Origin of the sequence: Niastella vici (assembly GCF_002077945.1) — a bacterium.
GTDB lineage: Bacteria > Bacteroidota > Bacteroidia > Chitinophagales > Chitinophagaceae > Niastella > Niastella vici.
This window is the reverse complement of the sequence record NZ_LVYD01000046.1, coordinates 57672-173014: the sequence shown is the minus strand read 5'-3', so window position 1 is coordinate 173014 and position 115343 is coordinate 57672. Positions and strand designations below refer to the sequence as shown.

Below are 115343 nucleotides of genomic sequence, written 5' to 3'. Positions count from 1 at the left end.
TCACCTGTTACCGGAAATGCTTTCTTAATTTTTAATTCCGGAATTTCAACGGTCACTTCTTTGGTGGTTTGCCAGTCGTTGAGCTGTACCCAACCTTCTACCGGAATATTCTTTGTGGTTTTCAGTGAAGCGCCCTTTTTTATATGCAGACTATAGTCCTGAATGAAAGCCGCAGGTACTTCTACCAACTGCACATCGCGGGTGATGCCGCCATAATTCCACCAATCGGTATTTACGGTTGGCACTTCATCCTTGTGCCTGGTATTATCTACTTTCACCACCAGGTAATTGCCGGTGGGTTTTAAATACGAATCAGGCACTTCGAAATTAAAAGCCGTAAATCCGCCTTTGTGTTTGCCCAGCTTTTTTCCATTGAAGTATACATCGGCATCAAAGTTCACGGCGCCGAAGTACAGGTAAACTTTATTGGCGGCATTGCTTTTTGTAAAATCAAATGATCTTTTATACCACACAATGCCTTCGTAGTACAGGAACTTTTCGGCCTGAGAATTCCAATCGCCGGGCACCTGCAAGGTATATTTATCGGTGAACCTGTATTCCTTACGTTCGGTCTTATTGACCTGTTCATCGGTGTTCCAATAGGCATCGCGGTCATTCTGGCTTCTTTCCTGGTACCGGTAATCATAATAGCCGGTACCATAGGGATCAATTATATATTGCCACGCGCCATTGAGGCTGGTTGTTTTGCGGGCAGCGATATCGGTTATTAAAGGTGTTTGAGCAAATAGTGATAAATGCGTCAATAGTAGTAAGACTGTAATAAGAGATAGAAATTTCATATGTCGTGAATGGTGAATGGTCAATGGTGAGTGGGTCGCTGAATTTTTAAGCCCGCCGGTTTTCCGCAGGCGTTATTTTCCACCCACATTTTACTTCTTCATTTCTTTATATCGCTTACATGCTTCCATAAAATAATAATCGCCATAGGTAAGCGGCATATCAACTTCGGTGCCGTGTGGCTTATGTCCTACTCCATGTTGTAAAATGAACCCGCCGTTGGTGCCAATAGCGGCTTTATATGGTTCGCGGGATAAATTCCTGATCATGGTGGCGGCTACTTCATTATACCGGCGCCCTGCTGCGCTGTCTGTATATTTACTTAATTCAAGAAATGCCGAGGCCATGATCGCAGCTGCCGAGGCATCGCGCAGGGCATTGGGAATATCAGGGGCATTAAAATCCCAGTAAGGGATCTTGTCGGCTGGTAAATTGGGGTTCATTAAAATGAACTGGGCAATATGCTGCGCCTGTTGCAGGTAGCGCACATCTTTGGTATAGCGATAGCAAACGGTATAACCATATAAACCCCATGCCTGTCCGCGCGCCCAGGCCGAACCATCTGCATAACCCTGTGCCGTTTTCTTTTCTTTCACCGCACCGGTATTTACGTCGTAGTTCAATACATGGAAGGAACTGTAATTGGGCCGGAAATGATTTTTCATGGTCGTATTGGCATGGGTAACTGCTATCTTATAAAATGAGGAATCGCCGGTGGCCTTTGTGGTCTCAAACAACAGCTCCAGGTTCATCATATTGTCAATGATCACCAGGTAGTCGGAAGGATCTTTTGAATCCCAGGATTTAATACAGCCTACGGTTGCATTAAACCGGGTACTGAGCGATTTTGCGCTGTTAAGCAGGATCTCCCTGTATTCGGGTTTTGGCTGTATGCGGTTGGCGTTACCAAAACTGCAATACATCATAAAACCCAGATCGTGGGTGGTTTTGTTATATTGTTCTTTTTGCAGTATACCCAGTATACGCACGGCTTCATTATACAATACTTTGTCGTGCGTTTGTTCGTACAGGTATAATAATGTACCGGGATAAAAGCCGCTGCACCACCATCCGGAACCGCTGTATTCCGGCTTACCGGTTTTGGGATCGAATGTTTTTGGGAAGCTGTCGGCGGGCAGGTTTGCTTTTAAAACTTTGTATTGTTTTGCTCCATCTACAAAATCAGTCTGGATAATCTGTGACAAGCCGGCTCTCTTTGCAGATCTTTTCTGGGCCTGGCAGCAGACACTTATAGACAATACACTTAATAAGATAGCAGTAACAAATACGGGTGTTTTCATGAATAGCTTCAATTTCCGTCGAAAATAATAAATAATAGGGAGTCCCGGCAGTACGCCGGGACTCCTTGACTATAACTAACCAAAACTGCGAATAAAAAACTCATTTTTGGTGAATGGGAATCTCAATTTTTTGAGCTTCGCATTAGTTTCGAAGCTCCTACACCATACCTGGCTTTAATAAAATTGAATTTACCACTGTTGATGATGGCCTGGCATTGGGCTTCGGCGAGGTTATTTTTACCCATGCGCAAATACACTTCGGCCAACAACTGCTGCGCCATGGCCTTATTGGCCCGGCTATACAATTTGCCTTTTGCATTTGATTTTTCATTGTCGATGGTAGGCAAATTAGTGACTGCAAAGGTGAGGTCGTTCACGATGAGGGCGTTTACTGAATCCAATGAGGTCCTGGTAAAATCTGTCTTTGGGCAACTACCTGGTTGCGAACCGTCAATACAGAAATGTGGAGGATATCAGCTACTTCCTTATAGCGCATGCCATCTTCTTTCACCATTTCGAAGATGAGGCGGCATTGGGGCGGTAACTGTTTTATTGATTGCTGAATGGAATGTATAATATCGGCAGAATTTCGAGCTCCATTTCGTCGAGACTGGCAACGGGATTTTTAAAATGGCGGGTGATATAATTAAGGCAAACTGGTACAGGTATACTTTCAGGTTCCCGATTTCCATGAGTTTGTTCCTGATCTGCCATAATTTGATAAATACCTCAGAAACAATTTCTTCTGCAATTTCGGGCGACTTTACAAAGGAGTAACAAAATCGATGCAGGTTATGGTAGAAGAGATCATAGATCGCCTGATACGCCTGCATATCTTCATACAAAGCAATACGTTGTTGCAGCGATCGTATCTGGTTTAGATCATTCAAATGGCAAATTCTGGTTTTATACGGCGGTCTAATTTCAGATAAAAAAGTAATATCTGCAAAAATTTGCTGAATGTTTTTTAGCAGGCAGCAATAAAAGGTTTAAAATACAGTTGAAACATACTTTTCTTACACACTTATTGCCAAAATATACACGTGTATTTCTAAAACTGCACGTTTATCAAATTAACTCCCGGGAGCGCTTATTCTTATTTACCTTTACACAATCCCTTAATCAACCAAAATCATTTGCACACAGCTCATGCCCGATCCCTCTATAAAATACTTCAGGACAGGGCGACTTAAAAATCTATTAACCATAAATTATTAAATGAATATTATGTTGAAAACAGGTTTAACCGCCATAATGGGGGTTATTATTCTTCATACAGGAGCAATGGCACAGGTAACTGTAAAAAACACAGGTAATATAGGTATTGGAACCTCAACACCTTCCACTAAATTGGATGTAAATGGCGATATAACAGCCGGGAGTGCAAATGGAGGTTTACATTTAATTGTAAATGATATTCCCACAGCCCGTTGGGCCCTGGGAACCGGCGGTTATTCATTTCATATAGCCAGTGATTATCCTGTTACAACTACCTGGACAGACAAGTTTGTAATAAACAAGGATGGGAATGTAGGAATTGGCGTAACAAACCCCAGTGCAAAACTGGAGCTACCCAATGCTGGTAATGCAAGTTTGCGGGTGGGCATATCAAGCAATATGGCCAATAGCAATGCACAAATATTAAATACCTTGTCGGTAATTGGAGAAAATCCTTCTGCAGTCACCTCCAGTGGAGCTGTAGCCTGGGATTTTTATAACAATGGGAACAGCCCTACCTGGGCAGGAACCCTCCTTATGCATTATGGCAATGGTTTAAGCGGTAATTTCGGCACCAACGTTCCTGTTGGTAAAAATAACCTGGGTGTACTGCACTTTCAAAATGAATCAAATGGACTTATTACGGCAAATGGCAATCTCTTTATAGCGCCTTCATATAATTTATCTACCACTTTTCTCTATAATGGAAATGTGGGAATTGGAACCAGTGCTCCCCAACAAAGACTTCATGTAATTGGGACTATCAAGGGAGACAATTTTCTCACGTCAACGGGGTATAATTATGCAGACTATGTTTTTGACTCTGCGTACCAGTTACTTACTTTACAGGCAGTAGAAGCTTATATAAAGCAAAACCATCACCTGCCTGAAGTGCCAACAGAAGCAGAAGTAAAAAAAGACGGTATCAATCTCGGGGAACACCAGGTTATGTTGTTGAAAAAAGTAGAAGAACTCACATTATATGCAATAGAACAGAATAAAAAGCAACAGGAGCAAAATGAGAAGCTTAAGGTGCTAGAGGAAAATATGGCTATAATGATGGAAGAAAACAATAAGCTGAAAGAAGAGCTTTTGAAGCTAAAAACAAAGAAATAAGCGTGTTGCGGGAAATAATTCACCTGAGATTTCGGGTTAGACTAAAAAAGCATCAATCTTTGGGTTGGTGCTTTTTTGTTTCTATACATTCATACACTCCCGTTGGTAACTACGCCGGTAGTGTATTCGTGGAAATGCGCTAATGCCGGAGGTAACAAAGAAAAATCCATTGCACATTTATTGGTAAAAACAACCCGGCTATTGGCAAAACGACACGATTATTAATTCTTTACAGGAGATACTACCGGGTGTATTATTTTTAAACCAATTTAACTACCATCATTGAATAAAAAGTACCAATAAAACAACCAATCAAATACTATGCGGATAAGAATTCCTAAACTCCTTTATGCAACAGCCTCCATTTTTATGATATCGCCAGCTATTAAGGCGCAATGGAAATCAGGTCTTAATGGCTCTCAATACATAATCTCAGGTAATGTGTCTGTTGGTCCTGTAAACGCCCCCCTGTATCCATTGACAATTTCTAAAGATGGTACGGCATACAATTCATTTGGAAAAACCAAATACATACGCGTTTTAGTGAATGAAGGAAACCAAACAGGTGGCGGTATAGCAGTCTCTGATGATGTTGGCTTTTTCGACTGTAATGACGGCATATAAGCTTTGAGCCACTTTGTTGCGCCTCGGGGTTTAAGGTAAACAGTGATCTTTGTTTAGGCGATCAAAATGATAACCTGGTCTATGGGAAAAAGCTTGATTTCGGCGCCTCTTCTGGTTCAGATCCCCTGTGAATATCAAGGTATGCCATTGCCCTGGATGCCATTGAAATACGGGTGAATGTGGGTGATGAAGGCGGAGCAAGCGATCGTTTCGTTATTGGCTATTCTTCGAATGGGACATGGAATCCTGGCATGTTTGTTAGGTCCATATCCTATGTAGGAATTAATACCAGCGATACAAAGGGCTATTGTTTTGCTGTAAATGGAGATGCCATCTTCAATAAAGTAACAGTGAAGCCCTATCCCTGGCCCGATTACGTATTTCATGTAAAATACCGTTTGCGTCCTTTGAGCGAAGCAGAACAATATATTAAACAATATCACCATTTGCCAGAAGTGGCTACAGCCGATGAAGTAGAAAAAAATGGTCTGGATGTGGGTGATAACCAGGCCACCCTTTTAAAAAAGATCGAAGAGCTCACTTTATACCTAATAGACCAAAATAAAAAATTGGAGCAACTCGACGAGAGTGTTAACCTCTGAATCCATGAGAGGCGGATAGTATATTGTTAGGAAACGATAAAAAAGCCGCCCCCGTTTTACCAGAGGCAGTCTTTTCATTCATCAAAAACAAAACATCTGGCTTAAGACGGTTCTATCACCTTTTTCGAGCGAATGGCTGTTTCCCGGTTTGTCGGTAGCCGTTGCTTTAATGTGGGAACCTACAGGTGTTGCATTGTTTTGAACGGCCGTATACAAACATTGCTGGCTATTGGCATCAAAAACAGCGCTGCCTTCTTCTAACAGGGTACTACTTGCGGTGGTGATGGAGACTTTCACGGATTGCACCTTGATGATATCTACTACCCCTATTTTGATAACACTGCCAACCATACCGGTATACTCTTTGGTGTCGATGTCCTTTATCTCAGGATCGGTAAACCAATCGGCTATGGCCATGTTGAAGGCCGACTGACCGCCCGTTGCCAGAGAACTGTAGAACTTGCGGTTCTCCGCATTCTTCAGGATGCCGCGTGCCCAGGAAGCAGCTTCTTTGAATTTACTTTGTATCTCCAATTGTTGTTCGGTAAACACGTTGAAGCGGTTGGGGATGGCCGTCGCAATAGTTTTACCCCCGCGCTGGCGGAAAATGAGCAGCTTGCCCAATTTCCCCGACATGCCATACATGACATAGTTATTTTTAGATTCTGCCATAAAATCAATTTTTAAAATGTTGGAATAAAATTGTTACAACGCTATTCCGGCCGGAAGGCAGGAAGTACGGCAGCATTCCGGCGCTAGCTTCCGGTTTCGCTGCATCGCACTCACTGTATAAGCGTAGCTCAAAATTGAGGCAGAAAAACCGATCGATTACCGAGTGCAATAGGAGCCTCGGATATGTTTAGTTATCCACATTTGTTTAAGTTGATGTAGTTGAATGCGTCGGCGATTTTCAACAGAATTGAAGCAGGTTTTCGAATACCCACCGTCTCGTACGATTTTTTTCAGGATTAATGGATTAATTAGCAAAGTTGGCTAAGGAGTATTTTTGATACAGTACTGCAATTATTGTTCCCATTTAGGGAATATCTTCAGGAATGCTTCGGTCAAGCTTCGCTTAAGCTTCGGTCAAGCTTCGATTATCCCGGATTGGGAAATGTGGGCGGAAAGAGGGGTTTACCAGTACTACACCCAACCTTTTCCCGCCTTCCGGGTCATTACCTGGATGCAAACTATATCGCACAAATACACAATCTGCCGAAATTCTGTTAGTCCTTACAACCAATAAACAGGCTCATTGACCCTTTTGCTGCCTTATTCGTGATCAGCCTAAAAAAACGTTTTAAATTTCGTTTAAGGCAAATTCACAGAATACATGCTCCACTAATTTCCTGGCCAATACTGATACTGAATTGACAATGATCAATTTCCACTTATCCAAAGTAAAGAAAGGCAAGTGAATCAGGTTAAGATTCCAGCTTGTAATACAGGAACCTATGACCGTAGTTGAACTACCCTGGCTTCGTTCTGACTTCGGTTTCCGGCCACCCATTTCCTACGCTTTTGCTACCCCATCACTACCCTTCTCCTTAGGCAGAGGTAGTAAATGGGTAGTAAAAAAGTAGTATTTCAATAGGAAAGAGGCAGTGTTTGGGTAGTGTTCGAGTAGTCCAAGAACGAAGGAAGAACGAAGGAGGAACGGCGCTGATATGGACCAACTGTCAAGTATTCCCTGACATTTCAACTTTCTATCTCCACCACCTTCTCCCTCCTAAAACTCAAATGCTCGCCGGTTTGGATATTGATATAAGGTAGGAACATGGTGCGTCACAACGATGCTTTTGCCAGTACGCACTTCCTTAAACGCTTTTTCTGAAAAATAAACCGATTGGTTGTGTAGTTGATTGAATTACTCAAAATGGTTACGGCACTTGTTGAAAGGGAGCCTGTAATTGAAATGATACAGGCTGTATTGCGGATACCCTGGCTTGTCATTGGAGTTATCGTCACAGTCTGTAAAACAATAGGTCTTGCAACGCAAACTATACACCTTGCTCATCAAAACATATGCAATATTTTCGAACTATATACCTTGCATTCCGGACGATGACCATTGCATTTCAGCTTTTACTTTTAGCCGATCGATATACAAGTCATTTTGATGGAAACATACAGGCTGAGCTGCGAACGAGCTTGTATGCTTTGTGAACGAGGCATGTCGGCATTTAAACGAGCCGTCTTGTAAACTGATCGGGGAATATTGTAATTCAACATATAGGCGTGTAATTAAACAATTGGAATTGAAGCAGGTTGCCTTGTATTGCAACATACAAGCATTGCAATTCAGTACAAAGATCTTGTAGTTCAACATCCAGGTCTCACCAAACGACATAGAGACCCCGCAGGGCACTATAAACGTCTTGGCATTCGATGGACGGGGTTTACCAAAATTTAGTTGTTCAAACTGCCAGGATATATATATCCGAATTTCTGTTCTGAGTCTATTATCATATAAAAGCGTTTAAATGAGGTGAAATAAAAAAAGAGGCCGTCTCCTATGTTTGTAAAAACATGGAGGCGGCTTCTTTTTTTATAGATAATAAGAAAAAACAGATAGTATCTAGCAATGATGCTATTTTGCTTTTTACTGTCCCCCAAATTCAGCTTCCGTCCTATCATTTAATGTTGTTTTCAAATCACCCCGAATTAACATTTCAATCCAATCAAATATTTTAATTATTGATTTTGTAGATAAAGGACTAACCCATTCTCCTTGCAAACTTTTATCTATACGAAGTGAATTCAACTCTTCAACTGATAAATAATCTTTATTTGCAATCAATTGTTTCGCAGAGTCTATAACTGCTATAAATTGTTCTTTTTTTTCATCATTAATTAAATACTCACTTAAATTCAAATGCATAAAACCATTAAACAACCCAATTGAATTATTATAAATATGGTTTCGTATATCGCCCTTTAACCAGTGATAACTCAAATCAGAATTATTATCAATTCTCTCAACAATAAAACGACATGCAATTTGCAATAGTGAATCATAAATCCAAAATCCAATTTGATTTTCGGAAGTATCACTATCATCAAAACAGACAAAGCTCCTTGCCATATATTTTCATTTATTATTGAATTGTTATTATTCTAGATGCGTCATTAGAAAAGTTATCACTTAAGTGCTTCAACACTTCAGCACGTTCTTGTTCAGAAAAATGTCGAAGATCAATTAATATAAAATATGCGCCCTGCTTTTCACGTAAATGTCTTTTAATTTGGGCGTAAAATTTTTCCATTTTGAATTTTCCGACACCTGATAAGGGAACTCCAGTTTGATCAATTGTTTTTCCAGCAACATTAATTCCATTTATTTTTCCACTTTCAACTGCATAATCCCCAATTTCTCCTGGCTTCAGCTCTCGCAATTTAATATCGTAAGCCTCTTCCAACAAAGCTCCACTTTCAGCTTCAAATTCACTCAATTTTACCCCATCCCCACGAAGTGGATCAAGAAACTCTTTTATTCTTTTTACTCTCTCGCTCATTCGCAAGGTTTTAAGTATATCAGCAATCGTCCCCGCAGTTAATGGGGTTGCTTTTACCATAGCTAAATATGGCGAACCTTTTGAAGGAAAGACCGCAGCAACATCAAGTGCTGATATTCCTAAATCAAACAGTTTTTGCATGGCATTCCTTTCAGGAATAATTACAAACTGTCTATTTTCCTTCTTTATATCAAATAACTCCGAAAGCCTAACGTCTAAAGACCCATTGTCAGGTAAATTATAACCCTGGTTTTTCAGACCTCTGCGAATCAACCATCCTTCATCTTGGGGATAAGTTAAGGCAATAAGAACATTAGTCGCTCCATCAATGGCTCTATTAAAAAGATTGACTAACACCATTCCATCATCTTCCCTCCCAAAAAAAGGATCAGAGTCTTCTGCTCCGTCTAAATCTACCATCCTTAACGGCTTATTTCCTGAAAACTGGTAAGGCGTATACCACGGATAGTCCTTTGTAAGCGGGTCAACAGAAAGGAACTTACCAATACGAGGATCATATATCCTCATCCCATAATCCTGCTGATTACCATCTCCTTTTACCTCATTATCATTCTCCTTTCCATTAAATCCATACCGGTAGTTTCCACTATTAAAGATACGACCTGGCATTTGCATTCCAAAAGGATAGTAATCACTGGCTGTTAAGACATTGGCTTCATAATAGTCGATTGTACCGTTATTGCCAACGTCAATGCCTGTTTTACTATCACTAATAGTAGCCAGTATGTTCCCCAGGTGATTGTTTAATTCATATTCACGTTCACCAATATTGATTTGTCCATTACCAACACCAGGAGCCGTCCAGGCACTTGTTACGTCTATATTCGGATGCCACATGCCCAGTCGGCTGCTACCATACAAGTGTTGCTCGATCCACTTAAAATTACCAGGCGATCCATCAGTTGGCACATTCCGCGTATAAACGCCCAATACATTCCCCTGCTGATCCCGCACATAAAAAGTGTATTGTGTACTAACGCCAGGAGTTTCTACTGATTTAACAATCCGATTACCGACAGCATCGTATTTATATGATAACCTTTTATTAACAACGTTATTGGCAAGCAGCTCTACCTGTTTGATCTTTCTATACACCGTCCAGTATATTTTTCTCTCCGGATTCAGATCCGTTCCTTCCTGCTTCAGATTTCCAATATTGTCATATGCATAATAATCATCTGCTTGTCCATCTAAATCAGTTGCATAATTCGAGGCTGGCAAACCAGGATCTTCACTTACATTCCTTAATTTATTATTTACCAGGTTTCCACTATTATCTACATTATACTTATAAGTCAGGTTATCCATTTGATAGTTAACCGGAGCCACATTATTTACATTTCCATTTCTTTTATATGTAACAATATTTCCATTACCATCATAACTGATATCTTCCTGGTATGCTGGCAAAATGCTGTTGTTGTCCCATTTTGTACCTACTACCCCCGCCAGGTCATGCATACGCATCTGCTTTAACCTGTTCAATTGATCATAGCGGTAGCTGTACCCTTTCAATGCCCCATTGTCCAGCTTGTTAATAGCCAACGTGGCATTAGTAATATTGCTGTTAAACAATTCATTACCACTTATGGTATTGGGTTGTGGTGCTGGCTGGTACGTCATTCCAAAAGCAGCGGCCGAGTTGTTTATTGCTTGATAATCGCCGTTGAAATACCCCAGACTAAAGCTCATTACATCCCGTGCAACCCATTGAAATGCGGATGTGGGATCGCCATCCTGGCTCATATCCTTCGTGGCATCCAGTTGCTGGCTGTTAATGCCTTTCAACCAGCCTTGCAAGGTATAGGCATAATCCAATCCCTGTACTTTATTATTGCCTAACTCGGTTCTGGCCAGCAGTCCATGCAGGTAATATCGATACGTTGCTTCTGTATTCCAGGTCAATCCATCGCGGCTGGTACTGGCTTCAACTAAACGATTATCGGCATCATAGCGGTAACTATAATAGAACTGATCGCCTTTACCTTCCTGATACCTTAGTTTATTTACCTTACCACATACCAGGTCATAATTATAGTCGATCCTTTTAATACCCGTCACCGCATCAAAAGCTGATAATTGCTGATTTTCCTGATACAGCGTTTTTAAGTTTCCAATGAAATCATAAGAGTAGTAAGTAGCTGCAGTACGTGTAGAACCTATACTTCCGTCCCAAACAACACTGGCCGAAATCCGCTTACGTAAATTGGTCAGTAATCCGGGTGCATACGATGGCGCTTCATCATAAATGGTCTGGGTTATCTGGCTGTTCTGCCCACTTTGCATCCAGGTTTGTAAGGCAGCATTATCGCGCGCGGTTGTTTCATCCATAGATGAACCGGCATTCACTTTTTCACCTACTTCTACAATACGGTCAAATGCATCGTATTTTGTATAACTGTACCGGTTCGCAGATGCTCCAGGCGCCAACGGTTGCAGCTGCTCTGCATTTTGGGATACCGCGAGCTTGCCCAGCCTATCGTACCAGAATCGGGCGGTACCACCATCGGGTGATGTTTGTTTTATTACCTGGTTCAGGCTGTTGTATGCGTAGGTTGTGGGCATACCATGGAACGGAACAATAAAATTGTTCAACGCGTCCCTGTTCACCGTATTATAAATGTTACTGCCCGAGTTAACCCAGCTGTAACCCGAAGCAGGCAATGTTACATTGTTATGGTTACAGCTTACATCGGCAACAACAGTTCCGTTATCGGGGTCCATGGGCCAGTAACCCACCAAACCTGTTACCGATGACGGTGTAATTCCCTGCTGATAATTGGCGCTTATTTCCTGTGCTGTTCGCGCTACATTCCAGATGCGAACTTCGTCAATAACGCCCGGCATAAAGCCATACGTACCCCCACCGAAATTGTAACTCGGATAAACATACTGTTTGGTTGATGCAAGACCTGTTTTTACCAACTGGCCATTGATGTATAATGAAGGCGTGTTGTTGTTATATACTACCGCCACATGTTTCCCGGCGGTCATATCGCCCTGCCAAACCAGCAATGGCGGCATGTAACCGGTGGCCAATTCATACACACTTACACCATTGGTACCTACTGAAATACCCATTCCGGCACGTCCCGTTGCAGCAGCCCCACCATCGTCGGGATAGATCACATACTGCTGTCCGCTGGTGCCGGCCGTACCCGATTGGGATTGCGCATCAATTTCATGCGGCTGAGCTGGTTTTGCCCAAAACTCAACGGTAAAATTGTTGGTTATATTGGGAAGCGCTTTTGAGGCCTGGTTCAAATTGGCATTCACCAATAAGGCCCCCTGGTTAAACACATTAACTGTTTCTGAAACCGGGTTACACAATGAAGAAAGATTAAACCGCCCCCAGATCTGTAAAGGTGAATTTGTGCCTTTCAACGTTTCCGCAATTGAAAAACAAGGCTGGGCATAATTCTGGTATACTTCCGTTGCAGTCAACAACCGGCTGTATACTCTTATGTGCTTTAAAGGCTCTATCACTTCGGCCGGCAATGTATAACCAGCAATTATTGACCAATCAAATGGATACGGTGTGCCGGGTGCAGAAAGCAATGTAAGTTTAACGCCATTCAGGTACACATCCCAGGTATCGGCTGTAACATTGTTTGATTGAACAACTACATGCGACCATTTTTGAATAGTAATGGAGCTAATGTCTGCGACCATCTGGTTACTAAGGGTAACGGTTATATCTCCTGAAGTGCCAGGTTGCAGTGAATACAATTCAACCCACAACTTTTTATTGGCAATAGCCGCCTGGTACATGTACTTATTGTCGGGTGTTATAAACCTAACCTGGCCGCCATTTACCGCATCAATATTGCTCAGCCAAAGTTCGATAGCTTTTGCGCTGTTGCTTTGTAATACCGAGCTAACTGTGTTCAACGCAGCTGTCTTATCCGCCACTTTGGTAATACCATCATCCTCACAGGTAGAGATGCCTAACTTCCGCATGGTCTCAATCTGGTCGATCTGGCTTTCGGTTAAAAAGCGCACACCTTCAGGCGGGATGGTCTTTACCAGGTTACCGCTTTGGTCATAATAATACAGCGTGTAATGGTACTCATATTGCTCTCCTTCTATCGTAGCTGAGGCATCGGTGCCCAAACATTTGGAAATATACAGGTTCCTGAACCGCTGCCGCTCAAGAACAATGTACCGGTCATATTCCTGGCCGGCCTGTTCATATGCCGTCATGATACTATTTCCCTGGCAAATGAAATCGTTAACCGGAACAATAGGCGAAGCCGGCTTATTATACAATACCGCGGTGTTGTTTATTAAACATTTTTCAGTAAATGCTATATAATCACTGGAAGTAAGCGCATACCCTAATGCATGGTTGCAATAATTGGTAAACAGGACCCGGTATAATTTGCTGCTCTGATCAATGCCGGGATATTTCTGTAAAAAAGCTGTCTTCAACGCAGTAACCCTGCTACAACTTACAAAAGGATGATCAGGATTGGTGGGGGCAGGAGTCGACAGCGCCACAGGTAATAAAACCGGTTCATTCAAATACCGGCAACCGGCTGCGCACCTGGTTTCCAGGTCCTGTAATTGGGCACTGGTAAGCACCATGTCGTCATCCAGCTCAAGTTTCAGGTAATCATAAAAACTGCCTGAAGAACCGGCTGCAGTGTACCTGTTCTTAAGTGCTGTAAGATTGCTGCAAATGGTGCTGTTAATTTCGCCCGAGTTGAGATTAGTACCAATGGGATTTTTGTCGTATGGAAAAGGACCCGACAGCAGATCCTCGCTAAAACCTTTACTAATCAGCGACGAACTGATATAATAACTGAACACCTCGGCAAAACTGTGAAATCCTTTTGAGGTAGCGCCACCATTTGCCACCGTACTGGCAGCCCGAATGGTTTCGCGGGTATTTGCATATTGAATATTGGCCTGCGCTACCGCTTTCAGATCATCGGCCAAATTACTTATGGTGTTATCTGAGATACTGCTAAATATAGCTTCCTCATCACGCGCAGCCCTTAACTGCTCGGCCCATAAATTTCTCATGTCATCAAGGCCAACTACCGCATCAGCACGAACCTGATCAAGGACCTCAGCATCAGTAGGCGTAGGGGTCGGGGTTTCATTCAGGCAGTTCAAATAACTGGACAGATCAATGAAATCGTTGAATATGCGGTGCTTATCCTGGTACAATGCATAATTGGGGTCCTGCAAACATACCGATGAAGGCCTCACATTAGGCGGAGCAGGGCACGCTACTGTACTTAGCTGATACCTGGTGGATGTGATCTCCTCATCACTTACAGCATGATCGCCATTGTCATCATACCATTCATCAGTTTCATATAATAGTACTTCACTGGTACCTGCTGGCATAGTTACCGTAAACGAACCAGATTCTGTGGTTACAAAAAATTTCGTCTTCGTATAATTCACAGTAATATTCACATCTCTCGTTACATTGCCGTTGCTGTGGTATATGTGGAATGGGATCTGCCAAAGCCTGTGTCCGGTTTCAATCACGGGCGGCAATGCAGTTCCTTCTGACGAATAAAATTCATTCGCCGCAGGGCAGGCACTTACATTAGACCCATTTTGGGCACATGACAATAACATGCTGGTGTTACTGGCCGATAACAAGGCATCTTTTCCTATAAAACAATCGGTACAACCCGGGCTAACCTGGGCTTTTACCTGGTTAACATATTTGCTTTTTAACTGGAGATAATAATTCCTGTAAAACTCCCATTCAAGCGTAGTTGAACGGCAAGTGGCAGAGGGATTGCACGAGGTCCAGGAACTATACACCGCATTATAATCTGTTGGGTTGGTATTAGGCTTACAATACAGCATCCAGTCTATAAACTGAAGAATATTTTTACCCGGCACCGGAGTATTGTTGTTATCTTTTACAACAATACCAAGCACATCAGACAGGATGCCAAGCTCAGTGATCATACTTGTTTTGAGACCACTGCCGCGACCGCCATTAAAGAATGGATCAGCATTCACCAGGGCATAGATATTGGAACGGTTAAAATATCCCCTGCTTATGGCATCGTCGCCTGTGCTCAGCTCTCGGATCGTTCTGTCAAAATTGTAACTGCTTTCATTATTTTTATCGACGGGCGAATAACTTTGATCTTTACAGAACAGGTAACTACAATACTCGATATGTTTTTTTACAAACATATCGGCCCATTCCGGGTGATCTATATAAGCCCTGATAAAGTCAGACTCTGATAACTCACGGATAAGCACTGTATTTCCATTATCATCTACATAACTGAAATTATAGATCTCCGTATTACCGGGGTCATTCAGATTATAGAACCGTAATACATTTATTGACCTGTCGACATAACTATACACATTAACATCATTCTGTTCCACAACGCTATATAAAGCATATTGACCACCAGGCTTAACGTCCTGCTTCATTTGTATCAGGTAATCGTCGCAGGCCGACGTAACGTTGCATGAAATATTGGCACAATTAGTCTTTAAAGTATTCCAGGTATCGGTGATCCATTGTTGTACCGCAGGGGTTGCCAGAACACCACTGAATTTACTGGTTGCCAGCAGGTCGAGCACTTTCTGCCTGAATGCATCTGGTGTACTTCCCAGGGTTTTACAGGCTTCGCAGGTTGTATAACAGCCCGCCAGATCGATGGCATTCAACTTCTCTTCAAAAAATGCCTGCAACTTCTTAAGATCACTGTTATTGTTTATATAATAATCTGTCTGGTAGTTGATAGCATCCTGGCTCAACCGCAAAGTATAGGTAACCGTGTATACGCCCAGTTCGTCAACCACTACATTCAGGGTTCCCGGCGCAGGCGCCGCATTGGGATTGCAGGTAACATCGTTAATGGTAAATGGTGCAGTTGTTGCGCTGTTAACAAGGGTACCACAATCATTACGCACCTCTACCAATACATCATAATAACAATTACTGCAAAATTGTCCCAGCGAATGGGTGGTGACCAATGCAGCCGGGTTCACGGAATAATGTAAATCAAAAGTACCCTTTACTTCTGCAGTGAACGTAGAAGTAGCCGTCATCACCATTCCTGCTGCATTCCTGGTGAAGTTGGCTGGTGTGATCACTGTTTCGTTGATCCGGGCCCTTGGCTGACCAACCGCAGCAGATGGCAACGCATCTACCCCGTCAGGCCGACCGCCAGCCAGGGCAGTGGCAATAGTTTTTCCATTAGCATCTATATAGCTCACGCTTGCCTGGCCGTTAGGGTCCACTACCACATTCTTCAGGTAATGGGAACAGTCCCCTACTTCCATCCCGAAGATCCTGTACAGCTCCCTTTGCCCTGGCTTACTATAAAAATACCGCGTCTCACGTCCACTTCCGTTTCGCAAGGTATACCCTACCCCACTTTGCCTGCGGACGCGGCCAGTATTGTCGGGCATATATTGCGTGAGCGCATAGGGATATTGTTGTGCATCGGGCACATATTTCGTAAAATAAAAATCGGGGTCATTCAGGAAAGGATTTCCCGGAGAGTAATACTGTCCCGCACCGCTGCTGACGCTCAAAGGACCTACACTTGCCGTACAGGTATTGTTGAGTGTAATATCTGTATGGCTTAAAGCATTCCCGCTGCTATTCAAATTAAAATTCTGATAATAATTGAGGCTTTTACTATTAGTAGGCGCTGGCAGCACGTTTACAGCGGGTCGCCCCATTTGATCATAGATGGTTTCCAGCACCGTAGCAGTTTCCTGCCGGTCGGTAGCGGTGTTCGGCACTTTCGTTTGATCACTGTTGCTTAAAGTAACCGCCTGCCGTTGCCGTAAGGTAGCATCAAAATAGGTGATCACTTCCTTTCGCTTTCCTTCTTCTGCAAAAGCAGCCGAGTACTGGTAATTCATACCTGGTTCCTGGGCTGTTACCGGAGCACATAGCGCAAAGCCACTTCCATTATCATTATCCCAAATGCCGGTAAGCCTTAAATTGGTAACCGCCTGATAAGAAACCCCGCGTACCCGTACCAGCACATATCCATCGGGGTAGGGTAAATTAATGGTATAGGACGAAGATCTTATAGTAACCCTTGAATTATCATTTACCATCCATTGCAGGGCTTTATCTTTCGGCACCGTGCCGCCATTGGCGTAGGTACTTAGAATCGCCTGTCCGTTCGTGCTTAGCTTATCAATAAAGGCCCATTCTATATCATATTCCTCCGGATTACCAAAGTCTGCAGGATTCCACGAAACAACCAATTGATCACTATTAGTAGTGACTCCCGTAAAAAAGCCGGCAGCCATTAAAGTAAGTGCATTCCCGCCGAAACTTTGCATGTCGATGTTGGTGATGTCGGCCTGCAACGGGCCGGTAGCATTGGGGTTAAATGGATATTTCCGTTCAACCAGGATCTGGTTCTTTAGCCTGAAAACGGCAGGGATATCATTGCCCCACTCCTGCGAGGTTATTGAATTTACAACGACCACCACTTTAAAGGCGTTCTTAAACTTATAATGTGCATTTGCGGGGTAAAAGGCTCCTTTGGCCGTATCATATTTCACCACCAGGTTCACATTATTGATCTCATCGGGCACCGTTTGATCGCGGCTGGTGAAATACTTAACCGATACATTTAATGTACAGGTAAATGATTTGCTCTGATAATAGACCGATGTATCGAATCGCAGTTCGAAAGAAACGATATTATCAACTGACAGGTGTTGTATACTATTCCAGTCGTTGAGCGACAGATGCACGAATTTGTCATCTATTACCACGCAGGAGTCGCCCTGTTTTATTTTACCGGTCAATGTTTGTATATACGATTCACTGGCTGCCAGCAAAACGGTTGCGGGCAGGCAAAGCAGGAAAAACAAAACCAGTATTCTTCTGATAAAGTGCTGTACCGTCATAAAGAAAGGCTTACTGTTCAGGATTAGAAACATGCAGTTGATAGTCTTGATACCCTACTGCCGGTTCGATCTGATCTTTTTTTATGGTAATAATTTTACTGATCTCTTCGTCGATATTAATGGTAGCCGGCGGCATTTGCCGGTAATCGATATGGCTTATCCAAACCTTATTGGCAGCTGGTTGCTCTGTCATTGAGCCTTCTTTCCACCATTGTATGGTCGCACGCTTTACCTGATAGGTTACAGGATCATATGTTATATCAAATGACCTTATCTCCGGATTAAAATCGCTTTGGCAGGAAATTTCCCTTTCGTTGTCATTTTTTTGGGTAACCTTTCCCGTGATCCTGAAATCGGCCTGTTCATTAAACAACATATCGATCGTTGGCTCCATAAACCTTTTATTCCTTTTCTTCTCCCCTTTAACAGGCGAAACCACAACTACCTTGTTTACCGTATCGAGCTGTACCATCAAATTACCGTTGCAGAAAGTTTGCAGGTAACTGAACTGAGAATAGTATTTGTTCTGCCTCTTTATATACCGGCAGGTAGTGGTTTCCATTATTGCCGAAGGGGCTTCCCCATCATATAAATTGATGGCAGCTTCCAGGTTTAAACTGGTATCATTTTTAATGCGGTCATAGATACGCTGGTATTCCTCCTTTGCACCGGGCAACTCATTTACAACTTCAGCTTTATTGAACCAGCCGGTTAAAGAACCCGCTACCGATAGGCCTGAGACAGCCACTGCCAGTATTATAAAAATTATTGCTTTCTTTTTCTGCATACGATATAACAGTTATAAAACTTATTTATCTATTAGCGCTTCCTGAATGATTGCCTGTTCTCTTTTAATGTCATTACACCTCTTTCTGTTTCTTTCTTTACGCGAATGGGTGTACCCTCATCGTCATACTCATAAAAAGTGGCAAAATTGTTCTCATCCAACTGAGCCATTAAACGCATGTTACGATCATCGTACACAAATGAGTTCATATTGGCATCGTAAGGAAAAATGCGCACATCATCTATGTGAATGTTACCTAATGGAACCAATTGAAGATTAAAGGAAGTACCCGCCGTAAAGACACACTCTATCCGTTTCCATTCTTCTACTACCGGTACAACCTTAGTGCTTATCTGCTGATCAACACCATTTATTGAGACCGTTAAACCGTTGATCTTATTCTGAGCGGGGTTTCCATCGTGCACCCACATACTGAAAATGTATTGCTTGCCGGCTATTGGCGCAAAGCCTTTTGCCAGTTCATTGGTTGCCAGCGTAGGCTCACCATTGGGGCCATTAAATGCATAGGGTTTACCAGCTGGCGGCGCTGCATTGCCCGCCTGTTTTGTAATGCTTACGCTTCCGGCTGACAGCAACCAGCTATACCTTCCGCTATGCACAATGTCGGTAGCCAAACAATTACCGAATAAACACCAGTTGGTACCTGAATTAGCCAATCCCCAATCGAAATGACGTTTTTCCGGACAGGGTAGCACCAGATTCTGAAGCGTAAAATTGTAATCTTCAAATCCATCAAATGCGATTTCATTATGACGGGCATTAGTGGCAACAGCGATGGCTGCCGATTCGCGGTATCCATATAACGCCGTACTGTATCTGAAAGGATTGGTCACCACATCTATATTCCCCTGCCGGTCGCGGTTTATTGGAATAACACTTTCTATTTCATTTCCCTTACCGTCATAGTAAACCGATTTGGAAGCCCACACCCAACGTTCAGTAACCGGTGGGTTATCGACCTGAACATTGCTGTGCAAATTGCCTGCAGGCTGGAATTCCCAGAAAGGATTAAATGCCAGATAAGCGCCGGAAGTGCGGATGTTTGTTGAACCCGGAAGACTGCTGAGTCCGGTCTTTTGCTCGCGGTCAACCATATACACAAAACTTTGTTTTGGCCGCCAGTTACCTAAAACTCCTTTAACATAAGGATTCACAACCTGATCAATGGGATCAACGCATGCATCGAACTTGTAACATACCGTTAATTCCGGTAAAGGAAATCCGTGTTCTCCATTAAGCCCCCAAAAGTTAATAAAGCTATTACCACTTTCGCTGGCCAGGCTGAGCCTGATGCTGAATTCAGGTATATCCTTTGCCAAAAACCACTCCCTAAACATGGCAGTTAGATCAGCGTAAACAAAATCGTCGGAACTGATGGCTGGCAAAGACACCATATTGGTTGTGGCAACAGCCGGCTGGTTTTGCCAGGTTACCTGTCCAGCAGTACTACAGTCACGGATCTCCTTCACTCTTTCAAGCTTTGATGCATTGGAGCCATTCCAGGTAGACGGTTTAAGTTTTAGTTTAACAGATTGTATTTGGGCGCCGGCAGGAAGACTGCTCGTAGAAAAGCTTAAATAGCTCCGGCTTATTTCACTGCCTGCACCTGCCTTAAAATAATCACGGCAAGCTGGCGCCGACTGAGAACTCACTGTGTAATTACCATACACACCACCATAAGGTGTAAAAGCAGAGCAGTTTGATGTCAATTGATCGGGCACAGGCACACTCCACTCATTACTGTATAACACTGCTTTGGCATCCAGTATTTTATTGGCTACACTGAATTGCAGGGTCCTGCCCGAACCCGTTTCCACAATGGGGTTATTCATACAAACTATGCGGCCTACCTCCGCACTGGTTTGGTTCCTTCGGCCCGACCGTAGTACATAATATTTTCCATTGGTGGCAATAAACCTTCCATCCTCATCAATAAATCGTAATGAATTATCGGCTGTTGACCTGATGATCCACCCTTTTTGGTAAACCTCAGCTATCAGTTCGTCGCCTGGCACTAAATACGGCTCATACGCCTGGGGAATTTTACCATCTGATGCAGTAATAAAGGATGTAAATACTGCACCGATATTCTTATACGCAGCGCCCATTCCCTCATGTCCTTCGGCCCAATAAGCCGGATAGTTGAAGGCATAGGTATAATCATTGAATTCATTTTCGGTCCTTGTCAACAATACATTTCCTGTTTGCCCATCCCACAACAGATTTTCTGATGTAATGGAAGAACCGTTTTTCTCAGTGCGAACCTTTTTTACGATACCGTATTTTTGAATGACTTTGACAAATGAAATGGAATTGTATGCTTTTTTGGTAAGATTATAACTCAGGTTACCGGCTCCGTAAAAAACAGGCGCCGGAAAAGGTCCAATTGGCATGATCGTTGTGCCCGCATAGGCGCCCACACCTATACCAAAACTTTGATCGGTGCTTTCGCGCACATCCGTAGCTATATCCACATCCATTCCCAATAATGCGGGTTCTATTTTCCAGCCTTCATCGGGCTTTACAATATCTACGCTATTATTTAAATTCTTCCGTTGGGCGTTCTCATCATCCACATTATAAAAATATTCTACCGATGAGATCTTACTGCCGCCCATATCAAACATTTTAACCGATTTGGGCTTGCCATGCATATCATTCAGCTCAACTTTAAAGCCCTGCGAGGTAACCACTTTCTTGATATAGGTGGCGCTAAACAATTTTAACAACATACTATTTTCATACCACATCGAGTGCAGTGGCAGGTTATCAACCAGCGTGGGGAAATCCTTTGCAGTATAAAACTCATACTCAGTATACCCCGAGAACTTTTCCAATGCACCGCCCTGCGCATAGGTATCCCCAAAATTGGTAACTGTTACTTTACTGTATCCTACAACTGCTGATGGGAAATAGCTTTCACAAAAGGGCCGCTCAATAAAATGTACTTTATCGGGCGCCCAGTGCACCTTTTCCGAATAAGGTATAGGTTCATGGAAGGGGTTCTCTTCATTACCGATCTGTGGTTCGTAAGCCGCCACGCCCGAAGAAGTTCCATCTGTAAGATTATACTCATATAACTGGCCATATTTGGCTGTTTTACCGGTTTGATGCGACATCTCGTTCCAGGCGTCTTCAATGGTTATCTTTCTAACACGGGAGCCGCCACCCAATTTATTGTAAGAAGGATTGCAAAGCCTGATCATACTTTTCGACAGGTCAATAGTATTGGCAAAACTTTTTCGACTGGCCGATTTTTCAAAAGACACAAAGAACTCTTTCATATTAAGCACCGCCTGAACCAGTGACTTGATGGCCGCCTGTGAGAAGGAAGGCTCATCTGCATTGTCATAATGATCGTACGCAAATTGCGGCAGCTCTGTTTTCAACATTTGCCAGGCAGCTTTTGAAACCGGGCTATAACCGCTCAGTTTCTTAAGTGCAATAAATGCCAGCGTGCTATTGGTGCCAATCAGTTTGCAGTCATCAGGACTTATTTCTGCATATCCCTGCACATATTCCTTACGCCCCTGGTTATTGAGATCGGTAAATATTTTATAATAAATGTTATTAGGCATTAAGCCATCGGGCCCTTTCAAATACTTTTTCTTGAAATCATTATCGTCAACGGCCTTTTCTGGTAGTTCTACGGTAAAACCATCTGAGCCTACCATACCTGTGGATGCTGTAGAATTGTTACCAATACCTTTAATAAAGCACATTTGCATGGCCCTTCGGTCCTGCACATACCCATAATCATCGGCCTCATATTCTATATTAATGGTACTGCCGGTTGGCGTTATGATCTTATTGAGCTGCCACATAGAGGCAAAGAGCCCGTCTAATGTTCGCTCGTTATAAGCAATTCCCGTATTTGCATCATCGTTATCCTGGATGGCATATGGGAATTCTGAATTATTCAGCGCGCCGTTGCTGGTGGAATTACTGGTTAAATGATTATACCAGGTAGGTTTATAAGTGCCCCAGCGGTCGCTCTGGCGCATCGCGTACGAGTTATTTACTTCCGGCGCGTTCTGGCTTTGATCGTACGGATATGGGTTTGGCGCCGGCAATGTGTTCCCAAACTCATTAGCCACATTTCGCATGTCGTACGAAAATTCATAGGGATTGGTCTCTCCTCTGGTGTTATTGCCGAATGTAAAGTATACACGTTTTAAAGTAAGTTTCCCTTTTGATTGATTAACGTTGGCGGGGTCGTTCGGGTTGGTTAAAGTAACACCGTTCTTATCTACTGCAGCCCCGGTATTATTAGGAACGTTCGGATGAATTGAATAATCATATTCAAAATGAACAACTTTTATGGGAACGGCATTAGCGCCATCTTTTACCCAGGCGGCCTTTGAATATAATTTTATACGATCGAGTTTTTTGAGTTTAATATTGGGATTTTGTCCACCATTCTCGCCCAATACGCCCAATCCATCCTGCCGGTCAGAGGTTTCAAAAACGGCAATCATGGTTTTGCTTTCTACCGTATTCATATACCAAAGCTCTTTGGTTCCGCCCACATAGCTTCCTTTATCATCTTTAGGATCACTGATAAACCCTTCGTTGAAGTTGGCCGAATTGGCAGCATAAGGTGCACGCCATTGAAAGTTTTTGGTAGTACGGTTATAAGTGAATTTATAGGCCGTACCCAGGTCATCATCTGTAATGCCATTCCCCGTAAGATCTACATAATCGGGCGACAACACACCGGTAAGCAAATACGAAGTGGCATAAGGCGGAATGTACTCTCTTGAAAAAAGATTATCTCTTCCCTTATTATTTGCTTTTGTATTATCTCCTACATCATAAGTGATCAGGCCGGTTTTGCGGGCTTTGTCAAGGTCGTTGCCCAACTGCGGCTTCACTGAGAACGTTGCTTCATATTGCCCCCTGTTATATACCGGAATGCCATATACCATTCGTTTGCCTGCATCATCGGTAATGGTTATTTCGGAAATATGTTGTTCGCTTTTCTCTCCTCCGGGCACATATCTTTCTTCTCCATTAATAAATTTATCCAATCCATATCTTTCAGCCTGGTTGGCATTCAGATAGCTGATTGAAGCAGTACGCACCTCCCGCTTATTCTTTTTTAATTCTTTATTACCTATATTATCCCAACCGGGTTCGTGGCTAAGAAATTCAGTCCAGGTCATTGCATACGGTCCTCGATGAACGTTATCATTGGCTGCAACCTGAACCGTTTTATCCTTTCTCACTAAATTATAATAATCCTCATCTACTCTTGTCAATTCTCCTGTTTGCTTAAAATGCACGGGTTCTACATCTGGTTTGGCTACCTCATCGAACTTCGGTTCGCCATTATAATTTAAAAAGGAATTGTGATAAGCCCATTTCCCCGTGTTAGCCTCGCCTTCCAGGTAATTAACCCGCCCCCCGATCTTTACCAGATTGCCGCCGCCAACGGTTAAACCCACTGAAGTATTATTGGTGGAATTATTAAACGCCTTATCAAAAACCATATAGTTCCCATTGAAATAGGGTCTGAATTGCAGCGAACCAGCCTGACCGGTGGCAGTAAAAATGTCCTGTGTCGCCACCGGAATAGGTATACTCGGCGTTCCGGGAATATACACGCCTTCTTTTTCGCGATTAAAATCGATTAAGGCATTCGTGTTCTGCCGGCCTTTGAGATAATTCATATAACCAAATGCCGGCGCATATGTGGTCTTCTCTAAAATATGTTCTCTATATGTATAGCCCTGGCCACCGATGCCCACATAAGCGCCAAAGAGGGTTGCCCCAATGTCAAAACTGAATGTAAACCCATGGCTCCTGGTGTTGGTGAAAAAGGATGGCGTCCAGGTTTGACCGAAATACTTAACAGCAGACTGTTCAAAGTAATTAAAGTCGGTTCCTGCCTCTGCCCGGGTAGAGAAAGAGCTGCCCAATGAGATCTGCTTTAATCCTGACCTCGTATTATAGGTCAACGATCCATTGAGTGAAACTGTATGCTCTTCTCTCTGCTTATCATCCATGATCGCTAACGACAAAGAAGGAGTAAAGGTTGCACCTTCGCGGTTGTCAGAAGTAAAGTCAAGACCCAGGTTAAACGGGCCTGTTATCTGTTTACCCAGCATGTTACCTAAGCTTAAGCCTACTTCGGCACCCACCCCGTAATAGTTATCTTTATAAATGCCGACTTTAATACTGGGGCTGCCTATTTCCCAGCCGAATAAAGAAGGCTTCAGGATTATATTCCCGCCAATTTTTCTAAATTCTTTCCTGGAATAGTCTTTTCTAATTTTTTCACCTTTAAAATCATCCGGTAATCCTCGCACGGTTCTGTTGATGGCGCCGGGATTTAAAGACCACCCAAAGCCAACCCAGCTGGCCTCATCTTCCATACCTTCGCCAGAACCATACGATAAATTTAGCGGGTACCCGCCCACGTCAACCAAAGGAATATTATACTTGAAATTACCGGTAAACAGATCCACCATCTCGCTGTCTCCCGCCGGTTTGAACTTTTGCATTTCCGGTTGTGTAGGTCCCGATGTTAATGCATACGCCATTCCCGGGAAAAAGGTTTCAATTCCAAAAATGATCAGGAAGAACCAGGCCGTACATTTTTTAGTTCTGTTACGCATTTCTTTTAACCTATTTTAAATGGGGGTTTAAAGCAATAATCTGTTTTTGCCAATTGCCGAATGAATCGTCATATACCAATGCATCGGGTTGGCTGCCCGTAGGCAATTCAAACACCAGTATCCCTTCTCTATTCATTTTGTTCAAACCGGTCACCGGTTGAAAGAAAACCGGTGAAATGGAATCACCATTAACAACCGCTTTCCAGTCATTGACCATCCGGTAGTCATAATATTCGATTCGTTTCTGCTCAAATTTTTTATCATCCGTCAGGCTATCTGTGAATCCTATTTTATATGCAATAAAATTATTGTTGCTACCGGCCTTCATTACCTGCCGGCTGTCTGCCTCGTCTAAATACAGGTCAGATCCTTTCCTGTGTATTTCTGCCATATGTTTTATCACCGGCTTTACTTTTGCCGCCGTAGATTCACATGCCTGTAAACATATGAACGCCCATACCGTACCCAGGAGCACGATCCTATAAATGATTTCCCTTGCCATTATATTTATAGATTACTTATTCAAAATCTTTATCCTCAAAAATAAACCGTACCTGTATATCCGGCTCATTGAATGGATGCACTTTCAGTAAATAATGTTTGCCTGGCTCCAGTTCCATTTCAGTTAAATCGATATCCACCTTATTCAGTCCCGTGGTCAATGTAACTTCCGGACAATATTTCAGTGGCTTCATTCCATTGCCGATATCGTAAATGGTATAGCTTAATTTCCTGATGTTGTAATTATTCTGGAAAGAAAACTTCAAAGACCGGTTGGCGATATAATGATTGCCATTCATTAATAACTTTAGCTCCCGGTAACTGTCGGTTGGCAGTTGTTTTTGGGGCTCGTTACATTGCACAGTGAACTCCCACATTTCCGACCGCGACATCACTACATTATTCTGATAAGCAATTACCTGCCATACATAGGTCTTGCCTTCTTTAAGATCAGGATGGCCCGATGGATAATTGATACTGGTTGTAGTGATGTTATCAAGCAATAATAATGGAGCATTTACCAGCAGGTTCTCCACTGCCTCCCCTTCTTTCTTTTCAGTCAATAATAACCTGAACCGCATGGATGCATTGAATGGAATGGGCGGTTGCCAGGTCAGCATTGGCCGCTTTTGGCATATTTTATCGCCATCTGCAGGGTAAATAAGCGCCAGGGGTACAAGTGGTTGTATTTCGGCATCAAAACAATTTTCGAAATCATCTCCCTGCTTATCTCCATTTACAAATTGATAGCAGAATGAGTACTGTCCCGGCGGAAAATTCTTTGTTTGATTCGTTATGCTTGCATAGGCATTTGATGAAAACCTGAACAGGCTGCCGGCATACACATTCCTTGGAAAATTAGCCGTGCCAGGCTGAATATTCGTAAGGGGCGTTGTAATGGTAACTACAGGCGATTTGGTCACAGTTTCCTGCACGGTTATTACTATTTGCCCGCTCATAACAGCACCAGTAAGATTCTGAACCTGGAAAGAGCCCAGCCCATCAATGGTACGGCCATATATTTCGGGTTGAAAATAGATCACAAACTGCCCATACGAAATCTGGCACACAAACAAAAACCCTATTAGTATTGAATATATTCGTTTCATAACCCGCTTCATTTAAAAGTTAAGGTGCATTCCGGCCGATACAAAAAGTTGGTTTGCCAGTTCAGGTCTTATGGTTGCTACTGCTTTTTTATAGGTAAAGTCAATGTCTATATTCAGTTTCTGTATTAATATGGCACTTACCTGTTGTTTAACTCCCAATTGTTTGTTCCAGCCTGTATTATCGTAATAGCCCACACTATTTCCCAACCGGACGGTAGCGGTTACGGGATAAATATAACTTACCTCCGAACTGAACATCGAGGTGTTAAACAGGTAGTCTTTATTATTAGAGCGGTTCAGCAACAAGGTTAACATCAGGGGATTCTTATTTATTGCGATGGATGATGCATGCATCAACAGCATCGAAGAGCTTTTATAGTTCTCACCTAACAACATGGGCACATTCATTTGCTGGTGGCTGATGGTCACATTATTCGTGATCTTCTTTCCCCATGCGCGTACACTATAGGAACCATCAGCCTGGAGGCGGGAATTGCTTCCCCGGCTCGCGCCGTCAACAAACAATTTTGATCTATAGCCAGTATGTTGCCAGGTCAGCGCCACCCGGTTGTTGCGGTTTATGCGGTAACTTAACTGAAGCTTGTTGTTAAGGGCTTTGTTTGTATATATTTTGGCCGGATCAAAATCGCGCTTGCTGTAATCAATATTATAACGTACCGTCAGTTGCTTATTCACTTTTCTCGAAACACCAAATCCCAGTTTTGTTTCACCGGCCCGCAGCAATATGTTACCGGGATTATTATACCCCAGTCCTACCTTTTTTACAAAAACGCTTACATCACTATTCAATATCTCCCCTTTATAGTCGACCATTGCGGCATAATTCGCTTTACCGGCATCGCCAACTAAATTATTATAGGGATTTGCTTTATAAACCTGGCTATCGGCCGACATGTTATTGGTATATGAACCAAAAGACCTGGAAACATCCAGTATTACTTTGTGTTTTGGCGCCACTTCAAAATCGGAATGAAATGAAATAGTTGCGTCGCGCCGCTGGGGAACCGCCATATATTTCGATTGAAGCGGGTTATCGCCTGCTCCTAATTGTGAAAAATCTTTGAAGTCAAAGAAGTTCACCGCAATATATTGTTGTACGGCGCTCCCTGTCCCCGATCCCAGTTTAAACCCGGCCATGCTTGAATACTCATTGGCGACACCGCTTGTTAAACCAGATTGCAACCAGTTATTGAGGTTATTATTTCTACCATAAATAACTCCCACACTTGCCTTCTTGTTTTTAAATTCGGTATTAACGCCTGTGTTGATCACATTTTGCAGTGAAAAATCGCCCTCTTTTAACGCATTCTGCCCCATATCCAACTTTGTCATATTCATAAACAACCGCTGAACAGTGCTCAGTTCCATATGTTCGTCAACAACCTTTTCGAGGTTGGCCGGTTGTTTTAAGAACGTTTTATAACTGTCGCGGGTGAACGGCAGGTTTGCTTTCAACTGTTTTATCAACTTATTATTTTCAAACTTTTCTTTTCCTGCTGCTATTTTCTGGTAGATCTTTTCAAGCACCTCCCGCTTTTTTTCATACGCCTCATTCCCAACCATGGCAGAATCGGCCATGGCGCCGATAGTTGGATTGGCTTCTGTCATTAAACGGCTCTTTAATACCGAAAGATCGTTTTTCGACAGATCTGTAACCCCATCGGGCAGTTTTACAGTTGACTTGTATTTTTGTGCATATTCATTTTGTAATGTTTCGATCTCTGATCGTAACGATTTCTCATAATTGCTTTTTATTGCATTGATCCTGTTCATGGTGAGGGCAGTGAGCGCATCGGGGTCCAATTTATCCGCAACTTTGCTTTGGATCGTTTGCATATACTTCTTATGATCAAAGTTGAACTTCAACAACTTATTAAAAGAAGTGTAATCGGAAGTGTAAACACCGTTCATTCCCCTGAATGAAAAATTAACCGGCAGCTCAAATAACGCTAACCCCGTACTAAGATCATAACTGTAAACACTTCCCAAACTTTTTAAAGAACCCAACTCCATACCTGAAGTATCCTGTAAAAAGGTATATTCAACAGATGCATTCACCTTTCCCGGTTTCACAAACTTTGCATCATCGAAAAGGGCCACTTTTGAAAGCAGCTGTTGCTGAATGACTTTCGGTTCATTTAACAGACCGTTAAACTCCCCTTTCATATTCTTCCATTCTTTCAATGGCAATAAGGTATCCGTTTCAGGCAAACGCACATTCCCTTTCATACCTGCCAGTTCGCGTTTAATCCCACCTTTTACCTTCGATTTCAGGGAATCGGATTTCATTGGTATTTTCTCCTGCGAATAAGCAGTTACCACTATAATATTTGACATTAATAATAAGCATGCAATAGCCAATACATGCCGTATAGACATAGAATTCATAGTTCGCGTTTGAGAATCAAAGCGGAATACTTACAATATGGGACAGTTGAGATGTTATTTCCGGAAAGAGATCTCCGGTTTAAGAAGAAGTTCAATCAGTCGCAGATAAAACAGATAGTAATAGGGTTTACTCATAAAGGTCTGTTTGGTTGGTGTTAATAATCCTAATCAGCGCAATAAGTCGGTTCTACAAAATCAAAACTAATTACTTTATTATTACCCGGCCAATAATTCTAATAGTCGTGTAGATTTGGCAATAACCGTGTTATTTTAGCCAATAAACGTGTAAATAATTTCACAGAACCGGTGATCAGGTGATAATGAATGTAAAGCAAATGAAAGTTTCTATTAAAACAAAATTCCGGGAGGTCTGGATTGTCACAGGGAGTTACCCGTAAAAATCCCTCACCCCGCCCCCAATAAATCCAAAAATTAATTATTCTTTTAGCTTTACTTATCTTTCCGATCGTATTTTTGATAGCTTACTCCATATTACGATATTATGAAGAAGATACTTTTTGCGGCTACCGTTCTTTTGACCATATTGGCTGCCTGTAATGATAATGATGCCAGCACCACCAGCCCTGGCGATACCGGCAATAGCGGGAATGCAGCTCCGCCAACTATACAATATGCCGTTGTAAATAAATACCCCCACGATACCTCTTATTTCACCGAAGGCCTTGAATTCTATAAAGGACAGCTTTTTGAAAGCTCGGGCGGTAATGCCGATGAAAGCCCCTACCCTTCTGAACTGGGTATCAGCGACCTGAAAACGGGCAAAGTGACCCCGAAAGTTCAGCTGGATAAATCAAAGTATTTCGGGGAAGGCATCACCTTTTTTAATGATAAGCTGTACCACCTCACCTGGACAAGCCAGGTTGGTTTCGTATATGATGCTGCCACTTTTAAAAAAATAAAGGAATTCAAAATACCGGCGAAAGAAGGCTGGGGTCTTACGCACGATTCAACCCACCTTATAATGAGCGATGGTTCAAGCAACCTGTATTACCTGGCGCCCGACTCGCTCAAACTGCTGAACATTCTGCGGGTAACCGATAACAACGGCCCGGTTGCCAATATCAACGAGCTGGAATTCATCAACGGGTATATTTATGCCAATCAGTGGGAAACACCGTATATCCTGAAGATTGACCCCGCCACGGGTAAGGTTGTTGGCCGTATTGACCTGGAAAACCTGCAAAAGGAAGCTGCTGCACTGCGTCCCGGCGCCGATGTACTGAATGGCATTGCCTACAACCCTGCCACCGGCCAAATGCTGGTAACGGGTAAAAGATGGCCATTTATATACGAGGTTAAGGTGCAATAATTACTTACCGATCACATAGATCAATGAACTGCATTCTTCTTTATGGAACAGCGTATTCAGGTTTGAAAGGGAGCCCATAATGCCTCCCTTCAATACGCTTTCTTTACCGGTTTTATATTTCTCGCTTAACATGCTCACATAAAAACTGTCGAACCACATAGGTTTTACAGCTTGTAATTTCAAGCTATGTCTATCGATCAATAAACGCATTGATTCGGGTGAAAAGTGATACAGATGGCGGGGAACATCATACGCAGCCCAGTTCTCCCTGTATTTGCCGGCGTCGTAGCTGGTATAATTTGGCACGGCAATGAATAAGGTACCCTGCGGGCGCAACAATTGGGTGAGCCTGTCCATGTATTCGTTCAGCAGGTGCACATGTTCCAGCACATGCCACATGGTTATAATATCAAAATCGCCGAGCGAATTATCAAAAAATTTATTGGGGGGATATACAAATAAGCCATATTGTTTGGCGGCCATTTCCCGGGCGGGGTCACTGGGTTCAACTCCTTCTACCAGCCAGCCATGTTGCCGCATATGGTCCATAAACGAACCAATGCCACACCCTACATCGAGCAGGCGGGGCATGCCTTCTGTGTTGGCATACGACTGTATTAATTTCCTTTTATTTTTCAAACTACGTTCACGCACACGATGGTATAACCTGTTCACCAGTCCTTTGCTGGTATTACTATGAGAAATATAATTTTCCGATTGGTAATAGCCGGCTATATCATCCTGTTGGGGTACGTCCTGGGTAAATCGCATGGAACAACGGGCGCACTCCCAGATCTCAAAGGTTTTTTGTGAAACGGTATGGTCCTTTGCTGCCAATACACGGTGTATGTCTGACGAATCGCAAGCGGGGCAGGTGCTATAATGTATAGGTGATGACATCAGGTATTTATGACCCGCAAAGAAAAGAAAGAATCCCTTTGTTTAAAAGAAAAATATCAGGGCGCCGGCGCGGCCTGTATTTGTTGTTGATTTCCTGCTGCAGATGTAATAAGCCCATCTCTGTACAACCGCAAAAAGATCACCGTCAGTGCAAGGGCGGCAAGCACCAGTGCAAAGATCCACCAGCCTTTTTTCTTTGGCGGTTCTTCCGGATAGGGCGGATAATCAGGCTGCTCATCACCAGATATAACATTATTGTCTGATACATTTGCTGAAGTATCGGTATTCGAGATCTTGCGGGTCACTTCCTGGTCGCCCACCAGCATGGTATGCTGCGAGTGCGAATGTATGACGCGATTGGCGGGTGTTGGCTCCTGCATGCTGGGAATTCGGCCGGCAGATTCAAAAATGATCTCGCCTGAGATGTCTTTTTTCAGCGTGCCAATGCCATCCCATTCAACTTCCTGTCCTTCGCGCAGTTTACTACGCAATTCATAGGCCCATTCGTTGTACCATTTTATGGCTTCATAATCGGCAATGTTCTGTTGTTTGGCCAGATAGGTGAAAAAATCTTTATCGGGAGCGTCGAAATATTTATCAAAACGGAAATGATAATCAGGGGGCAGAATACGACGGTTCACAAAATCTGTTTGCGCGGGAATGCGCTCAATGTACATTGACCCCAGCCCCGGGATACTGATGCTCTTATGTTGAAGCAGATAACTTACCAGCACATTGTTCATAATATTCCGTGGTTTACAGCTGCAAAGAACAAAAAAATTCCGGTAAAGGGAACAGAAAAACGTTAAAACCTTTATCCCCAACACCCCCCAGCCCCATAAAGGGGGAGTGATAAACCCCTAATTTCGAAATTCCTCACTAATAGCGAGAAAAATAAAAGGTGAGCCTGTTAAGAGGCTCACCTGTAATATTTAAAGATTTCGCGATAGACGTTCTGCCCTACTTCGTATTAAAGGAATAAGTTATACCTCCCAGAATGCTGAACCCAAATACCTGGTACTGGTGCCAGCGCTCATATCTGTTATTTGTTAAATTATTGGTCTGCACCCAAAGGTTGAAGTTTTTGGTGATCCGGAATTCGGCCCCTGCATTCAGGTCAAAGGCATTATCGCCTTTATGGCTTTCCCCTTTTTTGTCGAGGTAATGCGGTTTGGTCCAGGTATACAACTCACCATAAAGGAACAGGTCTTTTATCAGCTGCCAGTGGATGGCGGCATTGAGCTCAACGGGAATCAGCCCGTAAGGATCTTTTTCCTGTTCCTGTTTATAATAATTATTCAGGGTTACACCGGCCGTGGCGCTGAACGTTTCGCCAACGGTATACCCGATCTCACTGTGCAATTGCAGGTTATTCATTTTGGGTTCATAGCGTATAGCGAATGTTTTGCCGGTTGAGTCGTTTTGATAATCGTTCACGAACAATGGCGTATTATGATAGGTGACTATACCCAGTTTGGTAGAATAGGTGAAATGGTCGCCAATTGAGCCCTTTATGCCACCATACAGATCAATTACCCGGGTATTCAGGAGCGAATCGGGTTGAGCCAGCCAGGGATTGATGGATGCAAACCGCTGATAGGAACCTTTTTGATATGACCCTACCCAACCCAATTGCAGGGTAAACTTCTTATCGCTGGTGGTAATGTCGGCCATAATGTTGGGCAGCATATGGAACTTCTTCTGGTCCCAGGTAGGCAAAATTCCTGCATGCAGGTACAGGTTACTGGTCTTCACCTCCACTGCCGTAGCCACCTGGTATAAATTATTTTGGATGGAAGTTTTATTGCTTTTGTCGCCAAATTTGTAGTTGGTAAGGTCGGCGGTAGCGCCAAGGTCAAACGAGAACTTTTCGCCAAAGGTCTTTTCCAACGGCAGGTTCACTACTGTATTCGTTTCACTGCCCTTGCCTATTGAAGTATGGTTATCTGAAAAGCCGCTTACCTTAATGCTGGGATGGTAATTGAGTCCAAACTCTGTTGGACTAAGATTCCGGAAATCGATCTTTCCCTCAATGGTTTGGAAGCGTTGCTTCAGATCGTCTTTATTGAACTTCATGGAATCAGGCCGGAACCCGTATAAATAATAATCATCGCTGCGGAAACCTAAACTACCATTCCATTCCAGGTTTTTAGTGGTTTTGTAAGTAGCCGCTGCCCCAACACTTGTTTGGGAGTTCTTTTGAAATTCGAGGTCTCCTTTTGAGGTATAATGATTGGCGAAAAGATTGAAGAAAGTTCGCTGGCCATCGCCAAAGCTGAAGCCGGCTTTTACAAATGGCTGATGAATATTACCTATACCGGCCTTTATATAATTGCTGTATTGCCAGGCATTGAGCGAATCTACTTTCAGGGCCACCGGGTGCACACCGGCCGGCTGATAAGTGAAAAACAGATTCTGGGCAGGTATATTATAATTGAGCCTGGGTTTGGTAGTATCTACGGCCGGCTCGGTAGCATTGAAATTAATTTTCGATGCTTCGCGTAATACCGGTTTAAACTGAGAGGTTACATCAATGGTCTTTCCTTTATTGGGTTCCTGTGCCTGTACGTGAGTCGCAGCGCACAAGAAGCTACCACTGAAAAGAAAAAAGGCTATGCTTGATTTATTCATCTGAAAACTTGTTCGTGGTGAAAATCGTGAATGGTCAATGGTGAATCGGCAAACTCAAAACTTCAAACCTGAAACTCGTCACTTTACAAACTCCTCCTTTAGGGGGCCGGGGGTTACCCTCCTACCTTACTATTCTTCCGCTCCTCTTCCTGGGTTTGTTTAAGCTTGCGGTCTGCTTCCTGACGCAGGTCTTCCAGTTTGGCATTATCAACTATGCTCTGGAAGGTGGCCTTGGCATTGAAATAATCCTTTTCTTTCAGGTAAACATCACCCAGCAACAAATAGGCTTTGGTGACCCAGGTTTCGTATGAACCGGATTTGTTCACCACTTCAAAAGCTGCTTTTTCTGCATCATTCATCCGGTCCTGTACAAAAAAACAATGGGCAATTTCATACCGGGCTTCAGCGCCATAGGCCGATTTATTCAATGAAACCACCTGGCGGTAATAACTAATGGCCTGATCGCATTGGTTAGAAGTCTGGAATGATTTGGCAATGGCCATATTCGCTATCACCTTGTCGTCGGAACCAATGCCTTTCTGGCTCAACAGGTCTTTGGCATTGGTAACCGCATCGGTCCATTTTTGTAACTGGAACTGGCTGCGTAACAGTCCACGCATGGCTTCCAGCTTGTTTTCCTGCGAAGAGGCAAAATCTTTCAGTTTGGTGAAATACTTTTCCGATTTCTCATAATTCTTCAGTTCAAAGAAGTTCAACCGGGCGGCATTCAGCAATGCTTTCTCCCCAAATTTATTCGGCACCAGATCGCTCAGCTTTTCATAGCCTTCGGCTGCTTTCGCCCAGTCTTTCTGGTTATAATATATTTCACTTTTATAATACAATGCTTCGAGCACGAATTTGCCATCGGCAAAACGGGAAAGATATTCCTCAAATTTCTTAGCCGCTGCAGGGAAATTCCCATTATTAAATTGCACTTCGGCCTGCTGATACATGAGCTCATCTTCCTGGTTGGTGGTAATTTCCTTACCCATTGAACGGGCAAAGGCAACGTACTCACTGGTTTTACCCTGCTCTACATAAATAATGCGCGCATTTTCGAGTGCAGCATCTGCTTCGGGCGAATTAGGGAATTGCTGCAATACGGTAGTGTATTGTTTCAGCGCTTCGTTATCATTGTTCAGATTGTAATTGGCGATACCCATTTTAAGATAGGCCTTCGGTTTAAGTGATGAAACCGGATCGCTGATCACATTCTTTAAATAAGGAAGGGCTTCGCGGAACTGCTCACCCGCAATATAGGTCATGGCGATTTCCATATTGGCATCGGCCGACAAATTGGATTGCGGATAGCGGCGCCCGATGCTGGCGAGCAGGTTGATCTTTTCTTTTTCGTTGCTAACACCGTTGATCATGGCCTTTTGAAAGGTCGCATAATCACCCGCAGCCCAGGAATAACTGATAACTTTATCATACATCGCCAACGCTTTCTTGAAATCGCGGTTCATGTAATAACAATCGGCGCTGCGTACGTAAGCATCCTGCTCCAACGGATTGGCATCTATCTTTGGGTTGGTGACCACTTTCTCAAAAAATCCCAATGCCTGGTTATAGTTCTCTCTTTTCAAAAAGCAATAGCCCAGGTTATAATACGCGTTGGAGGGGTTTATTTCTATATAAGAGATGGGACGTTTCAGGTATTCAAAGTAATACCTGATGGCTTCATCGAGTTTGTTGAGGCGGTAGCTGATCTCTCCTTTCCAGAACTGGATCATTGGCAGTACTGACGTATTATTGGCGTCAGATTCTGCTTTGGTAAGCAGGTCATTGGCGCTTACCAGCATGCCGTCGTTTATTAATTCGGTAGCCCGGCCATACAATACCACGGGATATAATTTCCGGGCATTGGAAGAAGGGTTCTTTACACTTTCAATAAGGGCCAGCGCATCTTTATAGTTATTGGTGCTGGCCAGCATGTTCACCAGCAATTCCTTGGCTTCGTTATTATATTCAGATTGCGGATACTTGTTCAAAAATTCCTGCAGCTCGCTCAGGGCCACATCCTGGTAACCGAGCTCGTAAGACAATTTTGCATAATTGAATTGCGAAACTTCCTGCTGCTGCTGGTTGCTGCTATTGCGGGCGCACATCAGGAAGGCGTTGCGTGCATTGGCTTTTTGCCCGGTGCGTAAATAGGCATCGCCCAGCAGGTACATGGCGTTCTGCGCCAGCGAATCTTCTTTACCACCTATTTGTTTAAACCCTTCAATGGCCTTATTCCAGTTTTTAGAATCATAATAGCAATAGGAGAGTTCGTAAATATCCTCGCGCTTTACACTATCGGCCTTGCTCACGTAGGTCTCGAGGTAAGGCAGGGCTTTGCTGAATTGCTTTTTTTCAAAGTAGGCATGCCCTACCATCTGGCGCATGGCCACATCGTAATACAGGTTGCCTCTTTTCAATTTTGCTTCGGCATATTCGAGCGCCTTATCCTTCTGGCCCAGTGAATAATAGATACCGGCTATATAAAAGGGCACCACTTTGCCATAATTGGGATGGTCTTCCACCACCGTAAAGGCATCGAGCGCTTCTTTGTATCGCTTTTCGTAAAAACAAATGAAACCGTAGTAATAGTTGGCATCGGCATAATTGGGATCGTCCTTCATTTGCCGAATGGCATCGAACATCGGTTTGGCCTTGTCGAATTGCTTTAAAGTAAAGTATACATAACCGAGATGAAATTTGAGGTCGGCCACTTCGCGATTGCTGAGGTTGCCAATTTTGGTGGTTTCGTATAAAGATGCTGCCTGGGCCAGATCATCTTTACGGAAAAAATATTCCGCCAGGTGAAAACTCATCATTTGCACCCGGGCCGAATTGTCTTCCACTTCAATAAATTTCCGTGCCTTCAACACGGCGCCTTCCTCATTTTGCTTCAGGGCACAAACGATGGTATAATATTTTACTTCCTGATAATTGATGGCCTGGTTGCTACGGTCAGCATTATTTTGCTGTAATTGCAGGTCTTTTAATAATGGATATGCCAGACTGTACTGATCCCGCTGATAAAATTCTTTTGCTTGCTTGAATGTTGCCTGGGGATCAGTAATAACACGCGTTTGCTGGGCATAGGAAAAATGAAAAAGACCTAAAAGGGTTATGAAGGCTGTCGTTTGTTTCATTCCAGTGTCCTTAAGGTGATAGGTAAAACCTGGTAAAGGTTCTAAATAATACATTCTCAACCAAACATCGTTCCAAACAGATGTGGATAAGTGGCAGGATTAACAATTCTTTTTAATACTAAATGTGAAAAAACAATTCCCGTATTTTTGAGTCACCTAAAAACGAACTCATGAAAAGACTATTGAGCACAGCCTGTTCCGAAACCGCCTTTAATATCGCCGTGTTGGTAATACGGGTTACTTTCGGCGCAATGCTCCTGATCAATCATGGAATTGACAAACTGAAGCATTTTGCAGAAAAACAAAGCAGCTTTCCCGACCCGTTGCACCTTGGCCATATGCCATCGCTGATGCTGGCACTGTTTGCAGAAGTATTTTGCACTGTTTTTTTAATACTGGGATTATTTACCCGTCTCATGGCCATACCTGTGGTGATCAACTTTGCGGTAATTGTTTTCGTCGTTAATAAAGGTTATACAGGCCCCGCTGAAACAGGCGTTTTGTATCTCGCCGGATTTTTTAGCGTTTTATTAATGGGCCCCGGGAAATACAGTATTGATGGAGCAATGGGAAAATAATTCGTGAATGGTGAATGGTCAATGGTGAATGAACTCATTGGCCATTCGCTTTCGTACAATATCAATTTATTTAACATTTAAATCGTCAATTGGCAAGCAAGGTATACATATCAGTAGTTCATTTGAACCGGATATCCTTTGACCATTGACCATTCACCATTGACCATGTTCACCGCAGAGACCCAGATACGTGTTCGTTATGCCGAAACAGACCAGATGAATGTAGTATACTATGGCAATTATGCCCAGTATTTTGAAGTAGGCCGCGCCGAATCAATACGGCATTTGGGTTTTACCTATAAAGATATGGAGGCCATGGGCGTTATAATGCCGGTGGTTGAAATGCATTGCCGCTACCTGCGCACTGCTCATTACGACGACCTGCTTACCATCAAAACCACGTTAAAAGAATTGCCCACCGATCACAAGATCGAGTTTCACCACGAAGTATTCAACGAAAACAAAAAGCTGTTAACGGTAGGCCGGGTAGTATTGTATTTTGTTACTGCCAATGGGATGGAGAAAACTTCTATGCCAGTGCAGCTATATGATAAATTGAAACCTTTTTTTACGTTTTGAGTCTGAAGTAAGAAGTAGGAAGTAAGAGGTAAGAAGAGGTTAACGATGCAGAATGCCCCGCATTTTCGGGCCTATTTCAGACATCAGACTTCTTACTTCGTATTTCGTATTTCTTACTTCTTACTTCCTACCTCCTACTTCTTACTCCTATTTCAACAAGTCAAGCACCCTGTACATCTTTTTCACCACCTCACCCGGCGATCCCTCATAATTATTCACGATGATCGAAAACACATACTGGCGGCCATCCTTCGCAGTATGATAACCGGTAAAGGCGCGGGCCCCGCCAATAGAACCGCTCTTCATTTTCATCCCATTGTATTCGGGTAACGCATTATAGAATGCATTGAACCAGGGCCGCGTTCGGGCAAATTGCAACACTTTTACCTCAGCATTGGTAGTTACCCGGTTCTGAGGCGATAACCCGCTGCCATCGATCATGTTCACCGCCCCTTTATCAATACCGCGTTCGCTCCAGAAATTGCGCACCAGCTCAACACCTTTTTCGGTGGAACCAAAGCCGGCCTTTTCCCAGGCGATGGTTTTTACCAATGCCTCACCATACAGGTTAATACTTTTTCGCAGGAACCAGTAATTAATACTATCCATAGGTGGCGATAACAGGGTGATTAATTCCTGTTGCATGCCAGGCCATTCATTTTTATTAACCTTGAGGGTTGTGTAACTTTTAAACCCTGCTACGGCTATCTTTTGCTTTGAAAACAATTGTTGCAGTGCATCTGCAAACTGCCAGGGGCCATTGGTGAAAGCACCCGAAATAGCAAAGGGTTCATTTCCCATTGGTATAGTGCCCTGGGTAAACCCCTGAAATGAATAAGGCGCCAGATAAATATAGCCGTTATCACCACTTCCCTTTTTTCCGGTGGTGATGAAATTTAAAAGGGCCGATTCCTTTAACCGGGGTGTTATTTTTACAATGGTAGTGGTATCACCTTCCTGCTTTCCCGGTTGAATATAAAGATCATACTGGTTCTCGTGCCAGTTAATGGCCCAACAGCCGGCCCCATAATAATTTCCGATATCGTCCCAGATCCAACCGCCGGGAATGGGTTGAATAGAAAATGCCGAATCGTTCAGCAATACATTACCGGTGATCTTTGTGATATTATTCTTTTGAAGGACCGCCCCTATTTTTGCGAGCACCACTTCTTCCTTTGTATCGTTCCAGCGCCAGCTGCCCAATGTAGGATCTCCGTAGCCGTTAATATGCAGATTGCCATTCAGTACCCCATTCTCAATACGGCCATCATACCCCAGCACGGTCTTATAACGATAAGTGCTTCCCAGCAATTCAAAAGAAGCGCAACTGGTAAAAATTTTCTGCGTGCTGGCAGCCGCAAGCCCTATCTGTGCATTGTGCTCATATACCACTTTGCCTGTTTGTACATCGGTGACATATAAACTAATAATGCCATGCCGCACCTGTTCATCATCCTCAAACTGCTTAACCGCATTGGCCAGTTTCACCGCTACGGTTTGTGCAATACCAATATGTGCCAGTATGATAAAAAAGAAAAGGATCAGTTTCTTCATAAAGGAAAATTAATGAAAAGAGGGATGTAACTACAAATAAGTTGCACGCATAAAAGCGCAGATCACCTATTCAACACATTAACCTACATTTGCTATTATGGAAAGAATTATCGCCTCCATTATAACCATTGGTGATGAATTGCTGATAGGACAGGTCATTGATACCAACAGCGCTTTCATTGCACAGGAATTGAACAAGGCCGGTGTTTGGGTAAAAAGACGGGTAGCAGTAGGTGACAGTAAAGAGGAAATAATCCGCGCCCTGAACGAAGAAAGCCGCGATACCAATATTATTATTATAACCGGCGGACTGGGTCCAACGGCCGACGATATTACCAAACCGGTGCTGTGCGAATATTTCGGCGGCAGGCTGGTAATGAATGAAGATGTGCGCAAACACCTGATGTATCTTTTTGAACAGGTCTTCCGCCGGCCCATCATTGAACGCAATCTGAAACAGGCCGAAGTGCCGGATGTTTGCACGGTTCTCCCCAATGCCCGCGGCACTGCGCCGGGCATGTGGTTTGAAAAAGAAGGAAAAGTATTTGTTTCATTACCGGGCGTACCGCATGAAATGAAGGGCCTCATCACTAATGAAGTGATACCGCGCCTGCAGCAAACATTCGCGATGCCCTTTATCAGTCACCGCACCCTGCTTACGGCCGGTATTGGGGAATCGTATATTGCAGAAACGATCAGGGATTGGGAAGAGCAACTACCTGCTCATTTAAAGCTGGCCTATTTGCCCAATTACGGCATGGTACGGTTGCGCATTACCGGGTGGAGCACCAATAAAACCCATCTGGAAAATGAGCTGAATACCGAATTCGACAAACTGAAAATACTGGTACGGGAATGGCTGGTCATTGATGAAGACGCTACCCTGCCCATGGCGTTGCACAAATTGTTGCGGTCACGGAACAAGACGATGACCACTGCAGAAAGTTGTACCGGTGGCTATATTGCCCACCTTATTACAGCCATTCCGGGCGCCAGCAACATATATAAAGGCAGCATCATAAGTTATGATAATGCCATCAAGATCTCGGCCCTGCAGGTATCGCCTGCCACTTTACAAAAAAATGGCGCAGTGAGTGAAGAAGTGGTAAGTGAAATGGCGGCGGGCGCCCTGGCCAGTATGAACACCGATTACGCCCTGGCCGTATCGGGAATTATGGGCCCCGATGGCGGCACCCCCGAAAAACCGGTGGGTATGGTTTGGGTGGCGGCCGGTGACCGCAATAAGCTGGTTACCCAGAAATTCCAGTTCCGGTTCGACCGCGACCGGAATATTGAAATGACGGCCACGCAGGCATTGAACCTGTTGCGGAAATTTATCGTAGAGAACCCATAAGCAAACACTTGTTAGTAAAATCATTATCTTCGCGCCTCAGGGGGGATTTCCTCCATGTGGGGAATGATGCGGTTTTATGCATATTAATTAATAAGTTCGCAGCTTGGGTCCTTTGACTCCGCTCAGGACCGGGCCTGCACTGAGGGGAGTCGAAGAGTCGAAGGACCAAAGCATAATCATAAACCTTCCCGGCATAACGTCGGGAAATAAAATCTGCAATTGCATATGGCTTTAGTTGACCTGGTGATGCCTAAAATGGGTGAAAGTATTATGGAAGCCACTATTTTAAAGTGGTATAAACATCCCGGAGAAACAGTGAAGATGGATGAGGCGGTACTTGAAATTGCCACTGACAAGGTGGACAGTGAAGTACCTTCTATTGCCGAAGGTGTGATAGAGGAAACCTTTTTCAATGTGAATGATGTAGTGCCGGTAGGTACGGTGATCGCCCGTATACGTTCCAATGCTGCAGAGCCAGCAACAACCCAAACACCGGTGGTTACCAGTCCGGCCGTGGAAGTAGCAGAAAACCGAGCCATGGGGCACGACATGAACCATAAGCCTGTTACCAATGAGGCTTATACCCAACATGGTTCTACCAGCGGCGGCCGCTTTTATTCGCCCCTGGTGCTGAATATTGCCACCAGCGAAGGAGTGAGCCTGAGCGAACTTGAAGCCATTCCCGGTACCGGTAATGAAGGCCGGGTTACCAAAAAAGATATCCTGCAATATGTAGCCAATAAAAAAGCGGGCAAAGTTAGCAGCACGCCCGTTGCTCCTGTTCACAATGTACAGGAAACAACGCCCACCATTCTGCCACAGGTACGTCAGGTACAGCCAGAACCCGAGCATCGGCCCATTCAAACCTATAGCGGCAATGTTGAGATCATTGAAATGGACCGCATGCGCAAGCTGATCTCGGACCATATGGTGCGCAGCAAACAAACCAGCGCTCACGTAACCAGCTTTACTGAGACTGATGTCACCAATATGGTGCAATGGCGCGACAAGGTTAAAAAGGAATTTGAAAAACAGGAAGGCGAAAAACTCACCTTTACGCCTTTGTTCATAGAAGCCATTATCCGTTGCATTAAAAAGTATCCCTGGCTTAACAGCAGCGTTGATGGCGATAAACTGATCGTAAAGAAAGATATCAATATAGGCATGGCCACTGCCCTGCCCACGGGCAACCTGATAGTACCGGTAATACGTAATGCCGATCAGCTGAACCTGGTTGGGTTAACCCGGCAGGTGAACTCGCTGTCGCATGCAGCGCGCAATAACCGCTTACGGCCCGATGATACCCAGGGCGGCACCTTTACACTCACCAATGTGGGTACTTTCGGCAGCCTGATGGGTACGCCCATCATCAATCAGCCGCAGGTAGCTATTCTGGCTACGGGGGTCATCAAGAAAAGACCGGTGGTTATTGAAACAGAACAGGGCGACTTTATAGCAATCCGCCATATGATGTACCTGTCGCTGTCATACGATCACCGCATCATCGATGGCGCCCTGGGTTCTACCTTCCTGAATGCGGTGGCCAAAGAGCTGGAAAATTTTTCGATAGAAAGAACATTATAAGTTGCAATTTGTTTTCAATTTATTAGAACGACCCCCGGCTATACCAGCCGGGGGTCGTTTTTTTTTATACATACTAAGTGTTAAAAACAGGCGTTTACAATATATATTTCTGCTGCAAGCGCCTGCACTATTTTAAATACTGTTTAACGTAAAATAATTAAGCCTTCTCTTCCGGGCATGGTCTTTTTTTTGTAAATTGATAGTAGCGTCAACCCTGATTGTTTTGCCTGAGGAGCCACATCAGAACAGGTCTACTACAATTCTAAACTTAAAACGTGATCAAATGAAAACGCTTTCAGAAACGTGGTTTGCCGAAGGCTATATTGATTTCGAGTTAAAGAAATATACGCTTCTCGCCTATCTGCAACAGGTAAACATGTATTTTAATGAATCGAAATTATACCCGCAGTTATCGGATGTGATCTTCCATTATAATAACCTGCAGGCCCTGAAAAAGAACAAGAAATTTCTGCAGGAACAATTCCCCAAAAAACTCACCGGTGTGCAAATAGAAAAGCTGGAATTATTATATGAGCAGATCATTGGGGATGATGAACTGATGCAGGAACTGGAAGACATCATCAGCTTTTCGGCCGACAAACTGAAAACAACCATCAGCAGTGGTACCGAGTTGTATGAATTTGTGGAAGACAAGCTGAATATTTTTCCGGTAGGACTGGTACCGCTCGATACGCATGAAGGCTATTTCTTTTTAAGCGAAGGTTCTTTTCGTCATACGCTGGTATACCAATACAGGCTGAGCATCTTTGAAAAGCATGATGAAAAATACCGCGCCATCAGAACGGAATATGTGAATGAATGGGAACGCAACATGGTGAATACGTATGAGAATATAAAAGCCGAATTGTTGCGTAATAAAAAAGACCTGCCCAACCCGGCGGTATATTCTATTGAAACGGAATTAACGTTCCCGATCTCTGAAACATTATTACCGGTTGCCAAACGGAGTTTGGTGAGATATATTTCTAAGGCAGCATAGCTTTTGATCCATTTCTGATTTGGGGATCTATAGATTTCTGGATTTTATCAGGGTCGGCGTGCTACCAAATCTCAAAATCCCGAAATCTATAAATCAGAAATCTCCATTTTCTTTTATCCTCATCAGATGCACTTTTACGTGGGCTTCATCTTTTTAAAACCCCTTCTGCTCTTCCAGTTCAGTTCCCCAATCAATACCTTTCGAAGTAGCCGGCAACCCTTCGGCCAGCCAGCGGGGTGCAGGGGCTCCCTTCAAAAAGTGATCGAAATACTGACCTAAACGAATGCTCAGGTCTTTCCGGTTCCTTCTTTCAACCAGGTTATGATCTTCACCGTTATACTGTAACAGCCACACTTTTTTGCCTAACCGCCGCAATGCGGTAAAGTATTCAATGCCCTGGTACCAGGGTACAGAGCCATCGGCATCGTTGTGCACGATCATGAGTGGTGTATTTACTTTATCGGCCCTGAAAAGCGGTGAATTCCTGATGTACAGATCGGGCCGCTGCCATAAGGTATACCCGATACGGCTTTGCGAACGCTCGTACTGGAACTGGCGGTTCAACCCTGTTCCCCAGCGAATACCACCATAAGCGCTGGTCATGTTGGCAACGGGTGCACCGGCCTCCGCTGCGGCAAACATATTGGTACGCGTTACCAGGTAGGACACCTGGTAGCCGCCCCAGCTTTGTCCCTGAATGGCCATTTTTGTTGAATCGACCCAGGGCTTTTTTGCCAGGAATTTAGCTGCCGAAACAATGGCATTGTAGGCACTTTCACCAGGCTCGCCCTGTTTATAGTGGATGTCGGGAACAAATATTAAATACCCATTGCTTACAAACCAGGGAATGTTCACAGAAGAGGCGCTTGGCGCCGGCGCGCGGTACGTGTACAGCTGGTCGCTGTATCGTTCATAAAAATAAAAGATGACGGGATATTTTTTCTTAGGATCAAAATCTTCGGGTTTGTACAACAGCCCTTCTGATTGTTTACCATCGAACATGGTCCATTTTACCAGCTCACAGGTTAACCAGTTGTAGTCGTTTTGCTGGGGATTGGTAATATGCAGCTCTCTTATAAAGAGCGAATCCTTAAATAATTTTTTGCTCCCATTAATATCGATGTTCGTAGCCTCTACCATGGTATCGAGTAAGGTTACCAACATAGGCGGCACTTTAAAACTTTCCATGGTATATAAATAGGCATACCTGTTCTTTGCCTTTACTACCTGCAAGCCTATCTGGGTTCTTCCTGTAGGATCATAACCGCGGAAGGCGGTATCTTTCATATTATGATAAGCCAATCCGTTTTGTTTGTTCACCTCATTTTGCACCCTGAATACTACGGTTTGGGTATCGCTGATAAATTTCTCCTCTTTATCTGTAGAAGTATAGCGATAAATGAACTTATGCGTGCGGCCATACCCGCTGGTTAGTGTGCGCGGCGCTGTTTTACCTTCAGGGTCGCATTGCCAAACATCATACCTGTCGTATACATACACATATTTATCGTTCTCGTGCCATTTCATTATGCCATAAGCCGGCGGATCATCAGGGTGATCATCGTCTTCTTCATACAAAGGCACTTTGATGCTTTTAGTAATATTGGTGGTAACTCCGGTGTTCACGGCATAGGTGAAATAATTCTTCTGCGTGGGATCGTACCAGATCACATAGTTGCCTTTCGGCGATAGCATAATGGGTGACCGTATTTTTTCCTTTACAGTTTTGCGTGAACCATCGATGGTGGAAATGATATAGACATTATATTTTGGATAGCCCACCCACTGGCTTTCAATACGATTGCCTTTGGTAGAGGCGGCCATCACCCGATCGGCATTTCCTTCATCGGCCGTGAAAACCGCTTCTGCATCTTCAGCACCCAGTTGTATCACCTTGTTTTCATCGCCATTCAGTACGGCCCTGAAGCTTCTTTGCAGTTCAGTATTCAACTGCACCAACTGTTGGGGCTGTAGGTAATCGTCATTATAATGCCAGATATCGAGGCGGGCTGTTTCAAAATCAACCAGGGAGGTATCTTTTGGCTTGCGAATGGGCATCAGTCCAAAGTATAGTTTCTGTCCGTTCCGGCTGAACTCGGGCACAAACGCATCACTCACTGTTAAACCCTTTGCCATGCCCGTTGTATTCCTGTCGACCCGCAAACGGGCGCTGTCCATACCGGGGCGGTAATACCATAATTTATAAAACTTTTGCAATGCTTTGGTACTGCTGTCGCGTTCGGCAATAAAGGCCAGTTGATTGCCGGTTTCATCGAGTTTGAAATTCTTTGCATCATTGAATCCCCGAAGCACCGTATCTGTTTTTCCATTTGACAGGCTATACCAGATGATCGACGCTTTTTTCAGCGTATCGGCATTACTACGGGTAGTTTCAATAATGCAGGTATTTCCGGGTTTGCTGAAATAATAATCGTTTACCAGCAAAAATTGCTTTTCTTCCCCGGTAAATAAATTCCTGAGCACGAGTTCGGTGCCTTCTTCAACCGGTTCTCCCGTTTTGGCCCGGCCTTCTTTTTTTGATGCTTTCAATACGGCGAGGCCATTTATTTTTGCGTCATTGACCTTATTACGCAAGCTGTCAACTACACGCGCCAGGCTATCGGCCATATGCAACAGGTTGTTTACCTGAGCAAGCGAATCGGGCGTTGCAACAGCAGCTGCGGGAGACTTTTCGCGCAGGTAAGCTATCCATTGCCCATTGCCTTTTTCAGGTGTTTTGTATGATTTTACCCGGGGAATGCGCAACACAGCGTCCTTTCCCACTTCAACAATTGCCAAACTGTCCTTCGGCATGTCATCGGGCTTCTTCTTTTTGATCTTTGCATCGCGGGTAGCGCTGAAGAGCGGCCGCACTTTACAGATCACAAACCGGCTGTCTTCGGTAATGGCAGCAGCATAACCACGGGGAATTTCTTTTCTGTAAGAATTATCGGTAGCCTGAATTACCAGGGTGGCATCCCCTTCCTGGGGGGTGATGGTATAAACCACCCATTTGCCATTATTGCTGATATAGCGTTCGTTTATACTTTGCCAGCCGTCATAAACGGCATGAGTGAGGGGCTTTTTTTGTGCGGAGGCAAACAGGCCTGCCAGCAGTAATGCGGGAATACTGAATAATTTTCTCATGATTGCGGTCGGGTTAAGGAATAAAATTACTGCAATCAATATTACCCCGGCAAATATTATCCTGCCGATTAACCGCTTATAGAATATAATAAAGTATATAGCTGGTGAGCCCTTAATCGATTGGGATGGGCTGTATGTGCCTGTAGGTTAATTTCTGACCGCCATCCAATGCATAACAGCCAAAAGTAATTGACAATTTGCCGTCGGCTATATTATAAAATTTCTTTGTTGAATCGGTATCAAAAACAATTCGCCGGGTAAACTGGCCATCGGGAACAATGAGGCAAATATTCTGTTCTACTGTATTATCACTTATAGTTGTAAAGGTGCCGCTTTTAACCAGTTGCCCATTTACATAAGATGAATAGGTATTTTCATTAAATACCAACATATTTCCATTCCCCTCTGCGAACGTTTTGGGTGGCATACTACCCGAAGCTTCTGCCAGCTCCCAACTACCGGTTAATTCAGTGGATGAAGTATCATCATGATGTTTTTTGCAACCGAATACTACTGTCATTATCAATACAGCCAATGCATAATTATATGCCCGTTTCATGTGTTAACTTTTCATATCTGACACAAGACAGGCAAGCACCGTTGCATTATATCGTATGTTGTTTTTTGCGGCCCCGGTAAACCAGCCAGGTTTGTAAAAACACAGATAGTACAATTAATAGTAATCCGATATAAAAGGAACCGGAGAGGTATTTGTCTTCGCGGTAAATAATAAAGGCCAGTGCAATACCATACAAAGGCTCGAGGTTGTAGGTAAGATTAACGGTAAATGCAGAGATCTTTTTGAGGGCGTTCATTGACAGGTTAAAGGCCAGCACAGTGCAAAACCAACCTAACACCAGCAGCCAACCGGCGTCTGTTATAGTAGGAACAAGGTAACTGGCAGGAACAACCTGCAGGTAAAATGGTACCAGTATGGTCAGGAACAGGAACCCGCCGCTGAGCTGGTACAGGGTAACCGTTTCAGGCTTATACTGCTGTACCAATACCCGGTTGAACACCGGGAACAGGCTGGCGAGCAAGGCCGAAATAATGCCCATGATAATGCCTGTTTTGTACTGGGGATCAAAATGAAAAATGAGATAGATGCCGGCGATCACCAGTAACCCCAGCAATAATTCATTTCTATTGAATGGTTTACGGGTAATGAGCGGTTCCAGAATAGCTGTAAAAAAACCAATGGCCGAAAAGCACACCAGCGCCACCGATACATTCGCATATTTGATACTGGCATAAAAAGTTACCCAATGCAGCGCTACCACTACCCCCACCCCGCATATGCGCGCGATGCCCGCCCGGGAAATGCTATGGAGTTTACGTTGAAAAAAATAAATCACCCATAAGGTTACTACAGTGATGAGTAACCGGTACCAAACCAGCAAGGCTTCATTGAGTGTAATGAGCCGGCCAAGAACGCCGGTGAATCCGGCCAGAAAAACGGCGAGGTGTAATTGTATAAATGCTTTGCGCATTGCACCGAAGATAGGGAATCCTTCGACTACGGTCAGGATTCAATTGCATCTGCCCCTTCAACTTCCCGCCGCCGCGCTAAAGCTTTAGTGGCACGCGAACCAACGCTCAGGTTCCGCCATATAAAAGAAAAAGCGTCCCGATGTATAGGGGACGCCTGCTATAAATTGCCGGTAATTATTTTGTTTTTGCCAGTACCTGGTCTCCTGGCTTCGATACAGCTGAATAAGATGCTGTACCGGTGTTTTTAACGCGGTTGTGGTAATCCTTGAACAGGCTGAGCCAGCGCAATTTCAACACCCCCCATATTCCTTCCTTTACAATGCCCTTGTGCATTTTTGATACGCCGAATTTGCGGTCTTCAAAAATGATGGGCACTTCTTTTATTTTAAAGCCCAGTTTCCAGGAAGCGAATTTCATTTCGATCTGAAATGCATAGCCGAGAAACCTGATTTGATCGAGGTTGATAGATTCAAGCACTTCCCGCGTATAACATACAAAACCGGCGGTGGTATCCCTTACCGGCATCCAGGTGATGAGCCGGGTGTACAGTGAACCGCCTTTTGAAAGCAAGATCCGGTTGTTTGGCCAGTTGATGGTTCCGCCGCCTTTTACATACCGGGAGCCAACGGCCACGTCGGCGCCATTTTTACAGGCTTCATATAAACGTTGCAGGTCTTTGGGATTATGCGAAAAATCGGCATCCATCTCAAAAATGAACTGGTAGCCTCTTTTCAGGGCCCATTTAAACCCATGGATATAAGCGGTACCCAGGCCCAGTTTACCTTTACGTTCTTCGAGGAATAATTTTCCGGAATATTTTACCTGCCGGTCTTTTACCAATGCGGCTGTATTATCAGGTGAGCCGTCATCAATTACAAGAATGTGAAAATTATCGTATTGGGCAAAGATGATATCAATCAAATGACCGATATTTTCCCGTTCATTGTAAGTTGGTATGATAACGATGTTTTCCAAACAAATCAATTGATATTGGAGTACGAAAATACAATAATTCGATTTGTGCAATTATATAAAATACACATTTGCATTTATTTATCCCTTCTTTAACAAAGTTCTGTTAAAAATCTCGGTCAGCTTGGCCTTGGTATGTTTCGGGAAATCGCCTTTCATCATCCAATCATAATATTGAGGCTCAGCCTTTAGCACATCCACCACGGCCCGGCCTTTATGTTTGCCGAAATTAAAAACTTCCACTCCATTCTCCATGATCATTCGGCGGGCAAAATCAACAATACTATCATCCCCTATGCAGGTGATAATGGTTTCCACGCTGGTACCCAGCTGCGGATATTTTGCAATTTGGGCCTGCAGTACCTCCCAGGTGGCTACGGCATCAGCCTGGGCGCCATGGGCTCCTTCCAGGTCCTTATTACAATAAAATTTATATGCCGCGCCCAGGGTGCGCTGTTCCATCATATGGAAGATCTTCTGCACGTCAACCAGCCTGCGGTGGCTGAAATCAAATTCCAACCCTACGCGCAAAAATTCTTCGGCCAGCAATGGAATATCGAACCGGTTTGAATTGTAACCAGCCAGATCGCAATTGTCGAGGAATTGCTTGATCTCATTGGCCACCTGTTTAAAGGTAGGCGCATCCTTCACCATGGCATTGTCGATCCCATGTAAATTGCGCGATACTTCCGAGATCTGTATTTCCGGATTGAGCAATTTCCGCTTTATCTGCTGGGTGCCATCGGTTTGAATTCTTACAATAGCTATTTCAACGATACGATCCGTGCTCAGGTTTACACCGGTGGTTTCAAGATCAATGATTGCCAGCGGCTTCTTTAACTGCAACATTCAACAATGATAATTGATAATGGTTATAAAATTAGGCGTATAACTCAAAAGATACAAATTGGTAATTGGTCAAAATGCTTCCTTCCGGGAATATAGCGGGTAAATACTGTCATATGAAGCATAGGGTTTATTGGTTAATTGATCAAATGTGAAAACCGGCGCACCGTTCTGCCTGCCGGCTCCCGATAGTTATCGGGATTCGAATGAAATTAAACACGCCAAACGGGTATCAAGTTTAATGCCACTCAAATTTTTTCTCCCGAAGGATACGCCTGCACCGGTTAACAAAATAAAGCTATTTATTAATTACGGGTAATTTCCTGTGCAAAATTAAGTATATCTGCTCCATCATAATTACCTGAACTCATTAACAGCAGGCAGGCATTTTTGTAAGGTTGTTGCCGCAGCCATTGCATGAGGTCGTTTTTGTCGTTCAGCACCTGCAGCCCTTCCTTACCAAAGCCGGCATATACTTTTTCGGCGGGCAGCTCGGGCATTCGTTTCAATTCCAGCGCATGGCGGCTGTAAAATACGGCGGCTTTGTCGGCCCGGTCCATAGCGCCATTATATTCATTCATAAACTGTTCGTTCAAACTGCTAAAGGTATGTAGCTCCAACACGGCCACCAATGTTCGTTCGGGAAATTGCTGTTTTACCGCATCAATAGTGGCTTTTACTTTTGACGGCGCATGGGCAAAATCGCGGTATACGATGGTATTATCGTTGCGTGCCAGCAACTCTAACCGTTTGGCGGCGCCGGTAAATGAGGAAATGGCTTTTACAAAACTGGCGGCATCCATACCTAACTCACGGCAAACGTACCAGGCGGCATGCAAATTCAACAGGTTGTGATTGCCAAATACCTGCAGCTCGCCGGTTTGTGCTTCAATGGTAAGGGTTGTTTTTCCATTGGCGATAGAATGGGGAGGCACATTGTAAGGCTGATAACGAATGTCGGGTCGTTTGTTGGCCAGTACCAGCTCTTTCAACACCGGATCGGTCTCATTATATATAAGAATGCCACCGGATTCAATTTTCTGAATGAAGATGGTGAATTGTTCCAGGTAGAATTCAAATGTTGGAAAAACATTTATATGGTCCCAGGCAATGCCTGTGAGAATGGCGATATGGGGGAACAGGAAATGGAATTTTGGCCGTTTTTCAATTACGCTGGCGGGGTATTCGTCGCCCTCGCATACAATAATGGGGGCATGGGTTACCTGAACCGATTGATCGAACCCCTCGAGCCGGGCGCCTACCAGATAGTCGAAATCTTTTCCGGCTTTTCGCAGGGCGTGCATGATCATGGAGGTGGTAGTGGTTTTGCCATGGCTTCCGCCTACCACTACGCGGGTTTTGTTACGGCTTTCCTGGTATATATATTCAGGGAACGAATAGATCTTTAACCCCAGCTCACGGGCCTTTTGCAATTCGGGGTTATCCTGTTTGGCATGCATGCCCAAAATAACGGCATCGAGACCGGGCGTTATTTTTTCAGGATACCAACCCATGCCGGCTGGTAGTAGTCCTTCCTTTTGCAGGTTCGACTGAGCCGGTTCAAAAATTTCATCGTCGCTGCCGGTAACCTGATATCCCTTTTTGTGCAAAGCAAGCGCCAGCTGATGCATCACGCTTCCTCCTATTGCTATAAAATGTACGTTCATTGACCAGATTTGAGGCTAAAGTATTTAAGGTGCAACGATTACCAAAAACTATTTATATACACTTAAATTATTTTTGCGCACAGGCTTGCACGAACCGGATATTCTTTGTTATTTTGATCCATCTTACTATCCAATCCGACGAATTTTCCTTCCCCCTTAAGTCCGTTAACCTTTGAATTACCTGATGATCGTTCTGCCCTTTAATTCATCAGGCATTGTAAACACTAAATATCACAAAAATGAAACGGACTTTCGTTATCGTAGCAATCGTAATTTTTGCCAGCGCAGTAATTACCTCCTGTGCAGCATCAAGAGGAGCAAGGGGCGGATGCAGAGGAACTCAAGGTTATGTGGGATATGGCGGCCGCTAAATTTATTTAACCCTGATATTATTAATAGGTTACCTCAATGGTAACCTATTTTGTTTTGGGGAAGTAGGTATCCCGAAGCAGGGAAGTAAGAATACTCCGAAAATTGAAGTTTTTAATATATTTCTGGCTTTTTCCAACCCCATTACTCCCCTTAGGGGCTGGGGGCAAAAAGAAAGCCCGCCCGATATTATCAGGAGGGCTTTAAATTAAATTCTTATGGCTTTGTTCAAAAGGGCCATCCTGAGATCAGGACGGCCTCTAACGATTGCTTGCCATATGAAAAAAACTTATTTCTTTTTTGCAGCAGAGTCTACTTTTTTAGCAGCTGAATCAGCAACAGGAGCAGCAGCTGAATCAGTTGTAGGAGCAGGAGCAGCAGCTGAATCTACAGTTGCAGGAGCAGCAGCTGAATCTGTTTTACCTTCTGTATCAGCGCTTCCGCCATCATTACAAGCTACGAAAGAACCAATAGCTAAAACTAACAACAGTTTTTTCATTGTACCGTTTTTTTGTTTATTAACAAATGAATTTGAAGTTTAATACAGAAATCGAAGAAAGGTAACCCCGGTCACCTTAGATTTTTTTATTTTTTTTGAAAAAAAGTCCAACCTTTCATTTCCGGGGCACTTTTGCCCCTTTTTGGCCCCCGATTTGATCGGGGCATGCTGAATTTTACAACCAGGAAGGGTTACTTCTCCTTAAATTGAGTATTAATTAATGGTTCAAAGCGTGAAAACAGATTCTACCGACGAAAAAGCATTGTTAAAAGGATTGGCATTGAACGACCACAAATCTGTTGAGACCATATATAAATTGTTTTATAATATGGTTCAAACGTTGATTATCAACAACAATGGATCTGCGGACGATGCACGGGATATATTCCAGGAAACAGTCATTGTGCTGTACGAAAAGGCGAAGACAGGTACTTTCGAGTTAAACTGCCAGCTTAAAACGTATGTTTACTCGGTTAGCCGGCGCCTGTGGCTTAAAAAACTGCAACAACAGCAGAAATACCTTCCCAATGTAAACGGTTTGGAAGAAACCGTACCGGTTGAGGAAGAAATTGAAGTTCACGGACAGCGCAATGCAGAATTTCAGATGATGGAAAAAGCTTTATTGCATTTGGGTGAACCCTGCAGAAGTTTGATAGAGGCTTTTTATCTGCAGAAAAAAAGTATGACAGACATTGCCGGCCATTTTGGATACACAAACGCTGATAACGCCAAAAATCAGAAATACAAATGTCTGATGCGGCTTCGGAAATTATTCTTTGCCGAATTTAAAAACAACAACGTGTGATGCAAGATGTACAATTATTAGATGCTATTGAACGCTTTCTCCGTGGCGAAATGACGCCCGAAGAAATGGCGTCCTTTGAGCAGCTGCGAAAAAGCAATCCCGAAGTGGATGAAAAAGTAGTGGAGCACACCATGTTCCTTCAGCAGATGGAAGCGTTCAGTGACAGAAAGAATTTCAAATCAATCCTCCACGACGTACATAACCAATTGCTCGAATCAGGAGATATTAAAGAAGCAGCCCCCAAAGCCACCGTTATCCAACTTTGGAGAAAATACAAACGGGTTATGGCTGTTGCCGCTTCCATCGCCGGTATCACTACCATTACCATTGCCGGCATGACCACCTACTACTCACAAAAGAAAACCGGTCAGGACTTCGAGCGTTTAAAAAGAGAAGTTAAACGCGAGGTTGGCCAAAAAGTTAGTGAAGCTATAAATACAGTTACAGTACAGGCTGCCCGCAATACCAAGGCCCCCGAAAATACGCCCGTTAAATTTGGCGGAACCGGTTTCCTGGTCGATGGCAAAGGCATCATTGTAACCAATGCACACGTAGTGAATGGCTCAACTACCGTTGTTGTTCAAAACAGCAAAGGCCAGGAGTTCAGATCACGCATCATTTACAGCAATCCCGAAACCGATCTGGCATTTATAAAAATAGAAGATGCTGATTTCAGAAGCATCGGCCCCCTGCCCTACGGCATCGGCAAAAGAAGTACTGATCTTGGCGAATCCCTGTTCACCCTGGGTTACCCCCGCGAAGAGATCGTGTACAATGAAGGATATATGAGCGCCAAAACCGGTTATAATGGCGACACCCTTTCGTTCCAGATCGGCGTATCGGCCAACCCCGGTAACTCAGGCGGTCCCGTATTCAACAAAAACGGCGAAGTGATAGGAATAATAAATGCCCGCCAGAAAGCCGCTGAAGGTGTGGTATTTGCCCTCACCGCTAAAAATATCTTCCGCAGCCTGGAGGACCTTAAAAAAGATTCTGCCTTTCAGAATATCCGCTTAACGCTTAACTCTTCTATAAGAAATATGGACAGGGTTCAGCAGATCAAGAAAATTGAAGACGGCGTGTTTATGGTGAAAGTGTATTAAAAATCGCAGCAAACACATAATGGAAGAAGCCTCCCGGATTATCAGGAGGCTTCTTCTTTTTTGGTGGGACTTCTATAAGTTGAAATTAAGTTATTTCCACAATTTGGCAGGATACTCACCAGCGTTCACCAGTTGTTCCAGGCTAGCTTTTACTTCCGGCGCATCTTCTTTATAGGTTACGCCAAACCATTGGGCCGAAGTGGGGATCACCTTAATAGTGCCATTTGCTTCATTGATGAATTTGTCACCAACAATAGGAATAAAGAACTCAGATTTAATATTGCTGATATTCGCTTTCAGGAACTCCTTGAACAATTTCTCTGAATAAGGGAATATAGAGGGTGAAAAACACCAGAAGTTCATTGACACCTGTGAATCGAGCGGTAATTCTTTGGGTAGTTGATTATCATCGGTCAGGATCTTTCCATCAACTTTCGAAATATTTATACGCTCGGCGATAGATACCAGGTTACCATTGCTATTGGCCACGCAAACACCACGGTTTACGGTACCATTGTCACTCAGGGTTTTCAGCAATTCATAACCAATGATAGAATAGGTATTGTCATTCACATCTTTGGTGAGGAATTTATAAGCTTTTTCAAATGCATCGCGGCCATAAAAATCGTCGGCATTGATCACCGCAAATGGCTCATTGATGGTATTTTTAGCACACAGTACCGCATGTGCAGTGCCCCAGGGTTTGGTGCGGTCGGCGGGAACGTCAAAACCTTCTGTAAAGGACTTCAGATCCTGGTATACATAATCAATCTCTACTTTTCCTTTCAATGGCGGTTCTACTATGGCTTTAAAATCGTCAGCAAATTCCTTGCGGATAATAAACACCACTTTTTTAAATCCAGCGCGTATAGCATCATAAATTGAGTAATCCATGATCGTTTCTCCACCGGGTCCGAATGATTGGATCTGTTTCATACTACCATAGCGGGAAGCCATGCCTGCTGCCAAAATCAAAAGAGTTGGTTCCATTATTGTATTTTTAAAAATTGAGTCACGAAAATATAAAAATATGTGATGAAAACTATGTCGGTAAACAAAGTAATAACGCAATCGGTCGACTTAACAAAAGCAGTAGTGCAGCCACTTGCCGGCAATCTGCTGCACAATAAGCAGGTTGCAATTGATGTATTGCGGCTCGATCGTATTCACCCGGTTATCTCGGGCAACAAGTGGTTCAAGTTGAAATACCATCTTCAGGAAGCGCTGCAACAAAACAAAACAGGCATACTTACATTTGGTGGTGCCTGGTCGAACCATTTGGTAGCCACTGCGCTTGCCTGCCAACAGGCGGGCCTTGCCAGTATTGGTATTATCCGGGGCGAACAACCGTTAGTTCTTTCTGCCACCTTACAGGAAGTGCAGGAATATAATATGCAGCTGCAATTTGTTCCGCGAAATGAATACAGCGATGAAGCAACCATTATTCCGGCTTTACAGGAAAAATATCCCGATTATTATATTGTTCCGCAAGGCGGACAAAGCCATTTGGGTGTTTTGGGTGCTGCTGAAATAGGGCAATTGACACAAATAAAAAGTTATTCACATGTATCATGCGCTATAGGGACCGGCACCATGCTTGCAGGTCTAGTGCACGCCGCTTTACCGCATCAGCAGGTAATTGGCATTTGCAGTCTTAAAATGCCTGCAACAGAAAACAACAGCCTGAACTCCTTTGTAAAACCATATGCAGCCAACGGAAAACAGTACACCATTTTTTACGATTATCACTTTGGCGGTTACGCACGCAAAACCGGTGAGCTCATCAGTTTTATGAATACCATTTATCAGCAACATGAGATGCCCACCGATTTCGTATATACCGGCAAATTGTTATTTGGCATTATGCACCTGGTGCAAAACAGCTATTTTGAACCCGGCAGTCGCATTTTAATAGTGCATAGCGGCGGCTTACAGGGCAACCGGTCGTTACCCGGTGGAACATTAACATTCCTGTAAGTTGTAATATAAAACTGCTATCGCAAAACCGTTATATTTGCGACGCCAAATCCTTTACCGACTAATATAATATTGGCGCATGCGCAAACTGGCAGCATTACTACTAATACTTACTTGTACCTTATTTACCACCAGCTGGGCGCAGGAAGTTCTGCCTGATTTTACTGTCGTTACCAAAGGAAACAAAAAAGTTATCATCAGCTGGACCAACAATTACCCGGTTACCACACAGATCAGTATTCAACGTTCCAAAGACAGCACCAAAGGTTTTGCTACCATATTATCTGTTGCCGATCCTACGGCGCAGCAGAATGGTATTGTTGACGGAAAAGCGCCGGATGCCAACCTGTTTTACCGCCTGTTCGTTGTACAGGATAATGGCAAATTTGTGTTCACAAAATCGAAACGCCCCTTTTGGGATACCGCCCGTGTTGTGGTAAATAATAAACTAACGCAACAAACGCCGGAAAATGCAAGGCGGGTGATCATTTCAGAAAGTGTTACGCCCAAACAGGCTGAAGAAATAAAGGAAACGCTGCAACCCGCTGTTGTAAAAGTGCCGGAACCCGAAAAATTCTTCTTCGTAAAGAAACGCGATACCCTGGTAGCAACCATCAATGCAAAAGACCTGAAAAAGTTCCGTGATTCGATTGTTACAAGAACAAAGGATACGATCGCTTTCGCCGGCGCCGATACCATTTTGTTAAAGCCATTTGTGCCAAAAGAAGTATTTAAACCTTCCAAATTCATCTATACAGAAAAAGATGGCAATGTTACCATCAGTTTGCCCAATGCTACCATTCACCATTATTCTGTTAAATTCTTCGATGAAAAAAGCGTTCCCCTCTTTGATATAAGCGAGGTAAAAGAGTCATCGCTGCTGATCGACAAGGTAAATTTCCTGCGATCGGGCTGGTATAAGTTTGAATTGTATGAAGATGGCAAACTGAAGGAGAAGCATAAGTTTTTTATACCCAGGGACTAGCCAACCAACTCAACTTCAAATACTTTTTCAAAGTTCGCTTTCACGCGCTCTTTCACTTCATTCATATCCAACTTGCGCCCCAACTCTTTTTCCAGTGAGGTAACCTGCTTGTTCTGAATGCCGCAGGGAATGATATAATTAAAATACGACAGATCGGTATTTACATTGAAGGCAAAGCCATGCATGGTGACCCACCGGCTGCAGCGAATGCCCATAGCGCAGATCTTCCGCTCCCTACCCGGTATAGCGGCATCGAGCCAAACCCCGGTTTCGCCGGGCGAACGCTCGCCTTTCAACCCATAATCGGCCATGGTGGCAATGATCACTTCTTCCAAATTGCGCAGGTATTTGCCAATATCTGTATAAAAACGCTCCAGATCAAGGATGGGGTACCCAACCAGCTGCTCCCAGCCATGAAAGGTAATATCGCCACCGCGGTTGGTATGGTAGAAACTGATCCCTTTGGCCGCCCTTTCTTCCTCGCTGATGAGCACATGTTCAATATCGCCGCTTTTACCCAGCGTATACACAGGCGGATGCTCTACAAACAGCAGATAGTGATTGGTTGATGGAATAACTTCCTCATTTCCAATAATTAATTCGCTGTTTGGGGTGGCCAGTTCTCCCACTGCCGACAGCCTGTTGCGGATGGCAGTTTTCACGGCTACATTCTCCTGCAACAGCTTTTCCTGCAGGTCCCAGGCATCCTGGTATTCAATTTGACCCAGATCACGAAATAAAACTCCCTGCTTTTTACTGGTTTTCATATAGAAACAAATGTACTACTTTATACAACTCCCCTGGTTGCTTACCTTTGTCGAAACAGTGATCCCCCATGACTATAAAGGATGTCAACATTAACAACGATCAGGAAGAAAATGCAGAAGGAGCGGAAGAGCTATATGAGCGGTTCAGTTTGGTGGTAGATAAAGGCCAGGAGCCCATGCGGCTCGACAAATTCCTGGTTGCCCGTATCGAGGGCGCATCACGCAATAAAGTGCAGCAGTCTATCGAAAGCGGCCGGGTTACCGTAAACGGCAAAACCGTACAGGCCAATCATAAAATAAAGCCGGGCGAAGAGATAATTGTATACTCCGACAAGGAGATGCACGGGGAAGAGATCATCCCCGAGCAAATGCCTTTGAATATTGTTTTCGAAGATGACGACATTTTGATCGTAAACAAACCGGTGGGTTTGGTCGTTCACCCTGCCAGTGGTAATCCCCGCGGTACGCTTATCAATGGCGTAGCCTGGCATTTACAGCAACAGAACAGCAATATTTCGGCCGATAACCTGCCCCGCTTCGGACTGGTACACCGGATCGATAAAAATACCAGCGGTTTAATGGTGCTGGCCAAAACCGAAAAAGCGGTGACCTGCCTCGCCAAGGAGTTCTTCGATCATACCATTCATCGCCAGTACGTGGCCATGGTTTGGGGCGATGTGGCTGAAGACAGCGGCACCGTTCGGGCCCATATTGGCCGCCACCAGCGTTTCCGTAAAATATTCGACGCCTATCCCGACGGTGAAGTGGGCAAGGATGCTGTTACCCATTACAAAGTGCTGGAACGCCTTGGCTATGTGACCATCATACAATGTGAGCTGGAGACCGGCCGCACCCACCAGATACGCGTGCACATGAAACACCTGGGCCATCCCCTGTTCAATGATGAATTATATGGTGGCGACAGAATTGTAAAAGGAACCGTTTTCAGCAAATACAAACAATTTGTAGATAATTGCTTTGCCATTTGCCCACGGCATGCGCTACACGCCAAAACTATCGGGTTTATTCACCCGCGCAGCCGTAAGGAAGTGGTATTTAACAGCGAAATGCCCCAGGATATGCAGCAGTTGTTCGAGAAGTGGCGGGGATATGCGAAAACGAAGAATATCAGCTAAAGCTATTTTTCAAAATCAAACAGCGTGGCGGTAAATATACACCGTTCACGCTTTTTCATGACCACATCCCAGTTACCATTGTACCGAAGCAGTTTGGGTACCAGGTAATCGCCGAATTTGGCGAGCTCAACTTCCATGCGTACGTTAAAATCGTACACACCGGCATTGTAGCTGAGGTCATAATTACGGGCAACTATTTCCCAGGTATTAACATTGAACCAGGTGGTCATGTCGTTCACCACTATCTTGTCTTTTTCATTGTCAGTAAGGTCGGCCCGCGGCTTGCAGCTGAATACATAACACATTTCGCCTTTAAAGGCATCCATATCAATGGTGAAATCGTAGCGGGCGGCCACTTCATCATCGAAAAGCGCGATCTTATTACCAATGAAAGGAATACCGGGGATCTTTTTACCGGGGTTAAAGAACAACATCTTCAATTGCTCTTTGTGTTTGGCCAAACCGCTTTTGCCCTGGGTGCTGAAACCGGCGTCTTTTACAATATTGGTTTCCCCGCAAATGGTATCGGCTGCAAAAAATAAACCGGCATACATGCCGGCTGTATAATAGTTGAACTCGTGGTGTTTGTCGTATATGTCGCCCCTGGTTTGTTCTTCGAGCACCTGGGTATGGCGGCATCCATTGAATACATGCTGCCGGGTGCGGCTGTACAGGGAGGCGGTCACCTTGCTCTGTTTATCCAGCATTCTGATATCGTTCAGCGAGGTATAACCGAGCACTTTCAGGTTGCGGAAAGCCTTGTAAAAAGTAGTGTCGTTCTTTATGCGTTCAATGAAAGCGGAAACATTCAGGTTGTTGCGCACCACCACTTCTTTGAGGGTAACGATCCTGTTCTGCACTTTTACCAGCGAATCCTGAGCATACAGTTTACCCGAAATCACCAACAGGATCAGTACACGCCAGCAGCCTGGAAACATATGACCTTATTTAGGGAAAATCATTTTATAATCGGCCCGCACTTTACCTTTTTTAATATCCTCCAGTTTGCCACGCAACAGTTTTTTCTTTAATGGCTTCAGGTAATCTATAAATAATTTTCCATCTATATGATCGTATTCATGCAAAATGATGCGGGCGGTAATTCCATTGAAAGTTTTTGTATATGGAACAAAATTCTCATCCACGTAGGCAATGGTCACAGTTTCATTACGCATGATGTCTTCCCTGATCTTGGGTATGCTTAAACAGCCTTCGTTATAGGCCCATTCTTCCCCATTCAATTCCTTTATATGGGCATTGATGAACACCTGTTTTATGCCTGGTTCATCAGGATATTTGCCTTTTTCATCTTCTTCCTGGTTCTCAAATATCTGTTTACTGTCCATTACAAACAGGCGAATGTCTTTATTGATCTGAGGCGCCGCAAGCCCTACTCCATTGCTGGCATACATGGTTTCCCACATATCTTCAATCAGTTTATCCAACTGGGGATATTCAGGGGTGATGTCTTTACACGTTGTTCTCAAAATATCGGCGCCATATGCAACGATCGGTAATATCATGATATCAGTTTCCTTGAGTGTTTTACAGTTGTTGTTATTTATCAGCCTGCAAATTTACTTGAAAAAAGCGTGATTGACAGGTTCAATTTACCCATTGATTATCAACTAATACTGCGCAAATATTCCTGCAACATAATGGTGGCGGCAATTTCATCGACCAGCGCTTTGTTCTGGCGTTGCTTTTTCTTCAGCCCCATTTCTATCATTGCCTGGGAAGCCATTTTGGAAGTAAAGCGTTCATCTACCATTTTTATGGGTATGGCGGGAAATTCCTTTTTCAGCCGCTCCACGGCTTTTTTCACCAGCGGCGTGGCATGGGTATCGGTATCGTCCCAATTCTTTGGTTCGCCCATAAGGATGAGCTCCACGGGTTCTTTGCTAAAGTAATCTTTCAGAAAGGGGAACAGTTTGGGCGTTTCAACCGTTGTTAACCCCGTTGCAATGATCTGCAGAGGATCGGTAACGGCGATGCCTGTTCTTTTCTTTCCATAATCTATAGAGAGTATTCGGGCCATTCAGTTGTTTCTGGTTTTAACTTATCAACAGATCAGTGATCACAAACACCGAAAACACCACACTGGCTATTCCATTCGCGGTCATAAAAGCCAGGTTCACGCGGCGCAGATCGGTGGGTTTTACGATGGAGTGCTGGTAAAACAACATGCCTGTAAATACGGCCACGCCAATCCAGTACAGCCAATGAAAATGCCCCACAAACCCCGCAGTGATCACGCAGGCGGCGCTTAACACATGCAATAGTTCAGATACCCGCAAGCCTTTGGCTTTTCCCAGCCAGGCCGGTATGGAATATAGTTTTTTCGATTTGTCGAACTCTTCATCCTGCAGGGCATAAATGATATCGAACCCGCTCACCCAAAAAATTACTGCAAAAGAAAACAGTATGGGTAATACCGCAAATTCGCCGGTTACAGCCAGGTAAGCGCCAATGGGAGCGAGCGACAATCCTAAACCCAATACCAAATGGCATAATGGGGTGAAGCGTTTTGTATAGCTATAAAATAAGATTACAAATAATGCTACCGGCGACAGAAAGAAACAAATGCGGTTGATGAACCAGGTACAAACCACAAACAATACGCTGCAGATAATGGTGAACCACAATACATTGTTTGCTTTTAAGATACCGGCTGGTATTTCGCGGATGGCTGTACGGGGGTTTTGTGCATCAAAGCTACGGTCGAGGTAACGGTTGAAGGCCATGGCGGCGCTGCGGGCGAAGATCATGCAAAATACTACCAGCACAAACTTCACCAGCAATTCCCGGTTTGAATAAATATGCAAATAATTAGCGTCGCTCAACAGCACATTGGGCATGGCGGGTAAAGTATAGGTTTCCACTTTCCCACCTGCTTTTATCAGCGCAATAACAAACCCGATCAATGCAAACGGCATTGCGAAAATGGTATGCGAAAATTTGATCAGGCTCAGGTATTTCTTAACGGTGCTCATTGTTGATATTGAATATTGAATGTTGTTTACACTTTACTTCGCACTAATTCCCATAACACAATTCCCGCGGCTACTGATATATTCAGTGAGTGCTTCATACCCAGTTGCGGAATTTCAATACAGCCATCACATAGTTTTATCACTTCCTGCTCTACCCCGCTCACCTCATTGCCAAATACAACAGCTACCGGCCCATGCTGGTTCACATCAAACTGATGTAAAGGAATGCTGTTTTGCACCTGCTCTATCGCATACACCTGGTAGCCATCTTCTTTCAGCTTTTGCACCGCTTCTACGGTTGTTTCGGCATATTTCCATTCCACCGTTTCCGTAGCGCCGAGGGCTGTTTTATGAATATCGCGGTGTGGCGGCCGGGGGGTGTACCCGCACAGGTAAATGCCCCGTAACAGAAACGCGTCGGCCGTACGAAATACACTACCTACATTGTGCATGCTGCGGATATTATCCAGCACCACCACAACGGGCATTTTTTCGGCCTCCCTGAATTCATGAACCGATTTTCGGTTCAGCTCGTCCATGCTCAATTTGCGCATGCCGCAAAGGTAATTAAGATATTTAGAGATTTCCGGATTTCGGGATTTTGAGATTTATCGGAAAGTTGACACCGGAGCAAATCACAAAATCGCTAAATCCCAAAATCAGAAATTGTCCTTTTCTTCCCCATTTTCTCCACATCCCCACAAGAGCTTTTCGAAACCCCTCCCAAACCGCTTATTTTTGCCGCCATGTCAAAAGCCACTACAGAAACTCCTTTAATGCAACAGCACCGGGCTATTAAACAACGGTATCCCGATGCTGTGTTGTTGTTCAGAGTAGGTGATTTTTACGAAACTTTTGGCGAAGACGCCGTCGTTGCTTCGCAGGTGCTGGGCATTACCCTTACCAAACGGAACAACGGCGCGGCTTTCAGCAGTGAGCTGGCAGGGTTCCCCCACCATGCCCTCGATACCTATTTGCACAAACTGGTACGGGCCGGTTATCGCGTAGCCATCTGCGATCAGCTCGAAGACCCCAAGGCGGCCAAAGGCATCGTAAAACGTGGCGTAACAGAATTGGTGACGCCCGGGGTGGCCACCAATGATAAAATGCTGGAGCATAACAGCAATAATTTCCTGGCCGGCATTCACTTTATGCAGGATGGCCAGGCAGGTATTGCCTTCCTCGATATTTCAACCGGTGAGTTTTTTGTGGCCGAAGGCAATGCGGAATACATCGATAAATTACTGCAAACGCTGAAGCCGGCTGAAGTGATCTTCCAGCGCAGCTTTCAAAAACATTTTAAAGAGGTATTCGGTTCCCGCTTCTATACCTACACCATGGAAAGCTGGATCTTCGATGAAGCGTATGCCACCGAAAGCCTGCTGAAACATTTCAACACCCATTCATTAAAAGGGTTTGGGGTAGAAGAACTGCACCTTGGCATTGTGGCCGCCGGCGCCGTTCTGCATTATCTGAAAGATACCGAACATCCCAACCTGCAGCATATTACTTCCATCCAGCGCATCGACCGCGACGATTACCTGTGGATGGACCGCTTTACCATCCGCAACCTGGAACTCATCAGCAACGGCAATGGTGAAGGGAACAACCTGCACAAGGTGCTCGACAACACCGTATCGCCCATGGGCGCCCGTTTGCTGAAACGCTGGATACTTTTGCCATTAAAAGATATCAACCGCATCAACGAACGGCTTGAGCTGGTTGAATTCTTTATAAAGGAAGTTGACCTGCGCGCCAAACTGGTGCAGCATATAAAACAATGCGGCGATATTGAGCGGTTGGTGAGCAAGATCCCGTTAAAGAAGATCAACCCACGCGAAGTATTGCAAATAGCGCGGGGACTGCGCCATATTGAAGAGGTTAAGCAACTGTGCAGCCATGCCGAAAGCGAATACCTGAAACGCCTCGGCGATTCGTTGAATGGTTGCCGCTATATTGAAGAAAAGATCACCAAAGAGATCATCGAAAACCCGCCGGCCATGGTGAATAAAGGCGGCGCCATTCAAACCGGCATCCATGCCGAACTGGATGAGCTGCGCCTGATCTCCACCGGGGGCAAGGAATACCTGGTGCAATTGCAACAAAAAGAAGCCGAGAAAACAGGTATCTCTTCCCTGAAGATCGGTTTCAACAACGTATTCGGGTATTACCTTGAAGTAACCAATTCGCACAAAAGCAAAGTGCCGGCCGAATGGATGCGCAAGCAAACCCTGGCCAATGCTGAACGCTATATTACCGCCGAGTTGAAGGAGTATGAAGAAAAGATAACCGGCGCCGAAGAAAAGATAATGGCCATAGAGCTCGACATCTATGAAAAGCTGTTGCTTGAATTACAGGATTACATTGCGCCCATGCAGGTAAACGGCAACGTAATGGCCATACTCGATTGCATCCTGTGTTTTGCGCACAATGCCCTGCACCATAATTATAAAAAGCCCGAGCTGCATGAGGAAGGCGTGCTTGACCTCAAAGAAAGCCGCCACCCGGTAATAGAACGCAACCTGCCCGTGGGCGAACCTTATATTTCCAACGATGTGTTGCTGGAACCGGCCTCACAACAGGTGATCATTTTAACCGGGCCGAATATGAGCGGTAAAAGCGCCATCTTACGTCAAACAGCATTAATTACGCTGATGGCGCATATGGGCAGCTTTGTTCCCGCTGCAACAGCACGCATTCCGCTTACCGATAAAATATTTACCCGGGTTGGCGCCTCCGACAACCTGAGCGGTGGCGAAAGTACCTTCATGGTAGAAATGAATGAAACGGCCAGCATCATTAATAATATTTCTTCACGCAGCCTGATCCTGCTCGATGAAATTGGCCGGGGTACCAGTACCTACGATGGTATTTCAATTGCCTGGAGCATTGCCGAATACCTGCATCAGAGTCCCCATGCTCCCAAGACCCTGTTTGCGACGCATTATCACGAACTGAATGAACTGGAGAACAAACTCCCCCGTATAAAGAATTACCACATCACCAATAAGGAAGTAGGCAACAAGATCATTTTCCTGCGCAAGCTGGCGCCCGGTGGCAGCACCCATAGTTTTGGTATTCACGTAGCCAAGATGGCGGGCATGCCCCCTGCCCTTATTGAACGGGCAAATGAGATCCTGACGCTGCTCGAAAAAAAGCACGAAGACCAACCTGCCAGCAGCACGACCAATAAATTGAGTGAACAGGTAAAAAATATTGCCGCCCAAAAAGTACAGCTTTCCATCTTTGACGCCCATAGCGAAACCTTCGACGGCATCAGGAAAATGCTGGAGGATATCGATATCAACAGACTGACACCGGTGGAAGCCTTAATGAAGCTGAATGAAATAAAAGGATTGATAAAGTAAGTTTCCTAGTTTTTAGTTTTAATTTCTGCGAAACTAAAAACTTAAAACTCATAAATAGCTCAACCACCACTGCGTATGGGTGCTTTTATATTTATTATACCAGCGGCATAAGGGATACAGAAGCAAGATCACTACAACCCAAACGAGGTAAACCATTCCCAGATCGTAACCGAATTTCAAAGGGCGGAAGAAGAATGGCGATTGCCCCACAATGTCTTTTGAGCCATAGCCTGAAATATAAAATGCGATCACCGTTAATATGTGTATCAGGTAAAGATGAAGCACATAGTAGAAGAAAGGCACACGGCCAAAGACCTTTGTAAACTCTGTAAACCGGTTCTGCACATGCTCCAACAGGGCCAGCATAATAAGTGAAGGCCCTATTGTAATACAGGCGTACATCAACGAAGGCGGGTATTTATTAATATTCATGAACGACAAAAAAGTTGCTAAGCCATTCTGCTGGTGCGCCCATGGCTGGGGATCACCATAACCATTCAATAAGCGCAACACAACAAACGATACAATTAAACCGGAGCCAATTATCAATAATGATCTTTGGCGTTTTAACGGATCCACTGTGGGTGCGAATAATTTTCCGGCACAATAGCCCATGAACATAATGCCCGTCCAGGGTACAAAAGCATAGGCAATGATCAATATGTGGTTGGGCGCAAAAGTATAATTGTCGAACCGTGCATCGTGCAACAGGTCCCAGATAAAAGATACATTATGCTTATGGGCAGCTTCGGGATAATCGAGCAAATTATGCCCCAGTACAATGAGGGCGCCGAGGGCGAAAATAACTCCATAGGGCAACCGTACAGCCAACCCAAGTATTACCATACTAATTCCTATAGCCCAGATAACCTGAAAAATGATGGAATTATATGAGGGGTTAAACGTCCACGCCAGTGAAATTACAACCACCTCAATAAGGATGAGCCAGATACCCCGCCTGATGAGAAAACCGCTCAGTTCGGCTTTTGTTTTTCTTAGCCCTACAAGGTAGGCCGATGCACCGGCAAGGAAAACAAAGGTAGGCGCACAAAAATGGGTGATCCAGCGTGTAAAATATAATAAGGGAGTGGTGGTGGCAGGGTTAAGCGGATCGTGCTGAAAGGCATCGCTATGAAAATAATCGCGCACATGGTCCAGCGCCATGATGATCATTATGATCCCCCGCAGGATGTCAATAGACTGTACCCGCTTTTTTGTGGCAATTAGTTGGTTCATTCTGACTTTATTAAGGGTCTTTTTACAATATACAACTATTCCCCTTTCCGGCCTATGATATAGGACAAGCGGCAAGGCCTACCCCGCCTATTCCACAAACCGGCAAATTCGGTGGGCAAATAAAAAAACTGCCCCGATAACCTATCGGGGCAGCTGATCAACCGCCAGCGGCGGATGACTTGTTTTAACTTAACCACAGCGATTGAAAGGCAGAGTTGTGCAGCCTTTCATTGTATATAACTTAAAAAATATGCCAGTTGTGCCCGATAATTTAAATAAAATGTTAAAGGGTAAAAAGGCAATTGCCTATCAAACAGATAGATCAACTCCGTATGTCATTTAACGTATGAAAATCATCTTTTAACTTAATATAAAGACCAGCATATACTTTATAATACCGTTGATAACGGGCATGTAATGCCGCATCAGGGGTATAATTTTGCTTACTGTGGATAACAGGCGACGATACCCTGCCCGGCCGGTCGAGGGCCTGCAACCCCAGCAGGGCGGCCCCTACAGCAGATGCATCATCATTATTAATAACTGTTATCTCTTTTCCGAACACATCGGTTAACCATTGCAGCCATAAATGTGATTTTATAAACCCGCCACTGGCATAGATGTGTTGTATGGGCCCCACCGTTTCTTCTACCGAAGCAGCCACTTCATACAACGCATAATTAATGCCTTCAATAATGGCCCGCATAAAATGCGCCTGGGTATGACCCGCATGTATACCCAGGAATACCCCTTTGGCGCCTGCATCCCATACCGGCGCCCGTTCACCCATAATATAGGGTAGAAAAAGAAGGCCATCGGCACCCGCCGGCGCCTGGGCTGCCTGTTGTACAAACGCTACCAGGTCGTCGCCACTGGCAAATTGCTTTTGCAAAAAATGTTCGGTATACCATTTCAACAACACCACGCCATTGTTGATGGCGCCGCCGCTCACATACAGTTCATCGGTGAGTATATAGTTGAACAGCCGTTCCTGTTTATCCCAGGCCGGCTGGGTGGCCATCATGCGCACGGCCCCACTGGTGCCAATAGTGACCGACAGATCGCCGGGTTTTGTGGCGTTGCTGCCCAGGTTGGCCAGGCAACCATCGCTGGCGCCAATGACAAAAGAAGTACCGGCATCAATACCTAACTGTTGTGCATAGGTTTTATTGAGTCCATGTACAACGTATGTGGCTGGTACCGGTTCGCTCAGGCGCCCGCTGGCAATGCCGGCTGCCGCCAGCGCCGGTTCATACCATTGCTTTTTATAAATATCGAACAACCCCGTAGCAGCGGCAATGGAATGATCAATGAGGTATTTACCGAAAAAACGATAAAATATAAATTCCTTGATGCCAATGAATTTATGGGCGGCTGCAAAAATTTGGGGCTGGTGATCGCGCAACCACATGATCTTGCACAGGGGCGACATGGGGTGAACCGGCGTGCCCGTATACCGGTAAATATCATGACCGGCCGGCGATTGCTTCAATGCTTCGGCATAGGCGGCGCTGCGGGCATCGGCCCAGGTAATAACATTTGTAAGCGGTTGGCCATCGGCGTCTACAGCTATCAGGCTGTGCATGGCGGTACTGAAAGAAATACCTTCTATTTTATGGGCTAACTTAATTACCTGTTGTACCGTTTTTTCAATACTGGTAATTACGGCATTGAACAATACTTCGGGGTCCAGCTCGTGATGGCCCGGCGGGTTGTCGACCGGGTTATACGATACATAGGTATTCGCAATAACAGCTCCTTCCCGGGTATAGGCTATAGCCTTGGTGCCTGAAGTACCAATATCAACGCCGATGATAACGTACATAGATGAGCCCAATTTACCAGTAAGATAAAAGTTTTTTCAGCACGGACTTATACAAAAAAGGCGAGCCGTTGTACAACGACCCGCCAATCCTTATTTGAAGCAAAATTAGAAAGCAATTTTCAGATCATCTCCTTCAGCTTCTCAACCACGAAATCAATTTCTTCTCTGGTATTATGTTTACTGAACGAAAACCGCACCGTTACCTGATTGGGATCATTATTGATGGCGCGAATAACATGCGAGCCCTGGTCGGCCCCGCTGGTACAGGCGCTGCCGCCGCTGACGCAGATATTATTTATATCCAGGTTAAACAGGATCATTTCCGATTTTTCGGTTTTAGGGAACGAAACGCTCAGCACGGTATACAGGCTGCGCCCGAGCGGATCGCCATTGAACGTAACCCCGGGCACTACATTTTTCACCTTTTCCATCATATACAGCTTCAGTCCCTTTATATAGTTGCTTTGCGTGTCATATTGTTCGGTAGCCAGTTCCAGGGCTTTTGCAAACCCTACAATACCATACAGGTTTTCGGTGCCGGCCCGCATATTCCGCTCTTGCGACCCGCCGTGGATATACGGCTTTATCTTTACATTTTCATTGATATACAACATGCCCACTCCCTTGGGACCATGGAACTTATGACCGGCGCCGGTAATAAAATGTACAGGCGTTGCGCGCAGGTCGAGGGGAAAATGCCCTACCGTTTGCACCGTATCGCAATGAAAGATGGCGCCATTCATTTTACACAGGTTCCCTACTGCATGCAGATCGATCATATTGCCAATTTCATTATTGGCATGCATAAGGGTGACCAGGCATTTCTGCTGGCTGTTGGCCAGCAATTGCTCCAGGTCGTCCATATCAATATGACCACTGGGTAACAGCTTTACATGGCTCAGGGCCACTTCGCCCAGATGATAAAGATGATCAACCGTGTGCATGGTAGCATGGTGCTCAATAGGCGAGGTAATAATATGCCGGCAACCCAGGTCATGTATTGCGGCATTGATAGCCGTGTTCGAGCTTTCGGTTCCACCCGATGTAAAGAAGATCTCCGCCGGGTGCGCATTCAGGATCTTTGCTACCGTTTTACGGGCATTTTCAATGGCCAGCCGGCTTTCGCGCCCGTATGAGTATATAGATGATGGATTGCCAAACTTATCGGTAAAGTAAGGCATCATGGCCTCCAGCACTGCGGGGTCAAGCGGTGTGGTGGCTGCATTATCAAAATAAATACGGGTCGCCTTGTTCGACATGTAGTTTCTGTTTAAAAAAAATGCTCCGCTTACGCGGAGCAAAATTGAAAAAAATATTTGAAAAGAAATTTTAATATCGCTGAATTACACACATAGCATAAAAAACAGGTATAAGGTGCTAATTGTTCAAGGAATTATGTGGCTATGCTAATATTATTTAAAATAAAAGCCTGATTGTTTGATGATTTTAACTTACGCTTTACGCTTCGGTCCTGAGCGGAATCGAAGGACGCCTACATAAATTCCTTGATATCATGCATCAAACGCAGTGCGATATTATTGGCAGTTGTTTCAAAACTGCTTTCTGCATAAATGCGGATGATAGGTTCAGTGTTCGATGTACGTAAGTGAACCCAGTCGCTGTCGAATTCTATCTTTAAACCATCTTCAGTATTAACCGGCTGGTTCCTGTATTTGGTTTTTATTTTCTCGAAGATGTCTTTTACATCGATCCCGTTCTGCAGCTCTATTTTATTTTTCGAGATAAAATAATCGGGGTACCGGGTCCTGAACGAGCGGATGCCATTTTTATGGGTCGCCAGCGAGCTCAGGAACAAACCAATACCAATGAGCGCATCGCGGCCATAATGCAAGTCAGGAACAATGATGCCCCCATTGCCTTCACCGCCGATAACGGCGTTCATCGCTTTCATTTTATCAACCACATTCACCTCGCCCACGGCCGATGGATAATATTCGCCGCCATGTTTGATGGTGATCTCTTTCAGCGCTTTGGTGCTGCTCATATTGCTCACCGTATTACCCACCCTTTTACTGAGCACATAATCGGCCACAGCTACCAGGGTATATTCTTCGCCAAACATGCTGCCATCTTCACAAACAAAACAAAGGCGGTCAACATCAGGATCAACCGCAATACCCAGATCGGCTTTGTGTTTGCGTACGGCCGCGCTGAGCGCAGTCAGATTTTCAGGTAATGGCTCGGGATTGTGGGCAAATTTGCCGGTGATCTCTTCATTCAACACGATCACTTCTTCAATACCCAATGCTTTTAATAAGGGTGGAATGGCCAGCGCACCGGTTGAGTTCACCACATCAACCACCACTTTATAATTCTTCTGGCGAATACCTTCCACATCGACCAGCGGATAGTTCACAATAGTGTCGATGTGTTTCTGTAAATAAGTGTCATTTACAGAATAGGTCCCCAATTTATCTACAACAGCGAAATTGAAATCTTCGGTACGTGCTTTTTCCAGCACCTGCGCGCCATCATCACCGCTAATGAACTCGCCTTTCCCATTCAATAATTTCAGCGCATTCCATTCTTTGGGATTATGGCTGGCCGTAATAATAATGCCACCGGCAGCCTGTTCCCACACAACCGCCATTTCAACGGTGGGGGTGGTAGAAAGGCCAACATCGATCACGTCGATACCCAGCCCTGTTAGTGTACTCACTACCAACTGCTGCACCATAGCGCCGCTGATGCGGCCGTCACGGCCGATAACAATCTTATTGCCTGAATTCTTTTCAAGCACCCAACTACCAAAGGCGGCGGAAAATTTTACCACATCAAGGGGAGTGAGATTTTCTCCGGTTTTACCTCCGATCGTTCCACGAATTCCTGATATACTTTTAATCAATGCCACAATAACAGGGTTTAACAGTAATAATTACAAAAATAAGAGTTTGGCCGTTAGCAGGGACTACCAGTTTAGGGTATTTTACAGGATGGGGAATCAGAAAAGTGAAGATAAGCGAAAATTAAAGAACATTTGAATATGAGGGGACAACATGTGGAAAACAATAAATAAAAATCATTGTTTCAATTAATTATGGGTTAAATTTTTAACGGTATAATAACCATTCTCCTGTAGATTCCCTGCCGGCCGTGTGGTCAACTTACCAATTACTCCCCTACTTTTGCTGAAATTTACTGCCTTCATGTTCAACAGCAGCAACTGGTTCAGGGAATGGTTCAATTCACCCTACTACCATAAATTATATTTTGAACACGACGAAAAAGAAGCGTCTGCTTTTATTACCAGGTTGCTCGACAAACTGAAACCAGCTCCTGAAGCAAAATTGCTCGATGTTGCCTGCGGCCGTGGCCGCCATTCAAAACTGCTGGCCTCAAAAGGATTCAACGTAACAGGCATTGACCTGGCCCCTGCCAGTATCGCCATTGCCAAACAACAGGAAAACGGTCATCTGCATTTCTTTGAACATGATATGCGCCTTCCCTTCTGGATAAATTATTTCGACTACGCCTTTAACTTTTTTACCAGCTTTGGTTATTTCAGGACCGAACGGGAACATTACAACGCCATCAGGACCATTTCCAGTGCATTAAGATCAAAAGGCACGGTGGTGATCGATTACCTGAATGTGCATTATGCCGAAGACCACCTGGTACATAAACAGGAAAAACAGATCGACGAGGTCACCTACTATCTCACCAAATGGTACGATGAAACCCATTTTTATAAAAAAATAGAAATAGAAGACGAAACGCTGGAAGCGCCCCTCGAATTCACCGAAAAAGTAGCCAAGTTTACCCTCGGCGATTTCAATGATATGTTCGCCTATTATCACCTGCAGCTGAAAGATGTATACGGGGATTACTCGCTGAATGCGTATGACATCAAAAATTCGCCGCGGATGTTAATGATAGCCGAGAAGACCGGTTAATTATTTCCCGGCCTTCTTATTATTCAGCAACATATACTTCGCTGTTTCGTGCAAAGCCTCCGTAAACACCTCCATATCATGGGCAATGGCCGCATGCGCTGCATCGTTAGGCACGGGATCATTGTTGACAATGGAAACCAGTTCTGATTTTTTCCCTTCATACTGTTTACGGTAAAAATAATCGCCCTTTACAACGCCGGCCATTTTGGAGTCGGGGTCAATAATGAACGCAAAACCGGTAGTGGCAGTGTCGAGCAGGTCTTTACCCAGGGTGCTGTTGGTATATTTAATATTACACAAACCGGCAATGGTAGGCAATACATCGGTTTGCGAGCCAATGGTATGTAACCGTTTCGGCGCCAGCTTGCCAGGTGCATACACCAGCAAAGGGACATGCATGCTGGTGAGGCGCTGGGCCGTCCACGCATGTGGGAAAAGGGCATCGGCATTGCCGGGAATACCATGATCGCCGATAAACACAAATATGGTGTTGTTGAAATACTTTTCCTTTCGCGCGGCTTCTATAAATTTCTGGTAACTGAAATCGGTATATCGGAACCCATTCATTTCTTCCAACGATTCAAAGCCGTATTTACGCAATGAATCGGCCGGCACCTCCCTTTTTTTAAATTCGGGCAGGTCTTCTTCTGCAATGCTGTAGGGCCGGTGGTTATCAGCCGTTTGAATAATGGCAAAAAATGGCTTTTGCTGTTGGGCCAGCACGTTGTTGGCTTCCAGGAACAGGTTTTTATCGCTAATACCCCATACATCGAGCCGCTTTGCTTTAAAATTCTCCTGCTCGTATAAGTGCAGTCCGTTTATATTGTTGGTAAGCACCCCCCTGATGTTTGCCCAGCTGGTGCTGCCACCCAGAAAATAGAATTTTTCGTAATCAGTAAAATTATTGATGATGGTATGCTGATCTACAGCACCCGGATTACGGCTGGCAGTTTTGGTAGGTTCCACATCGGGAATACCGGTAATAGTGGCCCACACACCCCGGGCGGTTCCGTAAGTAGGTGTAAAACAATGGTCGAATAAAACGCCCTGCCGGCACAGGCTGTCAAAGAATGGCGTGGTATTCAGCGGATTTCCAAACATGGAACTTTTATAAGCGCTGAACGATTCACAGATCACCAGTACCACATTGGGTTTTGTAGTAAAGGCCCCTGCCCGTGGCTCAATAGTGCGGGTGAAATGCAGGGGATTGTCAGAAGGCGTAAAATTAAAATACCTGCCTATTACCGGGGCCAGTTCTTTTACCTTCTTTTCATCATAACCGCTGTGCCTGAATTTGAGCGTGCTGAAAAAACTTTCAAACGGGTTCAGCGCCAGGTAGGCTTTGTAATCGCTTCCCTGCGAAAAAGCATCGCTCCAGCGCAAGGGGTATTGATTAAACTGACCATAAATGAAAAACCCGCCGATCAAAAAAGTGGCGATGAAGGAAATGATGCGATTGCGTTTGGTGCCGGTATACGATTGTTTGCTCACCATGCGGTGGCTGCGGTAAATTAACCATATCAACAACACGGCTGCCAGTATTACCGCCAGTACCATTCGTACGATCGGGTAACTTTGCCATACCATGCCCATGGAAATACGGGCATCTTCGAGGTAATTTAATACACTGGCGTTCAATCGCTGTTCGAGGTAGGCATAATGCGCAAAATCAACAGAAAAGAAGAAAAGCGCAAAAACAGTTGCAATGCCCAGGATGATCATCCAGATCTTTTTACCGCGATTGCTCGAAAAAGGGTGCAACGCCGGTATGCTGCCAAGGATCAACATCACTAACAATAATATCGATATCATGCGCATGTCGTACCGCAGCCCCAGGATAAAAGCCCCGCCCAATTGGCGAAGACCATAACTTTGCTGGTTCGAAAGAATAAATAACCCCAGCCGCATGCAGGTAAATAAAACCAGGAATATAAAGCCCGTTAATATAATCCAACGGATCAGTTTAGAAATTTTAACCATACGTAGTAGATAACAAAATAAGGCCTAAAATTATAGTATTTTATATTTGCAATTATGATTGTTGATGTTCCCCCCTGCCTGTTAACATTCTGGCAACTAATTCAGCCCTTCGATTCCTGGTTGATCGTTCATATTAACCAGGATTGGAGCAATAATGTTCTGGATACCGTACTGCCTTTTTTCAGGGAGACCCTTTTTTGGGTACCCCTGTATTTATTCCTTTTATTATTTGTTACCGGCAATTTCGGCCTTAAAGGCTGGTGGTGGGTAATGGGCGTTATTTTGTGCGCCGCCCTGAGCGACCTCATCAGCAGCCAGCTCATTAAACCCTATATTATCAGGGTGCGGCCCTGTCAGGATGAGGTCATGGGGCCCCAGTTGCGCTTTTTTATAAATTACTGCCCGCACAGCTCCAGTTTCACCTCTTCACATGCTACCAACCATTTTGCGCAGGCCATGTTCTTTTTCACCACCTTACGACCGGTAATGGGCAAATGGGCCTCACTTTTTTTCGTGTGGGCATTTATTATTGCCTATACCCAGGTTTATGTAGGGGTTCATTATCCTTTTGATGTATTTTGCGGTGCGCTCCTGGGTTGTGGAATAGGTTTTATGCTTAGTAAACTATTTCACAATCGAATAGGAACGCTTACCGTATCTTAGTTAAACCAAACCAACCGGCTGATGGAAATTTTTATATTACTGGCGTTGATCTTTTTGAATGGTTTATTTGTAATGTCGGAAATAGCCCTGGTATCGGCCCGCAAATCCCGGTTAGAGAACATGGCCAATAAAGGCGATGAAACTGCCCGCAAGGCCCTTGACCTGGCTAATAATCCCGAGGTGTTTTTATCGGCAGCCCAAATTGGTATTACGCTCATAACAATCCTTACCGGTCTGTACTCCGGTGAACGCTTTGGCAAATACCTGCAACCCTCCATTGAAAAAATTGAGTTGCTGCGGCCCCATGCCCAAACGATATCCATCACGATCATTGTTATAATTGTTACTTTTTTATCGATTATATTTGGAGAACTGATCCCCAAACGCATTGGCCTGCTGAAGGCAGAGAAAATTGCACGCGTGGTAGCACTACCGGTACTGTATTTCTCCAAAGCCACCCACCCTTTTGTATGGTTGCTGAACAAGACCAGTAACTTGTTCCTGAGGATCCTGAGAATAAAGTCCACAGCTGACAATTCCGTTACGGAAGAAGAAATAAAAGCGATCATCAGCGAAGGCACCGAACAGGGCGCCATTGAAGAAGTGGAACAGGAGATCATTGAACGCGTATTTCACCTCAGCGACCGCAACATCACTTCCCTGATGACCCACCGCAGCGATATCATCTGGTTCGACATGAACGATACCGAAGATTCCATCCGCGACAAGATCATCAATGAACCACATTCGGTTTACCCTATCTGCGATAAAGACCTCGATAATATCAAGGGCATGGTTTCCTTAAAAGACCTGTATGTAACCAACGATTTTACCGCGTTCAAATCCATTTTGAAACCGGCTATCTTCGTTCCGGAAAACATTACGGCTTACCGCCTGCTCGAGCGGTTCAAGCAGCAACGGGTAACCTCCACCTTCATCGTTGATGAATACGGCACCCTGCAGGGTATGATTACCCTGAACGACATCTTAACGGCACTGGTAGGTGAAATGCCCCAGCCCGATGAAGATTACTATGAAATTGTAAAACGGAAAGACGGCAGCTTCCTCATAGATGCACAGATCCCCTTCTATAATTTCCTGAGCCATTTTTATAAGACTGAATGGATAAGTGAGGTGGAACAGGAATTTGATACCCTCGCCGGATTTATCCTGTATCAGCTCGAGCGCATTCCGCATATCGGCGATACCTTCGAATGGAAAGGCTTTCAGTTCGAGATCATTGATATGGACGCGCAACGCATCGATAAAGTGCTGGTTACCGCATCTGATGAAATACTGGATGATATGGAAGAGGAATCGGAAGAGGATGAAAGTTAATGTGCTATCGGGAATGAAGTTATTGAGTTTGTAAGTTTTTTTAGAACTGAAAGGATGCTTCTTTATCGGGGTAATTCAATCGGGTACTTTTTCTGTTCCCCCCAACTGTTACATGCATCAGGTTCATTTGCTTGTCGTACAACTCATACAGTATACTATTCACCACGTCTATCTTTTTAGGCGCCGGTGTGGTATTGCTTACCTCAAAATAGCTCCATACCGCATCGTTTTCTTTTTCAAAACCAACAAATTCGAAGTTCACCGCTTTATTGTCGAGCTTTAACTGCAAATGGCTTTTAATATATTCCTTCACCATTTTATCGGCCTCACCCTTATTGGCAGGCGCCGTAAGATCAACCTTCGTATGATAGATATTCGCCAGGGTTTTCTCAAAATCGTCGGTAAAGAGCTTGCAGCTGATCTCCAGGTTCTTATCGGCCGCATTGTAATTCATTTCAGTAACACTTACATACAATGGATGCCGGGCCGGCATCGCTTCTGAATGGCCACTGCCCAGGAACCACGACACCAGGAACAACCATTTATACAGGAGTATTACCATTGAACATGAAAATTTTAAGGTTACAAATCTCTTAATTATTTTGAACACCATCACGGCATTATGCAGGATTTTACATTTTATTTTCAACTGGGAACTGAACACATTCTTACGCTGGATGCACTCGACCACATCCTGTTCGTGACCGCCCTGTGCCTGCGCTACCTGTGGAAAGACTGGAAAAAAGTAGTGGTGCTGGTAACCGCATTCACCATCGGTCATTCTTTAACGCTGGCATTGAGCGCGCTGAATTATATTCATGTCAATACCAGTTTAATCGAGTTCCTGATTCCGTTAACCATTGCCGCCACCTGTGTAAATAATATTTTTCAGCACCTTAAAGAACAGCAAAAGCGGCTGCCGCTGATTTATTTCTTTGCCCTGTTCTTCGGCCTCATTCATGGCCTTGCCTTTGCGGGTCAGTTCCTTAGCCTGGAAGGAAAGGAAGGACTGGTGGCCCATTTGCTGGCCTTTAATCTGGGCATTGAAGCAGCGCAGTTGCTAATTGTATTGCTGGTGTTGCTAATCTCTTTTGCAGTAGTTCAGCTGTTAAAATTATCACGAACGGTATGGTTGCGGGGCGCATCTGCCGTAATTTTGGTCATTTCACTTTTTTGGGCGTATAAAAGATTCCCCTATCATAAAAACTACCATGATGAATCAGAAAAAACAGTTCTTGTTTTTGGTATTGGCTGTAGCGGGTCTGTATAAAGGCGCACAAGCTCAGAATATACAGAACAACCCGGGTTCGAACCACGGAAATAAGTTCGAACAGTTGGGTACCATACTGCCAACTCCCAACGAATATCGTACCGCAAGTGGCGCACCAGGGCCAAAGTACTGGCAGCAACGATGCGATTACGATATAAAATGCGAGCTCGACGAAACCAACCTGAAGCTGACCGGCAGCGAGGCCGTTACCTATTTTAACAATTCGCCCAATACGCTTACCTATTTATGGTTGCAGTTAGACGAGAACCAGGTGAGCTCTGTAAAGAACGCCAATTATCAAACCGGCAGCACAATGCCCAAACAGCTGAGTACGGCAGCCCTGGAACGGATGGAAGAAAATAATACCGACAATGGCTATGGCTGTAACATCGTTAAAATTACCGATGCACTGGGCAGCCCGTTGAAGTATACCATCAACAAAACCATGATGCGGGTTGAATTACCGACCGCATTAAAACCCGGACAAAAATTCGCGTTCAATATTAACTGGAATTACAAGATATCTGACCGGTTTAAATATGGTGGCCGCGGCGGCTATGAATATTTTCCCGAAGATGGCAATTACCTGTTCACCATTACCCAATGGTATCCGCGCTTATGCGTATACAGCGATTTTCAGGGTTGGCAAAACCACCAGTTCACCGGCCGCGGTGAATTTGCCCTTACCTTTGGCAACTTTAAAGTACAAATGACGGTGCCTGCCGATCATATGGTGGGCAGTACCGGCGAATGCCAGAACTATGCACAGGTTTTAACACCTGTACAAATGGCCCGCTATACAAAAGCGCAAACCGCCAAGGAACCTGTTCAGATCGTAACACTGGATGAAGCAAAAAAAGCGGAAACCCAGAAAAGCAAAACAAAGAAAACCTGGATCTTCAAGGCAGATAATGTTCGTGATTTTGCCTGGACCTCCTCCCGCAAATTTGTATGGGACGCCATGCCTGCTTATGTAGAAAGCAAAAAGGTAATGTGTATGAGCTTTTACGGTAAGGAAGCCTATGGATTGTACAGCAAATTCTCTACAAAAGCAGTAGCGCATACGATAAAGAGCTATTCCAAATTCACGATCCCCTACCCTTACCCGGTGGCACAAAGTATTGAAGCAGCCAATGGTATGGAATACCCCATGATCTGCTTCAACTATGGCCGTACCGATAAGGATGGTACTTACAGCGAAGCCACCAAATACGGCATGCTGGGAGTTATCATACATGAAGTAGGTCACAACTTCTTCCCCATGATCATCAACAGCGATGAGCGCCAGTGGAGCTGGATGGATGAAGGACTGAACTCATTTGTAGAATACCTGACCGAAGAATTGTACGATAATAAATTCCCCATTCGCGGAAAAGGACCAGCCTGGGCCATTGTAGATTATATGAAACTGCCCAAAGATCAGCTGGAGCCTATTATGTCGAACTCAGAGAACATCATCGGGTTTGGTCCCAATGCCTATACCAAACCGGCCACCGGTTTGAATATGCTGCGCGAGACCATTATGGGCCGCGAGCTGTTCGATTATTCATTTAAAGAATATGCACGCCGCTGGGCATTCAAACATCCTGAACCGGCCGACTTCTTCCGTACCATGGAAGATGCATCGGGCGAAGACCTCGACTGGTTCTGGCGCGGCTGGTTCTTTGGCACCGATGCCTGCGATATCGCCATTGATTCGGTGAAATATTTTAAAGCCGATCCCACAGCTACTGTGCCTGCCGGTGATACCATGGCTAACCAGAAAGTTGCCAAACCCATGGTTACCGCATTTGATGATATTTCAAAGCAACGCAACCGCGATGACAAGAACATCAAATTCCTGACCGATCAGGATACCAGCCTGCACGATTTTTACTGGCGTTATGACCGGGGGCTGGAACCGGTTGATTCTACGACTTATGCCGTTCAACAACCTGCCACCACCGAAGCGCTGGATGACGCATCCAAAACAAAATTGGATTCAAAATATTTTTATGAAGTTGGTTTCAGCAATAAGGGCGGACTGGTAATGCCAATCATTATTGAATGGACATTTAAAGATGGCACCAAACAAATAGACCGCATACCGGCGCAGGTTTGGCGGCACAATGAAAAAAGCCTGAACAAGCTGTTCATGAAAGATAAGGAAGTAGCTTCCATCAAACTTGACCCCTTACGTGAAACTGCCGATATTGATGAATCGAATAACAACTGGGGAACCATGCCCACGCCTTCAAAATTTGCTGCATTCAAAGCAAAACAACAGCCGCGCGGACAATCAACCGGTATAACACCTATGCAAAAAGCGCAAGAGAAGAAAAAAGGATTTTAATCGAACATTCCATATTTATAATCGCTTCCTGCAAAACAGGGAGCGATTTTTTTATTGGGAATGTCGAGCGCTTCGCTGAAGCTATGCGAAGGCGAGCCGAACGCGAAAGGCTGATCAATGACAGCCCTTAATAAAGAACCCAACGATGGCTACCACAAAGGGGATCCAAAAGAAAATAAAAGTACTCTTCATAAGACCATATATGAACATAAAGGTAATACCAATCAACATCAAACCCCAATCGTTCATGTAATTCCCGGGAAGAAACAATACGCAGCTGCCGCATGTGGATATACCCCCTGTTGAATTAAGAATATCAATGATATAGCGCCTCTGGGAAAACACTTATGGGGATAACTTAGGTATTGACTTTTGTTCAGTTATATATTACTTTTGCCTCGCTTAGAATAAAAGATCCGGCAATGCTTCTTTATCTGGAATTTTCTTTCTAATATAGCGCCTGATTCCCTCCTGTGAATTTCCTACCAATTTTAATATCTCCAATCTTCTAACAACAACCTGTTGATCTATAACCATTATTCATTATTCCTTTGATTTGAGTTGACTGGTAGGTTCTGATGTTCCTTTCCCATTGTTTATTCAATACTGCGCCAAATTCCTTTGAAATGCATTCTTCCAATCTCCATGTGCCGGGTTATTGATTAAAACCTAAGACTCAATATATATACTTTATGAAGAAGTTTACCTCTACTCTCACAAGTCTATTACTATGCCTATGTGTGGGCGCCCAGGTTGGCGTTCTGGATGGCGGATTTAATCCCACCAGCGGATATTTAATAAACGACCTGTATGCTGCTGGTAATGATTATGGGCAGGCTGTAGCCACCCACAGCGATGGACGGGTTGTAGTTGCTTCCAATAATACTGACAAATGGTTCACTTTAACACGGTATTTGACCGATGGTACGCCTGATCCCAATTTTGGCACAGGTGGCCTTGTCAAAGTCAGGAATACCAATGACGACGCTATAGCCTATGCTATAAAGATATTTAACGATAACACCATGCTGGTAGCTGGTACTGCCTGGAACCCAGTTACCTCTACCTATGATATGGCGTTGGTAAAACTGGCTGAAAATGGTACCCCCATAACAACATTTGGCCCTAATGGAAATGGTTGGGTACTTACTCCAATTGGTTCCGGCATCGATGAAGCGCGTAGCCTGGCAGTGCAGGCAGATGGAAAAATTGTAGTGGCCGGCTTTGGTGATATGGGCTCTAATAGCAACGACTTTGCAGTAGTACGCTATTCTTCCAATGGCATTCTTGAGACCGGCGTTGGCGCCTTTGGCGGTGGCACGGGTATAGTAACTACAAATATTAATGCCGATGATAAGGCTTTTAGTGTGGCCGTACAATCAGCTGATCAAAAAATAGTTGTTGGTGGAACAAGCAATCAGGGTGGCACCGGAAACTTTGCTGTAGTACGATATAATACGGATGGCTCGCTCGATGCTACCCCCGGTAATTTTGGTACCGGCGGTATTGCGGATATTGATCTGGGCAATGGTGGCGCGGGGTCTACAGACGAAGCTAGTCAGTTAGTTATTCAGCCAGACGGTTACATAGTTATGACCGGCACGAGCAAAGCTGTTTCTACTTCACACGCTGATGTAGCCACTATTCGATTAACCACAAGCGGTGGGCTGGATGGATATTTTAATCCAACCGGTGCCATTGTTGGCAGAACCGGTAGTTTTACATCAGCAGGTATAGCAATCTTTAATAATAATAGTGTAACAAATACTGATGAAGGCGCCCGCACTATTGCCCTGCAAAGCAATGGAGATATTCTTGTAGGCGGTGATTCAGATGGCTCAACATCTACTTCTGCCCTTTTGCTTTTACGTTACCTTTCAGATGGAACCCTCGATAATACGTTTGATGGCAACAGTAACGGTAATGGGGTACTTACTTACGATTTAACAGGCACCGCGGATCTTGGCTATGCTATTGCATTATACAGTAACCGGATCTATTTTGTAGGTTCAACAGGCGGTAACGGAAACCAAAGCACCCTGGTTGCCGCTATCCAGAACGATGGTACTCCACTGCCCCTGGTATTATCACAATTCTACGCACAAAAGCAAACCAGCAAAGTGGTATTGCAATGGTCAACCTCAAGCGAAGAGGATGTGAAACAATTTGTGATCGAGCGCAGCAATGATGGTAAAACCTACAAAGCTATTGGTACCGTAGCAGCCACCGGCAACAGCACTATTACCAAAAATTATTCTTTTGCCGATCAGTCGCCTTTCATGAGCTCCCTTAACTATTACCGGTTAAAGATGCAGGATGTGGATGGCAACTACAAATACAGCAAAATACTCACCATTAAATTCGATGGCCAGTTAACCACCAATATGCAGGTATATCCTAACCCTGTAAAAGATCTTTTACAGGTGCAGTTACCTGATGGTTTAAATGGTACAGTAGGTTTGCAGATCATCGATATGCAGGGCCGTGTGGTAAGAAGGAATAACCTGGGTTCAGACGGCAATGCCCTGAACACCACAGTAGACGTTAGCTCCCTGGTAAAAGGTATTTATATCCTGAAAGCACAGGCAGGTAACACTACAGTTATCACCCGCTTCACGAAACAATAGGAAACTAACAACGATCATTTATAACGCAAGAGCCCTCCGCCAACCGGCAGAGGGCTCTTATTATTTTGCGTGTTATTGACCTTGCCATGTTGAGATAAAAAAACCACCAACACTTCTTTGTCTGGAATTTTCTTTCTAATATAGCGCTCCGAATTCCTTTGAACATCCCCCCATTTAAAGTCTCCAATCTTCCGGCAACAACCCATTGAGCTACCATTATACATTGAACTATACAATTTGGTAGACCCTGATCTTCCATCCTTTTGAAATGCTTTCCTCCAATCCTCATGTAGCCCGGCAATTACAAAACCTAAAGAAGCAATATATATTTATGAAGAAAATCACCTTTACGCTCACAGCGCTATTACTATGCCTGTATGGGAGCGCCCAGGTTGGAGTCCTGGATGGCGGTTTCAATAACCCGGCCGGACATTTAATACACCCGTTGGATGCTGATAATGATTTTGGACAGGCTGTAGCTACTCACAGCGATGGCCGGGTTGTTGTGGCATCCTATAATAACAACCAATGGTTCACATTAACACGGTATTTGTCCGATGGTACGCTTGATGCCAGTTTCGGTTCCGGTGGCGTTGCCAAAGTGAGATATGATCCTGACGATAACGCAATAGCATATGCCCTGTATATATATCCCAATAACACCATCCTGGTAGCCGGATATACCTGGAACGACGCCGGAGGTACGGGATATGATTTTGCGCTTACCCGCTTGTTGGAAGATGGTACAGTAGATCCCAGCTTTGGTACCGGAGGTTGGGCGGTAACAGCCATAGGAACAGGCACAGCGATTGATGAAGCCCGCAGCCTGGCAATACAGGCCGATGGAAAAATTGTAGTGGCCGGCTTTGGTAATATGGGCGCCAATAGCAATGACTTTGCAGTAGTGCGTTATTCTTCCACCGGTATTCTTGAAACCGGCGTTGGCGCCTTTGGCGGCGGCGACGGCATAGTAACTACACATATTAATAGCAGTGATAAGGCCTCGAGCGTGGCCATACAACCGGCCGATCAAAAAATAGTTGTTGGCGGAACAAGCAATGCAGGCGCCACCGGCTCAAACTTTGCCGTAGTACGTTATAATACGGATGGCTCGCTGGATGCTGCCAATTTTGGTACCGGCGGTATCGTTGATCTCGATCTGGTTAATGGTGGTTCGGGGTCTACAGACGACGGTTATCAGTTAGTTATTCAGCCCGATGGCAATATATTGATGACCGGGATGAGCAAAGCCGTTTCCGCCTCAGGCAGTGATGTAGCCACTATTCGATTAACCACCAGCGGTGGGCTCGAGGGATCTTTTAATTCAACCGGCGCTATTGTTAACAGAACGGGTAGTAGCACACAGGCAGGTATCGCAATCTTTAATAATAATACTATATCAAATACCGATGAAGGCGCCCGTTCAATTATCCTGCAAAGCAATGGAGATTTCCTTGTAGCGGGCGATTCAGATGGTTCATCTCCTGACTTTGCCTTTTTGCTTTTACGTTACCATTCAGATGGCACCCTCGATGATACTTTTGATGGTAATAGTAATGGTAATGGAGTACTTACCTATGACTTTACAACCACCCGGGAGTATGGCTATGCTATTACTTTATACAATAACCGCATCTATTTTGTGGGTTCAACAGGTTCAACACCGGCTGGCGCACCCAAAAACACCCTGGTTGCCGCTATTCAGTACGCCGCATCTCCGCTACCGTTGGTGTTGTCACAATTCTATGCTCAAAAGCAAACCAGCAAAGCGGTATTGCAATGGTCAACTTCCAGCGAAGCCGAGGTGAAACAATTTGTGATCGAACGCAGCAATGATGGTAAAACCTATAAAGCTATTGGCACCGTAGCAGCAACCGGCAACAGCACTATTACCAAAAATTATTCTTTTGCCGATCAGTCGCCCCTTATGAGCGCTCTTAACTATTACCGGTTAAAGATGCAGGATGTGGATGGCAACTTCAAATACAGCAAAATACTCACCATTAAATTCGATGGGCAGCTAACCGCCAATATGCAGGCTTATCCTAACCCTGTAAAAGATCTTTTACAGGTGCAATTACCCGATGGTTTAAATGGCACAGTAGGTTTGCAGATCATCGATATGCAGGGCCGTGTGGTAAGAAGGAATAACCTGGGTTCAGACGGCAATGCACTGAACACCACTGTTGACGTTAGCACGCTGGTGCAGGGTATTTATATCCTGAAAGCACAGGCGGGCAACACTACCGTGATCACCCGTTTTACAAAACAATAGGAAACTAACAACGAGCTTTACAAACGAAAGAGCCCTCCGCCAATTGGCAGAGGGCTCTTATTATTTTGAGTGTTATTGAATACCCGTATTGTTTTAAGGTTAATTCTTTGCGGCCAACCTGGTGATGATTTCCTTCAATGCATCTATTTCCTTTTGTTGTTTTTCCAAAGCGGACTGCTGGGTTGCCAACACCTTGTTTTCGCTTTTCAGCTGCGCCAGCTCTTTATTCTGCTGTATCACATACAACGTTAACTCTTCAATCTTTTTGAGCAGGTTTGCCTGATTATGGCCCAGATCAACACCGTTCTTTGTCACTTCTTCTTCCGACTCTACACCTGGTAAATGATGATAACGGGTTATGTATTGTTCCACCTGTTGCAGGTTGGGCAATTCATAGTTTTTATCAAATACATAATCGGGCCATCCCGATTCGGTTACTTTTACTTTTTTTGCGGTGATAGTACCATTCACCCCCAGCTTCGATTGCGGTGCGCTAATGCCAATGCCGATATTTCCATTATCCAGAATTCTGAACATTTCTGTATTGACACTATTATTTACCAGAAAAGAACTGGTATTATTATCTGAACCACCGCCAATTATTTGCAGCTTTGCCTGTGGATTGGCAGCATTCACACCTACCGACATATTGGATTGCTGTATGGTGAGCGGATCTGCAGCAGAAGTACCAGCCCCTGTAGTTGCGCCAAAACCAAACGTGACGTACCCTGCCGTGCCACAATTGTTATAGATATGCGTTGAAAGGCAGGTTTGTGTAATACCGGAAAAAGGAGCGTTGGGGGTTGTACCAGCATTACCCGTTCCTTTCCAGGCAATGCTGATAAAGAGGGCTACCACGCAGGCTGCAGCTATCAAAAAAACTTTATGCATAACTTATTATTTATAGTTTTTCTATTGTTAATTAATGGCTTCAAACGTTACGATATAGGACGACACGGAATTGCCTGTCGCGTTATTGCTCATAGTGACCGTTACATCCAGCGTTTTACTGGACCCCAGATCAACAGTTGTACTACTGGCGTCATTGTCGAGCCGGGCCACCAATTCTTCGTCGGTGATCACCAGGCCCCTTGAAAAAACAGTACCGGAGGCGCCGGTTGAGCGGCAGGTTACCTCTCCCCTTACTTCATACGGCACATTGGTTTTGCCGGAACCAATTACTATGCCCGACGTTTGTGCAATAACCGTAGAACCCAATTTTATTTTAAATATCAGGTTGGCCGGGTTCGAACTGCTGCTTGAATAAACACCGCGCACCACCACCCTGAACGATTTTCCGGCAAACCATGATGCAGCGGGTATGGCAAGACTTCCGGCGCCGGCTGCGATCAGCGTAGTTTCGGTTGTGGTACCTGTAACAGTGGCTGTGGCTGTTTGCGCAAACGTTTGCTTTTTAACGAAAGCGGCTTTCTTAATTTCACCAGAAGCGGGATCCTGCAAAAGCACATTGGGGGCTGTAGTTATACTATCCATTGAACGCACACCCAGTTTGCCGTTTACATCCAGTTCGTAAGCGGGTGTTTTTGTTTTGATACCGATCTTACCATTCGAGATGGTGTTTTCGATACCATCCATGCGGGTTCCATAAATAAGGTTTCCAATGCTGAGCTGGAAACTATCGGTTGTGCTTGGCACGTCGGCACTATAACCGATAGCGAGATTGTTGAGCCCATATTGAATATTCTTGCCAGCATTACTACCAATAATCGTATTGTTATAGGCAGAGTTATGTGTATAGCTCGAAGCCAAATAGCCCACATAGGTATTATTAATCCCTCCTCCCGCATATGCAATAGCGCCAATAGCTGTAACGCCAGTAAGAAACCTGCCACCTCCTGGCGATGCTCCTACTATCGTATTCCTGTTATTTTGGCCGCCTTCTAACAAAGTCCCGGAAATATATCCAATCGCAGTATTATCGCTTCCGGAACCTGTATAAAACGCCTGATCTCCAATCCCTGTATTTCTATCCCCTGAGTTGCCGCCCAAAGCTCTGTTTCCTACCGCTGTATTGCTAATCCCCAGTGCCCCTCCTGCCATTATATCGGTGCCAATAGATACGCCGTTGTCGGAAGCATGTGCAAAACGCCCCACAGCTACGTTATATGAACCTGTGGCGGTACCTCCTGCCCGTCTGCCAATACCAATATTATTTCCACCAGTGGTGTTTTCTGTCATTGCCCCTTCGCCAATGCCCACATTGGTACTTCCCTTTGACGTATTTAACGCATTATAACCAACGGCTATATTGTAATAGCCTGAATCAACCTGCAAAGCATGATAACCTATGGCAGTATTACTTGAACCGGAAACGTTTTTTTGTAAAGCTTCATAACCAATAACCGTATTTCTGATCTCCGAGGTATTCAATTTTCCGGCATTGAACCCTACTTTAATTATACTATCTGTACCGTACAGCAACAGCGTATCTCTTTGATAATAGCCGCCATTGGCATTTATATAATGGGTAGTTGTATTATCGGCGTCGGTTACCTGCTGCAGGCCTTTACCGGATCCTTTTAAAGTGAATGTATCGGTCCCAAATACCAATGTGGAATCGTTCAGCTTTTGCGCTTGTCTGAATTCGGTTTGCCCATTGCCTTTATTCACCAACAGGCCCTTGATATTCTTTGTACCGTTCGCTATAATTAATTCTGCCGGCGAGCCATCATTGGTAACTATTACGTTATCGGCTTTAATAGTAAAATCATTTTGTGCCTGCATGCGCGTTAATGCACTCAACAGGATCACCGCAAAAAGAAATAATTGCTTCATACATTGACGGTTTACGGTAAGGAGTTGTTTTTGTTGCATTGATTAATTAATGGCTTCCATTGTAACAATAAATGCCGACACTGCATTTCCTGCCGCATCATCACTCAGCGTTACCGTTATATTCAGGGTTTGGCTGGCTGTTAGATCAACCGTTGCGATGCCTGTTCCGTCGTTTACTGCGGTAATGTACCCTGCGTCGTCGTAGGTCATTATACCGGTTGAATAAATGGTACCCGAAGCGCCGGTTGAACGGCAAATGCATTCGGCCCGTAATTCATACGGCATATTAGTTTTACCATAACCCGCAAAAATGCCGGCCGATTGAGCGATTACCACAGAGCCCAGTCTTATGGTAAACTTTAACCTGGCTGCGTTGTCGGCGTCGGTACTATAGGCGCCCTGTACAACGATCCTGAACGATTTACCTGCAAACCAGGCAGCGGCAGGGATCGTTAAATTGCCTGTACCCGACGAGATCAGCGTTGTTTCATTATCTGTACCGCTCACGGTAACAGTAGCTGTTTGTACAAACGTCTGTGGTACGCTCAAAGCAGCCGTTTTCTTTATTTCACCGGTAACCGGGTCCTGGCACAATACATTGACGGCATTCGCCACGCTGTCAATCGTACGTACGCCCAGCTTACCATTCACATCCATTTCATATACCGGTGCTTTTGTTTTTATACCGATCTTACCGTTTGAAATGGTATTTACTGTACCATCCAAACCGGTTCCATAAATCAGGTTGCCAATGCTCAATTGATAATTATTGGTAGCAACGGGTACATATGCCCGGTACCCGATAGCTAAATTATTGTTGCCGGTCGTTATGTTAGCGCCTGCATTTTTACCAAGGGCTGTATTTTGCGAGCCTGTTGTAAGAACCAGAGCAGAATCACCAATCGCAATATTATTGGAACCACAGGCGGCCGCCAGTGCCGAAGCCCCAACAGCTGTATTGCCCGACCCGGTAACGGTACCTAATGCACCTGAACCCACTGCTGTATTGTTATTGGTAGCTACCCCCGTTTGACCGGCCGCACTACCGGCATTATAACCAATAAAAATATTATTATTGCCATTTGAAACAGCACCAGCACGATAGCCTGCAGCCGTATTGCCGATTCCCGAAGTATTTGCATTTAACGATTGGTAGCCAACTGCCGTATTACCGTAACCCGTATTGTTTTGAAGTGCTCTGGCGCCAATGGCAACAATATTGCCATATGTTGCATTACCCCCTGCCAGATAACCTATTGCAACACTGGAACTTCCGGTTGTAATGGCGGCTAATGCTCCCCTGCCAATAGCTACATTGTCACCACTTGTTGTATTGGCAGCCAGTGCTGATTCGCCAATAGCTATATTACTATATCCCGACGTGTTGGCCTGCAGACTATTGGCGCCAATAGAAACATTAGAAACACCATTAATAGTTTGTTGTAAACCATGATAGCCAACTGCCGTATTGCTGTAACCCGTTGTATTGTTTTGTAAGGCGCCATGACCTACTGCCGTATTGCCGTAACCAGATGTATTGGATTTGCCCGCGTTATAACCTATACTCAGCATGCTATCGGTAGCATGTAATAACCGGGTGTTGTTTTGATAATAACCACCGTTTGCATTTATATAATTGGTTGTTGAATTTCCTGCATCAGTTGTCTGTTGCAAACTGACGCTGCCCCCTCTGAAGGTTAAGGTATCTGCACCAAATACGATCGTTGAATCGTTTATTTTTACCACCGGTTTAAATGTGGTGCTCCCATTGCCCGTGTTCACCAACACACCCTTTACGGTTTTTGTGCTGTTTTCAAGCACCAGTTCGGCCGGTGAATCATCATTGGTAAAATAAACGTTGTTGCCCTTCAGGTAAAAGGATTGCTGAGCCAGGGCCGTGCATATGGTACAGGATGCCATCAGGAGAAGGAACAATTTTTTCATGCCGGTTTACAGTTTAGCGTTAAAGGTTTTGGAATATACTAATTGATGGCTTCGATGGTTACTATATAGGTCGATAAAGAATTGCCTGCAGCAGCGTCACTTAATGTTGCTGTTATATTCAGCGTTTGATTCACCGATAGATCTACGGTGGCTGCACTGGTGCCATTATCGATCGTACTCACGTATTCGCCGTCATTGCGAATTAAACCCATGGCAAATACCGAACCCGAAGCGCCTGTTGACCGGCAGGTAAATTCGGCCCGTATTTCATAGGGTATATCAGTTATGCCATGGCGGAGAAAGATCCCTGAAGTTTGAGCTATAACCGTATTCCCCAGTTTAATTTTAAATATAAGATTAGCCGCATTCGTGGCGCTGGTTGAATAGATGCCCCGCACTACAATCCGGAACGATTTGCCGGCAAACCATGCCGACGCAGGAATCACCAGGCTTCCTGTTCCGCCGCTTATAATGGTGGTTTCCGCATTGGTACCGCTTATAACATTGGTAGCAGTTTGTATAAATGATTGCGGTTTGCCGAAAGCTGCTTTTTTTATTTCACCGGTAGCGGGGTCCTGGCACAGCACATTTACTGCATCTGATATACTATCCAGAGAACGCACGCCCAGTTTACCATTTACATCCATTTCATAAGCCGGCGTTTTTGTTTTTATCCCAATTCTACCGTTTGAAACAGTAGTATCGGTGCCTTTTACCCCGGTACCATAAATAAGATTGCCTATACTTAACTGGGCGCTGTCGTTTGCATCCGCAACATAGGCGCGGTAACCAATGGCAATATTATAAGCGCCGGTAATATTGGCACCGGCGTTTTTACCAAGCACAGTATTATTGTAAGTCCAGTTTCTTGCAGCTATTAAAGCAGAATCGCCAACGGCTGTATTATTGGGTCCGCCATATTGCCCTATTGCACCTGCGCCAACTGCCGTATTCTGATCACCTACTCCACCACTTAATGCTCCCGATCCTATGGCGGTACTTCTATTCAGGCCTCCGTTACCAGAAAAGTAGTTAACGGCGCCGCAGCCTACAGCCGTAATATCGCTGCCATATGTAGTTTTAGCCGCACCTAATCCAACCGCCGTATTCCTGCCTCCGCTTGCGTTGGTATAGAGCGAATAAGCCCCAACAGCCGTATTATAAACTCCCGTTGTATTATATTCAAGCGCTTCTCTGCCTATAGCCGTTATACCACTACCTGTGGTATTAAATCCGGCGGTCAAATATCCCAATGCAGTATTCTCAGACCCCGTGCTGTTGCCACCCAGGGCAGCCATTCCAATGGCTACATTGTTTGCACCTGTAGTGTTGCCACCTAATGCCTGTCTCCCTAAGCCCACATTACCACTGCCCGAAGTATTATACACCATGGCTTGCCAACCAGAGGCTACATTACCAGACCCAGTTGTATTCAGTTGCAAAACCTGATATCCAAAGGCGGTATTATTACGTCCGGTAGTATTATTTTGCAAAGCCCTGTTACCAACAGCTGTATTACCACCGCCGGTAGTATTCGATTCGCCGGCATGATAGCCCAGCTTCAGGATGCTATCTGTAGCAACCAGTAAAGGAATGCCTCGTTGATAATATCCGCTATCGGCGTTGATATATCGGGTGGTAGTTTTGCCGGCATCGGTGACCTGTTGCAAATTTTGAGCAGTTCCCCTGAATGTCAATGTATCGTACCCAATCACGAAGGTGCTATCGTTCATCCGCTGCGCCTGCCTGAATTCCGTTTGGCCATTGCCGCGATTTACCAATATGCCCTTGATATTCTTAGTGCTGTTCTCGATAATTAATTCTGCCGGGGATGATCCATTGGTGAGTACAATAGTGCTGGATTTTACTCTGAAATCGTTTTGTGCAATTGTTTGAGTCAAAATAAAAAGCACAAAGAGAAGCGAAAGTAACAACTTTCTCATGCAATGCCGGTTTACTGGTTGGGGTTTTAATTAGTGCATCCCACAATATGGAGGATGTTCGTTTTATACCGGCTTTTCACGGAACTGGATGCGTTTGTGCAGTACAGCTAGTCGGGGCGAAAGTAGAATATATTTAAATATTAAAAACGATTTATTCAACATTTCTGATAAGTGTGCGCTTTTAAGCTATAAGTGTGCAGATTTGGGGCATAACCGCGCAGAAATGACATTAAACATTTTCACATATTAAAATTACCGAGTATAATTATTGCTCTTCAGAATTGGCTCTACAGCTTACATTCACGTACATATGTTTTTAATTTAATACAATTAAAGCCGGTTGTACATGTTTTTTTACAACTTACTGTAACGCTCAATTGGGACTTGCACCCTACATACAAAGGGCCATCCGCAGCTGGCGGATGGCCCTTTGTATAGTAAGCTTAAAATTGCCTGAGGTTAAAATTGGTTTATGGTCTCCAGTTCAAATTCATCCTTATCCCATTTATCCAAATAATCCCAATATCCCAATCAATCCCATTATCCCAGTCACCCCCCCGTACTTCCATCCCTGTATCGCACTTTCTTTTTACCGCTATTCTTCTTTTCAAAATCAAGCACTTCCTTCGGCTTGGCTACCGCTTTCTTTTCTGCTACTGGCGTGCTTTTCGCTTCCTGTTCCAGTTTTCCGAGTGTATAAACTTCTGAACGTATTACCCGGCCGCTGGCAGGATCATAATATTTCCATACCCCATGTTTGATAGCCGCACCTTCATTCTTTACGATCACCGTACGGTAGGTATCGAATTTATCGGGGTCTTCAATTTCCAGGGTATCATATTCCTTGTCGGGGTTCAGGGCTTTCCAGCTTTGTTCCAGTTTTAATTCCCCATCCCTGGTGTAATACCGGCAAATGCTGTCCTTCAACCCCCATTTATAATATTCAACACCAACCAGATCGCCCTGGAGCGAAAACAAACGCCACTCCCCTTCCTTGCGGTTCTTCTCGAACCAGCCTTCCTCCTCATAGCCCGGTTCACCGCGTACATTGTCATAATGCAGTTTCCAGGGTCCCCATTTCCTGCCCAGTTTATCGATCCGGTTCAGGGTATCGCCCTTTGCAGTGAGTTTATAGTCCTTCCATTGGGCAAAACCGCTTACGGAGAACAGCAGGAAAACAAATAATATCGGTCGCATCTTTAACAGGTTTGATAATGGTTAAAAACTTATTACCATTCGCAATAATAACGCCAACAAAAGCCGTTTCATTGCCATAAGGTGGCGGCACTACAAAGTTATAAACTGTTCAGGAACCGGTAATTAGTTCCTCCGGTTAACGTTTTTTTTACGTTTTAACATGGTTTTGCAACCGGAAAACTACCTGCCGGTACTTTTTTTATAAACAGGGTCCCAGACTATAACCAGGATATCTGCTTTCCTGTACGATTCTTTTTCGTTTTCATGCTCCATATTTACCGTTGCCATTACTATTGTAAAAACAGGCTTTCCTTTGATCGTTGTTGGTTTCATTGTTGCCAGTTTACCAGCCACACGTAATACTTCCTTCTCAACAGTTTTATTGGTTACCGAGTCGCACCAGGTTTTTGTTACTTTCCCGGCCGTATCGATCATAATATAAAGGTTACAGGACCCTAATTCCAATTCGCCTGTTCCTTCTGCGAAGGCAGCCCGAAGATTCCTGTTAAAAAACCGTAACAGGGTACCATTTGGATAGGTGAAAAATGTGGTATCACCCGAAGTGGTGCCATTTTTTGAAATGGAGGTTGTTATTGTACGCGTTTTGCGGACAGATTGCGCGCATGCGCAATGCATCAATAATGAAATTGAGCAGAATAGTATAAGGTGTTTCATTCTTAAATTTAACCAATATTCTGCCCCTTCCTGCATATGAAAAAGTCTTCAGGTATAACGGCCAGCATTTCACCTGTTGTCTTTAACAGGCCATCGGTTAGCGCCATCAAATTTTGTTATTCATCAAATACTGCAGCGCCAGCTCATAGCCTTTCAATCCCAGGCCAATAATGCTGCCGGCGGCTTTGGCCGATACATGAGACAGTTTGCGGAATTCCTCACGCGCATGCACATTGGAGATATGTACTTCTACAACGGGGGTTTCAATACTGGCTATGCAATCGCCGATCGCTACAGAAGTATGCGTATAGCCGCCGGGGTTCATAATAATGCCATCGTAATAAAATCCTATCCGTTGCAGCTCATTGATCAGTTCACCCTCTACATTGCTCTGATAGTAATGAATATCTATCTGGGGATACTTGTTCTTTAACTTTGCCAGGTAGTCGTCGAATGACATATTACCGTAAATACCAGGCTCGCGTTTGCCCAGCAGGTTCAGGTTAGGACCGTTGATGATGGCTATCTTCATACAACGCAAAATAGGAAAAAAAATCCCGGCGGTAACCGCCGGGATGATTTTATTAGTTCATGTGTTCTTTGATCAGTTTGATAAAGTCATCGAACAGGTAACGGCTGTCGTGCGGGCCAGGCGTGCTTTCGGGGTGGTATTGAACCGAGAAAGCCGGCTGATCTTTCAGCCTGATACCTTCAATAGAGTTATCGTTCAGGTTTACGTGGGTAACCTCGATGTTCTTGGCCTTCTTTACAGACTCCGGATCAACACCAAACCCGTGGTTTTGCGTGGTCACTTCGCAGCGGCCGGTAACCAGGTTCTTCACCGGATGGTTGAGGCCGCGGTGACCATGGTGCATTTTGAAGGTGGTAATGTCATTGGCCAGGGCCAGTAACTGATGACCAAGGCAAATACCAAAAGTTGGCTTTTTCTCCTTCAGCACTTCCTTAACGGTTACAATGGCATAATCCATCGCTGCCGGGTCGCCAGGGCCATTGGAGATGAAATAGCCGTTAGGCGCGAATTTTTTCAGCTCGCTTACAGGCGTTTTGGCCGGAAATACCTTTACATAGGCTCCCCGCTCAACCATGCATTTTAAAATGTGCTGTTTGGTGCCAAAATCAAGTACAGCGATCTTCACCGGTGAATTGGGATCCCCGAGCGTATACGGCTCGTTGGTGCTCACCTTGCTCGCCAGTTCGAGCCCATCCATGCTGGGCACTTTCGCCAGCTCTTTCTTCAGTTGATCAATATCGAGGATCTCAGAAGAAATGATGCAGTTCATGGCGCCTTTTTCGCGCACATGTGTTACCAGCGCACGGGTATCAACTCCTTCAATGCAAACGATATTATTATTGATCAGGTACTGATCCAGTGATCCCGTAGCCTGTTTACGGCTGTATTGTTCTTCCAGGTTACGACCGATCATACCCCGGATCTTTACGCTATCTGATTCAACATCAGTGTCTTTGGTGCCATAATTGCCAATATGCACATTATTCATGATCACGACCTGGCCATAATAACTGGGATCGGTAAATACTTCCTGGTAACCGGTCATTCCGGTATTGAAACAAATTTCTCCGGTAGTAGTGCCAACTTTACCAAAGGCTTTACCATAATGAACGGTGCCATCTTCCAACAGCAGAACAGCAGATTTTTGAAGCGTATTCGACATCTTTCTGAAAAAATTTTACAAAGAAACTAATTATTGATGATTTGAATTCATTACTTGTTCACAGGAATGGAAAAATCAGCAATAAGAGGTAAGATGCAGGAAGTATGAAGGCCCCCAATTCGAAGCAGGGATCTTAATAATCAACATCTTCTTACCTCCTGCCTCCTATTTCCAGCTTCCTTCTTCCCCGAATGGGCAAAAAAAAGCAAGACTGTTAAAAGTCTTGCTCCTTTATAAAAACCAATTCGATCATTCTTACTTTGCTGCTTTTTTAGCTGGTTTTTCTTCTGATGCTTTTTCTTCGGCAGGAGCGGCAGTTTCATCAGCTTTTTTACGGCTTCCACCACGACGTGTTTTCTTCGCAGCTTCTTTAACTTCGCCTTTTCCTTTACCGTAGATCTCATTATAGTCAACCAGCTCAATCATTGCAGTTTCAGCGTTATCCCCTACGCGGATACCCAGCTTAATGATGCGGGTATAACCACCAGGACGGCCACCAACCTTTTCAGCGATGGGTCCAAATAACTCAGTAACAGCCTCTTTGTTCTGCAGGTAGCTGAACACTACGCGGCGTTGGTGAGTGGTGTTTTCTTTAGCTTTAGTGATCAGCGGCTCAATAAATGTGCGCAGCGCTTTTGCTTTAGCTAAAGTGGTAGAGATACGCTTGTGCCTGATAAGCTCACTAGCCAGGTTCTTCAGTAACGCCTTCCGGTGAGAAGCCGTTCTGCCCAGGTTGTTGATTTTGTCTCCGTGACGCATGACGATTGTTTTTATTCAGCTGCACCGTGTCAGGAATTGCAGCCTACTGTTTATTAATTACTAAAGCTCTTCTTTATCTAATCCCAGTTTGCTCAGGTCCATTCCGAAGTGCAGTCCTCTTTCAGCCAGCACCTGCTCAATTTCAGCAAGTGATTTCTGACCAAAGTTCCTGAACTTCATCAGGTCTTCCTGTTCGTATTGTACCAGCTCGCTCAAGCTGTTGATCTTGGCAGCTTTCAAACAGTTGAAAGCGCGAACAGACAGGTCGAGGTCTTCGAGCGGGGTTTTGAGAATTTTGCGCAATTGCAGCATTTGCTCATCAACCACATCTTCTTTCTTGTCTTCCTTGTTATCGAAAGTGATGTTTTCGTCGGTGATGATCATCAGGTGCTGGATCAGGATGCGGCTGGCTTGTTTCACCGCTTCTTCAGGGTGAATGGTGCCATCGGTAGATACGTCCATGATCAGCTTTTCGTAGTCAGTACGCTGTTCAACACGGGTGTTTTCAATAGCATACTTTACGTTTTTGATCGGTGTGAAGATAGCGTCAGTGGGGATGTAGCCGAATGGTGCATCTTTCACTTTGTTATCTTCAGCAGGAACATATCCGCGACCTTTTGAAATGGTCAGCTCAATGTCGAGCTTCGCTGATGAATCCAGTGTACAGATCAGCAGATCCGGGTTCATGATCTCGAAGTTTTGTGTGGCTTCTCCGATCATGCCGGCTGTGAATTCTGATTTATTTTTAATGCTCAACGTCACCTTTTCCTGGCTCACTTCATGATCTACTCTCTTTTTGAACCGAACCTGTTTCAGGTTCAGGATGATCTCCAGCACATCTTCGGTAATACCCTTGATGGTGGCAAACTCGTGGTCGACCCCTTCAATACGGATACCTACAATTGCAAACCCTTCCAATGAACTCAACAATACCCTGCGCAAAGCATTGCCGATGGTTACGCCGTAACCCGGCTCTAACGGGCGAAACTCAAACTGAGCTTCGAATTCCGTTGCTTTTTGTAATACTATTTTGTCAGGTTTCTGGAAATTTAAAATGGCCATATTTTAAAATTTCGATTTTTTACTTCTTTATAAAAGGTTGCAGTGAGCGAGTAAGTTGCCGTCTTTTCCGCCTTCGCCGGGGCATCGGCGGATTCACGATTACTTACTATACAACTCAACAATCAACTGCTCCTTAATGTTCTCTGGAACACTTTCACGCTCAGGATAAGCTACGAAAGTACCTGTCATTTCAGTTTCGTTCCAGTCGAGCCAGCTGAATTTCTGGTTCTTACCGCGGAATACGCTGGTAATAGCCGTATTTGATTTATCTTTTTCTTTAACGCTGATGATATCGCCTGGTTTCAACTGGAAAGAAGGGATATTCACTACCTCTCCGTTTACAGTGATGTGTTTGTGCGATACCAGCTGGCGGGCGCCGGGACGTGAAGGAGAAAGACCCAGGCGGTAAACGGCATTGTCTAAACGGGCTTCCAGCAATTTGATCAGGTTTTCACCGGTAACACCTTTGATACGGGCTGCCTCTTCAAAGGTTTTGCGGAATTGTTTTTCCAGTACGCCGTAAGTATATTTAGCTTTTTGCTTTTCTTTTAACTGTAATGCATACTCACCGGGTGCTTTACGCTTCTTTGAAGGGCCATGCTGACCGGGAGGATTGCTGTTCTTTGAAAGATACTTACCATTGCCTAAGATAGGCTCGCCGAAAATACGGCAGATTCTTGTTTTTGGACCAGTGTAACGTGCCATGTTGTTATTAATGTAGATTTTTTGGTGACGATGCACGATCGTAAAAATCTTAAAAATTGATCGTACACCCTGTTTAATATTTAGAGATTTTGAGATTTATGGATTTTGCGATTTAAATCGCAAAATCCATAAATTCCTAAATCAGAAATAATACTATACTCTTCTCTTTTTGGGCGGACGGCAGCCATTGTGAGGCAGCGGAGTTACGTCCTTGATCATTGCGATCTCGATGCCATTCTGAGACAGGGAGCGGATTGAGCTTTCGCGGCCGGCTCCGGGTCCTTTTACATATACATCAACTTTCTTCACACCTGCATCGAAAGCTGTTTTTGCAGCGTCTGCAGCAGCCATTTGGGCGGCATATGGAGTGTTCTTTTTAGAACCTTTGAAACCCATTTTACCGGCACTGCTCCAGGAAATAACCTGGCCGTTCTTGTTGGTAATGCTGATGATAATGTTGTTGAAACTGGCTGAAATGTGAACGTCACCGTATGAGTCAACTTTCACAATCCTTTTCTTCGCAGCGGCTTTTGCGCTGGGCTGTTGTGCTTTTGCCATAATTGTTTACAGGTAATCTTAAAGTTTTAAAATAATCCCATTTGAGCGGGAGCCAGACCAATACTCCACCTGCACCTGGCATCTGTAATTGATCTGTATTATTGGTGCATCTTATAAAACACCTCAAGCTACAAGCTTCAAGCCACAAGGCATTATAAAAAATGACCTGCAGCTTGTAGCTTCTAGCCTGGAGCTATTTTTATTTCTTAGGTGCTTTCTTTTTACCGGCAACAGTTTTCCGTTTTCCTTTACGGGTACGGCTGTTGGTACGGGTACGCTGACCACGAACTGGTAAACCTTTACGATGACGTAAACCGCGGTAGCAAGCGATATCGAGCAAGCGCTTGATACTCATTTGCACTTCAGAACGTAACTGACCTTCTACTTTCAGTTCGTTGGTAATTATGTTACGGATTGCGTTCAGTTCGTCATCATTCCATTGATGCACTTTCTTGTCCAGCGGAATACCTGCTTTAGTCAGGATGTACTGGGCAGTTGAACGGCCGATCCCAAAAATGTAGGTAAGACCAATTTCACCTCTTTTGTTCTTGGGTAAGTCTACACCGGCAATACGAGCCATATCTTTTCTTTATTGTTTGTGTTTATTAGTTGCGGTTTATACATTGCTCCCGGCCTAACCAGGATCAATTGACTACCCTTGTCTTTGCTTGAAGCGAGGGTTCTTTTTGTTGATCACATATAACCGGCCTTTTCTACGCACAATTTTGCAATCGGCGCTACGCTTTTTAATTGATGCACGAACTTTCATAACATTTATTTATTTACGGTGCTTACTTATTTATAACGGAAGATTATCCTTCCCCTGGTCAAATCATAAGGGCTCATTTCCACACCTACCTTATCACCCGGCAATATCCTTATGTAATTCATCCGCATTTTACCTGAGATTGTCGCCAGTATTTCATGGCCATTCTCAAGTTTCACCTTAAACATGGCGTTCGATAATGCTTCTGTTATAACTCCATCCTGTTTAATCAGCGGTTGTTTACCCATATAATTTTAAGGAGCGCAAAGATATGATCTTTACCCTAAAAAAGAAAAAAATAAGAAATAATTAAAAATTATTGCCCATTTTCCCTTTAATTCCGGGTCCAAATGGGCAAAAAGAAACAAGGAATATCGAATTCCGAAGTTGTTCAACCTCCTGCTCCGACACCCCTTGTTTGTTTTATAAAAAGCTGAAAATAAGCACTTAATGAACCTTTACCGGCAGCAGTTCCACCTTGGTCATTTGATAATAATGGTTTTGCAGCTCATGCACATTAATGGGTTGGTTTAAATACCGGTGATCTTCGCGCCACCAGATCTCCATCGACGAAAAATCGCCTTTTTTGGCCAACTGCACCCTGAAAGAGTCTTTCATGTACTTCATTGAACCATTCCCATTTTCGCTGCTGGTGAAACCCAGCTTTCTCATTTGCTCATCATCCAGGGCGATCGGGTACAGTTCGTTGGGGCCATACCAGAATTCCTGCACATTGTCCTCCACGCACGCTTTTCCTTCTGCCCGGTCCACATCTGTTACCATTCCTTCACGTCGCTGGCCCTCAAAATCAGCCAAAACTACATCTCCGAATTTAAGATCTGAAATTTTGATCATATGACAGCATTTTTAGTTGATTTCTAATTTACAAAAGGGCTGTCATATAACCATAAATTCGTTAAAAGTTAATATTTCACACTTCCCTCCTATTCAATAATAAAAGCTTCGGCTTCTATTTCCCGAACCGGTTGGGGCGCAGCTGTTTTCGCCAGCTTCCGGTTCACCTGCTGGTTAATGAAATACATCATGATCATACAACCCATCATACTTGCCATCACAATGATGCCCAGGGTGCTGTAATGCTGCAGCTTACCATCGGGCCCTTCGGTGATCACCATGCCGGCCAATGCAGCAGCCAAACCGCCCGAAAGCTGTTGTACCGATGAATTGATGCTCATAAAAGCTCCCCTGTCCTGCGGTTGCGGTATGGCGCTTATCATGGCGGTGGAAGACACCATGCGGGCCATAATACCGGCAAATAGGAGAACATTGATCGCAATGACCATAGCCAGTGGTGTTAAGCCCAGGTTGGTATAAATAGCCACCACGATCATCGTCAATATGGTTCCACCCACAAACACCTTGTACTTGCCCACTTTATCGCTCAGAAAGCCCGCGAGCGGTCCAAAAACGAATGAAAATACGCCCGATATACCGTACAGAGCGGGCAGGTCTGCCTGCGTTAACCCCAGGTTGTGTATGCTGAAGGCGCTGCCGAACGGCATCAGCATAAAACCGCCGGTAGCCAGCAAGGTAGTGGTCAAAAACGCCAGCACGTATTTTGAATTGGCAACTGTTTTTCCCAAATGTTCAAACGGATTGCGGTCATGCTGGATCCTGAGATGCTCAGTAACCGGTTTCATATACAGGGCAATGATGATACCGGGTATCAGGCCAACGCCTGCGATCATCCAGAAGGGGGAATGCCAGCCGAATTTATTGGCCAGAACGAGTCCGATAGGCAGGCCCAACACCTGGCTTACGCCAAACGCCATTTGCACAAAGCCCATTACGCGCCCCCTGCGCTCAATGCTGAACAGGTCGGTAATAATGGCCATGCCCACTGAACCGATAACGCCGCCAAACAACCCGGTCACAATACGGGCTGCCAGTAAAAAATGATAATTAGTGGCCATGGCGCACAGGGCGGTTCCAATTAAAAAGCCTACATAAAAGAAAATGAGCAGTTTTTTACGATCGAATTTATCGGCAAAACCTGCGGCCAGTAAACCTGAAACACAGGCACTGAAAGCATACACAGATACCGCCCAGCCGAACTGCGCGGGGGATATTTGCAATTGGGGCATCAGGATGGCGCCCAGGGGCGACATCACCATAAAATCAAGGATAACGGTAAACTGTAAAAAAGCAAGGATAGCTATTACAAAGACCTCATATCCGGTAAAAGAAGGTTTCGAAAGCTTTGGTGGTTTGGCTTGGTTCATTTGATTCGGTTTGAAATTGTTTGTTAATCAGGCAGTTCTTCACATAAATAGCCGGCATGGGTAACAACCCGTATAATATCCTGGGGTAGTAGCCAGGCGGTTTCAATACGCAGTACATTGTCGATGTCGTGCTGGTCAACATTCCACTTAAGGATGCCGGGCGTTTCACCCATTAGCGGTGAAATACGGTGGATGTCTTTGGCCGACACCAGGTTGGTCCTGAAGACCAGTACCTGTACTGCTTTTTTTGCGTAAGACGTAGGTTTAAAAATGGTATTCATAAAATGAACATTCATTTACTTATTTGGCAAAAAAATAATAAGCCTAGGGCTTCAGGGCTTTAAGTACCAGTTGCAGGGTTTGATCTACTATTTCATCAGTGATCCGAAAATTATCAGTGGCCGGGCTTTCTCCCTGCGCATTGAATTTTAATAGTTGGTATAGCGGGGCAAATGCAATGCACCAGTACACTTCAAAAGGCAGTGGATTCAGTTCTCCCCGATTGATGGCATTATGCATGAATTTTCCCAGTACATCGCCAAAGTTCTGGCGAATGGCTTTCTTGATGCTGTTATAGTTAGGTGTATACCTGATCTGTTCAATAAACTCTACATCGGTCGGAAACTGCACATAGAACGACATGCGGTTTTTCCATTGAAGCGCCATGCCTTCGGCAAACGACATTTTGGGATGAAGCCCGCGTAAACTGATGTCCATCATCCGGATACTGATATCGGTTGCGATCTGGGTAACCAGGTCGTCGCGGTCTTTGTAATAAATGTACAGGGTAGCGGGCGATACACCGGCGGCCCGGGCCAGCTTTTGCATGCTGAAACCATCAAGGCCCTCCTTCACGATCATTTCGATCGCTTTTTCGCGGATACTATTTTCTTTGTTTGTATCTCTTGTGCGCATCGTGGGGCAAATATAAATGAATATTCATTCACTTATTAATATTTCACCGGTAATTTCAGGGGTTTTACCGGGTTTGGAGAAGGCAGGCAGGGGCTAATTATTCGAAATAGATTCATTTTCAATAAGATGGGCTACCCTTCAACCAAAAGCATTTTTTACGAAGGCGCCCTGGTACAGGAGCTCCTTGCTTTGAAGAATTTGAACCACCATATTTCAGTTTGAAAAAGTACGTTTTCAATTATTTTCAGACTGTTTTGAACTCAAAACCATGCGCTAAAAATTCTTACCGTACCATTATGAATTCAAACCATACGTTTTAAATTTTTCCAGGCCATTTTGAGTTCAAAACCATATACCCAAAATTCTTACCGTACCATTATGAACTCAAAACCATACGTTTTAAATTTTTCCAGGCCATTTTGAGTTCAAACCATATCTCAAAAATTCTTACAGTACCATTTTGAATTCAAAACCATACGTTTTAAATTTTTCCAGACCCTTTTGAATTCAAAACCATACTCCAAAAATTCCTACAGTACTATTTTGAGTTCAAACCATATCTCAAAAATTCTTACAGTACCATTATGAATTCAAAGTCATACGTTTTAAATTTTTCCAGGCTATTTTCAGCTGGGAAATACGCCTGTAAACTGCACCCTACGGCATCACCAACTCCAGCGCACTTAATTTTTCATTGATAAACGCTATATCTTCTTTCGTGAGCTTCACATCAGCCGCCTTCGCATTCTGCACCGCCTGCTCAGCATTCCGGGCGCCGGCCAGTGCAATGGTAATACCAGGCTGCTCAATGGTCCAGCGGAGCACCAGTTGCGCCAGCGTGGCCTTTTTCTCAGCCGCAAGCGGCCGAAGCCTGTCGAGCATTTGATTGATGCTGGTAATATTTTCGGTTGTATAAAAACGGTTGCCCTCGCGGGTATCCCCTTCGCCAAAGCTTTGCCCGGGTTTTATTTTACCGGTAAGCAAACCGCGCTGGAGCGGACTATATGCAATAATTGCTTTATTACGGTCAATGCTGTAAGGCACCAGTTCTTTTTCAATATCCCGGTTCACCATACTGTAGGGCACCTGGTCCGATGCCAGGTCGATCGTTTTCTCCGCTTCCTGCATCAGGGCTTTTGAATAGTTGCAAACACCAGCCGCTCTTATTTTTCCCTGCTCCTGTAAACGCAGCAATGCTTCCATCGTTTCCGAAATGGGCGTCGTACTATCGGGCCAGTGTATCTGGAAAAGATCGATATAATCTGTTTGTAACCGGCGCAAACAATCTTCGCATTCTTTTATTACACTTTCCTTTGATGCCAACCGGTACAGATCGATCTCGCGGCCATCGTTATCCTTACTTTTAAAATAGAACTCACCCTGTTGCACATCCCAACGCAATCCAAATTTCGTCAATATCTGTACACGGTTGCGCGGAATATCCTGTATAGTCTCTGCCACTATCTCTTCACTTAACCCCTGACCGTACACCGGCGCCGTATCAATGGAAGTTACTCCATGATCATACGCTGCCCTGATGGCTGCAATAGCTTCCTTGCGGTCACTCCCACCCCACATCCAGCCACCGATAGCCCATGCACCAAACGTAATTACCGAAGCATGAATCGAAGAAGTACCCAATTGCCTGTATTCCATAGCTTAATTTTTTGTTTGTGACTTATTAAACCTTCATTAACATTTCGGGAATGATGCAAGTTAATGTAACTTTGCTCGTCAAATTATCATTACATCCTGATAACCATGCAACGAAAACCTTTCGGGGTTTGTCGTACTGCAGTTAGCCATGAACTACAAATATTATGAAAAAAACAATTTTGTCTATCCCGCTGGTATTGCTGCTGTTAGTAGCATGCCGCAAAACAAGTAACCCGACGGTGTTCGACCTGGGGGTAGACATGCAGTCCTCCTTTGAAAAGGACCATGTACAGGTCATGATCGACAATCAACCTTTATTGAACACACAGTTGACCACTAACCAAACCCTGGGGCTGGCCACCAGCATTTCTACTGCTGCCACTGAAGGAAAGCATTCGATAAAAGTCATTGTGAACGACAGCATCGTAAATACCGGCACCTTTACCCAATCAGGCGATCTGTATATTGGCATCAATTACGACAAAGCCGCCAAAACAGTTTCTATTGCTTATTCAACGAAACGTTTTTTTTACAATTAAAGGGTAAGAGGAATAAAATATTAAGCCCTCCCGGCAAGCCGGGAGGGCTTTTACTTTGGGGGTTTATCTTAGGAACGCTTTTTATAATGGATCACTGCCCAGGTATTCAGCACAACCGCAAAACCCAACATGGTGAAAATGTGCGAACTGATATCCTTCAACCCACTCCCCTTCAACACCACCATACGCATAACATCAATAAAGTAAGTGACCGGGTTGAACCTGGTTATTATCTTTGCCCAGTTGGGCATGCTGTCAATAGAAGTATACAACCCGCTTAACAGAATAAAAACCATCATCAGGAAGAACGACAGCAACATGGCCTGTTGCTGGTTACTGGTATAGGTCGATAACAGTAATCCCAATCCCAGCACTGCCAGCAGGTACACCGCTGCAAAAGAATAGATCACCAGCAAACTGCCCGCCGGCATAATGCCATAGGCAACCCACGATATTGTTAACCCAATGGTAAGTATGAGCAGGCCCAGGATCCAGAAAGGGATCAATTTGCCCAAAATGAAATGATATTTTTTGACCGGTGTTACATTGATCTGCTCAATAGTGCCGATCTCTTTTTCGCGCACAATATTCAACGATGCCAGAAAGGAACCCACCATAGTCACCAGCACCACCAATATACCCGGCACCATAAAGTACTTGTAGTTCATAGAGGGGTTGAACCAGTTGGAAGCAGTGACGGCCACCTGCAACTCGGGATTGAACCTTGGTAACTGCACCCATTTCAACCGGACTTCGCGATTAAAATCCTGTACAATACTTCGTAAATAAGCGCCGCCCAGGTTGGCCTTTACACCGTTGATGGCATTAATGGCCATAAACAAGGTAGATTCATTTTCTTTGATCAGCTTTTTTTCGAAATCGGCCGGTATTTCCAGCACCAGGTCAGCCTCATCGTGTTCTACCTGTTGCAGGGCATTTGTAAAGGAACCGGAATAATCCTGCAACCTGAAATAACCCGAAGCTGTTACTTTATTCACCAGTTGCCGCGAGTATTGCGAATGATCATGGTCAACCACACTGAGCTGAATATTCTTCACCTCATAATCGGCGGCCCAGGGCAATATCAGCAATTGTATCGATGGCATCATGAAGATGATGCGGATGATTGATGGATCGCGGAATATTTGCCGGAACTCTTTTTGTAACAGAAAACGTAAAGTTCTCATATAAATAATTTAGGCGAGTCTTATTTTGAAATTCCTTATGCTCAATACCAACAGGAACAAAAGCATGCCAGTAAGTATCAGCGTCTCTTTCCAAACAGCACCGATGCCCAGCCCCTTTATCATCACCTCTTTTACGATATAATAAAACCATTTGGCCGGCACAATATTCGAGATCACCCGCAATGGCAAGGGCATATTTTCGATGGGGAACATAAAACCACTGAGCATGATCGTTGGCAGGAACATCCCCGTCAATGCAATGAACATGGCCGTTTGCTGCGAATCGGTTTTGGTAGAGATCAACAGGCCAAAGGCCAAACAGGTAAGGGTGAACAATATACCCTCAAAGATCAGCAGCAACAGGCTGCCGTTTATGGGCACATCCAGCACAAATACGCTCAGCAACAGGATGCTGGTAATATTTACGATCGACAATAATAAATACGGCACCGCTTTGGCCGCCACGATCTTGAATGGCCGCATGGGCGAAACCAGCATGATCTCCATAGTGCCCAGTTCCTTTTCGCGCACAATAGTAATGGCCGTCATGAGGGTACACACCAGCATCAGCACCATGGCCATAACGCCCGGCACAAAACTGTACGCTCCTTTTAATTGCGGATTATACAACATGCGCATTTCCGCTTTTATGGTATAAGGCAGGCGGCGGTTGTTGGTGATGCGGTCCTGGTAATCGAGAATTATAGAAGTGGCGTAATTGGTGAGCGTATTGGCCACATTGGGGTCACTGGCATCGGCTATCAGCTGTACCTGGGCTGTATTGAAATGATCGAGGTCGTTGGCGAAGTTCTCAGGAAAGATCACCGCCAGCTTGATGGCTCCTTTTTTAAATGCCGCTTCTATTTCGGGGTAAGAATGTATATCCTGCACAACATCGAAATACCGGCTGGCATCCAGCTCGGTGCGCAGCGCCTGGGTAGCCGCGTCGTTCGACTGATCGAAAATGGCGATCTGGGAATTCTTCACTTCATTGGTAAGCGCAAACCCGAAGATGAGGATCTGCATAATAGGCATGCCTAATAAAATAAACAGCGTGCGTTTATCGCGCCAGATGTGATGGAATTCCTTTTTAACAAATGAAATAAATTGTTTCATTGTATTATGGTTGATTCGGTTAATCTCCAGAACGTTTGGCTTTTCTTGCCAGCTTCAAAAACACTTCGTCCATCGACCTGGCCTCAAATGTTTTCTTTAACTGAGCCGGTGTATCCAGCGCATCGATGCGGCCATCCACCATGATCGAAACGCGGTTACAATATTCCGCTTCGTCCATATAGTGTGTGGTTACAAATATGGTAATGCCCGATTCTGCTGCTTTGTAGATCATATTCCAGAATTCGCGCCGTGTAACGGGATCAACGCCACCGGTGGGTTCATCGAGGAATACAATTTCCGGTTCATGAAAAATGGCAACGGAAAATGCCAGCTTCTGCTTCCAACCCAATGGTAATGACCGTACCAGCTTGTTGGCCTCCCCTTCCAGGTGCAGCTCTCTTAATAAGAAAGCCGTTTTTTCTTTTATGAACGCATCGCTTTTACCATAAATACCGGCATAGAACCGGATGTTCTCCCGTACGGTGAGGTCTTCATACAGCGAGAACTTCTGGCTCATGTAACCGATGCTGCGTTTGATCTGTTCAGTTTGTTTGTACACATCAAAACCGGCAACGGATGCTTTACCCGATGTAGGGATCGACAAACCGCACAACATGCGCATGGCCGTTGTTTTGCCCGCGCCATTTGCACCGAGGAAGCCGAAGATCTCCCCTTTCTTTACTTCAAATGAAATGGCGTCCACCGCTGTGAAATCTCCAAACCGCTTTGTCAGTGCTTCTGCCTGTATAGCTGTATTGTTGGTAGTCATGATTGATAGCTTCAATGTTTCTCCGATTTCATGAGGGCAATAAAACAATCTTCTATATCGGCCTTTATTGTTTGTACGGCTGCGTGCTCATAATGATGCTGCCGCAGGTAATCTGCAACAGCCGGTCCGGTATAACCATTCTTCAATACCACATGATGGTATTCCCCGAAAGGATAAGCATCCTGCGCGCCCTCAAATTGTTGCAGATCGTTCAGCAATTGCAGCATATTGTCGTTTTTTACCGCTACCAATGGTTGTTTGAAAGAAGCGATCACGCCTTCCGGACTGTCAACCGATAATATTTCCCCGTTCTGCATGAGGGCCACGCGATCACAAAGGCTGGCCTCATCCATATACGGCGTCGATACCAGAATGGTGATGCCCTGCTTTTTCAAACTACGCAGCATTTCCCAGAATTCCTTGCGCGATACCGCATCAACACCGGTGGTAGGTTCATCGAGGAACAGCACCGAAGGTTTGTGTATCAAAGCGCAGCTGAGCGCCAGTTTTTGTTTCATGCCACCCGACAATTTTCCTGCTCTTCTGTCTTTAAAAGGTTCTATCTGCTGATAGATATCTTTAATGAGATCGTAATTTTCTTTGATGGTAGTGTTGAAGATGGTAGCAAAAAATTCGAGGTTCTCTTCAATGGTAAGGTCCTGGTACAGCGAGAACCGGCCCGGCATATAGCCTACACGATGCCGTATGGCTTTAAAATCCTTCACCACATCAAGTCCATCAACCGAAGCAGAACCGCCATCGGGCAATAACAGGGTGGTAAGAATACGGAACAAAGAAGTTTTTCCGGCACCATCAGGACCAATGATCCCGAAGAGTTCGCCCTGCTCTACTTCAAAGGAAATACCTTTAAGGGCCTGAACGATGTCCTTCTTCTTTCCATATTGTTTGGTGAGATTATTTGCTATTACAGCAGGCATGTTTCTTAATTGATAAGTTATTTAAACTGTACTTCACCATACATTCCGATCTTCAGATAGCCATCATTCTTCACCCGCACCTTGATAGCGTACACCAGATTCGCCCGCTCCTCTTTGGTTTGAATGGTCTTTGGTGTGAATTCCGCTTTGTCAGCAATCCAGGTGATGGTGCCCGGATATTCGCGGTAGGCTTTGGCGCCGCTGTCGATCATCACCTTTACGGGTTGGTTCAATTTAATTTGCGGCAACTGTGTACCGGTAATGTACGCGCGCAAAGTGAGCGTATCGAGATTGGCGATCTTGTACAGCGCTTTACCGGCGGAGGTCACTTCACCCGCTTCGGCATATTTGGTAAGTACGGTTCCGCCAATGGGGTTAATGATCTGCGCCTTGCCGATCTGCTCGCTCAGCTGTTCCACTCTTTTTTCCAGCGGCTTCTTTTCACTCAGCACCGTACGGTTTTGCGTACTGGTGTTGGTGCGTTGTACATTGATCTGCTGCCGGGTTACATCCATTTGCCGTTGCAGCACATCGATCTGCGAATTGATATCATCCAGTTGTTTGCCGGTGGCCGCGTCCTGTTTCAGCAGGTTTTCAATACGCGTGCGTTCATGCTGCAGGTTGCCCAGCTGCGATTGCTGTACCTCCAACTGGTCCTGTAATAATTGTATCTGTGGTTTTACGTCGGATGTTTTTTCATGCAGGGCCTGAATGCTCGCCTGGACCTGTTCTTTTTGTAACGACAGGTTTTCTGCATCGATGATGCCCACCACATTCTCTTTGGGAATTGATTGTCCTTCGGCTACGTTAAACGACAGTATCTTTCCGGTTTGTTCGGCAGAAACGATCACTTCATCTACCTCGAAAGTTCCGGACGCATCAAATTTCTTGCCATTGGGGTTACAGGCCGCAACCAGTACTGCAGCCGCACTAATAAGGGTTACAATAAGTTTGTTCATGTTCTTTTATTTAATCTGAATAACAGTATTTATTGATTGCCCGAAATGGTTCGGTAATTGATCTGTGCCTGTAACAACTGCAACTGATGTGCAATGCGGTTTTGATTGGCCAGGTCTTCTGCATTTACTTCTTTCAGGTAATCATTGGCGGTGATCACCCCGTTCGTCAACTGCGCCTGGGCTGCATCCTTCACCTGTTTACGGATATCAATGATCTGATCATCGCTCGCGATCAGTTGCTGCAGCTTATTCAGCTCAGCTTCCTGCTGTTTGAGCTGTGTATTTGTATTCAGCAGGAACAGTTCTTTCTGCACATCCACCATCCGCTGATTCACCTGTAATAAATCCCGTTCCTTTTTGGTAGTATATAAATTACCGAGCCCCCAGTTCAGGCGTACGCCGGCGATATAAAAGAAATCGAATTCATTTTTCAACATATTTAACGCCGGCCGGCCATAACCACCCTGCACAAACAAACTGGTACGCGGCCGGTTCTTTGCACTCACCAGTTGGTTCTGCACTTTGAACAGGTCCTGCTGATAGTTATATAATTTTAATTCAGGCCTTGCCATGGTTTCTTTGGCGAATGTCATTACCAGGGTTGGTTTTTCAAGCTGCACATCGGCCGGTAATGAGCGGTTAATGAACAATGACAATACATCAACCAACCCTTTCCGGTTTGCATTCAATTCTATTACCCGCTGATCGTTTTTCAGGAGCTCGGCTTCGAGGGTAAGCTGGCTACTGCGGAAAGCCGTTCCGTTCTTTACCTGTGCTGCTACTTTTTGAATACCTGATTGAATATCTTTTTTAACCACAACTACCTGGTCCAGCTGTGCATCTACAAGCAGGATGCCAAGGAATAACTGGTTAATGCGGTCCTTCACTTTATACAACTCCACTTCTGCTTTCTGATCTTCTACCAACGCATTGGCATTTTGCACGTTTTTCTGGGCACTGGTATTACCGCCATCATATACCAACTGGCTCAGTTCGGCCTGTATCTTGTACTGGTCTTTGCCCGGCGCATCGATCTTAAGTCCCGGAATACTTACGGGAACACTGGTTACATCTGATTGATAGGTAGCCTGACCGCTGATATTCAATTGAGGCAGAAATCCTTTACGCAGGTTTTCAATGGTGAGGTCGGCCGTTTGCCGTACCAGGTCTTTTTGCCTGATCAATGGATAATTCTGCCGGGCCAGGTCATAGGCTTGCGGTAACGTGAGGCGGCTGTTTTCCTGCGCCTGAACCCCTGCCACCAGCAGCAACACCGTTATATTAAGACAGAACTTAATCATAAGGTTTAACCATTTAGTTAATAACATGATAAAAAAATTTATTTCTTAATTGAGTCTATTACAAACCTGACCACCGACTTTTTTCGCAGTTCCATCAACTGCAAAAACTCCTCATCATTGGTTTTTGTTATCCATTGAACCATGGGCCTCGCCAGGAAGGGAAAGATGCACAGAGAAACCATATTGATCATCAGTTCATATCCTTTTACAGGCTTTATTTCCCCTTTCTTTACCAGTTTCGCTATATGCTCCTCTACTTTGTCAATGGGCGGACGTTGATTGCCAAAGATCTTTTTAATGGCGTCTTTCGGGTTCCTGTTGATCTCATTCAGGATAAAAATGGGCAACGTCGGATTTTGTAACAACGTGTCAATGTACTCGTTTACAAACTTCTCTACTTTTTCATACAGCGGCAGTTCCGATGACATAATGGAGGTTACCTTAGGCAGGAATTGCCTGGCCGCTTCCATAAATATCATCTCAAACAACTTGTCCTTACTGCGGAAGTAATAGTGTAACAAGGCTTTATTGATGCCGGCCTTATCGGCGATATCCTGCATACGGGCGCCATCGATGCCCTTTTCCATAAATACCTGTTTGGCAGCTGCCAGGATCTTCTCTTCTGTACTGGTATCGTTTTTTATTTCTTTAGCCACAAAGTTTAACCATTTGGTTAAACACAAAGTTAAACCAGAAAATTTGATACTGCCAAGCTTTTTCCTAAAAAAAATCGCCGGCCCCTGTTAAGGGCAGACGATGAGGCGAATAGGATATTTTAAGGAATTGAGGGATTAGTTTCCCTCACTGTCCTCTAACACCTCCGTACCTACCAACCGGTATACGGCAGTTTGTTAGAATAACTTAGCCTGGTGAGTTGATATACATGCCTGACGCGCATAAAAAAAGGTCTCCCGATGTATCGGGAAACCTTTCGGTCTCTTTGCTCTCCTTTATCATTATATAGCTAATCTATAAAATGATTTATGGCGGTTTAAAGCGTTAATAAGAAAGATTGTCTTTGCGTATTGGGCTCGAGGTTAAGTTCTTAAGGGGAGGCGCGAACTTAGTAAGATCGATACCAACTACTGCAGCTTTATATTCATCCATATTAGGAATTCTTCCAAGAATTGCAGAAAGCACAACTACTGGTGTGGACGCAAGAAGGGACTCTCCTTTTTTACGGTCGGAATCTTCAACGACCCTTCCCTGGAAAAGACGGGTTGAGGTTGCCATCACCGTATCACCTTTAGCTGCTTTTTCCTGGTTACCCATGCAAAGGTTACAACCCGGACGCTCGAGATACATCATGTTTTCGTATTCGGTACGTGCTGTTCCTTTCGGCGCATTATCATTGAATTCGAAACCAGAATACTTCTGCAGAATTTCCCAATCGCCTTCAGCATGGAGTTCATCGATGATATTGTAAGTTGGTGCTGCCACTACAAGCGGTGCACGAAACTCAACCTTACCTTGTTGTTTTTCCAGGTTCTTCAGCATTTGAGAAACAATTTTCAAATCGCCTTTGTGCACCATGCATGATCCTACGAAACCAAGATCTACTTTTTTCTCGCCATTATAGTAAGAAAGCGCACGAATGGTATCGTGGGTATAGCGCTTGGAAACGTCTGCATTATTAACATCGGGGTCAGCGATCATTGGTTCTGCGATCACATCCAGGTCAATCACCACTTCAGCGTAATATTTCGCATTCGCATCTGGTTTTAAAGCAGGTTTTTCGCCTGATTTAATTTCTGCGATCCTCTTATCAGCTTTATTGATCAATCCCCTCAGCACCTGTCTGCTGTTATCCATGCCCTTGTCGATCATGATCTGGATCCTGCCTTTCGCAATCTCCAGTGATTTGATCAGGGTGTCATCTTCACTAATACAGATAGAAGCTTTGGCCTTCATTTCTGCCGTCCAGTCTGTAAAGGTAAACGCCTGGTCAGCAGGAAGCGTTCCAATGTGCACTTCAATGATCCTGCCCTGGAAAACGTTCTCGCCGCCAAATTTCTGAAGCATTTGCGCCTGGGTAGCATGCACTACATCACGAAAATCCATGTGATCCTTCATTTCTCCTTTGAAGGTTACTTTCACTGATTCCGGAATTGGCATGGATGCTTCACCAGTGGCCAATGCCAGCGCAACGGTACCTGAGTCAGCTCCAAATGCAACGCCTTTCGACATTCTTGTGTGAGAATCACCACCAATGATGATCGCCCACTCATCTACTGTAATATCGTTGAGTACTTTGTGAATTACATCTGTCATGGAATGATATTCGCTTTTGGGGTCACGGGCGGTGATCAATCCAAAATCATTCATGAACTTCATGAGTTTTGGAATATTGGCCTGCGCCTTCTTATCCCATACCGAAGCGGTGTGACAGCCTGATTGGTAAGCACCGTCAACAATAGGCGAAATCACAGTGGCTGCCATTGACTCCAGTTCCTGAGCAGTCATAAGTCCGGTAGTATCCTGAGAACCTACGATATTCACTTCTACACGAACATCTGATCCGGCATGTAATACTTTGCCCGGAGTAATGCCAACAGCGTTCCTGTTAAAGATCTTTTCTACTGCAGTAAGACCTTGTCCCTCATTGGAGATCTCTTTTGACGGAGCAAATACAGGAGTGGGTTCTATACCTAAGACCTTCGCTGCGATCGTCTGGATCTTTTTACCGAATACGATAGCGTATGAACCGCCAGCCCTGATAAATTCCTTTTTCTGAGGCGTAAATGCCTTCGAAATGTCAATTAGTTCCCGGTCGCCATTATATAATTTCTTTGTCCTGGTGTTGATGGTAAGAACAGTGCCGGTAGCAACAGAATATACTTCTTCGAGAATAGGTTCACCATTTTCATTGCGGATAACCTTGCCATTTTCATCTACCTTTTTTACCCAGTTTTTAAGGTCAATACCAATTCCGCCTGTAACGTCAACAGTGGTAAGGAAAATGGGAGAAATTCCGTTTGTACCACCTACAATGGGGGCAATGTTAACAAAAGGAATATAGGGGCTTGCTTGTTTGCCCGTCCAAAGTGCCACATTATTTACCCCAGACATTCTTGATGACCCTACGCCCATGGTGCCTTTTTCAGCGATCAGCATCACGCTTTTGTCAGGATGTTGTGCCTGCAGCTTTCTGATCTCGGCTTGCGCCTGGGGGGTGATCATGCATTTACCATGCAATTCACGATCTGAACGGGAGTGGGCCTGGTTACCCGGAGAGAGCAGATCGGTTGAAATATCACCTTCACCAGCTATAAAAGTAACTACCTTAATTTCTTCAGGTACGTCGGGCAGTTTGGTGAAAAACTCAGCCTTTGCGTAACTTTCAAGTATATCTTTTGCTATTGCATTTTCGTTTTTGAATGCCTCTTTCAGGCGGTCTGTATCGGCATCATAGAGGAATACCTGTGTTTTTAACACTTTTGCAGCTTCTTTGGCAATAGCCGCATCATTACCAAGGGCCAGGTCCAGCAATACTTCAATTGAAGGCCCCCCTTTCATGTGTGATAACAGCTCAAAAGCAAAAGCGGGTGTAATTTCTTCAACTTTGGAAGTGCCAAGAATGATTTCCTTTAAAAAGGCAGCTTTCACACCAGCGGCACTCGTAGTTCCCGGCAACACATTATAAATAAAGAAATTGAGTGAATCTTTCCTATGCGCATTTTTGGGGTCTTTTATTTGCGCAATGATCTCACTAAGCAATTCGGCACCATCGATCGGCTTCGGGTGAAGGTCCTGACCTTTTCTTTCTTCAATTTCCTTAAGGTACTCATTATAACGGCTCATATAATTTTCTTTTTTGATGCTAGTTTGCAAAGGTAATTAATGTACATTATATTACACAGCGAT

The 115343-nt window shown here is 44.5% G+C and carries 88 protein-coding genes and 1 pseudogene (1 of these 89 only partly in view); 24 read left to right on the top strand and 65 right to left on the bottom strand.

Going from position 1 to position 115343, the window contains the following annotated elements:
- The 5 genes from A3860_RS17220 to A3860_RS17200 form a co-directional block, all read right to left on the bottom strand.
- Window positions 1-800: the beginning of a glycoside hydrolase family 2 protein gene (locus A3860_RS17220; protein ID WP_081147972.1), read on the bottom strand. It extends 1042 nt beyond the left edge of the window; only the first 800 of its 1842 coding nucleotides appear in the window; the start codon lies at window positions 798-800; its stop codon lies off the left edge, out of view.
- Window positions 801-890: 90 nt separating this feature from the next.
- Entirely contained in the window at window positions 891-2099 is a 1209-nt protein-coding gene (locus A3860_RS17215) for a glycoside hydrolase family 88 protein (RefSeq protein ID WP_081147971.1), read from the bottom strand.
- Between the two features lie 122 nt (window positions 2100-2221).
- Window positions 2222-2500, bottom strand: coding sequence for a hypothetical protein (locus A3860_RS17210; protein WP_216823459.1), 279 nt, complete (start codon window positions 2498-2500; stop codon window positions 2222-2224).
- Window positions 2488-2613, bottom strand: a complete 126-nt coding sequence (locus tag A3860_RS42285; protein ID WP_394334793.1) for a hypothetical protein — start codon at window positions 2611-2613, stop codon at window positions 2488-2490. The genes A3860_RS17210 and A3860_RS42285 overlap by 13 nt, the downstream gene beginning before the upstream one ends.
- Window positions 2585-2989 (bottom strand): RNA polymerase sigma factor, encoded by a 405-nt coding sequence (locus A3860_RS17200; protein ID WP_081147968.1) that lies wholly within the window; start codon window positions 2987-2989, stop codon window positions 2585-2587. The genes A3860_RS42285 and A3860_RS17200 overlap by 29 nt, the downstream gene beginning before the upstream one ends.
- Before the next feature lie 337 nt (window positions 2990-3326).
- Between A3860_RS17200 and A3860_RS17195 the strand changes: the two genes are divergently transcribed.
- From A3860_RS17195 to A3860_RS17185, 3 genes are all read left to right on the top strand, one after another.
- On the top strand, window positions 3327-4433 hold the full coding sequence (locus A3860_RS17195) for a hypothetical protein (RefSeq protein ID WP_143774149.1): 1107 nt from the start codon (window positions 3327-3329) through the stop codon (window positions 4431-4433).
- Window positions 4434-4754: 321 nt separating this feature from the next.
- The gene (locus A3860_RS17190) at window positions 4755-5057 is read left to right on the top strand and encodes a hypothetical protein (protein ID WP_081147966.1); all 303 of its coding nucleotides are present in this window, start codon (window positions 4755-4757) and stop codon (window positions 5055-5057) included.
- A gap of 179 nt (window positions 5058-5236) precedes the next feature.
- Window positions 5237-5659: a hypothetical protein gene (locus tag A3860_RS17185; RefSeq protein WP_081147965.1), complete on the top strand. Its 423-nt coding sequence runs from the start codon at window positions 5237-5239 to the stop codon at window positions 5657-5659.
- 81 nt (window positions 5660-5740) lie between these two features.
- Here the strand turns inward: A3860_RS17185 and A3860_RS17180 are convergent, their stop codons facing one another.
- The 8 genes from A3860_RS17180 to A3860_RS17135 form a co-directional block, all read right to left on the bottom strand.
- A complete protein-coding gene (locus A3860_RS17180) occupies window positions 5741-6331 on the bottom strand; it encodes a hypothetical protein (RefSeq protein ID WP_081147964.1) in 591 nt (196 codons plus the stop codon).
- 1930 nt (window positions 6332-8261) lie between these two features.
- Window positions 8262-8744 (bottom strand): hypothetical protein, encoded by a 483-nt coding sequence (locus A3860_RS17165; RefSeq protein ID WP_081147961.1) that lies wholly within the window; start codon window positions 8742-8744, stop codon window positions 8262-8264.
- A 13-nt stretch (window positions 8745-8757) separates the two neighbouring features.
- Complete coding sequence (locus tag A3860_RS17160) at window positions 8758-18075, bottom strand: LamG-like jellyroll fold domain-containing protein (RefSeq protein WP_158085281.1); 9318 nt, start codon at window positions 18073-18075, stop codon at window positions 8758-8760.
- Window positions 18076-18085: 10 nt separating this feature from the next.
- Window positions 18086-18862, bottom strand: coding sequence for a hypothetical protein (locus A3860_RS17155; RefSeq protein ID WP_081147959.1), 777 nt, complete (start codon window positions 18860-18862; stop codon window positions 18086-18088).
- Between the two features lie 32 nt (window positions 18863-18894).
- Window positions 18895-25503, bottom strand: a complete 6609-nt coding sequence (locus tag A3860_RS17150) for a DNRLRE domain-containing protein (protein ID WP_081147958.1) — start codon at window positions 25501-25503, stop codon at window positions 18895-18897.
- Window positions 25504-25513: 10 nt separating this feature from the next.
- A complete protein-coding gene (locus A3860_RS17145; RefSeq protein WP_081147957.1) occupies window positions 25514-26005 on the bottom strand; it encodes a hypothetical protein in 492 nt (163 codons plus the stop codon).
- A gap of 16 nt (window positions 26006-26021) precedes the next feature.
- The gene (locus A3860_RS17140; protein WP_081147956.1) at window positions 26022-27113 is read right to left on the bottom strand and encodes a hypothetical protein; all 1092 of its coding nucleotides are present in this window, start codon (window positions 27111-27113) and stop codon (window positions 26022-26024) included.
- A 12-nt stretch (window positions 27114-27125) separates the two neighbouring features.
- Window positions 27126-29522, bottom strand: coding sequence for an ATP synthase subunit B family protein (locus A3860_RS17135; RefSeq protein WP_143774148.1), 2397 nt, complete (start codon window positions 29520-29522; stop codon window positions 27126-27128).
- Between the two features lie 502 nt (window positions 29523-30024).
- On the opposite strand from A3860_RS17135, the gene A3860_RS17125 reads away from it, so the two are divergent.
- On the top strand, window positions 30025-30852 hold the full coding sequence (locus tag A3860_RS17125) for a glutaminyl-peptide cyclotransferase (RefSeq protein WP_081147953.1): 828 nt from the start codon (window positions 30025-30027) through the stop codon (window positions 30850-30852).
- Here the strand turns inward: A3860_RS17125 and A3860_RS17120 are convergent, their stop codons facing one another.
- The 4 genes from A3860_RS17120 to A3860_RS17105 all read right to left on the bottom strand — a co-directional run bounded on the left by A3860_RS17120 (window position 30853) and on the right by A3860_RS17105 (window position 37523).
- Window positions 30853-31752, bottom strand: coding sequence for a class I SAM-dependent methyltransferase (locus A3860_RS17120; RefSeq protein ID WP_081147952.1), 900 nt, complete (start codon window positions 31750-31752; stop codon window positions 30853-30855).
- Between the two features lie 56 nt (window positions 31753-31808).
- On the bottom strand, window positions 31809-32495 hold the full coding sequence (locus A3860_RS17115) for a hypothetical protein (RefSeq protein WP_081147951.1): 687 nt from the start codon (window positions 32493-32495) through the stop codon (window positions 31809-31811).
- A 217-nt stretch (window positions 32496-32712) separates the two neighbouring features.
- Window positions 32713-34383: a TonB-dependent receptor gene (locus tag A3860_RS17110; protein WP_081147950.1), complete on the bottom strand. Its 1671-nt coding sequence runs from the start codon at window positions 34381-34383 to the stop codon at window positions 32713-32715.
- 113 nt (window positions 34384-34496) lie between these two features.
- Window positions 34497-37523 (bottom strand): tetratricopeptide repeat protein, encoded by a 3027-nt coding sequence (locus tag A3860_RS17105; protein ID WP_081148063.1) that lies wholly within the window; start codon window positions 37521-37523, stop codon window positions 34497-34499.
- 170 nt (window positions 37524-37693) lie between these two features.
- Between A3860_RS17105 and A3860_RS17100 the strand changes: the two genes are divergently transcribed.
- Window positions 37694-38101 carry a DoxX family protein gene (locus A3860_RS17100; RefSeq protein WP_081147949.1) on the top strand — a complete coding sequence of 136 codons (408 nt, stop codon included), beginning with the start codon at window positions 37694-37696 and terminating at the stop codon, window positions 38099-38101.
- 138 nt (window positions 38102-38239) lie between these two features.
- A complete protein-coding gene (locus tag A3860_RS17095) occupies window positions 38240-38680 on the top strand; it encodes an acyl-CoA thioesterase (protein ID WP_245843557.1) in 441 nt (146 codons plus the stop codon).
- 147 nt (window positions 38681-38827) lie between these two features.
- Here A3860_RS17095 and dacB read toward each other — a convergent pair whose 3' ends face one another.
- Window positions 38828-40234, bottom strand: coding sequence for a D-alanyl-D-alanine carboxypeptidase/D-alanyl-D-alanine endopeptidase (dacB, locus tag A3860_RS17090; protein ID WP_081147948.1), 1407 nt, complete (start codon window positions 40232-40234; stop codon window positions 38828-38830).
- A gap of 97 nt (window positions 40235-40331) precedes the next feature.
- On the opposite strand from dacB, the gene A3860_RS17085 reads away from it, so the two are divergent.
- The 3 genes from A3860_RS17085 to A3860_RS17075 all read left to right on the top strand — a co-directional run bounded on the left by A3860_RS17085 (window position 40332) and on the right by A3860_RS17075 (window position 44172).
- Window positions 40332-41588 carry a CinA family nicotinamide mononucleotide deamidase-related protein gene (locus A3860_RS17085; protein WP_081147947.1) on the top strand — a complete coding sequence of 419 codons (1257 nt, stop codon included), beginning with the start codon at window positions 40332-40334 and terminating at the stop codon, window positions 41586-41588.
- Between the two features lie 225 nt (window positions 41589-41813).
- Window positions 41814-43172 carry a dihydrolipoamide acetyltransferase family protein gene (locus A3860_RS17080; protein WP_081147946.1) on the top strand — a complete coding sequence of 453 codons (1359 nt, stop codon included), beginning with the start codon at window positions 41814-41816 and terminating at the stop codon, window positions 43170-43172.
- 283 nt (window positions 43173-43455) lie between these two features.
- Entirely contained in the window at window positions 43456-44172 is a 717-nt protein-coding gene (locus tag A3860_RS17075) for a hypothetical protein (RefSeq protein WP_081147945.1), read from the top strand.
- A gap of 153 nt (window positions 44173-44325) precedes the next feature.
- On the opposite strand, the gene A3860_RS17070 is transcribed toward A3860_RS17075, so the two are convergent.
- The 6 genes from A3860_RS17070 to A3860_RS17045 form a co-directional block, all read right to left on the bottom strand.
- The gene (locus A3860_RS17070; protein WP_081147944.1) at window positions 44326-47319 is read right to left on the bottom strand and encodes an alpha/beta hydrolase family protein; all 2994 of its coding nucleotides are present in this window, start codon (window positions 47317-47319) and stop codon (window positions 44326-44328) included.
- A 112-nt stretch (window positions 47320-47431) separates the two neighbouring features.
- Window positions 47432-47878, bottom strand: coding sequence for a hypothetical protein (locus A3860_RS17065; protein WP_081147943.1), 447 nt, complete (start codon window positions 47876-47878; stop codon window positions 47432-47434).
- A 46-nt stretch (window positions 47879-47924) separates the two neighbouring features.
- A complete protein-coding gene (locus tag A3860_RS17060) occupies window positions 47925-48809 on the bottom strand; it encodes a DMT family transporter (protein ID WP_081147942.1) in 885 nt (294 codons plus the stop codon).
- A gap of 175 nt (window positions 48810-48984) precedes the next feature.
- Window positions 48985-49785 (bottom strand): polyprenol monophosphomannose synthase, encoded by an 801-nt coding sequence (locus tag A3860_RS17055; protein WP_081147941.1) that lies wholly within the window; start codon window positions 49783-49785, stop codon window positions 48985-48987.
- Window positions 49786-49863: 78 nt separating this feature from the next.
- Complete coding sequence (locus A3860_RS17050) at window positions 49864-50631, bottom strand: 3'-5' exonuclease (RefSeq protein ID WP_081147940.1); 768 nt, start codon at window positions 50629-50631, stop codon at window positions 49864-49866.
- 302 nt (window positions 50632-50933) lie between these two features.
- Complete coding sequence (locus A3860_RS17045; protein WP_081147939.1) at window positions 50934-52295, bottom strand: UDP-N-acetylmuramate--L-alanine ligase; 1362 nt, start codon at window positions 52293-52295, stop codon at window positions 50934-50936.
- Window positions 52296-52942: 647 nt separating this feature from the next.
- Here A3860_RS17045 and A3860_RS41105 point away from each other — a divergent pair.
- The 3 genes from A3860_RS41105 to A3860_RS17030 all read left to right on the top strand — a co-directional run bounded on the left by A3860_RS41105 (window position 52943) and on the right by A3860_RS17030 (window position 55071).
- Window positions 52943-53206 carry a hypothetical protein gene (locus A3860_RS41105; RefSeq protein WP_158085280.1) on the top strand — a complete coding sequence of 88 codons (264 nt, stop codon included), beginning with the start codon at window positions 52943-52945 and terminating at the stop codon, window positions 53204-53206.
- A 189-nt stretch (window positions 53207-53395) separates the two neighbouring features.
- On the top strand, window positions 53396-53968 hold the full coding sequence (locus A3860_RS17035) for an RNA polymerase sigma factor (RefSeq protein WP_081148061.1): 573 nt from the start codon (window positions 53396-53398) through the stop codon (window positions 53966-53968).
- Window positions 53968-55071, top strand: a complete 1104-nt coding sequence (locus A3860_RS17030) for a S1C family serine protease (protein WP_081147937.1) — start codon at window positions 53968-53970, stop codon at window positions 55069-55071. The genes A3860_RS17035 and A3860_RS17030 overlap by 1 nt, the downstream gene beginning before the upstream one ends.
- A gap of 90 nt (window positions 55072-55161) precedes the next feature.
- On the opposite strand, the gene A3860_RS17025 is transcribed toward A3860_RS17030, so the two are convergent.
- Window positions 55162-56061, bottom strand: a complete 900-nt coding sequence (locus A3860_RS17025) for a nucleotidyltransferase family protein (protein ID WP_081147936.1) — start codon at window positions 56059-56061, stop codon at window positions 55162-55164.
- Between the two features lie 45 nt (window positions 56062-56106).
- Here A3860_RS17025 and A3860_RS17020 point away from each other — a divergent pair, with 45 nt between their 5' ends.
- Together A3860_RS17020 and A3860_RS17015 are read left to right on the top strand one after the other, a co-directional pair.
- On the top strand, window positions 56107-57048 hold the full coding sequence (locus A3860_RS17020; protein ID WP_081147935.1) for a 1-aminocyclopropane-1-carboxylate deaminase/D-cysteine desulfhydrase: 942 nt from the start codon (window positions 56107-56109) through the stop codon (window positions 57046-57048).
- Between the two features lie 79 nt (window positions 57049-57127).
- Window positions 57128-58033, top strand: a complete 906-nt coding sequence (locus A3860_RS17015; protein WP_081147934.1) for a hypothetical protein — start codon at window positions 57128-57130, stop codon at window positions 58031-58033.
- On the opposite strand, the gene lipB is transcribed toward A3860_RS17015, so the two are convergent.
- The gene (gene lipB, locus A3860_RS17010) at window positions 58030-58800 is read right to left on the bottom strand and encodes a lipoyl(octanoyl) transferase LipB (RefSeq protein WP_081147933.1); all 771 of its coding nucleotides are present in this window, start codon (window positions 58798-58800) and stop codon (window positions 58030-58032) included. The genes A3860_RS17015 and lipB overlap by 4 nt on opposite strands.
- Window positions 58801-58868: 68 nt before the next feature.
- On the opposite strand from lipB, the gene A3860_RS17005 reads away from it, so the two are divergent.
- Window positions 58869-59936, top strand: coding sequence for an RluA family pseudouridine synthase (locus A3860_RS17005; RefSeq protein ID WP_081147932.1), 1068 nt, complete (start codon window positions 58869-58871; stop codon window positions 59934-59936).
- 2 nt (window positions 59937-59938) lie between these two features.
- Here A3860_RS17005 and A3860_RS17000 read toward each other — a convergent pair whose 3' ends face one another.
- The 5 genes from A3860_RS17000 to A3860_RS16980 all read right to left on the bottom strand — a co-directional run bounded on the left by A3860_RS17000 (window position 59939) and on the right by A3860_RS16980 (window position 63483).
- Window positions 59939-60874 carry a hypothetical protein gene (locus tag A3860_RS17000; RefSeq protein WP_081147931.1) on the bottom strand — a complete coding sequence of 312 codons (936 nt, stop codon included), beginning with the start codon at window positions 60872-60874 and terminating at the stop codon, window positions 59939-59941.
- A 6-nt stretch (window positions 60875-60880) separates the two neighbouring features.
- Window positions 60881-61459, bottom strand: a complete 579-nt coding sequence (gene def / locus A3860_RS16995; protein ID WP_081147930.1) for a peptide deformylase — start codon at window positions 61457-61459, stop codon at window positions 60881-60883.
- A 101-nt stretch (window positions 61460-61560) separates the two neighbouring features.
- Entirely contained in the window at window positions 61561-61974 is a 414-nt protein-coding gene (gene ruvX / locus A3860_RS16990) for a Holliday junction resolvase RuvX (RefSeq protein ID WP_081147929.1), read from the bottom strand.
- A gap of 16 nt (window positions 61975-61990) precedes the next feature.
- The gene (locus A3860_RS16985) at window positions 61991-62929 is read right to left on the bottom strand and encodes a UbiA-like polyprenyltransferase (protein ID WP_081147928.1); all 939 of its coding nucleotides are present in this window, start codon (window positions 62927-62929) and stop codon (window positions 61991-61993) included.
- Window positions 62930-62955: 26 nt separating this feature from the next.
- Entirely contained in the window at window positions 62956-63483 is a 528-nt protein-coding gene (locus A3860_RS16980) for an RNA methyltransferase (protein WP_081147927.1), read from the bottom strand.
- Between the two features lie 192 nt (window positions 63484-63675).
- On the opposite strand from A3860_RS16980, the gene mutS reads away from it, so the two are divergent.
- A complete protein-coding gene (mutS, locus tag A3860_RS16975; protein ID WP_081147926.1) occupies window positions 63676-66297 on the top strand; it encodes a DNA mismatch repair protein MutS in 2622 nt (873 codons plus the stop codon).
- A 48-nt stretch (window positions 66298-66345) separates the two neighbouring features.
- On the opposite strand, the gene A3860_RS16970 is transcribed toward mutS, so the two are convergent.
- From A3860_RS16970 to glmM, 4 genes are all read right to left on the bottom strand, one after another.
- Window positions 66346-67533: a DUF1624 domain-containing protein gene (locus A3860_RS16970; RefSeq protein WP_081147925.1), complete on the bottom strand. Its 1188-nt coding sequence runs from the start codon at window positions 67531-67533 to the stop codon at window positions 66346-66348.
- A 322-nt stretch (window positions 67534-67855) separates the two neighbouring features.
- Window positions 67856-69358 carry a gluconokinase gene (locus tag A3860_RS16965; protein WP_081147924.1) on the bottom strand — a complete coding sequence of 501 codons (1503 nt, stop codon included), beginning with the start codon at window positions 69356-69358 and terminating at the stop codon, window positions 67856-67858.
- Window positions 69359-69477: 119 nt separating this feature from the next.
- Window positions 69478-70617 (bottom strand): cysteine desulfurase family protein, encoded by a 1140-nt coding sequence (locus A3860_RS16960; protein WP_081147923.1) that lies wholly within the window; start codon window positions 70615-70617, stop codon window positions 69478-69480.
- Window positions 70618-70850: 233 nt separating this feature from the next.
- A complete protein-coding gene (gene glmM / locus A3860_RS16955; RefSeq protein WP_081147922.1) occupies window positions 70851-72230 on the bottom strand; it encodes a phosphoglucosamine mutase in 1380 nt (459 codons plus the stop codon).
- A gap of 295 nt (window positions 72231-72525) precedes the next feature.
- Between glmM and A3860_RS16950 the strand changes: the two genes are divergently transcribed.
- Window positions 72526-73272 carry a class I SAM-dependent methyltransferase gene (locus A3860_RS16950; protein WP_081147921.1) on the top strand — a complete coding sequence of 249 codons (747 nt, stop codon included), beginning with the start codon at window positions 72526-72528 and terminating at the stop codon, window positions 73270-73272.
- Here A3860_RS16950 and A3860_RS16945 read toward each other — a convergent pair whose 3' ends face one another.
- Window positions 73273-75252 (bottom strand): LTA synthase family protein, encoded by a 1980-nt coding sequence (locus A3860_RS16945; RefSeq protein WP_081147920.1) that lies wholly within the window; start codon window positions 75250-75252, stop codon window positions 73273-73275.
- A 54-nt stretch (window positions 75253-75306) separates the two neighbouring features.
- Between A3860_RS16945 and A3860_RS42205 the strand changes: the two genes are divergently transcribed.
- Together A3860_RS42205 and A3860_RS16935 are read left to right on the top strand one after the other, a co-directional pair.
- Window positions 75307-75915: a phosphatase PAP2 family protein gene (locus tag A3860_RS42205; RefSeq protein ID WP_081147919.1), complete on the top strand. Its 609-nt coding sequence runs from the start codon at window positions 75307-75309 to the stop codon at window positions 75913-75915.
- Window positions 75916-75936: 21 nt separating this feature from the next.
- Complete coding sequence (locus A3860_RS16935) at window positions 75937-77253, top strand: hemolysin family protein (protein ID WP_081147918.1); 1317 nt, start codon at window positions 75937-75939, stop codon at window positions 77251-77253.
- 40 nt (window positions 77254-77293) lie between these two features.
- Here the strand turns inward: A3860_RS16935 and A3860_RS16930 are convergent, their stop codons facing one another.
- Window positions 77294-77815: a DUF6702 family protein gene (locus A3860_RS16930; protein WP_143774144.1), complete on the bottom strand. Its 522-nt coding sequence runs from the start codon at window positions 77813-77815 to the stop codon at window positions 77294-77296.
- Window positions 77816-77875: 60 nt separating this feature from the next.
- Between A3860_RS16930 and A3860_RS16925 the strand changes: the two genes are divergently transcribed.
- The 4 genes and pseudogenes from A3860_RS16925 (at window position 77876) to A3860_RS16900 (ending at window position 85757) form a co-directional block, all read left to right on the top strand.
- The gene (locus A3860_RS16925) at window positions 77876-78523 is read left to right on the top strand and encodes a HupE/UreJ family protein (RefSeq protein WP_081147916.1); all 648 of its coding nucleotides are present in this window, start codon (window positions 77876-77878) and stop codon (window positions 78521-78523) included.
- A pseudogene (locus A3860_RS16920) lies at window positions 78465-80171 on the top strand (M1 family metallopeptidase); the annotation flags it as partial. The gene A3860_RS16925 and the pseudogene A3860_RS16920, both read left to right, overlap by 59 nt.
- Window positions 80172-81547: 1376 nt before the next feature.
- Window positions 81548-83482 carry a T9SS type A sorting domain-containing protein gene (locus tag A3860_RS16910; RefSeq protein ID WP_081147913.1) on the top strand — a complete coding sequence of 645 codons (1935 nt, stop codon included), beginning with the start codon at window positions 81548-81550 and terminating at the stop codon, window positions 83480-83482.
- Window positions 83483-83813: 331 nt separating this feature from the next.
- Entirely contained in the window at window positions 83814-85757 is a 1944-nt protein-coding gene (locus A3860_RS16900) for a T9SS type A sorting domain-containing protein (RefSeq protein ID WP_158085279.1), read from the top strand.
- A gap of 99 nt (window positions 85758-85856) precedes the next feature.
- On the opposite strand, the gene A3860_RS16895 is transcribed toward A3860_RS16900, so the two are convergent.
- From A3860_RS16895 to A3860_RS16800, 20 genes are all read right to left on the bottom strand, one after another.
- A complete protein-coding gene (locus A3860_RS16895) occupies window positions 85857-86648 on the bottom strand; it encodes a hypothetical protein (RefSeq protein WP_081147910.1) in 792 nt (263 codons plus the stop codon).
- Between the two features lie 27 nt (window positions 86649-86675).
- Window positions 86676-88553 carry a hypothetical protein gene (locus tag A3860_RS16890; RefSeq protein WP_081147909.1) on the bottom strand — a complete coding sequence of 626 codons (1878 nt, stop codon included), beginning with the start codon at window positions 88551-88553 and terminating at the stop codon, window positions 86676-86678.
- Window positions 88554-88595: 42 nt separating this feature from the next.
- Window positions 88596-90497: a beta strand repeat-containing protein gene (locus A3860_RS16885; protein WP_081147908.1), complete on the bottom strand. Its 1902-nt coding sequence runs from the start codon at window positions 90495-90497 to the stop codon at window positions 88596-88598.
- Window positions 90498-90535: 38 nt separating this feature from the next.
- The gene (locus A3860_RS16880; RefSeq protein WP_081147907.1) at window positions 90536-92440 is read right to left on the bottom strand and encodes a hypothetical protein; all 1905 of its coding nucleotides are present in this window, start codon (window positions 92438-92440) and stop codon (window positions 90536-90538) included.
- 549 nt (window positions 92441-92989) lie between these two features.
- On the bottom strand, window positions 92990-93637 hold the full coding sequence (locus A3860_RS16875; RefSeq protein ID WP_081147906.1) for a toxin-antitoxin system YwqK family antitoxin: 648 nt from the start codon (window positions 93635-93637) through the stop codon (window positions 92990-92992).
- A gap of 180 nt (window positions 93638-93817) precedes the next feature.
- Window positions 93818-94312: a hypothetical protein gene (locus A3860_RS16870; protein ID WP_143774143.1), complete on the bottom strand. Its 495-nt coding sequence runs from the start codon at window positions 94310-94312 to the stop codon at window positions 93818-93820.
- A gap of 106 nt (window positions 94313-94418) precedes the next feature.
- Entirely contained in the window at window positions 94419-94844 is a 426-nt protein-coding gene (gene aroQ, locus A3860_RS16865) for a type II 3-dehydroquinate dehydratase (protein ID WP_081147904.1), read from the bottom strand.
- A 52-nt stretch (window positions 94845-94896) separates the two neighbouring features.
- Entirely contained in the window at window positions 94897-96006 is a 1110-nt protein-coding gene (gene carA, locus A3860_RS16860; protein ID WP_081147903.1) for a glutamine-hydrolyzing carbamoyl-phosphate synthase small subunit, read from the bottom strand.
- Between the two features lie 255 nt (window positions 96007-96261).
- Entirely contained in the window at window positions 96262-96765 is a 504-nt protein-coding gene (gene rplQ / locus A3860_RS16855; RefSeq protein WP_081147902.1) for a 50S ribosomal protein L17, read from the bottom strand.
- 60 nt (window positions 96766-96825) lie between these two features.
- Entirely contained in the window at window positions 96826-97827 is a 1002-nt protein-coding gene (locus tag A3860_RS16850; RefSeq protein WP_081147901.1) for a DNA-directed RNA polymerase subunit alpha, read from the bottom strand.
- 99 nt (window positions 97828-97926) lie between these two features.
- The gene (rpsD, locus tag A3860_RS16845; RefSeq protein ID WP_081147900.1) at window positions 97927-98532 is read right to left on the bottom strand and encodes a 30S ribosomal protein S4; all 606 of its coding nucleotides are present in this window, start codon (window positions 98530-98532) and stop codon (window positions 97927-97929) included.
- Window positions 98533-98685: 153 nt separating this feature from the next.
- The gene (gene rpsK / locus A3860_RS16840) at window positions 98686-99090 is read right to left on the bottom strand and encodes a 30S ribosomal protein S11 (RefSeq protein WP_081147899.1); all 405 of its coding nucleotides are present in this window, start codon (window positions 99088-99090) and stop codon (window positions 98686-98688) included.
- 199 nt (window positions 99091-99289) lie between these two features.
- On the bottom strand, window positions 99290-99670 hold the full coding sequence (gene rpsM / locus A3860_RS16835) for a 30S ribosomal protein S13 (protein ID WP_081147898.1): 381 nt from the start codon (window positions 99668-99670) through the stop codon (window positions 99290-99292).
- A 72-nt stretch (window positions 99671-99742) separates the two neighbouring features.
- A complete protein-coding gene (gene ykgO / locus A3860_RS16830) occupies window positions 99743-99859 on the bottom strand; it encodes a type B 50S ribosomal protein L36 (RefSeq protein ID WP_010519235.1) in 117 nt (38 codons plus the stop codon).
- Window positions 99860-99885: 26 nt separating this feature from the next.
- Window positions 99886-100104 carry a translation initiation factor IF-1 gene (gene infA / locus A3860_RS16825; protein WP_081147897.1) on the bottom strand — a complete coding sequence of 73 codons (219 nt, stop codon included), beginning with the start codon at window positions 100102-100104 and terminating at the stop codon, window positions 99886-99888.
- A gap of 199 nt (window positions 100105-100303) precedes the next feature.
- Window positions 100304-100711: a hypothetical protein gene (locus A3860_RS16820; RefSeq protein WP_081147896.1), complete on the bottom strand. Its 408-nt coding sequence runs from the start codon at window positions 100709-100711 to the stop codon at window positions 100304-100306.
- 89 nt (window positions 100712-100800) lie between these two features.
- The gene (locus A3860_RS16815) at window positions 100801-102099 is read right to left on the bottom strand and encodes an MFS transporter (RefSeq protein WP_081147895.1); all 1299 of its coding nucleotides are present in this window, start codon (window positions 102097-102099) and stop codon (window positions 100801-100803) included.
- 23 nt (window positions 102100-102122) lie between these two features.
- Window positions 102123-102380 carry a hypothetical protein gene (locus A3860_RS16810; protein WP_143774141.1) on the bottom strand — a complete coding sequence of 86 codons (258 nt, stop codon included), beginning with the start codon at window positions 102378-102380 and terminating at the stop codon, window positions 102123-102125.
- Window positions 102381-102423: 43 nt separating this feature from the next.
- Window positions 102424-103014, bottom strand: a complete 591-nt coding sequence (locus A3860_RS16805) for a TetR/AcrR family transcriptional regulator (RefSeq protein ID WP_081147893.1) — start codon at window positions 103012-103014, stop codon at window positions 102424-102426.
- Between the two features lie 657 nt (window positions 103015-103671).
- Window positions 103672-104670 carry an aldo/keto reductase gene (locus tag A3860_RS16800; protein WP_081147892.1) on the bottom strand — a complete coding sequence of 333 codons (999 nt, stop codon included), beginning with the start codon at window positions 104668-104670 and terminating at the stop codon, window positions 103672-103674.
- Between the two features lie 164 nt (window positions 104671-104834).
- On the opposite strand from A3860_RS16800, the gene A3860_RS16795 reads away from it, so the two are divergent.
- A complete protein-coding gene (locus A3860_RS16795; RefSeq protein ID WP_081147891.1) occupies window positions 104835-105209 on the top strand; it encodes a hypothetical protein in 375 nt (124 codons plus the stop codon).
- A gap of 68 nt (window positions 105210-105277) precedes the next feature.
- Here A3860_RS16795 and A3860_RS16790 read toward each other — a convergent pair whose 3' ends face one another.
- From A3860_RS16790 to A3860_RS16755, 8 genes are all read right to left on the bottom strand, one after another.
- The gene (locus tag A3860_RS16790) at window positions 105278-106396 is read right to left on the bottom strand and encodes an ABC transporter permease (protein WP_081147890.1); all 1119 of its coding nucleotides are present in this window, start codon (window positions 106394-106396) and stop codon (window positions 105278-105280) included.
- 9 nt (window positions 106397-106405) lie between these two features.
- On the bottom strand, window positions 106406-107512 hold the full coding sequence (locus A3860_RS16785; protein WP_081147889.1) for an ABC transporter permease: 1107 nt from the start codon (window positions 107510-107512) through the stop codon (window positions 106406-106408).
- 19 nt (window positions 107513-107531) lie between these two features.
- Window positions 107532-108281, bottom strand: a complete 750-nt coding sequence (locus A3860_RS16780) for an ABC transporter ATP-binding protein (protein WP_081147888.1) — start codon at window positions 108279-108281, stop codon at window positions 107532-107534.
- An 11-nt stretch (window positions 108282-108292) separates the two neighbouring features.
- Complete coding sequence (locus tag A3860_RS16775) at window positions 108293-109219, bottom strand: ABC transporter ATP-binding protein (protein WP_081147887.1); 927 nt, start codon at window positions 109217-109219, stop codon at window positions 108293-108295.
- A 17-nt stretch (window positions 109220-109236) separates the two neighbouring features.
- The gene (locus A3860_RS16770) at window positions 109237-110178 is read right to left on the bottom strand and encodes an HlyD family secretion protein (RefSeq protein WP_081147886.1); all 942 of its coding nucleotides are present in this window, start codon (window positions 110176-110178) and stop codon (window positions 109237-109239) included.
- A 29-nt stretch (window positions 110179-110207) separates the two neighbouring features.
- Window positions 110208-111479 carry a TolC family protein gene (locus A3860_RS16765; protein WP_081148060.1) on the bottom strand — a complete coding sequence of 424 codons (1272 nt, stop codon included), beginning with the start codon at window positions 111477-111479 and terminating at the stop codon, window positions 110208-110210.
- Between the two features lie 38 nt (window positions 111480-111517).
- A complete protein-coding gene (locus tag A3860_RS16760) occupies window positions 111518-112135 on the bottom strand; it encodes a TetR/AcrR family transcriptional regulator (RefSeq protein WP_081148059.1) in 618 nt (205 codons plus the stop codon).
- 343 nt (window positions 112136-112478) lie between these two features.
- Window positions 112479-115280, bottom strand: a complete 2802-nt coding sequence (locus tag A3860_RS16755; protein ID WP_081147885.1) for a bifunctional aconitate hydratase 2/2-methylisocitrate dehydratase — start codon at window positions 115278-115280, stop codon at window positions 112479-112481.
- Between the last annotated feature and the right edge of the window lie 63 nt (window positions 115281-115343).

What these genes read in the sequence shown, in the direction of transcription:
- A3860_RS17215 (WP_081147971.1), bottom strand. Translation starts at nt 2,099, where the DNA reads ATGAAAACACCCGTATTTGTTACTGCTATCTTATTAAGTGTATTGTCT.
- A3860_RS42285 (WP_394334793.1), bottom strand. Translation starts at nt 2,613, where the DNA reads ATGGTGAAAGAAGATGGCATGCGCTATAAGGAAGTAGCTGATATCCTC.
- A3860_RS17195 (WP_143774149.1), top strand. Translation starts at nt 3,327, where the DNA reads ATGTTGAAAACAGGTTTAACCGCCATAATGGGGGTTATTATTCTTCAT.
- A3860_RS17190 (WP_081147966.1), top strand. Translation starts at nt 4,755, where the DNA reads ATGCGGATAAGAATTCCTAAACTCCTTTATGCAACAGCCTCCATTTTT.
- A3860_RS17180 (WP_081147964.1), bottom strand. Translation starts at nt 6,331, where the DNA reads ATGGCAGAATCTAAAAATAACTATGTCATGTATGGCATGTCGGGGAAA.
- A3860_RS17165 (WP_081147961.1), bottom strand. Translation starts at nt 8,744, where the DNA reads ATGGCAAGGAGCTTTGTCTGTTTTGATGATAGTGATACTTCCGAAAAT.
- A3860_RS17160 (WP_158085281.1), bottom strand. Translation starts at nt 18,075, where the DNA reads ATGACGGTACAGCACTTTATCAGAAGAATACTGGTTTTGTTTTTCCTG.
- A3860_RS17155 (WP_081147959.1), bottom strand. Translation starts at nt 18,862, where the DNA reads ATGCAGAAAAAGAAAGCAATAATTTTTATAATACTGGCAGTGGCTGTC.
- A3860_RS17150 (WP_081147958.1), bottom strand. Translation starts at nt 25,503, where the DNA reads ATGCGTAACAGAACTAAAAAATGTACGGCCTGGTTCTTCCTGATCATT.
- A3860_RS17145 (WP_081147957.1), bottom strand. Translation starts at nt 26,005, where the DNA reads ATGGCAAGGGAAATCATTTATAGGATCGTGCTCCTGGGTACGGTATGG.
- A3860_RS17140 (WP_081147956.1), bottom strand. Translation starts at nt 27,113, where the DNA reads ATGAAACGAATATATTCAATACTAATAGGGTTTTTGTTTGTGTGCCAG.
- A3860_RS17135 (WP_143774148.1), bottom strand. Translation starts at nt 29,522, where the DNA reads ATGAATTCTATGTCTATACGGCATGTATTGGCTATTGCATGCTTATTA.
- A3860_RS17125 (WP_081147953.1), top strand. Translation starts at nt 30,025, where the DNA reads ATGAAGAAGATACTTTTTGCGGCTACCGTTCTTTTGACCATATTGGCT.
- A3860_RS17120 (WP_081147952.1), bottom strand. Translation starts at nt 31,752, where the DNA reads ATGTCATCACCTATACATTATAGCACCTGCCCCGCTTGCGATTCGTCA.
- A3860_RS17115 (WP_081147951.1), bottom strand. Translation starts at nt 32,495, where the DNA reads ATGAACAATGTGCTGGTAAGTTATCTGCTTCAACATAAGAGCATCAGT.
- A3860_RS17110 (WP_081147950.1), bottom strand. Translation starts at nt 34,383, where the DNA reads ATGAATAAATCAAGCATAGCCTTTTTTCTTTTCAGTGGTAGCTTCTTG.
- A3860_RS17105 (WP_081148063.1), bottom strand. Translation starts at nt 37,523, where the DNA reads ATGAAACAAACGACAGCCTTCATAACCCTTTTAGGTCTTTTTCATTTT.
- A3860_RS17100 (WP_081147949.1), top strand. Translation starts at nt 37,694, where the DNA reads ATGAAAAGACTATTGAGCACAGCCTGTTCCGAAACCGCCTTTAATATC.
- dacB (WP_081147948.1), bottom strand. Translation starts at nt 40,234, where the DNA reads ATGAAGAAACTGATCCTTTTCTTTTTTATCATACTGGCACATATTGGT.
- A3860_RS17085 (WP_081147947.1), top strand. Translation starts at nt 40,332, where the DNA reads ATGGAAAGAATTATCGCCTCCATTATAACCATTGGTGATGAATTGCTG.
- A3860_RS17080 (WP_081147946.1), top strand. Translation starts at nt 41,814, where the DNA reads ATGGCTTTAGTTGACCTGGTGATGCCTAAAATGGGTGAAAGTATTATG.
- A3860_RS17075 (WP_081147945.1), top strand. Translation starts at nt 43,456, where the DNA reads ATGAAAACGCTTTCAGAAACGTGGTTTGCCGAAGGCTATATTGATTTC.
- A3860_RS17070 (WP_081147944.1), bottom strand. Translation starts at nt 47,319, where the DNA reads ATGAGAAAATTATTCAGTATTCCCGCATTACTGCTGGCAGGCCTGTTT.
- A3860_RS17065 (WP_081147943.1), bottom strand. Translation starts at nt 47,878, where the DNA reads ATGAAACGGGCATATAATTATGCATTGGCTGTATTGATAATGACAGTA.
- A3860_RS17060 (WP_081147942.1), bottom strand. Translation starts at nt 48,809, where the DNA reads ATGCGCAAAGCATTTATACAATTACACCTCGCCGTTTTTCTGGCCGGA.
- A3860_RS17050 (WP_081147940.1), bottom strand. Translation starts at nt 50,631, where the DNA reads ATGTTGCAGTTAAAGAAGCCGCTGGCAATCATTGATCTTGAAACCACC.
- A3860_RS17045 (WP_081147939.1), bottom strand. Translation starts at nt 52,295, where the DNA reads ATGAACGTACATTTTATAGCAATAGGAGGAAGCGTGATGCATCAGCTG.
- A3860_RS41105 (WP_158085280.1), top strand. Translation starts at nt 52,943, where the DNA reads ATGAAAAAAACTTATTTCTTTTTTGCAGCAGAGTCTACTTTTTTAGCA.
- A3860_RS17030 (WP_081147937.1), top strand. Translation starts at nt 53,968, where the DNA reads ATGCAAGATGTACAATTATTAGATGCTATTGAACGCTTTCTCCGTGGC.
- A3860_RS17025 (WP_081147936.1), bottom strand. Translation starts at nt 56,061, where the DNA reads ATGGAACCAACTCTTTTGATTTTGGCAGCAGGCATGGCTTCCCGCTAT.
- A3860_RS17020 (WP_081147935.1), top strand. Translation starts at nt 56,107, where the DNA reads ATGAAAACTATGTCGGTAAACAAAGTAATAACGCAATCGGTCGACTTA.
- A3860_RS17015 (WP_081147934.1), top strand. Translation starts at nt 57,128, where the DNA reads ATGCGCAAACTGGCAGCATTACTACTAATACTTACTTGTACCTTATTT.
- lipB (WP_081147933.1), bottom strand. Translation starts at nt 58,800, where the DNA reads ATGAAAACCAGTAAAAAGCAGGGAGTTTTATTTCGTGATCTGGGTCAA.
- A3860_RS17005 (WP_081147932.1), top strand. Translation starts at nt 58,869, where the DNA reads ATGACTATAAAGGATGTCAACATTAACAACGATCAGGAAGAAAATGCA.
- A3860_RS17000 (WP_081147931.1), bottom strand. Translation starts at nt 60,874, where the DNA reads ATGTTTCCAGGCTGCTGGCGTGTACTGATCCTGTTGGTGATTTCGGGT.
- def (WP_081147930.1), bottom strand. Translation starts at nt 61,459, where the DNA reads ATGATATTACCGATCGTTGCATATGGCGCCGATATTTTGAGAACAACG.
- ruvX (WP_081147929.1), bottom strand. Translation starts at nt 61,974, where the DNA reads ATGGCCCGAATACTCTCTATAGATTATGGAAAGAAAAGAACAGGCATC.
- A3860_RS16985 (WP_081147928.1), bottom strand. Translation starts at nt 62,929, where the DNA reads ATGAGCACCGTTAAGAAATACCTGAGCCTGATCAAATTTTCGCATACC.
- A3860_RS16980 (WP_081147927.1), bottom strand. Translation starts at nt 63,483, where the DNA reads ATGCGCAAATTGAGCATGGACGAGCTGAACCGAAAATCGGTTCATGAA.
- mutS (WP_081147926.1), top strand. Translation starts at nt 63,676, where the DNA reads ATGTCAAAAGCCACTACAGAAACTCCTTTAATGCAACAGCACCGGGCT.
- A3860_RS16970 (WP_081147925.1), bottom strand. Translation starts at nt 67,533, where the DNA reads ATGAACCAACTAATTGCCACAAAAAAGCGGGTACAGTCTATTGACATC.
- A3860_RS16965 (WP_081147924.1), bottom strand. Translation starts at nt 69,358, where the DNA reads ATGTACGTTATCATCGGCGTTGATATTGGTACTTCAGGCACCAAGGCT.
- A3860_RS16960 (WP_081147923.1), bottom strand. Translation starts at nt 70,617, where the DNA reads ATGTCGAACAAGGCGACCCGTATTTATTTTGATAATGCAGCCACCACA.
- A3860_RS16950 (WP_081147921.1), top strand. Translation starts at nt 72,526, where the DNA reads ATGTTCAACAGCAGCAACTGGTTCAGGGAATGGTTCAATTCACCCTAC.
- A3860_RS16945 (WP_081147920.1), bottom strand. Translation starts at nt 75,252, where the DNA reads ATGGTTAAAATTTCTAAACTGATCCGTTGGATTATATTAACGGGCTTT.
- A3860_RS42205 (WP_081147919.1), top strand. Translation starts at nt 75,307, where the DNA reads ATGATTGTTGATGTTCCCCCCTGCCTGTTAACATTCTGGCAACTAATT.
- A3860_RS16935 (WP_081147918.1), top strand. Translation starts at nt 75,937, where the DNA reads ATGGAAATTTTTATATTACTGGCGTTGATCTTTTTGAATGGTTTATTT.
- A3860_RS16930 (WP_143774144.1), bottom strand. Translation starts at nt 77,815, where the DNA reads ATGGTAATACTCCTGTATAAATGGTTGTTCCTGGTGTCGTGGTTCCTG.
- A3860_RS16925 (WP_081147916.1), top strand. Translation starts at nt 77,876, where the DNA reads ATGCAGGATTTTACATTTTATTTTCAACTGGGAACTGAACACATTCTT.
- A3860_RS16910 (WP_081147913.1), top strand. Translation starts at nt 81,548, where the DNA reads ATGAAGAAGTTTACCTCTACTCTCACAAGTCTATTACTATGCCTATGT.
- A3860_RS16900 (WP_158085279.1), top strand. Translation starts at nt 83,814, where the DNA reads ATGAAGAAAATCACCTTTACGCTCACAGCGCTATTACTATGCCTGTAT.
- A3860_RS16895 (WP_081147910.1), bottom strand. Translation starts at nt 86,648, where the DNA reads ATGCATAAAGTTTTTTTGATAGCTGCAGCCTGCGTGGTAGCCCTCTTT.
- A3860_RS16890 (WP_081147909.1), bottom strand. Translation starts at nt 88,553, where the DNA reads ATGAAGCAATTATTTCTTTTTGCGGTGATCCTGTTGAGTGCATTAACG.
- A3860_RS16885 (WP_081147908.1), bottom strand. Translation starts at nt 90,497, where the DNA reads ATGAAAAAATTGTTCCTTCTCCTGATGGCATCCTGTACCATATGCACG.
- A3860_RS16880 (WP_081147907.1), bottom strand. Translation starts at nt 92,440, where the DNA reads ATGAGAAAGTTGTTACTTTCGCTTCTCTTTGTGCTTTTTATTTTGACT.
- A3860_RS16875 (WP_081147906.1), bottom strand. Translation starts at nt 93,637, where the DNA reads ATGCGACCGATATTATTTGTTTTCCTGCTGTTCTCCGTAAGCGGTTTT.
- A3860_RS16870 (WP_143774143.1), bottom strand. Translation starts at nt 94,312, where the DNA reads ATGAAACACCTTATACTATTCTGCTCAATTTCATTATTGATGCATTGC.
- aroQ (WP_081147904.1), bottom strand. Translation starts at nt 94,844, where the DNA reads ATGAAGATAGCCATCATCAACGGTCCTAACCTGAACCTGCTGGGCAAA.
- carA (WP_081147903.1), bottom strand. Translation starts at nt 96,006, where the DNA reads ATGTCGAATACGCTTCAAAAATCTGCTGTTCTGCTGTTGGAAGATGGC.
- rplQ (WP_081147902.1), bottom strand. Translation starts at nt 96,765, where the DNA reads ATGCGTCACGGAGACAAAATCAACAACCTGGGCAGAACGGCTTCTCAC.
- A3860_RS16850 (WP_081147901.1), bottom strand. Translation starts at nt 97,827, where the DNA reads ATGGCCATTTTAAATTTCCAGAAACCTGACAAAATAGTATTACAAAAA.
- rpsD (WP_081147900.1), bottom strand. Translation starts at nt 98,532, where the DNA reads ATGGCACGTTACACTGGTCCAAAAACAAGAATCTGCCGTATTTTCGGC.
- rpsK (WP_081147899.1), bottom strand. Translation starts at nt 99,090, where the DNA reads ATGGCAAAAGCACAACAGCCCAGCGCAAAAGCCGCTGCGAAGAAAAGG.
- rpsM (WP_081147898.1), bottom strand. Translation starts at nt 99,670, where the DNA reads ATGGCTCGTATTGCCGGTGTAGACTTACCCAAGAACAAAAGAGGTGAA.
- ykgO (WP_010519235.1), bottom strand. Translation starts at nt 99,859, where the DNA reads ATGAAAGTTCGTGCATCAATTAAAAAGCGTAGCGCCGATTGCAAAATT.
- infA (WP_081147897.1), bottom strand. Translation starts at nt 100,104, where the DNA reads ATGGGTAAACAACCGCTGATTAAACAGGATGGAGTTATAACAGAAGCA.
- A3860_RS16820 (WP_081147896.1), bottom strand. Translation starts at nt 100,711, where the DNA reads ATGATCAAAATTTCAGATCTTAAATTCGGAGATGTAGTTTTGGCTGAT.
- A3860_RS16815 (WP_081147895.1), bottom strand. Translation starts at nt 102,099, where the DNA reads ATGAACCAAGCCAAACCACCAAAGCTTTCGAAACCTTCTTTTACCGGA.
- A3860_RS16810 (WP_143774141.1), bottom strand. Translation starts at nt 102,380, where the DNA reads ATGAATACCATTTTTAAACCTACGTCTTACGCAAAAAAAGCAGTACAG.
- A3860_RS16805 (WP_081147893.1), bottom strand. Translation starts at nt 103,014, where the DNA reads ATGCGCACAAGAGATACAAACAAAGAAAATAGTATCCGCGAAAAAGCG.
- A3860_RS16800 (WP_081147892.1), bottom strand. Translation starts at nt 104,670, where the DNA reads ATGGAATACAGGCAATTGGGTACTTCTTCGATTCATGCTTCGGTAATT.
- A3860_RS16795 (WP_081147891.1), top strand. Translation starts at nt 104,835, where the DNA reads ATGAAAAAAACAATTTTGTCTATCCCGCTGGTATTGCTGCTGTTAGTA.
- A3860_RS16790 (WP_081147890.1), bottom strand. Translation starts at nt 106,396, where the DNA reads ATGAGAACTTTACGTTTTCTGTTACAAAAAGAGTTCCGGCAAATATTC.
- A3860_RS16785 (WP_081147889.1), bottom strand. Translation starts at nt 107,512, where the DNA reads ATGAAACAATTTATTTCATTTGTTAAAAAGGAATTCCATCACATCTGG.
- A3860_RS16780 (WP_081147888.1), bottom strand. Translation starts at nt 108,281, where the DNA reads ATGACTACCAACAATACAGCTATACAGGCAGAAGCACTGACAAAGCGG.
- A3860_RS16775 (WP_081147887.1), bottom strand. Translation starts at nt 109,219, where the DNA reads ATGCCTGCTGTAATAGCAAATAATCTCACCAAACAATATGGAAAGAAG.
- A3860_RS16770 (WP_081147886.1), bottom strand. Translation starts at nt 110,178, where the DNA reads ATGAACAAACTTATTGTAACCCTTATTAGTGCGGCTGCAGTACTGGTT.
- A3860_RS16765 (WP_081148060.1), bottom strand. Translation starts at nt 111,479, where the DNA reads ATGATTAAGTTCTGTCTTAATATAACGGTGTTGCTGCTGGTGGCAGGG.
- A3860_RS16755 (WP_081147885.1), bottom strand. Translation starts at nt 115,280, where the DNA reads ATGAGCCGTTATAATGAGTACCTTAAGGAAATTGAAGAAAGAAAAGGT.